This is a genomic window from Polaribacter sp. KT 15, from assembly GCF_900143115.1.
Lineage (GTDB): Bacteria > Bacteroidota > Bacteroidia > Flavobacteriales > Flavobacteriaceae > Polaribacter > Polaribacter marinaquae.
In genome coordinates this window covers 2,721,544-2,836,886 of record NZ_LT670850.1, presented here as the reverse complement: position 1 = coordinate 2,836,886, position 115,343 = coordinate 2,721,544, and the positions used below count along the sequence as shown (strand labels likewise).

96 protein-coding genes, 1 pseudogene and 1 riboswitch (2 of these 98 only partly in view) are annotated in these 115,343 nt (G+C 29.2%); of the genes and pseudogenes, 55 read left to right on the top strand and 42 right to left on the bottom strand.

What is annotated here, in order from left to right:
- Positions 1-46, bottom strand: the start of a protein-coding gene (locus tag B5464_RS12535) for a DUF4290 domain-containing protein (protein WP_077809066.1). It extends 605 nt beyond the left edge of the window; 46 of the gene's 651 nt are visible here — the first part of the coding sequence; it begins with the start codon at positions 44-46; the stop codon falls past the left edge of the window.
- Between the two features lie 128 nt (positions 47-174).
- Positions 175-2,496 carry an ATP-dependent helicase gene (locus B5464_RS12530; RefSeq protein WP_079738644.1) on the bottom strand — a complete coding sequence of 774 codons (2,322 nt, stop codon included), beginning with the start codon at positions 2,494-2,496 and terminating at the stop codon, positions 175-177.
- Positions 2,497-2,778: 282 nt separating this feature from the next.
- On the opposite strand from B5464_RS12530, the gene B5464_RS12525 reads away from it, so the two are divergent.
- The 3 genes from B5464_RS12525 to B5464_RS12515 are packed head-to-tail and all read left to right on the top strand — an operon-like array spanning position 2,779 to position 4,630.
- The gene (locus B5464_RS12525; RefSeq protein WP_079738643.1) at positions 2,779-3,393 is read left to right on the top strand and encodes a SatD family protein; all 615 of its coding nucleotides are present in this window, start codon (positions 2,779-2,781) and stop codon (positions 3,391-3,393) included.
- Position 3,394: 1 nt separating this feature from the next.
- A complete protein-coding gene (locus tag B5464_RS12520; RefSeq protein ID WP_079738642.1) occupies positions 3,395-4,114 on the top strand; it encodes a DUF3307 domain-containing protein in 720 nt (239 codons plus the stop codon).
- 3 nt (positions 4,115-4,117) lie between these two features.
- Positions 4,118-4,630, top strand: coding sequence for a hypothetical protein (locus tag B5464_RS12515; RefSeq protein WP_079738641.1), 513 nt, complete (start codon positions 4,118-4,120; stop codon positions 4,628-4,630).
- A gap of 68 nt (positions 4,631-4,698) precedes the next feature.
- On the opposite strand, the gene B5464_RS12510 is transcribed toward B5464_RS12515, so the two are convergent.
- A complete protein-coding gene (locus B5464_RS12510; RefSeq protein ID WP_079738640.1) occupies positions 4,699-6,636 on the bottom strand; it encodes a TonB-dependent siderophore receptor in 1,938 nt (645 codons plus the stop codon).
- Between the two features lie 82 nt (positions 6,637-6,718).
- Positions 6,719-6,917, bottom strand: a riboswitch (cobalamin riboswitch).
- Positions 6,918-6,973: 56 nt separating this feature from the next.
- On the opposite strand from B5464_RS12510, the gene B5464_RS12505 reads away from it, so the two are divergent.
- Positions 6,974-8,113 (top strand): ABC transporter substrate-binding protein, encoded by a 1,140-nt coding sequence (locus tag B5464_RS12505; protein WP_079738639.1) that lies wholly within the window; start codon positions 6,974-6,976, stop codon positions 8,111-8,113.
- A gap of 173 nt (positions 8,114-8,286) precedes the next feature.
- Here B5464_RS12505 and B5464_RS12500 read toward each other — a convergent pair whose 3' ends face one another.
- The 4 genes from B5464_RS12500 to B5464_RS12485 form a co-directional block, all read right to left on the bottom strand.
- Positions 8,287-9,606: a LuxR C-terminal-related transcriptional regulator gene (locus tag B5464_RS12500; protein ID WP_079738638.1), complete on the bottom strand. Its 1,320-nt coding sequence runs from the start codon at positions 9,604-9,606 to the stop codon at positions 8,287-8,289.
- A gap of 176 nt (positions 9,607-9,782) precedes the next feature.
- On the bottom strand, positions 9,783-12,524 hold the full coding sequence (locus tag B5464_RS12495) for a DNA gyrase/topoisomerase IV subunit A (RefSeq protein WP_079738637.1): 2,742 nt from the start codon (positions 12,522-12,524) through the stop codon (positions 9,783-9,785).
- A gap of 229 nt (positions 12,525-12,753) precedes the next feature.
- Positions 12,754-12,948 carry a hypothetical protein gene (locus B5464_RS12490; RefSeq protein WP_079738636.1) on the bottom strand — a complete coding sequence of 65 codons (195 nt, stop codon included), beginning with the start codon at positions 12,946-12,948 and terminating at the stop codon, positions 12,754-12,756.
- The gene (locus B5464_RS12485) at positions 12,949-14,808 is read right to left on the bottom strand and encodes a DNA topoisomerase IV subunit B (protein ID WP_077809056.1); all 1,860 of its coding nucleotides are present in this window, start codon (positions 14,806-14,808) and stop codon (positions 12,949-12,951) included.
- A gap of 218 nt (positions 14,809-15,026) precedes the next feature.
- Between B5464_RS12485 and lysA the strand changes: the two genes are divergently transcribed.
- The 6 genes from lysA to B5464_RS12460 all read left to right on the top strand — a co-directional run bounded on the left by lysA (position 15,027) and on the right by B5464_RS12460 (position 22,304).
- Complete coding sequence (gene lysA / locus B5464_RS12480; protein WP_079738635.1) at positions 15,027-16,271, top strand: diaminopimelate decarboxylase; 1,245 nt, start codon at positions 15,027-15,029, stop codon at positions 16,269-16,271.
- A gap of 90 nt (positions 16,272-16,361) precedes the next feature.
- The gene (locus B5464_RS12475) at positions 16,362-16,973 is read left to right on the top strand and encodes a fumarylacetoacetate hydrolase family protein (RefSeq protein WP_079738634.1); all 612 of its coding nucleotides are present in this window, start codon (positions 16,362-16,364) and stop codon (positions 16,971-16,973) included.
- 10 nt (positions 16,974-16,983) lie between these two features.
- On the top strand, positions 16,984-17,499 hold the full coding sequence (locus B5464_RS12470) for a GNAT family N-acetyltransferase (protein ID WP_079738633.1): 516 nt from the start codon (positions 16,984-16,986) through the stop codon (positions 17,497-17,499).
- Between the two features lie 79 nt (positions 17,500-17,578).
- Complete coding sequence (locus tag B5464_RS12465; RefSeq protein WP_079738632.1) at positions 17,579-19,702, top strand: Tex family protein; 2,124 nt, start codon at positions 17,579-17,581, stop codon at positions 19,700-19,702.
- An 18-nt stretch (positions 19,703-19,720) separates the two neighbouring features.
- Positions 19,721-19,864: a hypothetical protein gene (locus B5464_RS14380; protein WP_154066972.1), complete on the top strand. Its 144-nt coding sequence runs from the start codon at positions 19,721-19,723 to the stop codon at positions 19,862-19,864.
- Positions 19,865-19,985: 121 nt separating this feature from the next.
- A complete protein-coding gene (locus tag B5464_RS12460) occupies positions 19,986-22,304 on the top strand; it encodes a DNA topoisomerase 3 (RefSeq protein WP_079738631.1) in 2,319 nt (772 codons plus the stop codon).
- A gap of 152 nt (positions 22,305-22,456) precedes the next feature.
- On the opposite strand, the gene B5464_RS12455 is transcribed toward B5464_RS12460, so the two are convergent.
- The 3 genes from B5464_RS12455 to B5464_RS12445 are packed head-to-tail and all read right to left on the bottom strand — an operon-like array spanning position 22,457 to position 24,968.
- Positions 22,457-22,675 carry a VF530 family DNA-binding protein gene (locus B5464_RS12455; protein ID WP_077809049.1) on the bottom strand — a complete coding sequence of 73 codons (219 nt, stop codon included), beginning with the start codon at positions 22,673-22,675 and terminating at the stop codon, positions 22,457-22,459.
- On the bottom strand, positions 22,668-23,339 hold the full coding sequence (locus tag B5464_RS12450; protein ID WP_079738630.1) for an NAD(P)H-binding protein: 672 nt from the start codon (positions 23,337-23,339) through the stop codon (positions 22,668-22,670). The genes B5464_RS12455 and B5464_RS12450 overlap by 8 nt, the downstream gene beginning before the upstream one ends.
- Positions 23,340-24,968, bottom strand: a complete 1,629-nt coding sequence (locus tag B5464_RS12445; protein WP_079738629.1) for an aminopeptidase P N-terminal domain-containing protein — start codon at positions 24,966-24,968, stop codon at positions 23,340-23,342.
- Between the two features lie 132 nt (positions 24,969-25,100).
- Here B5464_RS12445 and gcvT point away from each other — a divergent pair, with 132 nt between their 5' ends.
- From gcvT to B5464_RS12425, 4 genes are all read left to right on the top strand, one after another.
- Entirely contained in the window at positions 25,101-26,186 is a 1,086-nt protein-coding gene (gene gcvT / locus B5464_RS12440) for a glycine cleavage system aminomethyltransferase GcvT (protein WP_079738628.1), read from the top strand.
- A gap of 85 nt (positions 26,187-26,271) precedes the next feature.
- Positions 26,272-27,390 (top strand): SDR family oxidoreductase, encoded by a 1,119-nt coding sequence (locus tag B5464_RS12435; protein ID WP_079738627.1) that lies wholly within the window; start codon positions 26,272-26,274, stop codon positions 27,388-27,390.
- A gap of 16 nt (positions 27,391-27,406) precedes the next feature.
- Positions 27,407-28,405, top strand: a complete 999-nt coding sequence (locus B5464_RS12430) for a metal-dependent hydrolase (protein ID WP_079738626.1) — start codon at positions 27,407-27,409, stop codon at positions 28,403-28,405.
- A gap of 73 nt (positions 28,406-28,478) precedes the next feature.
- Positions 28,479-29,273 carry a hypothetical protein gene (locus B5464_RS12425; protein WP_079738625.1) on the top strand — a complete coding sequence of 265 codons (795 nt, stop codon included), beginning with the start codon at positions 28,479-28,481 and terminating at the stop codon, positions 29,271-29,273.
- Between the two features lie 85 nt (positions 29,274-29,358).
- Here B5464_RS12425 and B5464_RS12420 read toward each other — a convergent pair whose 3' ends face one another.
- A complete protein-coding gene (locus tag B5464_RS12420; RefSeq protein ID WP_079738624.1) occupies positions 29,359-37,431 on the bottom strand; it encodes a T9SS type A sorting domain-containing protein in 8,073 nt (2,690 codons plus the stop codon).
- A gap of 384 nt (positions 37,432-37,815) precedes the next feature.
- Between B5464_RS12420 and B5464_RS12415 the strand changes: the two genes are divergently transcribed.
- On the top strand, positions 37,816-38,391 hold the full coding sequence (locus tag B5464_RS12415; RefSeq protein WP_079738623.1) for an aspartyl/asparaginyl beta-hydroxylase domain-containing protein: 576 nt from the start codon (positions 37,816-37,818) through the stop codon (positions 38,389-38,391).
- A gap of 40 nt (positions 38,392-38,431) precedes the next feature.
- On the opposite strand, the gene ychF is transcribed toward B5464_RS12415, so the two are convergent.
- Positions 38,432-39,523, bottom strand: a complete 1,092-nt coding sequence (gene ychF, locus B5464_RS12410; protein ID WP_079738622.1) for a redox-regulated ATPase YchF — start codon at positions 39,521-39,523, stop codon at positions 38,432-38,434.
- Between the two features lie 150 nt (positions 39,524-39,673).
- Here ychF and B5464_RS12405 point away from each other — a divergent pair, with 150 nt between their 5' ends.
- On the top strand, positions 39,674-41,176 hold the full coding sequence (locus B5464_RS12405; protein WP_079738621.1) for a carboxypeptidase-like regulatory domain-containing protein: 1,503 nt from the start codon (positions 39,674-39,676) through the stop codon (positions 41,174-41,176).
- A 52-nt stretch (positions 41,177-41,228) separates the two neighbouring features.
- On the opposite strand, the gene B5464_RS12400 is transcribed toward B5464_RS12405, so the two are convergent.
- Positions 41,229-41,579, bottom strand: a complete 351-nt coding sequence (locus B5464_RS12400; protein WP_079738620.1) for a 4Fe-4S dicluster domain-containing protein — start codon at positions 41,577-41,579, stop codon at positions 41,229-41,231.
- 69 nt (positions 41,580-41,648) lie between these two features.
- On the opposite strand from B5464_RS12400, the gene B5464_RS12395 reads away from it, so the two are divergent.
- The 9 genes from B5464_RS12395 (at position 41,649) to B5464_RS12355 (ending at position 51,261) form a co-directional block, all read left to right on the top strand.
- Positions 41,649-42,710 carry an acyl-CoA reductase gene (locus tag B5464_RS12395; RefSeq protein WP_079738619.1) on the top strand — a complete coding sequence of 354 codons (1,062 nt, stop codon included), beginning with the start codon at positions 41,649-41,651 and terminating at the stop codon, positions 42,708-42,710.
- A gap of 25 nt (positions 42,711-42,735) precedes the next feature.
- Positions 42,736-43,803: a 3-phosphoserine/phosphohydroxythreonine transaminase gene (serC, locus tag B5464_RS12390; protein WP_079738618.1), complete on the top strand. Its 1,068-nt coding sequence runs from the start codon at positions 42,736-42,738 to the stop codon at positions 43,801-43,803.
- Positions 43,804-43,856: 53 nt separating this feature from the next.
- Positions 43,857-44,807 (top strand): D-2-hydroxyacid dehydrogenase, encoded by a 951-nt coding sequence (locus B5464_RS12385; RefSeq protein WP_079738617.1) that lies wholly within the window; start codon positions 43,857-43,859, stop codon positions 44,805-44,807.
- 3 nt (positions 44,808-44,810) lie between these two features.
- Entirely contained in the window at positions 44,811-46,049 is a 1,239-nt protein-coding gene (locus B5464_RS12380) for a DUF1015 domain-containing protein (RefSeq protein WP_079738616.1), read from the top strand.
- Between the two features lies 1 nt (position 46,050).
- Positions 46,051-46,719, top strand: coding sequence for a YggS family pyridoxal phosphate-dependent enzyme (locus B5464_RS12375; RefSeq protein ID WP_079738615.1), 669 nt, complete (start codon positions 46,051-46,053; stop codon positions 46,717-46,719).
- Between the two features lie 25 nt (positions 46,720-46,744).
- Entirely contained in the window at positions 46,745-47,839 is a 1,095-nt protein-coding gene (locus B5464_RS12370) for a PolC-type DNA polymerase III (protein ID WP_077809032.1), read from the top strand.
- Positions 47,826-49,787 (top strand): DUF3857 domain-containing protein, encoded by a 1,962-nt coding sequence (locus B5464_RS12365; protein ID WP_079738614.1) that lies wholly within the window; start codon positions 47,826-47,828, stop codon positions 49,785-49,787. Before B5464_RS12370 ends, B5464_RS12365 begins: the two co-directional genes overlap by 14 nt.
- Positions 49,788-49,936: 149 nt before the next feature.
- Positions 49,937-50,467, top strand: a complete 531-nt coding sequence (locus B5464_RS12360; RefSeq protein WP_079738613.1) for an RNA polymerase sigma factor — start codon at positions 49,937-49,939, stop codon at positions 50,465-50,467.
- 2 nt (positions 50,468-50,469) lie between these two features.
- Entirely contained in the window at positions 50,470-51,261 is a 792-nt protein-coding gene (locus B5464_RS12355; protein ID WP_079738612.1) for an anti-sigma factor, read from the top strand.
- A 16-nt stretch (positions 51,262-51,277) separates the two neighbouring features.
- Here B5464_RS12355 and recG read toward each other — a convergent pair whose 3' ends face one another.
- Both recG and B5464_RS12345 read right to left on the bottom strand, forming a co-directional pair.
- Positions 51,278-53,374, bottom strand: a complete 2,097-nt coding sequence (recG, locus tag B5464_RS12350; RefSeq protein WP_079738611.1) for an ATP-dependent DNA helicase RecG — start codon at positions 53,372-53,374, stop codon at positions 51,278-51,280.
- Between the two features lie 68 nt (positions 53,375-53,442).
- Positions 53,443-56,544, bottom strand: coding sequence for a DUF11 domain-containing protein (locus B5464_RS12345; RefSeq protein WP_079738610.1), 3,102 nt, complete (start codon positions 56,542-56,544; stop codon positions 53,443-53,445).
- A gap of 529 nt (positions 56,545-57,073) precedes the next feature.
- Here B5464_RS12345 and B5464_RS12340 point away from each other — a divergent pair.
- The 6 genes from B5464_RS12340 to B5464_RS12315 all read left to right on the top strand — a co-directional run bounded on the left by B5464_RS12340 (position 57,074) and on the right by B5464_RS12315 (position 68,441).
- Entirely contained in the window at positions 57,074-58,291 is a 1,218-nt protein-coding gene (locus B5464_RS12340) for an RsmB/NOP family class I SAM-dependent RNA methyltransferase (protein WP_079738609.1), read from the top strand.
- Positions 58,292-58,360: 69 nt separating this feature from the next.
- The gene (locus B5464_RS12335) at positions 58,361-60,565 is read left to right on the top strand and encodes an endonuclease (protein WP_079738608.1); all 2,205 of its coding nucleotides are present in this window, start codon (positions 58,361-58,363) and stop codon (positions 60,563-60,565) included.
- Between the two features lie 161 nt (positions 60,566-60,726).
- Positions 60,727-64,404 carry a phosphoribosylformylglycinamidine synthase gene (gene purL, locus B5464_RS12330; protein ID WP_079738607.1) on the top strand — a complete coding sequence of 1,226 codons (3,678 nt, stop codon included), beginning with the start codon at positions 60,727-60,729 and terminating at the stop codon, positions 64,402-64,404.
- Between the two features lie 57 nt (positions 64,405-64,461).
- Entirely contained in the window at positions 64,462-65,289 is an 828-nt protein-coding gene (locus tag B5464_RS12325) for an AraC family transcriptional regulator (RefSeq protein ID WP_079738606.1), read from the top strand.
- 211 nt (positions 65,290-65,500) lie between these two features.
- Positions 65,501-66,298 (top strand): pentapeptide repeat-containing protein, encoded by a 798-nt coding sequence (locus B5464_RS12320; protein WP_079738605.1) that lies wholly within the window; start codon positions 65,501-65,503, stop codon positions 66,296-66,298.
- A gap of 367 nt (positions 66,299-66,665) precedes the next feature.
- Positions 66,666-68,441 carry a long-chain fatty acid--CoA ligase gene (locus B5464_RS12315; RefSeq protein ID WP_079738604.1) on the top strand — a complete coding sequence of 592 codons (1,776 nt, stop codon included), beginning with the start codon at positions 66,666-66,668 and terminating at the stop codon, positions 68,439-68,441.
- A gap of 43 nt (positions 68,442-68,484) precedes the next feature.
- Here B5464_RS12315 and B5464_RS12310 read toward each other — a convergent pair whose 3' ends face one another.
- From B5464_RS12310 to B5464_RS12300, 3 genes are read right to left on the bottom strand one after another with little or no spacing between them, the layout of a single operon-like run.
- Complete coding sequence (locus B5464_RS12310) at positions 68,485-68,937, bottom strand: DUF1569 domain-containing protein (RefSeq protein ID WP_079738603.1); 453 nt, start codon at positions 68,935-68,937, stop codon at positions 68,485-68,487.
- 13 nt (positions 68,938-68,950) lie between these two features.
- Complete coding sequence (gene holA / locus B5464_RS12305; protein WP_079738602.1) at positions 68,951-69,952, bottom strand: DNA polymerase III subunit delta; 1,002 nt, start codon at positions 69,950-69,952, stop codon at positions 68,951-68,953.
- A complete protein-coding gene (locus tag B5464_RS12300) occupies positions 69,953-70,441 on the bottom strand; it encodes an ATP-binding protein (RefSeq protein ID WP_079738601.1) in 489 nt (162 codons plus the stop codon). It lies immediately after the preceding gene.
- A 26-nt stretch (positions 70,442-70,467) separates the two neighbouring features.
- Here B5464_RS12300 and B5464_RS12295 point away from each other — a divergent pair, with 26 nt between their 5' ends.
- Positions 70,468-70,911, top strand: coding sequence for a type I restriction enzyme HsdR N-terminal domain-containing protein (locus B5464_RS12295; RefSeq protein WP_079738600.1), 444 nt, complete (start codon positions 70,468-70,470; stop codon positions 70,909-70,911).
- A 69-nt stretch (positions 70,912-70,980) separates the two neighbouring features.
- Positions 70,981-71,979: a glycosyltransferase family 2 protein gene (locus B5464_RS12290; protein ID WP_079738599.1), complete on the top strand. Its 999-nt coding sequence runs from the start codon at positions 70,981-70,983 to the stop codon at positions 71,977-71,979.
- A 3-nt stretch (positions 71,980-71,982) separates the two neighbouring features.
- On the opposite strand, the gene B5464_RS12285 is transcribed toward B5464_RS12290, so the two are convergent.
- The 8 genes from B5464_RS12285 to nusB all read right to left on the bottom strand — a co-directional run bounded on the left by B5464_RS12285 (position 71,983) and on the right by nusB (position 78,473).
- A complete protein-coding gene (locus B5464_RS12285) occupies positions 71,983-72,600 on the bottom strand; it encodes an L-threonylcarbamoyladenylate synthase (RefSeq protein ID WP_077809015.1) in 618 nt (205 codons plus the stop codon).
- 70 nt (positions 72,601-72,670) lie between these two features.
- Entirely contained in the window at positions 72,671-73,372 is a 702-nt protein-coding gene (locus tag B5464_RS12280) for a response regulator transcription factor (protein ID WP_079738598.1), read from the bottom strand.
- A 15-nt stretch (positions 73,373-73,387) separates the two neighbouring features.
- Entirely contained in the window at positions 73,388-74,944 is a 1,557-nt protein-coding gene (locus B5464_RS12275; RefSeq protein WP_340934185.1) for a HAMP domain-containing sensor histidine kinase, read from the bottom strand.
- Positions 74,945-75,059: 115 nt separating this feature from the next.
- Positions 75,060-75,656 (bottom strand): dephospho-CoA kinase, encoded by a 597-nt coding sequence (gene coaE / locus B5464_RS12270; RefSeq protein ID WP_079738596.1) that lies wholly within the window; start codon positions 75,654-75,656, stop codon positions 75,060-75,062.
- A 1-nt stretch (position 75,657) separates the two neighbouring features.
- Positions 75,658-76,596, bottom strand: a complete 939-nt coding sequence (locus B5464_RS12265; RefSeq protein WP_079738595.1) for a CdaR family protein — start codon at positions 76,594-76,596, stop codon at positions 75,658-75,660.
- A gap of 103 nt (positions 76,597-76,699) precedes the next feature.
- Positions 76,700-77,017: a preprotein translocase subunit YajC gene (gene yajC, locus B5464_RS12260; RefSeq protein WP_077809010.1), complete on the bottom strand. Its 318-nt coding sequence runs from the start codon at positions 77,015-77,017 to the stop codon at positions 76,700-76,702.
- 5 nt (positions 77,018-77,022) lie between these two features.
- Positions 77,023-77,484, bottom strand: a complete 462-nt coding sequence (locus B5464_RS12255) for a DUF1573 domain-containing protein (RefSeq protein ID WP_079738594.1) — start codon at positions 77,482-77,484, stop codon at positions 77,023-77,025.
- 50 nt (positions 77,485-77,534) lie between these two features.
- Positions 77,535-78,473 carry a transcription antitermination factor NusB gene (gene nusB, locus B5464_RS12250; protein ID WP_079739025.1) on the bottom strand — a complete coding sequence of 313 codons (939 nt, stop codon included), beginning with the start codon at positions 78,471-78,473 and terminating at the stop codon, positions 77,535-77,537.
- A 280-nt stretch (positions 78,474-78,753) separates the two neighbouring features.
- Here nusB and B5464_RS12245 point away from each other — a divergent pair, with 280 nt between their 5' ends.
- A complete protein-coding gene (locus tag B5464_RS12245) occupies positions 78,754-80,508 on the top strand; it encodes an ABC transporter ATP-binding protein (protein ID WP_079738593.1) in 1,755 nt (584 codons plus the stop codon).
- Positions 80,509-80,585: 77 nt separating this feature from the next.
- Positions 80,586-80,954 (top strand): PUR family DNA/RNA-binding protein, encoded by a 369-nt coding sequence (locus B5464_RS12240; protein WP_079738592.1) that lies wholly within the window; start codon positions 80,586-80,588, stop codon positions 80,952-80,954.
- Positions 80,955-81,129: 175 nt separating this feature from the next.
- On the opposite strand, the gene B5464_RS12235 is transcribed toward B5464_RS12240, so the two are convergent.
- Both B5464_RS12235 and B5464_RS12230 read right to left on the bottom strand, forming a co-directional pair.
- Positions 81,130-82,197 (bottom strand): chorismate-binding protein, encoded by a 1,068-nt coding sequence (locus tag B5464_RS12235; RefSeq protein WP_172830884.1) that lies wholly within the window; start codon positions 82,195-82,197, stop codon positions 81,130-81,132.
- Between the two features lie 7 nt (positions 82,198-82,204).
- Positions 82,205-82,627, bottom strand: coding sequence for a PaaI family thioesterase (locus B5464_RS12230; protein ID WP_079738591.1), 423 nt, complete (start codon positions 82,625-82,627; stop codon positions 82,205-82,207).
- Between the two features lie 71 nt (positions 82,628-82,698).
- Here B5464_RS12230 and B5464_RS12225 point away from each other — a divergent pair, with 71 nt between their 5' ends.
- The 6 genes from B5464_RS12225 to B5464_RS12200 all read left to right on the top strand — a co-directional run bounded on the left by B5464_RS12225 (position 82,699) and on the right by B5464_RS12200 (position 91,340).
- Positions 82,699-83,190: a hypothetical protein gene (locus tag B5464_RS12225; RefSeq protein WP_079738590.1), complete on the top strand. Its 492-nt coding sequence runs from the start codon at positions 82,699-82,701 to the stop codon at positions 83,188-83,190.
- A 123-nt stretch (positions 83,191-83,313) separates the two neighbouring features.
- Complete coding sequence (locus B5464_RS12220; RefSeq protein ID WP_077809004.1) at positions 83,314-84,213, top strand: ABC transporter ATP-binding protein; 900 nt, start codon at positions 83,314-83,316, stop codon at positions 84,211-84,213.
- A 58-nt stretch (positions 84,214-84,271) separates the two neighbouring features.
- The gene (locus B5464_RS12215) at positions 84,272-85,117 is read left to right on the top strand and encodes an ABC transporter permease (RefSeq protein ID WP_079738589.1); all 846 of its coding nucleotides are present in this window, start codon (positions 84,272-84,274) and stop codon (positions 85,115-85,117) included.
- A gap of 43 nt (positions 85,118-85,160) precedes the next feature.
- The gene (locus tag B5464_RS12210; RefSeq protein WP_079738588.1) at positions 85,161-88,061 is read left to right on the top strand and encodes a T9SS type B sorting domain-containing protein; all 2,901 of its coding nucleotides are present in this window, start codon (positions 85,161-85,163) and stop codon (positions 88,059-88,061) included.
- A gap of 30 nt (positions 88,062-88,091) precedes the next feature.
- Positions 88,092-90,080: an excinuclease ABC subunit UvrB gene (gene uvrB, locus B5464_RS12205; RefSeq protein WP_079738587.1), complete on the top strand. Its 1,989-nt coding sequence runs from the start codon at positions 88,092-88,094 to the stop codon at positions 90,078-90,080.
- A gap of 30 nt (positions 90,081-90,110) precedes the next feature.
- Positions 90,111-91,340 carry an outer membrane beta-barrel protein gene (locus tag B5464_RS12200; RefSeq protein ID WP_079739023.1) on the top strand — a complete coding sequence of 410 codons (1,230 nt, stop codon included), beginning with the start codon at positions 90,111-90,113 and terminating at the stop codon, positions 91,338-91,340.
- An 83-nt stretch (positions 91,341-91,423) separates the two neighbouring features.
- On the opposite strand, the gene B5464_RS12195 is transcribed toward B5464_RS12200, so the two are convergent.
- The 4 genes and pseudogenes from B5464_RS12195 to sucC (B5464_RS12180) all read right to left on the bottom strand — a co-directional run bounded on the left by B5464_RS12195 (position 91,424) and on the right by sucC (B5464_RS12180) (position 94,813).
- Positions 91,424-91,888: a hypothetical protein gene (locus B5464_RS12195; RefSeq protein WP_079738586.1), complete on the bottom strand. Its 465-nt coding sequence runs from the start codon at positions 91,886-91,888 to the stop codon at positions 91,424-91,426.
- A 103-nt stretch (positions 91,889-91,991) separates the two neighbouring features.
- Positions 91,992-92,179 (bottom strand): annotated as a pseudogene (gene sucC, locus B5464_RS14525) (succinate--CoA ligase subunit beta); the annotation flags it as partial.
- Between the two features lie 209 nt (positions 92,180-92,388).
- Positions 92,389-93,294, bottom strand: a complete 906-nt coding sequence (locus tag B5464_RS12185) for a hypothetical protein (RefSeq protein WP_154066971.1) — start codon at positions 93,292-93,294, stop codon at positions 92,389-92,391.
- Positions 93,295-93,616: 322 nt separating this feature from the next.
- Positions 93,617-94,813, bottom strand: coding sequence for an ADP-forming succinate--CoA ligase subunit beta (sucC, locus tag B5464_RS12180; RefSeq protein ID WP_077808997.1), 1,197 nt, complete (start codon positions 94,811-94,813; stop codon positions 93,617-93,619).
- A gap of 227 nt (positions 94,814-95,040) precedes the next feature.
- Here sucC (B5464_RS12180) and B5464_RS12175 point away from each other — a divergent pair, with 227 nt between their 5' ends.
- The 9 genes from B5464_RS12175 to B5464_RS12135 all read left to right on the top strand — a co-directional run bounded on the left by B5464_RS12175 (position 95,041) and on the right by B5464_RS12135 (position 104,308).
- The gene (locus B5464_RS12175; RefSeq protein ID WP_079738584.1) at positions 95,041-97,530 is read left to right on the top strand and encodes a DUF5916 domain-containing protein; all 2,490 of its coding nucleotides are present in this window, start codon (positions 95,041-95,043) and stop codon (positions 97,528-97,530) included.
- Positions 97,531-97,628: 98 nt separating this feature from the next.
- Entirely contained in the window at positions 97,629-98,288 is a 660-nt protein-coding gene (locus B5464_RS12170; RefSeq protein WP_079738583.1) for an ABC transporter ATP-binding protein, read from the top strand.
- Between the two features lie 48 nt (positions 98,289-98,336).
- Positions 98,337-98,882, top strand: a complete 546-nt coding sequence (locus B5464_RS12165) for a CPBP family intramembrane glutamic endopeptidase (RefSeq protein ID WP_079738582.1) — start codon at positions 98,337-98,339, stop codon at positions 98,880-98,882.
- A gap of 1 nt (position 98,883) precedes the next feature.
- Complete coding sequence (locus B5464_RS12160) at positions 98,884-99,648, top strand: TIGR02757 family protein (RefSeq protein ID WP_079738581.1); 765 nt, start codon at positions 98,884-98,886, stop codon at positions 99,646-99,648.
- Positions 99,649-99,726: 78 nt separating this feature from the next.
- Positions 99,727-101,664: a BatA domain-containing protein gene (locus tag B5464_RS12155; protein ID WP_079738580.1), complete on the top strand. Its 1,938-nt coding sequence runs from the start codon at positions 99,727-99,729 to the stop codon at positions 101,662-101,664.
- Positions 101,661-102,920, top strand: a complete 1,260-nt coding sequence (locus B5464_RS12150; protein ID WP_079738579.1) for a dihydroorotase family protein — start codon at positions 101,661-101,663, stop codon at positions 102,918-102,920. The genes B5464_RS12155 and B5464_RS12150 overlap by 4 nt, the downstream gene beginning before the upstream one ends.
- A complete protein-coding gene (locus B5464_RS12145; protein ID WP_079738578.1) occupies positions 102,920-103,246 on the top strand; it encodes a hypothetical protein in 327 nt (108 codons plus the stop codon). The genes B5464_RS12150 and B5464_RS12145 overlap by 1 nt, the downstream gene beginning before the upstream one ends.
- A 12-nt stretch (positions 103,247-103,258) precedes the next feature.
- Positions 103,259-103,900, top strand: a complete 642-nt coding sequence (locus B5464_RS12140; RefSeq protein ID WP_079738577.1) for an alpha/beta hydrolase — start codon at positions 103,259-103,261, stop codon at positions 103,898-103,900.
- 24 nt (positions 103,901-103,924) lie between these two features.
- The gene (locus B5464_RS12135) at positions 103,925-104,308 is read left to right on the top strand and encodes a VOC family protein (RefSeq protein ID WP_079738576.1); all 384 of its coding nucleotides are present in this window, start codon (positions 103,925-103,927) and stop codon (positions 104,306-104,308) included.
- Here the strand turns inward: B5464_RS12135 and B5464_RS12130 are convergent.
- Positions 104,305-104,964 (bottom strand): class I SAM-dependent methyltransferase, encoded by a 660-nt coding sequence (locus tag B5464_RS12130; protein ID WP_079738575.1) that lies wholly within the window; start codon positions 104,962-104,964, stop codon positions 104,305-104,307. The two genes, B5464_RS12135 and B5464_RS12130, sit on opposite strands and share 4 nt — an antisense overlap.
- 112 nt (positions 104,965-105,076) lie before the next feature.
- Between B5464_RS12130 and B5464_RS12125 the strand changes: the two genes are divergently transcribed.
- The gene (locus tag B5464_RS12125) at positions 105,077-106,315 is read left to right on the top strand and encodes a DEAD/DEAH box helicase (RefSeq protein ID WP_079738574.1); all 1,239 of its coding nucleotides are present in this window, start codon (positions 105,077-105,079) and stop codon (positions 106,313-106,315) included.
- A 2-nt stretch (positions 106,316-106,317) separates the two neighbouring features.
- On the opposite strand, the gene B5464_RS12120 is transcribed toward B5464_RS12125, so the two are convergent.
- The 5 genes from B5464_RS12120 to B5464_RS12100 all read right to left on the bottom strand — a co-directional run bounded on the left by B5464_RS12120 (position 106,318) and on the right by B5464_RS12100 (position 110,386).
- On the bottom strand, positions 106,318-107,838 hold the full coding sequence (locus B5464_RS12120) for an ATP-binding protein (RefSeq protein ID WP_079738573.1): 1,521 nt from the start codon (positions 107,836-107,838) through the stop codon (positions 106,318-106,320).
- A gap of 7 nt (positions 107,839-107,845) precedes the next feature.
- A complete protein-coding gene (locus B5464_RS12115; protein ID WP_079738572.1) occupies positions 107,846-108,331 on the bottom strand; it encodes a Rab family GTPase in 486 nt (161 codons plus the stop codon).
- Positions 108,332-108,336: 5 nt separating this feature from the next.
- Positions 108,337-109,143 (bottom strand): hypothetical protein, encoded by an 807-nt coding sequence (locus B5464_RS12110; protein WP_079738571.1) that lies wholly within the window; start codon positions 109,141-109,143, stop codon positions 108,337-108,339.
- A complete protein-coding gene (locus tag B5464_RS12105; RefSeq protein ID WP_077808982.1) occupies positions 109,144-109,497 on the bottom strand; it encodes a hypothetical protein in 354 nt (117 codons plus the stop codon).
- A 106-nt stretch (positions 109,498-109,603) separates the two neighbouring features.
- Positions 109,604-110,386 (bottom strand): MBL fold metallo-hydrolase, encoded by a 783-nt coding sequence (locus B5464_RS12100; RefSeq protein WP_079738570.1) that lies wholly within the window; start codon positions 110,384-110,386, stop codon positions 109,604-109,606.
- A gap of 77 nt (positions 110,387-110,463) precedes the next feature.
- On the opposite strand from B5464_RS12100, the gene B5464_RS12095 reads away from it, so the two are divergent.
- The 4 genes from B5464_RS12095 to B5464_RS12080 are packed head-to-tail and all read left to right on the top strand — an operon-like array spanning position 110,464 to position 113,547.
- Positions 110,464-111,912 (top strand): nicotinate-nucleotide adenylyltransferase, encoded by a 1,449-nt coding sequence (locus B5464_RS12095; RefSeq protein WP_077808980.1) that lies wholly within the window; start codon positions 110,464-110,466, stop codon positions 111,910-111,912.
- 51 nt (positions 111,913-111,963) lie between these two features.
- Positions 111,964-112,512, top strand: a complete 549-nt coding sequence (locus B5464_RS12090) for an RNA polymerase sigma factor (RefSeq protein ID WP_079738569.1) — start codon at positions 111,964-111,966, stop codon at positions 112,510-112,512.
- 34 nt (positions 112,513-112,546) lie between these two features.
- Positions 112,547-113,089 carry a hypothetical protein gene (locus B5464_RS12085; protein WP_079738568.1) on the top strand — a complete coding sequence of 181 codons (543 nt, stop codon included), beginning with the start codon at positions 112,547-112,549 and terminating at the stop codon, positions 113,087-113,089.
- Positions 113,090-113,091: 2 nt separating this feature from the next.
- Positions 113,092-113,547 carry a hypothetical protein gene (locus B5464_RS12080; RefSeq protein WP_077808977.1) on the top strand — a complete coding sequence of 152 codons (456 nt, stop codon included), beginning with the start codon at positions 113,092-113,094 and terminating at the stop codon, positions 113,545-113,547.
- 46 nt (positions 113,548-113,593) lie between these two features.
- On the opposite strand, the gene B5464_RS14520 is transcribed toward B5464_RS12080, so the two are convergent.
- The 4 genes from B5464_RS14520 to B5464_RS12060 all read right to left on the bottom strand — a co-directional run.
- Positions 113,594-113,791: a hypothetical protein gene (locus tag B5464_RS14520; protein ID WP_077808976.1), complete on the bottom strand. Its 198-nt coding sequence runs from the start codon at positions 113,789-113,791 to the stop codon at positions 113,594-113,596.
- A gap of 123 nt (positions 113,792-113,914) precedes the next feature.
- Complete coding sequence (locus B5464_RS12070) at positions 113,915-114,175, bottom strand: hypothetical protein (protein ID WP_079738567.1); 261 nt, start codon at positions 114,173-114,175, stop codon at positions 113,915-113,917.
- Positions 114,176-114,201: 26 nt separating this feature from the next.
- Positions 114,202-114,828 (bottom strand): chloramphenicol acetyltransferase, encoded by a 627-nt coding sequence (locus B5464_RS12065; RefSeq protein WP_079738566.1) that lies wholly within the window; start codon positions 114,826-114,828, stop codon positions 114,202-114,204.
- On the bottom strand, positions 114,825-115,343 hold the 3' portion of the coding sequence (locus B5464_RS12060) for an HAD family hydrolase (protein WP_079738565.1). It continues 174 nt past the right edge of the window; the window shows 519 of its 693 coding nt (coding positions 175-693); the start codon falls outside the window, past its right edge; the stop codon is at positions 114,825-114,827. Before B5464_RS12060 ends, B5464_RS12065 begins: the two co-directional genes overlap by 4 nt.

The following is a 115,343-nucleotide window of genomic DNA, read 5'->3' as shown; positions in this document are numbered from 1 at the left end:
TAATCATTAACGGTCTTCCTGAATTGTACTCTAAATCGAATGTCATTTATATTTTTTTGAGAAGTGTTCTCGATACATTTTCCTTTATCATTTTATCAAAAGAAAACACTAGAACTGACAAGTTATATTTTGTAGTTTTTTAAAGTTGCAAAATAGCAATTTATTTTTAGTTATTTACCCAATCACTTTTAATTTAGCAAATTGTAATAGTAATTTCTTTTTACCTGCAGTAGCAAACTGAATTTCTGCTTTTTTATCGGGTCCTTTACCTTCTATACCTATAACTGTTCCTTTACCAAATCTATTGTGTTCTACAATATTTCCTTTTGATATTTCTCCATCAAAAAGATTCATTTTAGGAGAAACATTTGAAACTTTTTTTAAGTTTTTGGGTATTGCTATTTCTTTTTTCTTCGCCAAATCTCGCTCCATTTTTTTTCTTTGAATTGGTTTCTGAAAACGAATTCCTTTTGGCGCATCATCAAAAATACTTTTATCTAAAAAGTTATTTACTGCCGGACTCGGACTTTTTGGTGTTATGTAATTTAAATATTGATCGTCTATTTCTTCTAAAAACCTACTTGGTTCTGCATCTACTAACTTTCCCCATCTGTATCGAGTTTGAGCATACGTTAAGTACGCTACTTTTTCTGCTCTAGTTAATGCTACATAAAACAACCTGCGCTCTTCTTCTAACTCGCTTCTGGTATTCATGCTCATTGCAGACGGAAATAAATTTTCTTCTAATCCTACAACATAAACATACAAATATTCCAATCCTTTAGATTGGTGAATTGTCATTAAAGAAACGGTTGGTTTGTCATCATTTTTTTCTGAATCAAAATCTGTAGCCAACGCAACATCCTCTAAAAAAGTAGTTAAAGATGCATCTTGTCCTTCTTCAATTTTATCAGTAATAAAATCTTTAATTCCGTTTAAAAGTTCTTGTACATTTTCTACTTTACTTACAGCTTCTGGTGTACCGTCTTTTTCTAAATCTTTAATTAATTGCGTCTGTTTTACAACAGTTTCTGCAATTTCGAAAGCATTTTTAGTTTTAGCTTCTATTTGAAAACGTAGCATCATGTTCATAAAATTCTGAAGCTTATTCTTGGTTCCAGAATTTATTTTAAGATCTATTTTATCTATATATTTTATAATATCGAAAATAGATTTTTTGTAATGATTTGCTGCGATTGTTAGTTTGTCTATTGTTGTTGCACCAATACCTCTTGCAGGATAATTGATAATTCTTTTTAAAGCTTCTTCATCATTAGGATTGATTAAAATACGTAAATAAGATAAAATATCTTTAATCTCTTTTCTTTGGTAAAAAGAGATTCCTCCATAAATTTTATAATCAATATTTTTTTTACGTAAGGCGTCTTCTATTGCTCTAGATTGTGAGTTTGTTCTATATAAAACGCAAAAATCGCTAGGTTTAAGTTGATGATTCATTTGGTTTTCCCAAATAGATTGAGCAACAAACCTACCTTCTTCTCCGTCGGATATTGTGCGCATTACATTAATTGCGTCTCCGGCGTCGTTAGAGGTCCAAACTTCTTTATCTAACTTTGTTTTATTTTTTTCGATTACAGAATTTGCTGCATTTACAATATTGCTTGTAGAACGATAATTTTGCTCTAATTTAAATGTTTTAACTTCTGGATAATCTTTTTGAAAATTTAAAATATTCTGAATATTTGCTCCCCTAAAACTATAAATACTTTGCGAGTCGTCTCCTACCACACAAATATTACCAAATTTATCTGCCAAAGCACGAACAATAATGTATTGAGAATGGTTTGTATCTTGATACTCATCTACCATTATGTATCGAAATCTGTCTTGGTATTTTGCTAAAACTTCTGGAAAACGCGCTAACAACTCATTGGTTCTTAACAACAAATCATCAAAATCCATTGCGCCAGCTTTAAAGCATCTATCTACATATGCTTTATAAATATCACCTACTTTTGGTCTGCTTGCATGCATGTCTGCTTCTTGCAAATCAGAATTATTAAAATATGCTCTAACGGTTATTAAACTGTTTTTAAATGAAGAGATTCTTCCTAAAATCTGTTTCGCCTTATAACGCTCTTTGTCTAAGCCCATTTCTTTAATAATGGCACTTATTAACCTAACAGAATCTTGTGTATCGTAAATTGTAAAGTTAGTTGGAAAACCAAGTTTATCTGCTTCGGAACGTAAAATTCTTGCAAAAACGGAGTGAAAAGTTCCCATCCAAAGGTTTTTTGCCTCACTTTGTCCTACCACAGAAGCAATTCTAGCTTTCATTTCTTTTGCAGCTTTATTGGTAAAGGTTAAAGACAAAATATTAAAAGAATCTACACCCTGCTTCATTAAATGAGCAATTCTATAGGTTAATACACGTGTTTTACCAGAACCGGCACCAGCAATAATTATCATTGGTCCATCCTTTTGTATAACAGCTTGCCTTTGCGGCTCATTTAAAGATTCTAAGTAATTATTCAAGAGATATTTTTTTGAAGTATTTAATCGTTAAAATTAACGAAACTAATTGTGATTTTATGAAATGAACACTATTATTTATTCACAAATTATTCCACATTTATAATTTCTAATTTTTTATAATTTTAGCAAACAATTAAGTTTTATCAACTTTAATAACATGAAACAGATAAAACAAAATATCTGCAAATAAGCAGATAAAAAATAATATCTGCTTTAAAACAGATAAAATTAATTTATTACTATTAAATTTTAGTATATTTACTTAAATTTATTTGCAAATATATGACTAGTATTTTAACCGGAGACATTATCAACTCTAGAAAAACAACCAATATCGATTGGCTAAAATCTCTAAAAGAAATTTTAGCCCATTTTGGCGAATCACCAAAATACTGGCAAATCTATAGAGGTGACAGTTTTCAAGTAGAAGTTAAAAAACCCGAAGAAGCCTTTTTAGTTGCTTTAAAAATAAAATCGGCACTAAAAAGTATAGCGAATATAGATGTTAGAATTGGTATAGGAATTGGTAAAAAGGAATACAATGCTGATAAGATTACAGAAGCAAACGGAGAAGCTTTTATAAACTCTGGTTTTGCTTTTGATAACTATTTAAATAAACAAAGTTTAGCGATAAAAACACCATGGCAAGAAATAGATAAAACCTTTAATATTGCTTTTGATTTGGCATTATTAACTATAGATTCTTGGTCTGTAAATTCTGCTGAAGTATTTAAAATCGTTTTAGAAAACCCTGAAATAACTCAAAAAGAAATTGCAAAAATGCTTAATATTACACAAGGCAGGGTTAGTGAAAGACAAAAAAGAGCTGGTTTAGAGCCTGTGTTAAAACTAAACAACCTTTTTAAGATTTTAATAGCACAAAAAATAAACAAATAATATGCTTTTATTTTTAAAACTTTTATTGGCTCATATTTTAGGTGATTTTGTTTTGCAATCTAACAAATGGGTAAAAAACAAAGAAGAAAATAAATTAAAGTCTTCTAAGTTATATCTACATATTGGCATACACGCAATTTTACTATTAATTCTTCTTGAATTTAAATTGAATATATATTGGCTTGGTATTCTAGTAATTGTAACAACACATTTTTTAATTGATGTTATAAAACTATATTTTCAGAATGATAAAACTAAAAGAAATTGGTTTTTTATAGACCAATTACTGCATATAATTGTATTACTAATCACAACTTCTATCTACCAAGGTTTACATATAGAATTAGCAAATATATTTACACAACAAAATTTACTATTAATAGTTGCGTTACTGTTAGTCACAAGTGTATCTGGTATCATTATTAAAGTTTTTATAACACAATGGAATCCAGAATCAAAAACAAATAATGATGATTCTTTGGCAAAAGCTGGTAGATATATTGGTATTTTAGAACGTCTTTTTGTTTTTACTTTTATTGTAACAAATCATTGGGAAGCTATTGGTTTTTTAGTAGCAGCTAAATCTGTTTTTAGATTTGGTGACCTAACCTCTTCTAAAGACAGAAAATTAACCGAATATATTTTAATTGGTACTTTGTTAAGTTTTGGACTTGCTATTATAATAGGAATCTTATATTCGTACTTACTAAACACAACATAATTAATGGAAGATAAATTTATAGAAAGCGTTGCTTATATATTGCCTGCAGTAGTTACAGGTTTTGTTGCTTATTATATGTTTAATGGCTTTATTGCAAATAGAATTTCTGAAAAAAAATTCGAACTTTTAGCGCAACAAAAAAAGGAGTCATTACCTATTAAATTACAAGCTTACGAACGTTTAATGCTGTTTTGCGATAGAATAAACCCTGTGAAAATGCTTATGAGAATTCCGCCAATATCTACAAACACAGAAGATTATTTACAATTATTGACAGCAAATATAGAGCAAGAATTTGACCATAATTTAGTGCAACAAATTTATGTGCAAAATGAAACCTGGACAGCTGTTTACGCTGCAAAAAATGCTGTAATAAACAAATATAAACAAGTTGCAGAACAAGCCCAATCTGCAAACGAACTTCGAGAAATTATTCTTACAGACTATAGTACTACTACTCCTCCAACAGAAACTGCTATCGAATTTATCAAGAAAGAAGTTAAAATTTTATTGTAAAAAAAACTCCGTTGATTACATACGTAACAAACGGAGTTTTTACTTTTTCTTTTTTTGAAACCTTTCTCTTAGAATTGTAATCGAACTCCTAGTTTATAATTTCTTCCTCTGGTAGCATATCCAAATACATCATCATAATCTTCATTTAAAAGATTTGTAACTGCCGCAAAAAATGTAACTGTATCTCCTAAAACTTTATAATTCGTCATAAAATCTAATACTTGGTAGTTTTCTAATACAACATCTTGACCTGCTGTACCAAAAGAACCATATCTATCAAATATTGTTCTTTCACCTACATTTCTGTAAGTAAAGTTAAAAAATGCATTTTCAAACGGAGTAATATCTAAACCAGCAACCAACTTATTTTCTGGAATGTAATCATTAAAATCTTCGGTTACATCTCTATCCGTATACGTAAATGATGCATTTATTGCTAAAAATGAAGTTGGTACTACTTCAGCACTTACTTCAAATCCGTTTGCATCAGAAGAACCATTACCATATTTAAATGTAGAAGCATCATAAATAATAGCATCCGTTTCTTTTCTATTAAAGTAAACTGTTTCTAATTGCAACCAATCTTTAAAGTTTAAATCAAAACCAGCTTCAAACGTTTTGTTAGATTCTGGGTTTAAATCAATATTACCAGAAAAACCATCGTATAATTGATACAAACTTGGTGCTATAAAAGCAGTGCTGTAAGAAGAAAATAGTTTTAAAGCTGTATTATTTTTATTTAAAAGTGCGTAAGCTAAGTTTGCATCGTAAACAAAATGGTTGCCATAAACATTATGCATATTTAAACGACCACCAACATTTACGCTTACACCAAAATCAGAAATATAAACTAAACTCGCATAAGGATCTACCGTATTAAAATTAGCCAATCCTTTTTCTATCTTACCAAAAGGAGTAATTGTATTGTTACTATGAATTTGATAATTTAAACCTGTAATTAATTGTAATTGCTCTGTAAACTCATATCTATTTACTAAATCTACATTTACACTTCTACCTACAAATTCATAATCTTGTAAAACACCCGCAAAAGAATTAAACTGGCTTAAATCTCTTTCTACCACATTTGCAGAAGCTAATAAATAAAGTTGTCCTTTATTATAAGTATATGTTGGCTTAAAACCCACTCTAAACTGCTCTTGACTACCAGTATTAACTTCACTATCAGCAAAAGCACCAGCATCAAAATCATAATCAAATTCATCATAATTTAAAAAAGTCTCTAAAGTTAATTTCTCATTTACTTTATAACCTAACTTTACCAAAGCGTTTTTAGAATAAAATGCATCGGTTTCAAAAGCAGTATTTGTATTACTTTTTGCTGATGAAATGCCGTTAACTCCTGTTAAACTAAAAGATCCTAAAAAATTAATTTTACCTAAAGTACCGTTAACATTTAGGTTTTGGTTTCTATCAGACAAACTTCCATTAGAAGAATTTGCAGTATTATTAGTACCTAAACTTGTTTCAAAAGAACCAGAAATCTTGTCTATAGAAGCCTTTTTTAAGGTAATACTAATTACCGCCGTTGCAGCACCAGAACCATATAATGTAGATGATGCACCTTTTAAAACCTCGATACTTTCTATTTGATTAACCGCTAATAAACGTAAATCAAATTCTTGATTAATTGCTGATTGATCTGTAACTGGTACTCCGTCAATTAAAACTAAAACTTGTCTAGCTCTACCACCTCTAATATTAATACTTCTAGGTTCTGATGGATTTGTATTTACTCCCTTTACATCAATACCAGCTAGGTTATTTAAAATTTCTACAACAGTTTTTCCTGAATTCTGAAGCAACATTTCTTGGGTAATTTTATGAATTACCTTACCAGTATTTTCTTTTTTCAACTTAAATTTAGTTGCAGTTACTACAACTTCTTTTAAAGTTTCTACATTTTCTTTTTGTTTTTGAGCAAAAAGATTTGTGCTGACAAAACTACATGCCAACGCACCAACAATAATAAATTGTTTTTTCATTTCTAATAAATTTGATTTACAATAAATCAGGTAAATTTTGTGTACGAAAATAGATTAGTACATAAACTTTTATCCCGAAAGTTTTTTAACTCGTGATAATGGCAGGTTTCCTGACTTGCGTCTTGTAACAAACCTTCCCAACAAAAAAATGTCAGTGGTAAAAGAATAGTTACAAGCTTAGTAGCTTACAGTTGCGGGAACAGTTCTAGATTTTAACTAGATTCCCTTTTAATTTGATGCAAACCAATTTTTACATCAAAACCAAAATCGGCACAAATGTAGACTATAAATTGATATTAGAAAACATTTTTGTAATCTTGTCTTAAAATTAATTTTCATGAATAATAATTTCTCAAAAATATTACTTGTCACTCTTCTATTTATAATTGTATCATGTCAAAAAAACAACAAAGAAATTGATAAAAATTATAACCTAAAAAGTAATATTAAATACGCTAAAGGTTTTGACATTATTAATGAAAATGGATCAAAAAAATTAATTATTAAAACAGCATATCAAAACTCTAACAACGTTTTTAAATACATTATAAGAAACAAGCAAAACAAAAAAGCGATAAGCACAAATGAAACTATAATCTCTACACCAATTCAAAAAGTTGTAGTTACCTCTACAACTCATATACCAATGGTTGAGTTACTAAATGAAGAAACATCTATTGTAGGCTTTCCTTATTCAAAATATGTTTCTTCAAAAAAAACAAGAAAATTAATTGAAGAAAATAAAATTATAGAGATTGGAAAAGAAAGTTCTTTAAATACAGAAATTCTCCTTAATCTTCAACCAGAACTAGTAGTTGGTTATAGTGTTTCTAGTGCTGATAAAAGCCTAACAACCATAAAAAAAGCAGGTATAAATGTTATTTACAATGGTGATTGGCTAGAAGAAAATCCGTTAGGAAGAGCAGAATGGATTAAATTTTTTGGTGTTTTATTTGATAAAGAAAAAGAGGCTGACAGTATTTTTAATAGCATCGAAAAAAATTATTTAAATGCAAAAAAAATTGCTTTATCAGCAAAAAGTAAACCTACTGTTTTGTCTGGTGCAATTATGAGTAAAGATATTTGGAATTTACCAGCAGGAGAAAGTTACGTTGCACAATTTTTGAAAGATGCAAATTTAAACTACTTGTGGCAAGACACAAAAGGCAAAGGTAGTTTGTCTTTGAGTTTCGAGAGTGTTTTTAATAAAGGTCAAAGTGCAGATTATTGGATAGCTCCAGGATATTTTACTTCGAAAGATCAACTTTTAAAAAGTAATAAACTTTATGCGAAGTTTAACGCTTTTAAGCAAAGTAAAATTTTTACTCCAACAATAAAAAAAGGAAAAACAGGTGGTGTAATTTATTATGAACTTGCAGGTACAAGACCAGATTTGGTTTTAAAGGATCTTATAAAAATCTGTAATCCAGAATTGCTACCAAATTATAAATTAGCTTTTTTTGAGGAAATGCCATAAAAAAATAAAGCCTCTAATTTAAAATTAAAGACTTTATTAATAAAGACTGGGGGAATGCTTTTCTTATAATTCAAATTTAGACAAAAAGTTAGTCATTATTTAAAAAAACAAGGGTGTTTTATGGGTAGTCGACGGGTAGTAAACGGGTAGTAAATCGATGTAAACCTTTGTTTTTACTGGTTTTTATCAATTGTTAGCACTTCTTTCCTACTTTTTATATTTAGTTTTCCGTAAATATTTTTTACATGAAACTTTACCGTATTAATAGATACATTTACCTGTAAAGCAATTTCTTTATTAGACTTACCAATTACAATTAAATCGAAAACCTCTCTTTCTCTAATACTTAAATTCTCTATATCTTTAATTTTAGATTCTTTATCTATATTACTCGTTAATAAATCTATCTCTTTATTAAAATTAATTATTTCATTCTTCATGTAAGAGTTTCTTTTTCTTAATGTCTTTTCTCTATATACAACTGCAAAAGATAAAGTAACAACTTGTACAAGGCCTCCAATTTTCATATTGAAAGGAGCATTGTCAAAAAATGAAATTCCGAAATTCTTTAGAACTGTAAAATTAATTCCATTAAATAATATAATAACAAATGCAATTGTAAATAATTTAATATGCCCGCTCTTATTAATTAAAAGTACACTTACAACCCAATAGGTTAAAAACAAAAGAAAAGTTAATATATTTAAAATAACAAACAATTCTGATTTTTTAAAGAAATAGAATAGTACTACAAACAAAAATATATTGACTATTATAATATGTGAATATTTTTTTAACCCAGGATAATAATTATCCACTAATAAAAAGTTATGAGCAAACTTAAAAGAGAAAAAACCAAGAAAAAAATAATTGAATAAAATTAAATTATCAATAATAGTATTGTTAAAATTAAAAAAGTTAAAAATACCATCTGATGCCAAAAAGGCAAATACTAAACTCATTAGTAAAAAACAGTGATGAATAAAAGAGTTATCTTTAAAGAAAAAATAATAAACAATACTAAAAACAATAATTAAAAAAGCAGCACCATAATAAAAACTGTTAATTAAAATTTGGACACTTTCATCAAAATGATAATCTTCTTCTAATTTTAACTCGACCGGATAATATGCACTATACTCTGAACTAACTTTTATAAAAACAGGATAATCTCTTTGTATTTTATATGAAGTAAATCTAGAATTTTTTATTTTTTCTAATGGCCTTCTATTTTGATATGCTGTAGAGTTGTTGGCTCTGTAATTTTTTATTCTAAAAATATAATCTTCTTTAGAATTAGATGCTGGTATTTTAAACCAATAAACAGCGTCTGATTGTTTTTCTAAAATATTATACTCTAACAAATTAAAAGTTTTATCTTCTATATCTAAAACTTCTAAATTGGCTTCAAAATCTTTATAATAGTATATTTCTGACTGAGAAAGGGCGGTAAAAGTAAAAAAGATAAATACTAATATAAGCTTATTTTTCATGGCTACTTTTCTAAATCTTTAAAGATTGAATGTAAAAGAAATTATTTTCTACAGAAAAACCTAAAAAGGAATTGATTGAAATCTCTTACATTACCTAAGGTACAATTTTAAATTTATCTTAACATTATATAGTTAATATTTCATTTTTTTTAACTTAATATTAAGATATTGCCTTATTAAAATAATTTTGTTTGATTTTCATCATCTCTCTTCTTTTCTTCTGCCTTTTTCTTCGCTATCGATTTTTGCAAAGCTATTTTTGCTTTTTCTTCTGCAGAAAGTTCCTCTAAAATTGGCTTTTTTGTTTCAGGTATTGGTACATCAATTGGTAATTTGTCATCTACTACCTCTTCATTTTCTTGATCTGAACCGCTGCTTTCAACCTCTTCCTCTTCTACTTCATATGGTAAAGATTCTAAAAGATTTACATTTTTAATCTTATCTGTAGTTAACTGGTTTCCTTGCGCTTTAATTCCTTTTACAGCTATAAACTCTTCAAAATTAACCTCTTCATTATCTAAACTCCTTTTAGAAAACTGAATTTCTGCTACAGGTCTGTAATCTGTTGCTACAATTTCTAGTTGAGACTTTGTATGTTCTGAAATAAAAACCTCTTCCTTGTCAACTGATTCAATTAAAAATCGTTTTACATAGTAACGTTCTTTTTCACCATCAAAATAAATAGCAGAAATTGGTTTTTTAGGTTGCCATTTTTCTAAAACGATCATATCGTCTTCAAAATGCATTGTTAAATCTGGCTTTACAGCTTTTGCTTTACCAGATTGTGTTATAATTAGCAATTTATCTTCTGCTCTAAACTCACCTAAAAGCTCGCCTCTTTCGTCTACATTTAAACGTTGCACTGTATCATCAAACCAAATTTTTCGTGGTTTTAGTGTAGAAACTCCTTCCGATTTAAAATCAATAGATTTAATTGAATACTTTGTAATTCTATTTCCTCTTACAGATCTACCTTTTACTGCTAAATCTGCAAAATCTATATCCCATTTTAATTTCTTAACACTTCCAACGGAACGCAAATTAACAGTTACAACTTCTGCTTCTCCGTTAGGATTTGCGGTAAAATAATGCACAATAGAACCTTTATTTCCGTTTGTTAAATCGTACTCTTTATCTCTTGTAACAGAAGTTACGTTAAAACGTTTCATGTATGATGGTCCTCTTGCACCATCTCTGTACATAAAATTATAAACAGTTCTTTTATCTTTCTTTTTAAAGACAGCTACGTGTATAACATCTTTACCAACAAAGGTTTTAGAATCTACTTTTGTTACCATCATTTTACCATCTTTTCTAAAGATAATAATATCATCTATATCAGAACAATCTGTAACAAATTCGTCTCTTTTTAATGAAGTCCCAATAAAACCTTCTGCTCTATTTACATAAAGTTTGGCATTATTCATTGCAACTTTAGAGGCCACAATATCATCAAATATTCTAATCTCTGTTTTTCGTTCTTTTCCTTTACCGTAAGTATCTTTTAAACGCTTAAAGTAAGCAACTGCAAACTCAATTAAATTATCTAAATGCCCTTTTACCTCTGCAATCTTTTCTTCTAAACTTTCTATAAATTGCTTCGCCTTGTCAATATCGAATTTTGATATTTTCTTAATACGAATTTCTGTTAAACGTGTAATATCTTCTACAGTAATTGCTCTTTTTAAATGTTTTATGTGTGGTTGTAAACCTTTATCAATTGCTTTTATTACACCGTCCCAAGTTTCTTCTTCTTCTATATCTCTATAAATTCTATTTTCAATAAAAATTCTTTCTAAAGATGAAAAATGCCACTGCTCTTCTAATTCGTTTAACTGAATTTCTAATTCTTTTTTAAGTAATTCTACCGTTAAATCTGTAGAGTGTTTTAACATTTCTGATACACCTGCAAATACAGGTTTATTATCTTGAATTGTACAAGCTAACGGAGAAATAGAGGTTTCACAATTTGTAAAAGCATACAACGCATCTATAGATTTATCTGGCGATACGTTGGGTGGTAAATGCACTAAAATTTCTACTTCTGCAGCTGTATTATCTTCTATCTTCTTTATCTTAATTTTACCTTTATCATTGGCTTTTAAAATACTATCAATTAAAGATGTTGTAGTTGTAGAAAAAGGTATTTCTGTAATTACCAAAGTCTTTTTATCTAACTGAGAAATTTTTGCTCTTACACGTACTTTTCCACCACGTTTACCATCGTTGTAATTGGTAAAATCGGCAATTCCGCCCGTTAAAAAATCGGGTACAATTTTAAAACTTCTTCCTTTTAAATATTTTATAGAAGCGTCTATTAACTCAATAAAATTATGTGGTAAAACTTTTGTTGATAATCCTACAGCAATTCCTTCTGCTCCTTGGGCTAGTAATAACGGAAATTTTACAGGTAAATCTATCGGTTCTTTTCTTCGTCCATCATAAGACAACTTCCATTCTGTTGTCTTCGGATTAAACACAACGTCTAACGCAAATTTAGATAAACGAGCCTCTATATAACGAGAAGCTGCTGCACGGTCTCCGGTTAAAATATTACCCCAGTTACCTTGCATATCGATTAGTAATTCTTTCTGACCAATTTGCACCATCGCATCTGCAATACTTGCGTCTCCATGCGGATGATACTGCATTGTATGACCAACAATATTTGCTACTTTATTGTAACGTCCATCGTCTAAATCTTTCATAGAATGCATAATTCTACGTTGCACTGGTTTTAAACCGTCTTCTAAAGAAGGTACGGCTCTTTCTAAAATTACATACGAAGCATAATCAAGAAACCATTCTTTGTACATTCCTGTAACCTTAGTTATGGTTTCTTCTTGAGGCGAATCTAATTGTTCTCCTTCATTTGTTAATTCTTCTTCGTGTTCGTTTTCGTTTATTTCTTCACTCATGTAAAAAACGTTTATTCGTTTAAGAGTTTATTTATTTATTTATTCTTTGAGCGTTTTAACAGGCTTTACGTTATATCTTTTTTGTTTTGTTCTCGATAAAAATTTGCTCATTCTTCACAAATTTACTCGAACTGACAACTAAAAAGGATGCCACTTCAATCCTTAACGCAAAAAAATATATGTTTACTAAATATCAGTTTTTTAAAAAAAATAACATCTAATAAATTCCTTATTTCTTTTCTTTTATTCCTCTAATAATCAACTGCAACGCTAAAGACATCATAGCTGATGATAAAATTCCTAAATAGGCAGAAGCGTTTTCTTTGTAAGATAAATCATTATAATTAACCTGTGTTATCCAGAAAATTAAAATGATTAGAAAAATTATTGAAAATATATTAAAAACTGTCTTTACTTTTTTCATCTATGCTTCGTCTTCTACGTAATCTAATTCTACTTTTAAATTCTCGATAATAAATTTTTGTCTGTCTGGTGTATTTTTACCCATATAAAACTGCAACATTTGTTCTATAGACATTTCTTTATCTAACATCACAGGGTCTAATCGAATATCATCACCAATAAAATGTACAAATTCGTTTGGCGAAATCTCACCCAAACCTTTAAATCGAGTTATTTCTGGTTTTCCTCTTAATTTTTCAATTGCCTCTCGTTTTTCTTCATCAGAATAACAATAAAAAGTTTGTTTTTTGTTTCTTACTCTAAATAACGGAGTTTCTAAAATGAACAAATGCCCTTCTTTTATCAATTCAGGAAAAAACTGCAAGAAAAAAGTGATCAATAATAAACGAATATGCATGCCATCTACATCGGCATCGGTAGCAATTACAATATTATTATAACGTAAATCTTCTAAACCATCTTCTATATTTAAAGCTGCTTGTAACAGATTAAATTCTTCATTTTCGTACACAATCTTTTTACTTAATCCGTAAGAGTTTAAAGGTTTTCCTTTTAGACTAAATACGGCTTGAGTATTTACATTTCTAGATTTTGTGATAGAACCCGATGCAGAATCTCCCTCTGTAATAAACAGTGTTGTTTCTAGATAGTTTTCTTTTTTAACATCACCTAAATGTATTCTACAATCTCTTAATTTTTTATTATGTAAACTTGCCTTTTTAGCTCTATCTTTTGCTAATTTTCGAATACCAGATAATTCTTTACGCTCTTTTTCTGCCTGAATTATCTTTTTCTGCAGTGTTTCTGCTACATCGGCATTTTTGTGTAAAAAATTATCTAACTTGGTTTTTAGAAAATCATTAATATAAGTTCTAACGGTTGGTAAATCGCCTCCCATATCTGTAGAACCTAATTTGGTTTTTGTCTGACTTTCAAAAACAGGTTCCATAACTTTTATGGCAATCGCAGAAATAATAGATTTTCTAATATCAGAAGCTTCAAAACTTTTTCCGTAGAAGTCTCTAATAGTTTTTACAACTGCTTCTCTAAATGCTGCTTGATGTGTACCACCTTGTGTTGTATGTTGCCCGTTTACAAAAGAGTGATATTCTTCTGAATATTGTGTTTTACTATGTGTAATTGCAACCTCTATATCATCTCCTTTTAAATGAATTATTGGATACAACATGTCCTCTTTATTATTGTTGTCTTCTAATAAATCTTTCAATCCGTTTTTAGAAAAGAATTTTTCTCCATTAAAAATAATGGTTAAACCAGGATTTAGATATACATAGTTCTTTAACATTTTAGCTACATATTCATTTCTGAACTTGTAGTTTTTAAAGATCGTTTCATCGGGTACAAATGAAACTTTAGTACCTTTTCTACGCGAAGACTCTTCTAAAAACTCTTCATTTTCTAGATTACCTTGAGAAAATTCTGCAGAAGCAGATTTTCCTTCTCTAGAAGATTCTACTCTAAAATAAGAAGAAAGTGCATTTACAGCTTTTGTACCAACACCATTTAAACCTACAGATTTCTTAAAAGCTTTTGAATCGTATTTACCACCCGTATTCATTTTAGAAACTACATCGACTACTTTACCTAAAGGAATACCTCTACCGTAATCTCTAACAGTAACTTTACTACCGTGAATAGAAATTTCAATGGTTTTTCCGGCACCCATTACATACTCGTCAATAGAGTTGTCTAACACTTCTTTTACAAGAATATAAATACCATCATCTGCAGAAGAACCGTCACCTAACTTACCAATGTACATTCCAGGACGCATTCTTATATGCTCTTTCCAGTCTAAAGATCTAATATTATCTTCTGTATATTTTGTTTCTTGACTCATATAATCTCTTGCTACTATTGGTTTGGCGTATCGTAAAAATAAGTTTTAAGCACTAAAAAATAAACATTTTTAGCAATTAGTTATCAACATCATTTTAACGAACTAAAACCTAAAAATAAGGGTAAAAATCACAATAAAAAACAATTTGTTGTATTTTTAAACAAAACGTAATTTATTAAACAATTTATTTACTTTTGACACTCTAAAATTATTTAAAATTGGAAAGTACACAATTAACAGCGTTGGCAAATAAATACGGAAGTCCTTTATATGTTTACGATACAGACAAAATAGAATCTCAATACAACAGATTAACAAATGCTTTTAGCAGCGTAAAAAACTTAAAGTTAAATTATGCTGTAAAAGCACTATCTAACATTAATATTTTACAGTTTTTCAAAAACTTAGGTTCTGGGTTAGATACTGTTTCTTTTCAAGAAGTTCAGTTATGTTTAGCTACAGGTATAGATCCTAAAGATATTATTTACACACCAAACGGAGTTTCTTTATCTGAAATTGAAGAAGTAGCCAAATTAGGTGTTCAAATTAATATTGATAATCTTTCTATTTTAGAGCAATTTGGTCAAAAACATCCAAATATTCCGGTTTGTGTTCGTATAAATCCACACATAATGGCCGGTGGAAATTCTAAAATCTCTGTTGGTCATATCGATTCTAAATTCGGAATTTCAATACACCAAGTACCACACATTAAACGTGTTGTAGAAAATACAGGAATGAACATTAACGGAATTCACATGCACACAGGTTCTGATATTTTAGATATCGATACTTTTTTACGTGCTTCGGATATTTTATTTGATGTTGCAAGACAATTCGAAAATATAGATTTTATCGATTTTGGCAGCGGATTTAAAGTACCTTATAAAGAAGGAGATATTTCTACAGACATCGAGCAATTAGGTTTACAATTATCTGAAAGATTTAATGAGTTTTGTACAGAATACGGTAAAGATATTACTTTAATGTTCGAACCTGGTAAATTTTTGGTTTCAGAAGCTGGTGTATTTTTAGCAAAAGTTAACGTTGTAAAACAAACAACTTCTACTGTATTTGCACACGTAGATTCTGGTTTTAACCACTTAGTTAGACCAATGATGTACGATTCTTATCATCATATTACAAATATTTCGAATCCTACAGGTAGAGATCGTTATTATTCTGTGGTAGGTTATATTTGCGAAACAGATACTTTTGCATCTAATAGAAGAATTGCAGAAATTTCTGAAGAAGATATTTTATGTTTCCATAACGCTGGTGCTTATTGCTTTTCTATGGCTTCTAATTACAATTCTCGCTATTTACCTGCAGAAGTTATGGTGCATAAAGGGCAAGATTATCTTATCAGAAAAAGACAAACAATTAAAGACATTTTAAACAATCAAGAAACTATAGATTTCTCTAAAACAAAGGCTTCTAAAAAAGAAAAAGTAGAAGCTTAACAAAAATATAAACCATTAAAAATCCACCAAAGCAATTGTTTTTGGTGGATTTTTTTATATTTACTAATCCATAAACAAACAATAACCACAATGAAAATATTAGGAATAGGTAGTAACTATGTTACCGATTTAAAAGACATTGAAGAAAAGAAAAAAGGTAAAAAATTCATCTTTTCGAAACCAGAATCTAGTTTAGCTATAAATCGTGATGTAGCTTACCCGAGTGAAATTACAAACGAGTTAATTTACGAAGTAGAATTGGTTGTAAAAATTGGTAAAGAAGGTAAAAATATCTCTAAAGAAAATGCCAACACTTACATTTCTGAAATTGCTGTTGGTATCGATTATACAGCTACGGATATCCTAAAAAACGCAAGAGAAACAAAACATCCTTGGGAATTTGCTAAAGGTTTTGATGGTGCTGCTCCTATTTCTAGTTTTAAACCTGTTTCTAATTACAATTTAGATGATATAGACTTCGACTTAAAGATTAACGGAGTAGAAAAACAAAAGAGCAATACAGCATATATGATAAATGATTTTGCTGATATTATTGTGTTTATTTCTAAATATATGACCTTACAACCGGGCGATTTAATTTTTACTGGCACACCCGCTTTAGGTAAAGGAGAAATCTTTAAAGGAGATCATTTACAGTGTTCTGTAAACGGAGAATTGCTATTAGATTTTAAAATGATTTAAGTAAATATTGATGAAGATTAGACTTTCTAAAATTGAAGACATCCCAGAAATTGCTATTATTATTGATGATGCAAAAGCGTATTTAAAATCACAAAAAATAGATCAATGGCAAAACGGATATCCAAATGCAGCACAAGTTGAAAACGATATCAAAAATAATGAAAGTTATGTGGTTGTTAATGATGAAAATCAAATTATGGCAACTTCTATGTTCACTTTAAGAAAAGAACCAACTTATAAGGACGTTATTGATGGTGAGTGGATGGTTTCTGAAAATGAAAAATACGGTGTAATTCATAGAATGGCAATAAAAAAAGAATTTAGAAAATTTGGGCTAGCCACTTTTATGTTTCATGAGTTTCATTTACAATTATTAGAAAAAAAAGTTAGAAGTTTAAAAATTGATACACACGAAGATAACCTTGGCATGCAATCTTTATTAAAAAAGTTAGGTTACAAATACTGCGGAATTATATACACCAATTATAATGCAAAAAGATTAGCTTTTGAAAAAGTAATTACTTAAAACACAAAATAAAACTATATTTACATCCTCATAAAATTTATTTTTATGAGGTTTTTTTTCGCTTAAACTCAATTTAAAAATGCAGTTACTTCAATATATAACACAACAAACACAATTTCCTTCTAAATCTGTAGAGAATACAATTTCTTTATTAAATGAAGATGCTACAATTCCTTTTATCAGTAGATATAGAAAGGAAATGACCGGCAATTTAGATGAAGTAGAAATAGGCGAAATTGTAAAATTTAAAGAAGCTTTCGAAACTCTAGAAAAACGTAAAAAAAGTATTTTAAAGGCGCTAGAAGAACAAGCTGTCTTAACACCAGCATTAACCGAGAAAGTAAATAATTCTACAGATTTAATTTCTTTGGAAGATTTGTATTTACCTTTTAAGAAAAAGCGAAAAACAAAAGCAGAAACTGCGAGATTACAAGGTTTAGAACCGTTGGCAAAAATGATAATGAGTCAGCGTGTAAATGATTTAGAATATACGGCTTCTAAATACATTAAAAATGATGTTGAAACTCTTGAAGCAGCTTTAGAAGGCGCTCGTTATATTATTGCAGAATGGATTAATGAACGTGCAGACATCAGAAATAATATAAGAAGAGAATTAGAACGTTTTGCTACAATTTCATCCAAAGTAATAAAGTCTAAAAAAGACGATGAAAAAGCACAAAAATTTAAAGATTATTTTGATTGGAATGAGTCTTTAAATAAAATTCCTTCTCACAGATTTTTAGCAATTTTAAGAGCCGAAAATGAGGGGTTTATCAGAATTAAAATTGAAGTTGATAACGAAAGATTATTGCAAAGAATTGAAAATAGAATTATTAGAACGCAAAATGAATGTTCAGAACAAATAGAATCCGCTATTAAAGATGCCTTCAAACGATTACTATATCCTTCTTTATCTAACGAAAGACTTTCACTAGCAAAAGAAAAGGCAGATAATGATGCTATTTTAGTGTTTTCTAAAAACCTAAAACAATTACTTTTAGGAGCACCTTTAGGTGAAAAAAGAGTGTTAGCCATCGACCCGGGTTTTAGATCTGGATGTAAAATAGTATGCTTAAATGAATTAGGAGAATTAATGCATAACGAAACCGTTTTTCCGCATGAACCTCAAAATAAAAAAATTGAAGCCATTCAAAAAATTAGTTCGTTAGCAGAAGCATATAAAATTGATGCTATTGCTATTGGTAACGGTACTGCTTCTCGTGAAACTGAACAATTGATAAAGAAAATTCAATTTAAAAATACTGTTGATATTTTTGTTGTTAGTGAAGCTGGTGCTTCTATTTATTCAGCATCAAAAATTGCAAGAGACGAATTTCCTAATTACGATGTAACCGTTCGTGGATCTGTTTCTATAGGTAGGCGTTTGCAAGATCCGTTGGCAGAATTGGTTAAAATTGATGCTAAATCGATTGGTGTTGGCCAATACCAACACGATGTCGATCAAACTAAATTAAAGAAATCTTTAGATGCAACTGTAGAAAGTTGTGTAAACACCATCGGAGTAAATATTAATACGGCAAGCGAATCTTTATTAAGTTATGTATCTGGAATCGGACCAAAACTAGCTGAAAACATTGTAAATTACAGAAATAAAAATGGTTCTTTTTCTTCTAGAAACGGTATAAAAAAAGTACCTCGTTTAGGAGGGAAAGCTTTTGAGCAAGCGGCAGGTTTTTTAAGAATTAAGAATGGTAAAAATCCGTTAGATGATTCTGCTGTACATCCAGAAAGTTATGCTTTAGTAGATAAAATTGCCAAAGACAATATGCTAAAAGTTGCAGATCTTATTGGAAAATCTGATTTGATAAAGCAAATAAATCTAAAAAACTATATTACAGAAACCATTGGTTTGCCAACTTTAACAGATATTGTAAAAGAATTAGAAAAACCTGGTTTAGACCCAAGAGAAAAGGCCAAAGTTTTCTCTTTTGATGCAACTATTAAAACAATTTCAGATTTAAGAATCGGACAATTATTACCCGGCATTGTAAATAACATTACCAATTTTGGTTGTTTTGTAGACGTTGGTATTAAAGAAAGTGGTCTAATTCATGTTTCTAATCTATCGGATACTTTTGTAAAAGATGTAAATACTATTGTAAGTTTGCAACAACAAATTATTGCAAAAGTTTTAGAGGTTGATGTTGTGAGAAAACGAATTCAATTAGCTTTAATTAAATAACATTTTTATTCTTAAAATATGAGCAAAAAAGAAAAAACAGCGTTATGGGATGACTTAACGGATTCTCAAAAGAATGAAATACAACAAGAAGTTATTAATTCTAATAAAAAGAAAAAATCTACTTGGGAAGATCTTAAAAAAGAACTGTCTAAGCTGAAATAAAGTTTAGTTAATAGGTATGTAAAGTTTAAATTATATAAAACTTCAAATTTATTAACAATCGTAAAAAGAGCTTAATTAAATATATAATTATTTACTACTTTCGACCACACAAAAACAATTAATGAAAGTCTGTATCGCCGAAAAACCATCTGTAGCAAGAGAAATTGCCAACATTCTAGGAGCCAACACAAAACGTGATGGTTTTTATGAAGGCAACGGTTATGCAGTAACATACACTTTCGGGCATTTGTGTACACTTTTAGAGCCTAAAGATTACAAACCACACTGGAAAAGTTGGGATTTGAACAACTTACCTATGTTACCAGATCGTTTCGACACAAAAGTTACCGGAGATTCCGGAATTAAAAAACAATTTAACATCGTAAAATCTTTATTCGAAAAAGCAGATGTTATTATAAATTGTGGGGATGCCGGTACAGAAGGAGAACTGATACAACGTTGGGTAATTAACCAATGTAATTATAAAGGTAAAGTAGAACGTTTATGGATCTCTTCTCTTACAGAAGAAGCTATAAAAGACGGATTTAAAAATTTAAAACCAGCAGAAGATTACGATAATTTATATTACGCAGGCTATTCTCGTGCTATCGGAGATTGGTTATTGGGTTTAAATGCAACTCGTTTATATACAGTAAAATTTGGAGGCTTTAAACAAGTTTTGTCAGTTGGTAGAGTGCAAACTCCTACCCTAGCCATGTTGGTAAACCGTTATTTCGAAATACAAAACTTTAAACCACAACCTTACTGGGAACTGCAAACCACCTACAGAAATACGCTGTTTAATTATGAAGATGGACGGTTTTTAAAGAAAGAAGATGGTGTAATTTTAGCAAATAAAGTTGCAGAATCAGATTTTGAAATTGTTTCTGTAACGAAGAAGAAAGGAAAAGAATATGCGCCAAAATTATTCGATTTAACAGGTTTGCAAGTATATTGTAATAACAAGTTCGGTTTTTCTGCAGACGAAACTTTAAAAATCGTACAGAAATTATATGAAATGAAAGTAGTAACCTACCCAAGAGTAGATACTACTTTTTTACCAAATGATTTGTATCCAAAAATACACGGTATTTTATCTAAATTAACCAATTATAGCGAATTAACACAACCACTTTTAGGTCAGAAAATTAAAAAAACAAAGCGTGTTTTTGATGATAAAAAAGTTACAGATCACCATGCAATAATTCCTACAGGAATTCAAGGTAATTTGCAATACAACCAACAACAGGTTTACGATATTATTACAAGAAGATTTATTGCAGTATTTTATCCAGATTCTGATGTTTCTAATACATCTGTAATTGGTAAGGCTGCAGAAGTTCCTTTTAAAACAACCGGAAAAGAAATTTTAAATAAAGGTTGGCGTGTTGTTTTTGAAACTAAAGAAAGTAAGGTTAAAAAAGAAATGAATGAGAAAATGACGTTGCCTTCTTTTGTAAAAGGAGAAAAAGGAACTCATGAACCTTCTTTTTTAGAAAAAGAGACAAAACCACCAAGAAATTACACAGAAGCAAGTTTATTACGCGCCATGGAAACTGCAGGAAAGCAAGTTGATGATGACGAAATGCGTGAATTAATGAAAGAAAACGGAATTGGTAGACCTTCTACTAGAGCAAGTATTATAGAAACTTTATTTCGAAGAAAATATATTGAGCGTAAGAAAAAACTGGTATTACCAACACAAACCGGTATCGATTTAATTAATATTATTGACAATGAGTTATTAAAATCTGCTGAGTTAACAGGACTTTGGGAAAAACGTTTGAAAGAAATTGAACGAGGCGATTTTAACGCAGGAACGTTTATCAATAATATGAAAAAAATGGTTGATGAGTTGGTGTACGAAGTCCGTTCTAATAAATCTAAAAAAAGAATTTCTTCTGCAAACACAAATCTAGTAAAGCAAACAGAAGCTTCGAAACCAAAAGCTAAATCGAAAAAAGAAGTTGCGGGTAAAACCTGCCCAAAATGTAAAAAAGGAAAACTTTTGAAAGGAACTTCTGCTTATGGTTGTTCTGAATACAAAGCTGGTTGCAACTTAAAAATACCTTTTGAAATTTATGGTAAAAAAGTTTCTGAAAATCAAACTATTCGATTAATTGATAAAGGTTGTACAACCAACTTAAAAGGTTTTATTTTAAATGATAATAAAGTTGAAGGTTTAATAAGGTTTGATGAAAATTTTTCTTTAAAACTAGAACCTAAACAACAAACTGTTAAAAAAGTTGCCTCAAATTCTTCGGATACAATTAGCTGCCCAAAATGTAAAAAAGGAACAGTTTTAAAAGGAAAAACGGCTTACGGATGTTCTAATTACAAATCTGGTTGTGATTTTGTTTTTACATTCGAAAACATAAAAAAAATAGCCAATGGGCAAGCTTTAACTAAAGAATTGGTTCTTAGTATTATTTCTAAGTGAAGTAAAATATCGTTTGCAGATATTTAATTCAATTACTTAAATGATTAAAGTTTATAAATAATTCTAGCCCTGATTGTAGCATTTGTTTGAGCTCTTTTTTCTTTTTCTGAAAAAAAGCGAGTGCGAAAAGCAGGAAAAAGCTTCAAAAAAAATTATAACATATTTCTTTCGTAAAACTTTTCTACTTTTTCTCTAGCCCAAGGTGTTGTTCTTAAAAATTTTAATGAAGATTTATAGGTTGGGTTATTTCTAAAAGCATTTATATTTAATCGATCTCCTAATTCTTCCCAACCATATTCTTTAAACAATTGTTCTAAAATTGTTGCCAATTTTATACCGTGCATTGGGTTGTTTGGTTGTTCTTTACTCATTATTATTAGAATTTGCTATCGTTAAAATTAAGTCTGAATTTATAATTGATTCGTTATTAGAAGTGTTTGCGATCGTTTTCATACAGGTTGCAATTTTATCTGGATGAATCATTTTGAACTTTTTTAAAGGCCCGATAAACAACGGATTTAAGAGTTTCATAATTCCTTTACCGATACTTTCTCCTAGACGAAACTCGTCTCTTTTACCTCCAATTAAAGAAGGTCTTAAAATATGTGTGTTTTTTATTTTTTGAGCTAAAATATCTCTTTCCATTTCGCCTTTAATTCTGTTGTAAAATACAGAACTTTTTGCGTCTGCGCCCATAGAAGACATCACTACAAAAGTAGCAATATTGTTTGCTTTGGCTAATTTTGCGGCAGTAACAGGTATGCCATAATCTATAGATTTGTACTTTTCTTTGTCTTTTGTTTTTGCCGCTGTTGTGCCAATACAACAAAACACTTGATCTGCTGTAAAAAGTGTTTTTTGCGCTTCTAAAGCAAACATATCTATTAAATGCTCTTCAATTTTACTTGATGATATATTTACAGCACTTCTAGAAAAAAGTTTGATTTTTGTATAAGAAGCATCTGCAATTAACTTTTGCAAAAGTAAATTACCGGTTAAACCTGTTGCGCCTAATATGATTGCTGTTTTGCTCATTTATTTATCTAAATCTGGTAAAACAAAATCGTCTAAAATAGACTTTTTAGCCATCATTTTTTCGATTTCTTCTACGGTTCTTGGTGCTTCGGCAGAAAGATTTTTAGGCCCATTTTTAGTTATCAAAATATCATCTTCTATTCTAATACCAATTCCCCACCATTTTTTATCGCAGTTACTTCCTTCGGGAATGTATATTCCTGGTTCCATAGTAACCACCATATTTTCTTCAAAATTACCATAATTTCCTGGATCGTGCACGTCTAAACCAATATGATGTGACGTTCCGTGAGGATAATATGGATGTTTTTCATCAATAGATTTTATAATGCCCAATTTAAACAAACCTTCGTCTACAATTTTCTTAGAAATTAGATTTGGTTTCGCCATACTTTCTCCTATCTTATAAGCCGCAATACCTGCTTCTTGTGCCTTGTAAACTATTTCGTAAATGGCTTTTTGTTCTTCTGTAAATTTACCGTTTGCCGGAATTGTACGGGTTACATCTGCCGTATAACCTCGATACTCTGCGCCTAAATCCATTAAAACTAAATCGTTGCCAACTTTTGTTTTATTATTTTCTATATAATGTAATATACAACCGTTATTTCCTGCACCAACAATAGAAGGATATCCTTCATATTCTGCACCATATTTTTTATAAACAAACTCGTGTATACCTTGTAATTCTGTTTCAGACATATGAGGTTTCATGGCTTTCATTACTTCTACTTGCCCAATTGCAGAGATTCTTACTGCTTTAGTTAATAAAACCAATTCTTCTTTTGTTTTAACCTCTCTTAAAGTTGCCAAATTTCTAGATAAAAAGGTTACATCAATATTTGTTTTAGCATTTAATTTTAAGGCTATCTTTTGCTGTAAATCTTTCTTTAAATTAACATCTGTAGCTTCTTTAAACTTCATTAAATCCTCATCATTTTTTAAAGATGCATCATAAGCAACGGCTCTACCAATTATCTGCGCAACATTTGCACTGTTTTCTATTGGCGTAGATTTTACCATTTCGTAAATCTGCTTTTTTAATGGTGATAAAAAGTTTTTTGGATTAAAATCTGCTTTTTCTTTAAAAGACAATACTAAATCATACACCTCTGCTTTTTCTCTAGCAGAATTTCTATAATCGTCATTAAATTTTTCGATAAAAACTCTATCAAATTTTTTAAAATCTAGTTTATCATTTATAAAATCTTCGCCATTTTTTGCTACTTTAAAACCTAATTCCTTTATTGCTCCTTCGACTCCTAACCTTTTGCCATTCCATTGTTCTGCTCTTTTATTTTTTTTCTGAACATATAAAACTTCGTTATAAACTAATCCGTTTTCATCAGTTTGATTTTCAGAAAACAAAACTAAAACTCCGTTTGGCTCTCTATAACCTGTTAAGTAATAAAAGTTAGGATCTTGATGAAAAACATAATCAACATCATTAGCCCTGTTTCTTAAAGGGTTTGCAAATACTACAGCTACAGAATTTTTTGGCATTTTTGCTCGTAAAGCATCTCTTTTACTTTTATGAAAATCTTTGGATAAAAAATCTGATGGTGTTTGTGAAAATCCGTTGCATGTAATTGCTAAAAAAGCAATTAAAATAAATTTGAATGGCTGCATTGTAGCTGATTTATAAGTTGTCTACCCAAATGTAACATTATTTATTTTTTAGTTAAAAATATTAACAAAATATTAGTGATTGATAATTGCGAATTTTTCAATAATTTAGCGCTAAATTTAAGAAATCTATACATGAAAAATATTGCTTTACATTCAGTTCACGAAAAATTAGGCGCTAAAATGGTACCTTTTGCTGGTTACAATATGCCGGTTCAATATGAAGGCGTTACTGCAGAACATTTAACGGTAAGAGAATCTGTTGGTGTTTTTGACGTGAGCCATATGGGTGAGTTTTTAGTTTCTGGTGAAAATGCTTTGGCACTTATACAAAAAGTAACCTCTAATGATGCTTCTAAATTAGAAATTGGTGATGCACAATATAGCTGTTTACCGAATACAGAAAACGGTATTGTAGATGATTTAATTTGTTACAGAATTAAAGAAAATGAATATCTTTTAGTGGTAAATGCATCTAACATAGAAAAAGACTGGAACTGGATTTCTTCTTACAACAAAGAATTTAATGCAGATTTAAGAGACTTATCAGAAGATTATTCTTTACTAGCAATTCAAGGTCCAAAGGCTGTTGAAGCAATGCAATCTTTATCTTCTTTAGATTTATCTGAAATACCATTTTATAAATTTAAAATTGGTGATTTTGCCGGTATCGAAAATGTAATTATTTCTGCTACGGGTTATACTGGTTCTGGTGGTTTTGAAATCTATTGCAAAAATGAAGAAGTAGAACAAATTTGGAATAGAGTTTTCTTAGCTGGTGCAGAATTTGGTATAAAACCAATTGGTTTAGCTGCAAGAGATACTTTAAGAACAGAAATGGGTTATTGTTTATACGGTAATGATATAGATGATAGTACTTCGCCAATAGAAGCAGGTTTAGGTTGGATTACAAAGTTTTCTAAAGATTTTGTAAACTCTGAAGCTTTGGCAAGACAAAAAGCAGAAAAACCAACAAAAAAATTAGTTGCTTTTGAATTAAATGAAAGAGGTATACCAAGACAAGGTTATGATATTGTTGATGTTGAAGGTAACGTAATTGGTAACGTAACTTCTGGTACCATGAGCCCTAGCTTAAATAAAGGTATTGGTTTAGGATATGTACCCACAAATATTGCAAAAAGTGGTACTCGAATTAATATTCAAATTCGAAAAAAAATAATACCAGCCACAATTGTAAAACTACCTTTTTATAAAGGATAAATATTTTAGAAAAACCTCACATATTTGTGAGGTTTTTTAGTTTAAAGAACTAATTTCACTTTTTAATTACTAAAAAAAAAATTATATGAATTGTTTATTAACTGGCGGTACAGGAATTGTTGGTAGTCACATTATATTCGAATGGTTACACAAAGCTATTGTAGATAAAACAGTTAATCATCTTTATGTAGTAATTCGAGCTCACGAAAAAACTGCAGAAGAAAGACTTTTAGCAATTCTTAAAGATAAATCTCGTCCTGAGTTTTTGAATAATTTTACAATAGAAGATTGTTTAGAAAAAATCACCGTTATTTCTCATGATTTAGAATCTATAGATCAAACGGTTTTAAACAAATATAATTTCGATACTGTTATACATTGCGCAGGCTCTACAAGTTTATTACACACAACAGATTCTAAACAAATTGTTCATGCTCAAAATTATTTAGTAACTAAAAATCTTTTAGAAGAACTACCTAAAAATGTAAAACGATTTTTATACATAAGTACTGCATATTCATTTGGTATTCAAGATAAAAAAGTTAACGACTCTATTGATAATTATAACGTCACAAATTTTAGAAATCCGTATGAGAAATCTAAATATGAAAGTGAATTTTATGTAAAAGAAACCTGCAAATTAAAGAATATAGGCGCACAAATATTAAGACCAAGTATTATTTGCGGTAGATTATTAGATGCACCTTTTTTTGAAACTCCTAAATTTGATGTATTTTATTCTTGGGCAATCTTTTTAGACAAATACGCTAAAAAATCTAAAAATAATTTTAGAATTTGGATTGATAAAGAAAGCGGTTTAAACATCGTTCCTGTAGATTTTGTTTCTAAAGCAATTTTATATGCTTTTTTAAATCCGACTATAAAAGAACTAAACATAGTAAACCCTAAACAAATTCTGCACAAAAATTATGTAGGTAACGTTTTAGAATCTTTTAAAATAAATACTTACGAATACGTTTCTGAAAAGCCAGAAAACCTTAATAGTTTTGAACAGCTTTACTACAAAAGTATTGGTAATCTTTTTGAAAAATATGTTTCTGTACCAGATTTGCAGTTTAAATCTACCTTAATTTTAAAGTTTATTGAAGAATTAAAATTAGACATAACACTTGGTGTGCATGAAAACTTTATGAACTTAATTGACTTTTCCGTCGAAAAAAAATTTAGAAAAAGTTATTACTAATTAAAACTCTAAACCTATGGATTCTTTAACTCAAATAGTCTTAGGCGCTGCTGTTGGTGAGGCCGTATTAGGCAAAAAAATTGGCAATAAAGCAATGTTGTATGGTGCTATTGCAGGCACAATACCAGATTTAGACGTAATTTCTAGCTTTTTTACAGATACCGTAACTGCTTTAGAAATCCATAGAGGTTTTACTCATTCTATTTTGTTCTCTGTAATATTTGCTCCAATTTTTGCTCTTGTAGTTTTAAAATTCGAGAAATATAAAAACTTTAAAGATTGGACTTTGCTCTTTTTTTGGGCCTTTATAACACATCCTATTTTAGATGCACAAACAACTTGGGGCACACAACTATTTTGGCCTTTAGATATAAGATTAGCCTTTAAAAATGTTTTTGTTGTAGACCCGTTATATACGATACCTTTTATCATTTTAGTGCTTTTAGCAATGTTTCAAAATAGAACTTCTAAAAAGAGAAAAACTTACAATAATTTAGGGTTGATAATAAGTAGTTCTTATTTAGCCATTACCTTAATTTTAAAAGGTCTTTCTTACAAAAAATTCACCAAAGAGCTAAATAATCAAAACATTATCTATTCTAAAATTGCAACCAAACCTGCGCCCTTAAATACTATATTATGGTCTGCAAACGTAGAAACTAAAAATTCTTTTTTAATTGGGCATTCATCTTTTTTTGATAAAAACCCAATCGAATTTTCCCATTATCCCAAGAATCATTACTTATTAGGAAATTTAAAGAATAATGAAAAAGTAAAACGAATGATTTCAATTTCTAAAGGTTGGTACACTATTAACAAGCAAAATTCTGATTTATATTTTAATGATTTAAGATTCGGAACCCTAAGCATGCGTAAAAATGCAGAAAATTTTGTTTTTAAGTATAAAATTAATGTTGATGAAAATGAGAACGTAAATTTTATAGAAATAAAGAAAGATAAAAATGATGTTAAAAACCTAATGTCTGATCTTTGGATGAGAATTAAAGGAAATTAGTCTTAAAATTTTGTAAGGCTTCTAGCATAAAAACGATTAATCATTTTTAAAATAAATTTTCAATTAAACTAACATGAAAAAATCACTTTTTACAGCCATTATTGGTGCTGCAATTATTACGGGTTGCAAACAACAACCTAAAACCGAAAAAACAACAGAAATAGTTAAAAAAGAAACTGTTTCTAAAAATTTTGCTGAAGTTATAGAAACTGCACACAAAAAAGATATTTTCTTAACAAAAGAAGCTATACAATACGATGCTGTTATAAATTTTGGAGGAAATGAAATTTTAAACGCTAACATTACAGTTTCTACTTCTTCTGATATTGCTAAAATAGCATATAAAAATGGTGATGAAATCTATGTTAACAAACAAGATATTTTTGTTTCTGATGGATTAAAATCAAATCCTGGACTGCGTTTTCATGCGTATACTTGGAATTATTTTTTCCTATTTCCTTATAAATTAAACGACAACGGTACAAAGTGGAATTTTAATCATAAAACACAAGAAGCTACCAATAACTTAAAAACGGCTAAACTAAGTTTTGAAGCAAATACAGGTGATGCACCGGATGATTGGTACGTTGTTTATAAAAATAACGAAACTGATTTACTAGAACACGTTGCATATATTGTAACTGCTGGTAAAACTAAAGAAGCTGCAGAAGCAGATCCTCATGCTATAAAATATAGAGATTATACAGAAATAGAAGGTATTTCTATTGCCACAAATTGGGATTTCTACGGATGGAATTCTAAAGATGGTTTAACAGATAAAATTGGAAATGCTAAAATTACAAACATAAAATTTGTTGAAGGTTTTAGAGATAGTTTTTCTATTCCAGAGAATTATACTAAGAAATAAATATCTATTGCCTATAATTTGAAAATCTCATTATCTATAATTAGATAATGAGATTTTTTATTTTCTATAAGTAAGTATTGTATTGTTATTTGTTATACAAAACCTTTTTACTGATAACACCTTTTTCAGTTTTAATGTTTACAATATATACTCCGTTAGCTATATTCTTAACTTTAAGTCTGTTTTCACTATCAGAAGAATCAATGTTCCAACTGTTTGTTTTCTGACCTAAAAGATTAAATAATACTGCGTTTTCGATGTTTAAATTGTTTTTATTATCAATTACTAACTCGTTAGTAGTTTTGTCTAAGAAAGTAGTTATTAAATCATTTATTGGATTCTCTAGATTTGCATCATCAACACTTAATACAGTATCTTGACTAAATACTATCGAGAATCTATTTAAATGCTCTCCTTTATCTAATTGTAAAACAACTTCGTTATTTGTAATGTCATATGTTTTGTTATTCAATTTATCTTTTACAAAAATAGTGTTGTTTACCTTTTTGATATCATCTAAATTTAAAATAACAGCACCTTTATAATCCATTATTATTTCAAAAGGAATCTCTAAAGAATTTGAAACACTTTGAATTCCTGCAATAACATATTTGTTGTCACTATTTTCAAACTTCCAATAAACATCCGTTGCACCTAAATCGTTAATAGGACTATCAAAACCTTTTTCAAATTCAAAAGTATTGTTCGGGCTAAAAGATACACCAATTTGTCTGTGTAATGGCTCTCTATCTTGGCTAACAAAGTCCATTCCTATTTTTAATAAAGGCAATGTATTAAAGTCGCCATTATCTTGTTCAACAACCTTTTTTCTTTCAGTTTTAAAGAATACAGCATTCCCACTATCTTCTGTAACATATTGTCTTTGACTGTTGTTAAACACGATTGGTCCACCGTCAGAATCACCTCCTATAAAGAATCCTTGACCGATAGGAATATAAGTTCCAGGAGTTTTAAATAAACTACTATCTGTACCACTTGAGGGTGCACATGAAACATCTCCATCATCGTCATTCATTTCTATAAAATCAATATCAATTGTGTTTGAATCTAAAGACTCAAATCTGATAGTAGAACCAACAATAACACAATCGTTAATAGTAAATGTTTCATAACCCGATGTTGCAGGTAAATCATAAGTACCAACTTCTACATTATCTTTAAGGAAAATTAAAGTCTTAACTGTAGCAGATTTGTAATTAATATTTATTTCGTCTGTAGCTCTTGTAATTCTATTAAATTCTAAATAACTAGAACTTGTATTTAATCTAACGATGCTTTTTTCTACTATTTCAAAAATGGTCCCATTTAATAAAGATTCTTCAGCTTGCAAGGTAATGCTAAAAGAACCAACAGCAGGTTTATCTAAACCTCCTACAGCCATAGAAAGGTTAATTGTAGCGTAACCACCAACATAACCTTGGTAATTATGTCCGCTAGTTTCAGAACTAGTGTTTTCTTCGCCTACATGATCCCAGAAATATAAACTACCATCGATAGAATTGATATTGTCTTTAATGAATTTTAAAGCATTCATAGCAGACGGAAATGGGTTTCCTATTAAATAAGAGTCACTTCCTCCAACTGCTGTAGTTAATTCTCCATCGTTAGGATTACCAACAAAAGTATAGTTTTGTGCTACTTCTGGTCCTTTAAAAATATAACCATCTGTTGGCGCTATTGTTCCTGATTTATACTTGTGTTCATAATTAGATCTTTGTCCTCTTGTACTAGCAAAAGTATAAATCCAGTAATCTGCAATATTAATTGGTGTACCTGTACTACCATCATAACCGCCAACAAAATTAATATCTCTAGCAATGTTTGATGCTCCTTGACCAACAACACCTGCAAAACTAACCGGGTTTGTACCGTCTTTTAAAACTGATTCTATAGAATACGTTTGTAAATCGACTGTTCTTACAGGAGAACTCATATAATTGTATCTATAAATATTTGCAAGTTCAGAGTTTTGTTCGACATACATTTTTCCGTTACCTGTAATATCGGCAACTCCTGTATGCGTTTGAACAAACTGACTTTTTCCAACCAATCGAATCTCTGCATTTGTGGTAATATTTAAATTATTGGTTACCACTAACAATTGATTATCTATTGCTAGAATATTAGAACCTAATACCTCTAATTTACGCGCACTCAATCTTTCATTTTGATGTTCGTAATTTTCATTAACAGAAACATATCTAGATCTATCAGGATAACCATTATTCCAGTTACCACCAGTTCTTATTGTTTTCTCTATTCTATGCAATCCTAACAAGGTATTTGCATCTGAGTTCGAACTTTCAATCTCCGAAATTAACGGATCATGCGGATGTCTCTCAGCTGAATCAATTAAGAAATTATAAGGATCTAACGCATCATCTATAAAAACAACCCATTCGCTTTCTGTATAATTTACATTAGGTTGTAGCGTTTCATCTATTCTTACATACGATGTTTTGTTAGTTAATTTTGAAACAACATCAATTCGGTTTGACCATGAGCTGTCATCGCCAGTTTTTGATACTGTAATGGTATCGTCCCCTCCTTCAATATTTGTTAATGCATTATCTTGTATAATAATTGCTTTTGCAGTTGGTGCTGCCGCTGTTGTATTAGAAATATTGTTTTCTGAATTTGTAATTAAAACAGATTGACCTGGTAAAATTGCAGAACTAACTGTTAATGTAGCATCTGGTGTTACCCCTGTTTGATCTCCTGTTTTATTTAAATATAGCTGCACATTTACTAGGTTGGCTGCAATAGTATTTGAATTACTGATATTGGTAATTTCTATCCAACGCTCAGTATCAAACTGATATACTTGTGTAATCATTAAATCATCTATTGGAGCATCTCTGTAGTCAAGATCACCATTTCCAGGATTAAAATCTCCATCAGAATCATTAAATGCATCTTCTAATGAACTTTCATTAGTTATTGTACTTGCAGATGGACTTAAACCGTCGTTTACTGTTGAGCCATTTATCGCTGAATCATCGTTATCATCAAAAACATCAACTAATCCATCACCGTCTGTATCTGTTGCTGAGAAAGTATCTCCATCACCGTTTTCATTGACGTCTAAAACACCATCATTATCTGTATCTGTATCTAAATAATCTGGAACGTCTAAGCCATCTGTATTTTCTGGAATTAAACCTATAATAGCACCGTTTTCATAATTATCGTCTACACCATTATTATTAACATCAGTAACAGATGTTCCAACTCCACTTGGAGCAATATATCCTGTTGAAGGTTGTCCTTCTACGTTATCTGGAATACCGTCATTATCTGCATCAATATCAACAAAATTTAGTTTACCGTCATTATCTGCATCTCCTGAAACATAAGAGTTTGGTTTACCATCATTATCGGTATCTTGCCCGGTAATTATTAAAGCATTTGCAGTGTTTTCTGATATACCATCTTGACCAACATCGCCATCTACAAGATCATTAAATCCGTCATTATCAGAATCAACAAAATCATCTGCTTTTCCATCGCTATTAGTATCAGTTCCGCCAGCTTCAATAATATCAGCAATACCATCGTTATCGGAATCTAAATCTATGTAATCTTTAATTCCATCTCCGTCGGTATCAGGATTTGATATAGTGACGTTATTTGCGCCACTATCTGAATCATAACGATCGTCTAAACCATCATTATCTAAATCATTTACTAATGTTCCATTAGAGTTTACGTCATCTATCGTTCCATTTCCGTCGACATCTTCTCCTCCTGCTTCAACTAAATCCGGAATACCATCATTATCAGAATCTAAGTCTAAGCTATTTGGAATACCATCATTATCTGAGTCTATACATGAAGAAATACTTACAAAATCTAAAGCAGCTCCTGCCCCAAGTGATCCGTTAGAAGGAGTTGTCGCTTGAAATTGTAATGTTGTTTGAGTAGTTGTAGCAACAAACTTTTGAGAAAAAACATACCACTTTTTTGGGCCAATAATTCCGCCTACATTTCCTTCTGCTGTAGCAACTAAAGTCTGATTTATTATACTAGTATTTGATGCATCTAAAACTTTAACATCAAGAGTAACGTCTTGTCCTGTTCCATGGCCAACATCTTCACCCCAAAAGAAAGAAAGTGTGTAGGTTTTACCAACCGTAGTAGTAATTGTTTGAGAAAGTATATTACTTACACCCGAAGTTACATCATTATTACCTACAACATCTACATATTGTGTTCCTTGGTAAGCATCGGCAAAGACTACACTTGGTCCCCAAGAAGGGCTTTGTCCACCGACCCATCCATCTAAATTTTGGGTGTAATTCCAACCTTCTAATGTGTTAGTATTATAAGTTGTACCTATAAATGTACCTGCTGCTGCTGTAAAACCTCCTGGAAATATACTTGCATCAGAAAAGTCTTGGTTTTCAAAATTACCGTTGGTAATTAGATTTTCACAACCTTCATCTGTGTCTAATATTCCGTCATTATCGTCATCTAAGTCAACTGAATCTGGAATACCATCGTTATCTGTGTCTTTAATATCTCTATAATCTACATCTCCATCAGCATTAATATCTCCATCCTCATCACCAAGGTTGCTTGCATTTGGTGAATTTATACCGTTATTTACTGTAGCTCCTGTTATTGCAGAATCATTAATATTATCAAAATTATCGTCTAAACCATCATTATCAGTATCTATACCAGATAAAATATTATTAGTATTGCCATTCTCTGCAATATCTGAAATACCATCGTTATCTGAATCTGTATCTAAATAATCTGGTTTGTCTAAAGTATCTGTATTTGTTGGATCTAAACCAATAATAGCTCCATTTTCATAAACATCATCTACACCATTTTTGTTTAAATCTGCTATGATACCTGGCCCTGTAGGTGCAATGTAACCACTAGTGGTTTGTGCCTCTAAATTATCAGTAATACCGTCGTTATCTGCGTCTATATCTACATAATTTGGTTTTCCGTCATTATCTGAATCTCCATTTGGGTACGTCTCTGGCTTGCCATCATTATTAGCATCAGTACCTGTAACAATTAATGCATTTGCAGTATTTGTTCCGTTAGCATCATTACCGTTTGCTAAAGTATTTGTAGGGTCACCGTCTACAACATCATTAAAACCATCATTATCTGTATCTACAAAACTATCTGCTTTTCCGTCTCTATCTGTATCGTCTCCACCAGCTTCAATAACATCAGCAATACCATCGTTATCTGAATCTAAGTCTAAGTAATCGTTTATACCATCTCCATCTGTATCGCCTTTAGTGTAAGAATTGGGTTTTCCATCGTTATTTGTGTCTGTACCCGTTGTTATTAAAGCATTACTCGTATTTTCTGAAACACCGTCTTGACCAACATCGCCATCAACTAAATCATTAAAACCATCATTATCAATATCAACAAAATTATCTGCTTTACCGTCTCCGTTTGTATCTGTTCCTCCGGCTTCTACAATATCTGCAATACCATCATTATCTGAATCTAAATCTTGTCTATTTGGAATTCCATCTCCGTCAGCATCTAGATTAGGTATTAAATTACCTCCGTTATCAACATCATATAAATCATCCAGTCCGTTATTATTAGTATCATTAATTAAAGTACCGTCAATGTTTATATTATCAATTTTTCCATTACCATCTGTATCTACTCCACCTGCCTCAACAATATCCGGAATTCCGTCGTTATCTGAATCTAAATCTAAGCTATTTGGGATACCGTCTCCATCTGTATCTGCACAAGATAAATAAGAAACAGCATTAACAGAGATACCGTCTACAAATGCCCAATAATTTGATGCCGAATTATTTGAACCTACAAATAAATTATAATTACCTGGGGTTGTAATACCTAAATTACTCGGTATAAAAGTGTAAGTTCTTTCTTCCCAAGTACCTGCTGTACCACCCGTAGTGGTAAGATTATTAATATTACTTATTAAAGTTCCTGAGGTTGAAGAATTACCATTTAATCTTAATACAATATTTACTGAGGAAGCTTGCCTCTCGAATCCATTGGTTTCTGGATATTCTGTATAATCTAGTTTTATTGTGTATTCTTCGTTTGGATCTACTATATGAAGTGGAGTATATATACCTTCTGAACTTCTAAAGCCCATAAAAGAACCACCTGATGGTGAAGATTGAAAATCTGTAGATCTTCCGTTTGAAATTGTTAAATCTGATCTTTGTTGATAATTAAGTGTAAATGAGATTTGTTGATCTGTTGACAAATCGGACGTATTTACATTTACCCAAGGACTAGGTGTAAATCTTGCTCTGTTTACATTACCTACATAAGGAGTACCGGAATTGTTATTATCTATATAGTTTTGATTAAAACTACCGTTAACATTAAGACTAGTAGTTGTTGATAAAGGTTCTGCAGATAAACTACACTCGACAACATCTAAAATACCATCGTTATCATCATCTAAATCTACATTGTCGGGAATACCGTCTCCGTCTGAATCTAAAGGAGGACAAGCATTACTAACATTTGCATTTGTTACTGCTGAATTTGTACCTGAATAACCATCACTTCCGGAAACTGTTCCGTTAGAATTAATAACACCTCCATCAACAATGCCGTCTTTATCATGATCTGTAAAACCAGCCTCTAAAGTATCTGGGCAACCATCACCGTCTGAATCTCTATTTAAATAATTTGGCACACCAATTGTAGTTTCTGTAGGAACAAGTCTAGCCCCTGAACAATCTAGAGTAGAATTAGTTGTTTTAGAATACTTAGCACCATACACAACCATATTGTAAGCAAACGTTTGTACTTTAATGTGATTTGTATTTGCATTAATTATATATTTGTAACCTACCCGTGCACTTCCGTTTAAAAAATTATTTTGATAATTAGAGTTTGATGGTGTAACACCCGCAGCATCTGATTCTCTAAACCTAACTTCATTATTATTATCTGAAGCTGTTTGTGCTAGATAAATTGTTACTTCTGTGCCTTTGGTTAAGGTTTCTGGAAAACTTAGTACCATAAAAAACGGATTACCTCCTGGCCAACTATTTGGACCTGATGCAAAAGTATTTCCTGGATTTCCGATGGCATTATTTGTATTAATAAAGTGTTGCGATGCGGTAACACCGTTTGCAAAACCAGTTGTTGTACTGCTTTCTTCTATACAAGATTCATCATAAACATCAAACAAACCATCGTTGTCTAAATCTGAATTATTATCAACAAGACCGTCGTTATTCGCATCTATACCACTCGCTTCTAAAATATCAAAAATTCCATCATTATCAGAATCTAAATCTCTGCTATTTGGTATTCCATCACCATCAAAATCACATGGGGTTGTTCCGTTTGGCAAAGAAGTTAATGTTAAAGAGATATCATCTAAAGCTAAATCGTTACCACAACCACCAACTTGATTATTAATTAAAACAATTTCTAAATTAGTTGCATTACCAGAATTAAATTCGAAATTATAATTATTCCATTTGCCTGTTCTAGGAATATCTCCTGTATCAAAAGATGCAATTACCTTACCAGAATTATCTAAATCTCTAATTTCGTATTTTACATTTGCTAAAATTAAACCACCTTCATTATTTGTACAATACTGCTCGTTATTTATACTATTTGCATTAATTAACCATGCAGAAAAATTATACGTAGCATTTTTTGAAACCGTAACGGTTCTAGTGTAAAAGTCGCCAATTGTAAAGTTAGCATTTACAACCATCATAAAACCGCTACCAGTTGTATGATCGCTAATATTTTCTTGCCAACTACCTTCTGGTTGATTTATTAAGTTTGCAATGGCATAATCACCATCATTTAATGCATTTGGAAAACCTGAGAAAGCGGTAATATCACCTCTATAATTATATGTTGTATAACCTGCAGGCAACTCGCTACCAGGATACGTACCTGTGCCAAAATCTTCATAAAAAACAGCGCATTGAGCATCTTCGATATAATCTAAAATACCGTCGTTATCATCGTCTAAGTCTTGTGAATTTAAAACACCATCTCCGTCTGTATCAACCGAGGTTGATTGTGAGTAAGTAGTTATAGATATAAATGCAATTGTAATTAAAATAATTTTTTTAAAACGTATTATTCCCCCAAACAATATCGTCTTATTAAAAATGTTGTACATATTTTTATAAGAAAATTTAAGCTTGTAAATGTAATTTAACTTAATAGTTTTTATGTTAATTTTTTGATAAAACTATGTTAATAAAAAAATATATCAAGCTATTAATTAACCATTTACAACTGTTAGTATTCTTAACATATACGATAAACCATAGGGTCTGGTTTTTAAAAAACAGCTTTTTTTCAAAAAAAAATCACCCGTCTTAATATTTTAAGAATAACTCTTATTAAGAATTACTTTTTTAGATATAAAACCAATATAATAAGTACGAAACGGTTGAGTATGTATATTGAACTGCTTCAAACAAAAACAGGTATTTATACTAGCTTTTAACTTTATTCTATTAACTAATTTAGTGCAATAAATAAATTCTATATTCTTTTTATGGTTATTAATAATGACAGAGTACAACTGCCTTTTAATTTTGATACTGAAAAACTAACGCAAGAAACAAAAATTTTATGCCATGAAGATTTTGTTTATTATAATGTAATCCAATTACGAGGTCCAGCTCATATAGTAGATTCGTCTTTACCTTTTCCGCCACCTGCAAAAGATTATGCTGATGGTTCTTGGACAAAATGGCTAAATACAAACTCTTTAGAAAAATCAGTATATCTAAAAAGTATTGTTGAAAAATTTCAAAAAAACACAACAGTAACTTTGGTTAGATTATTAAGGCTTGCACCATATTCTGAAGTAAAAGAACACACAGACCCAACTTTAGGTCTAACGGTAGAAAAATCTGTAATTAGAATTACAATACCTATTTTAAATAATGATAAAATGGTTTTTAGTTTAAACAAAACACCTATAAATATGAAACCGGGCGAATGTTGGTATTTAGATTTAACAAAGCCTCATCAAATTACTAATAATTGTAATGAAGAACGCATAAACTTAACAATAGATATGATACCCAATGATTGGTTGAAAAACTTGATAAAAAAATCCCAATAATTTCTTATTGGGATTTTTAATAACTTTATTTAAAAAGTAATTATACGTTAAATCTAAAGTGCATTACATCACCATCTTTTACAATATAATCTTTACCTTCTACTCTCATTTTACCCGCTTCTTTCACTTTAGCTTCGCTACCAAAAGTAACATAATCTTCGTAAGAAATTGTTTCTGCTCTAATAAAGCCTTTCTCAAAATCTGTGTGAATTACTCCTGCTGCTTGTGGTGCAGTAGAACCAATAGGTATTGTCCAAGCTCTAACTTCTTTAACACCTGCCGTAAAGTAAGTTTGTAAGTTTAATAATTTATACGCAGAACGAACTAACCTAGAAACACCAGCTTCTTCTAAACCAATATCAGCTAAAAACATTTGTCTTTCTTCGTAATCGTCTAATTCTGTTATATCTGCTTCTGTACCAACAGCTAATACAATTACTTCTGCATCTTCTTCTTTTACAGCTTCTTTTACTTTTTCTACATATTCGTTACCAGAAACTGCAGAACCTTCATCTACATTACAAACATATAACACTGGTTTTGCTGTAATAAACTGCAAAGATTGTACAAATTCTATTTCTTTTTCAGAAAAATCTAAAGCTCTAACAGAAGTACCTTGTAATAATGTTTCTTCAATTTTTAATAAAACTATCAATTCTGCTTGCGCTTCTTTATTACCAGTTTTAGCAGTTCTTTTTACTCTTTCTAGTCTTTTTTGAACAGTTTCTAAATCTTTTAACTGTAATTCGATATCGATTGTTTCTTTATCTCTAACAGGATCAATAGAATTATCTACATGAATAATATTATCATTATCAAAACAACGCAAAACGTGTAAAATTGCATCTGTTTCTCTAATATTTGCTAAGAATTGATTTCCTAAACCCTCTCCTTTACTTGCTCCTTTTACCAAACCTGCAATATCTACTATTTCTACTGTAGCTGGTAAAACTCGCTCTGGATTCACAAGTTCTTCTAACTTTTCTATTCTTTTATCTGGCACATTTACTACACCTAAATTAGGTTCGATTGTACAAAAAGGAAAGTTGGCACTTTGCGCTTTTGCATTAGATAAACAATTAAATAAGGTTGATTTTCCTACGTTTGGTAATCCTACAATTCCGGCTTTCATGTGTAATAAATTTAATAAAAGAAAGATTTAACCTAATTTTTGTTAATCTTTCATAAATTTTTGAGAGTGCAAATATAATACTTTGTTAAACTTTTTAAGGTTTTATTTTACAATAATAAAAAATGATACTTTTAGAAATAAAAGCATCCTATGAAAATAAAATTACATCTATTTTTAACAATTTTAATTGTTAATTTCTCTTTAAACGCCCAAAAAATTTCTGGTTACGTATTTTCGAAAACTTCTAATAAACCAATTGATCGTGTTGCCATTGTAACAAACAATAAAACAGGTACAGTAAGCGATAAATTTGGCAATTATAATTTACAACTTAAAAATGCTACAAAAATCACTTTCTCTTCTTTGGGTTATCAATCAGTAACATTGACTATTAATGATTTAATCAACCAAAAATACAAAGTCTACTTATTAGAAAATATAAATCAATTAGCAGAGATAGAGCTAAAATTTGATAAAATATCCTTAGAAAGTTTAATACAGAAAACTTTAGACAGTATGCGTAAAAATTATATTACTTTTAGTAATAAACAAGATATATATGTTTACGAAAATCAAAAAATAGATTTTAACAAACTAGAATTAGATTTAGAATCTAGCTCTCTACTTAATAAACAAAATAGAAAATTGGCACAAAAAGACTTTGAAAATTTTTCTAAAAATTTAAAAAATATAAGTCCCGAGTTTTCTAAGGAATTTTATGCTAAGATTAATACACAAAGTATAAAACCAAAAAAGACTAATAAAAAAGTTTCTATTATTAAGGTTGATAATGTCGAAGGATATCGAAAAAAAGAATTGTTTAATGGCATAACCTTAAATAATCTTCAAAATAAAATTCAGAATATTGTTTTAACACATTTAGATAAAAATAAAACATATAAAGTAAAAACAGGATTGTTTAAAGTTGAAGACTCTTTGTCTTTTAAAGAGGTTTCTAAAAAAACCGATTCTTTAAAAAACGACAATTCTTTTGGCAATTTTAGAATAACAAATAACAAAAGAACTATAGAAAATAAAGGTTCTTTTTTTTTAAATAATGACGAAAACAACTTTTTAAATAGCAAGTTTTACAGTCAATCTTTAGAAAAAAGTGAAATTACAAATGGTAACAAAATGTACGTTATATCGTATAAACCTAAAAAATCTAAAGCAAAATATTCCGGAAAAATATATATTAATCCTGTTAATTTTAGCATACAAAAAATAATTTATAAGTACGCAAAAGGAAAACGAGGCGAACATGTAAATTTAAAATGGCTTTTAGGTATTAAGTATTCAGAAAACGAGGACGCCACTACTCTATTTTATGAAAAAGACAACGATGGTAGCGTTTACGCTTCTTATCTAAAACAGGAAATAAAAAACTATGCGTACATAAATAGACCTATAAAATTTATTGAAAACTCAAAAAATAGAGAAAAAATAAAATTCAATATTAAAGTAGAAGTTAATCTAAATGATGTAACAGAAGTTTTATTAAACGAGCCGACAAAAACACTTAATAAAAATCTAATACCTTACACAAAAGAAGATTTCAAAAAAAAATCTACTTATATTTCTGATGAAAAACACAACGCATCGTCATGGAAAAACAGACAACTAATAATAAATTATTTAGAAAAGAATTCATAAAAAAATCCTGAGTAAAAAACTCAGGATTTTAAATTTTATGCTTTAAAAAAGATTAATCGTTGTGTAAAAACTTTTGTTTTGCTAACAATTCTTCTTCAGTTTCTACATTATCATCATCTGGCACACAACAATCTACAGGACAAACAGCTGCACATTGTGGCTCTTCATGAAAACCTTTACATTCTGTACATTTATCTGCTACAATATAGTAAACTTCATCAGAAATTGGTTCTTGATCTTCATCTGCATTTATTGTTTTACCGTTTGGTAACACTGCCCTTCCCGATAAATCTGTTCCGTCAGAATATTTCCAATCGTCTGCGCCTTCATAAATTGCTGTGTTAGGACATTCTGGTTCACAAGCACCACAATTTATACATTCATCTGTTATTATAATTGCCATAATTTTCTTTTCTGTTTTGTACCTTTGCAATTGCAAAAATAACGCCAAAAATAGTTACAACCAAAATAAATGGATAGTATTCAAAATAGAATTACTGCTTTTGTAAAATTAGGAGCATTTTTAAGTCAGTTTTCTCAAGAAAAAATAGCAAAAAAAGAAAGTGTAGAATTTAACGATCTTTTTTTTGATGGATTTAAGCATCAAATAAAATTAGCTCAAGAAAATAATTCTTGGTTTACTAAAGATAATATTTTATTCTCTTTAGAAAGTTGGTCTAATGCACTAACAAAAAACAACTTAGAAGAATGGGTTTCTAAAAATTCGATAAACGATGCTGCTGCTAAAACTGTGGCAATCGTAATGGCAGGTAATATTCCTTTGGTTGGTTTTCATGATTTTTTATCAGTATTAATATCAGGAAATGCAGTTTTGGTTAAACAATCTTCTAATGATAAACATTTGCTACCTTTTTTAGCCAAGTATTTAGAATATGTAAATTCTAGTTTTAAAGGAAACATCTCTTTTACAGAGCAGAAATTAGAAAATTTTGACGCAGTAATTGCTACTGGTAGCGATAACACGGCTCGTTACTTTGAATATTACTTTAAAAACAAACCAAATATCATCAGAAAAAGTAGAAATTCTGTGGCGGTTTTAACAGGTAATGAAACTGAAGAAGATTTTACGAAATTATCTAATGATGTTTTTCAATATTTTGGTTTAGGTTGTAGAAGTGTTTCTAAACTTTATGTGCCAAAAAATTATAATTTTGATGCTTTTTTTACAGGAATGTATGCTAAAAAGGACATTATAGGCAATGCAAAATATGCCAATAATTACGATTATAACAAAGCTGTCTATTTAATGAGTGAGTTTGATTTATTAGAAAATGGTTTTTTAATGATTAAAGAAGATGAAAGCTACGCATCTCCTATTGCCACAATATTTTACGAATATTATGACAACGAAATAGATTTAAAAATTAAACTACATCAAGATAAAGAAAAAATTCAATGTATTGTTGCCAATAATTTTATAGAAAATGAAATTGCTTTTGGCGAAACTCAGAATCCTAAATTATGGGATTATGCAGACGGAATTAACACATTAGAATTCTTATCTAAAATATAAAACAACAACACAACCAACTATAAAAATGAAAAAGCATAATTTTAGCGCAGGACCTTGTATTTTACCAGATGAAGTTCTTAAAAAAGCATCTGAAGCAATTTTAAATTTTAATGATGATAATTTATCTTTAATCGAAATTTCTCACAGAAGCGAATCTTTTGTAAACGTTATAGAAAAAGCGAGATCTTTAGCTCTAGAATTATTAGGTTTAGAAAATAAAGGCTACAAAGCTTTGTTTTTACAAGGTGGTGCAAGTTTAGAGTTTTTAATGGTTGCTTATAATTTATTAAACAAAAAAGCTGCGTATTTAAATACGGGTACTTGGTCTAACAAAGCTATAACAGAAGCAAAAGCTTTTGGCGAGTTAATAGAAGTTGGTTCTTCTAAAGATAAAGGTTTTTCTTACATTCCTAAAGAATATAGTATCCCAAAAGATATAGATTATTTTCATTGCACAAGTAATAATACTGTTGCTGGTACACAAATGAAAACTTTTCCAAAAACAAATGTTCCTTTAGTTTGTGATATGAGCTCAGATATTTTTTCTAGGCAATTAGATTTCGAAAAGTTCGATTTAATTTATGCAGGTGCTCAAAAAAACATGGGTCCAGCAGGTGCAACTTTAGTTGTTATTAAAGAAGAAATTTTAGGAAAAGTAGAAAGACACATTCCTTCTATGTTAAATTATCAAGTACATATAGATAAAGACAGCATGTTTAATACACCTTCTGTTTTTGCTGTTTATGTTTCTATGTTAACTTTGCAATGGCTTAAAGATTTAGGCGGAATTCCATTTATCGAAAAAGTAAATGCTAAAAAAGCCGATTTATTGTATTCAGAAATTGATAGAAATCCGTTTTTCGAAGGAATTGTAGCTAAAGAAGATAGAAGTATTATGAATGCAACTTTTAACATTACAGACGATTCTTTAAAAGAATCTTTTGATAAAATGTGGAAAGAAGCTGGTATAAATGGCTTACACGGACACAGAAGTGTTGGTGGTTATAGAGCAAGCATGTACAACGCATTACCTTTATATAGTGTACAGGTTTTGGTAGATGTAATGCAAGAGTTTGAGAGAAATCAAAAATAAAAATACAAACCGTTCTTATTTAATTACAAATTTGAACAGACTGAAATAAAAGAATGAAAATATTAGCAAATGACGGTATTTCTAACAGCGGAATAGACGCTTTAGAAAAAGGAGGTTTTGAAGTATTAACTACTAAAGTTGCACAAAATCAATTAGAAAACTTTATAAACGATAATAATATTGATGCAATATTGGTTAAAAATAATACGCAAGTAAGACAAGAGTTAATAGAAGCTTGCCCAAGTATTAAATTGATTGGTATTAGTGGTGTAAATACAGATAATGTAGATGTAGAATTTGCAGAAGACAATGGGTTACACGTTATAAATACACCTAACGCAACGGCAAATGCTGTAGCAGAATTGGTTTTTGCTCATTTATTCGGAATGGCAAGATTTTTACACTCTTCTAACAGAGAAATGCCTTTAGAAGGCGATACTCGCTTTAAAGATTTAAAGAAAGCTTATGCAAGCGGTTTAGAGTTGCGCGGAAAAACATTAGGTATTATCGGTTTTGAAAAAACAGGACAAGCTGTTGCTAAAATTGCATTAGCTTTGGGTATGAATGTAATTGCTTCGGATGATAGAATTACAGGAGCACCAATTTCTATAGATTTTTTTAACGGTCAAAAAGTTACTATTAATATAGAAACCATAGATAAAGATGATGTTCTAGAAGCATCTGATTTTATTACTTTACATGCACCAGCACAAGAAAAATACATTATTAGTGGTGTAGAAATTGAAAAAATGAAAGATGGTGTAGGAATTATCAATACTGCAAAAGGTGGTATTTTACACGAAGTAGATTTAGTAAAAGCTATAGAAAGTGGTAAAGTACAATTTGCTGGTTTAGATGTTTTTGAAACAGAGCCAACACCTGCGGTACAATTATTAATGAATCCAGAGATTTCTTTATCACCAAACATTGGTTCAGAAAGTATAGACGCACAAGAAAGAATTGGTGCAGAATTAGCATCTCAAATTATTGCACTTTTAAGATAAAATATGGCAATTGTTAAACCTTTTAAAGCGGTAAGAGCTAAAAGAGATAAAGCAGCTTTGGTTTCTTCTAAATCTTATGAAGTTTATACACCAGAAATGCTAAATTCTAAATTAGCTTTTAATCCGTATACATTTTTACACGTTATAAATCCTGGTTATAAATATCACAAACAAGATATTACAGGAGAGTTACGCTTTAAATTGGTACATAACAGATATTTAGAATTTAAAGAAGACGAAATTTTCTTTCAAGATGAATTACCTGGTTTTTACATTTATCAAAAAATTACTGCAACAAATTCTTTCTGCGGAATAATCTCTGCAACTTCTGTAGAAGATTATCATAACGATGTTATAAAAAAACACGAAGGCACTTTAAAAGAAAGAGAACTGTTGTTTGAAAATTATTTAAAAAACACTGGTTTTAATGCAGAACCAGTGCTTTTAACATATCCAGACAATGATGATATATCATCAATAATAAAAAAATACACAAAAGAAAGAGCAGAATACGAGTTTTCATCAACAGATAAAACTTCTCATCTTTTGTGGGTTGTTAATGATAAGAAAGATGTTGCAAAGATAGAACAAGGTTTTAAAGAGGTTGATACGTTATATATTGCCGATGGTCATCATAGATCAACATCTTCTTGTTTGTTGGCAGATCGACTAGCAAAAGAAAACCCAAATCATACGGGTAAAGAAGCTTATAACTTTTTTATGAGTTATTTGTTACCAGAAAGTCAATTAAGTATTTACGAGTTTAATCGATTTATCAAAGACTTAAATGGCCTTACTCCGCATGAATTTTTAATAGAATTAGACACTATTTTTAGAATAGAAAACAGAAAACAAGAGTTGTACAAACCAAAAGAGAAACACCATTTTAGCATGTATCTTAATGGAGAGTTTTATGCTTTATACTTGCGCAAATCTTTATATAATTTTACAGATTCTTTAAGTAGATTAGATGCCCAAATATTATATACAACGGTTTTAAAACCAATTTTAGGTATAGAAGACATCAGAAACGATTCTAAAATAGTATATTCACAAGATAAATCTGATAGTTTAGAATTGAAAACAAAAGTAGATTCTGGCGAATTTAAAGTTTCTTTTGGCATGTTACCAACAACCATATCAGAATTAAAAGAAATAGTAGATGCTGGTTTGTTGATGCCACCAAAAACTACCTATATAGAACCAAAATTAAGAAGTGCATTAACTATTTACGAATTTTAAAATGATTACAGAAAATCTAAATCAAATAAAAGAAAGTTTACCAAGTTCTGTAACTTTAGTTGCTGTTTCTAAAACAAAGCCCGTAGAAGATTTGCAGGAAGCATATGATGCTGGTCAGCGTATTTTTGGTGAAAATAAAATTCAAGAAATGGTAAACAAATTCGAGGTTTTACCAAAAGACATTAAATGGCACATGATTGGCCATTTGCAAAGCAATAAAGTTAAGTATATGGCTAGTTTTGTAGATTTAATTCATGGTGTAGATAAATTTAAGACACTTAAAGAAATAGATAAGCAAGCCAAAAAAAATAACAGAGTAATTAATTGTCTATTACAAGCCAAAATAGCAAAGGAAGAAACTAAATTTGGTTTATCTTTTGATGAAATTGAAAAAATATTAATTTCTGAAGAATTACAAGATTTAAAAAACATTAAAATTGTAGGTTTCATGGGAATGGCTACATTTACAGATAACAAGAAACAACTAGAAGAAGAGTTTTTATCATTAAAAGCCTTTTTTAACAAACATAAAACTGCTACAATTAAAGACAATTGCAAGTTAGAAACTCTTTCTATGGGAATGAGTGGCGATTATAACTTAGCTATCGATTGTGGTAGTACTATGATTAGAGTAGGAAGTTCTATCTTTGGTAATAGAAACTATAACTAATTAATTGCTTAAAAAGATATAGAATTTGTACGTTATACTAGACATTGAAACAACAGGAGGTAAATTTAATGAAGAAGGCATTACAGAAATTGCTATTTATAAATTTGACGGACACTCGGTTGTAGATCAATTTATTAGTCTTGTTAATCCTGAAAAAGAAATCCAAAAATTTGTTGTAAAACTTACCGGTATAAACAACAAAATGCTACAAAATGCACCTAAATTTTATGAGGTTGCTAAAAGAATTATAGAAATTACTACAGATTGTACTTTAGTTGCGCATAATGCTGCTTTTGATTATAGAATTTTAAGCACCGAGTTTGATCGATTGGGTTATGATTTTAATAGAAATACACTTTGTACTGTAGAGTTAAGTCAGAAACTAATATTAGATCAACCTTCTTATAGCTTAGGTAAATTAACAAAAGCCTTAGGTATACCAATGACAGATAGACATAGAGCTTCTGGTGATGCATTGGCGACCGTGCAACTTTTTAAACTTCTGTTAGAGAAAGACATCGACAAATCTATTATTCAAAATTCTGTAAAATACCACGACAAAAGAGTTGAAAAAGAAAGGTTACAGAAACTTATCGATTCTGTACCAAAAGAACAAGGTTTATTTTACATTCATGATGCAAAAGGTAAAGTGATTTTTTTAGGTCGTGGCAAAAATGTAAAAGCAGAAGTAAATAAATTGTTTTTAAAACAAACACGTAGAGCAGTAAAAATTCAAGATAGAGCTGCTGCAATTTCTTTCGAAAAAACTGGCAACGATTTATTTACTAGACTTAAATATTATATAGAATTAGATATACTTTCACCAAAATTTAACTTCAGAAAAAAAAGAAAACCAAACTTACGCGAGTTTAACAACGAAGATTTTTTAATTTATGAAAAAGGAAGAGAAGTCGAAGAGCACGCTGTTATACTTGTAGAAAACAAAGAGGTATTTGGTTACGGATACACAAATTTAGCTTATCAAGAAAATCGTTTAGATATTTTAAAATCTGTATTAACACCAATAGAAGATAAAAACCTTGCAAAAACTATTGTTAAAAACTACTTAAATACAAGCTCTGTTAAAAAAATTGTTAGACTTTCAAATGAAAAAGATTAAAATTTTACTACTACTATTACTTACACACACATCTATTAACATTGCACAAGCAAAAAAATCTACTAAACTAGGTAAAACTACGCTCGAAGAATTAAAAATGTCTATTTATGACAAAGATTCTACTGCAGCTGCTGTAGTACTATATGAACATGCCAATGTTTATCTAGATCCAAATAACGATTATAATACTAGAACAGATTATTATTACAGAATTAAAATCTTTAATAAATCTGCCTTTGATTTAGCAAATATTAGCATCGATCTATATAAAAAAGAAAGATTAGTTGATTTAAAAGCAATTACTTACAATATCAATGATGATTCTAGAATTGTAAAAAATAATCTTATGGATAAAGATGTTTTTACAGTTGAAAATAGTGAAAGCTGGAAAACTAAAAAATTTACACTTTCTAAAATTAAAGAAGGTAGTGTTATCGAATATAAATACAGTGTTTTATCGCCATATTTAGGTTTAGACGATTGGACTTTCCAGTCTGAAATACCGAAAATTAAAAGTGAATTTGACGCAGCTGTTTTGGGTAATTATAAATACCATGTTCGATTAATTGGCTATTTAAATTTAGACAAAGATAATCCATCTATAAAAAAGAAATGTGTTTATATAGATGGCGTTGGCGAAGGAGCATGTATTATATATTCTTATGGTATGAATAACGTACCGGCCTTTAAAAAAGAAGAATATATGCTAAGTAAGAAAAATTATTTGGCAAGAATTACTTTCGATTTAATCTCATACACAGATGTGAGAGGTGATAAAACAAGCTACACAACTACTTGGAAAAAAGCAGACAAAAAATTAAAAGCTCAATTTTTTAACAATCAAACTTCAAAGAAGAGTTTTTTTAGAAAAAATTTACCAGAAAATTTATTCTCGATAGAAAATGAACTTAAAAAAGCAAAAGAAATTTACAAGTTTATTCAAAATCATTATACATGGAATGATAAAAATTGGACCAATGAAGACGCAAAAGTAAAAACAGCTTTTAATGAAAAATCTGGCAATGTTGGCGAAATAAACGTATCACTTTTTAATAGTTTAACGGCTGCAAACATAAACGCAAATTTAGTTGTCTTATCAACAAGAAATAATGGTATCCCTACAAAACTGCATCCTGTTATTTATGACTATAACTACGTAATCGTTAAAGTAAATATAGATGGTAAAGATTATTATTTAGATGCTACTGATAAATTTTTACCCTTTGGCTTGGTTCCGATAAGAACTTTAAACGGAGAAGCAAGGGTTATAAATTATGAAAAAGAAGGAAACTGGACTTATTTAGAGCCAACTATAAATTCAAATAAAAATATAAATATTAAACTTACTTTAAATGCAGAAGGTGTATTTACTGGAAATTTATTTATAAGAAAAACAGGATATTACGCACAAAAACAAAGAAAAAAACTAGCAAGTTTATCAAAAGATTCATATTTAGATGAAGTAGAATCTAAACATGTTGATCTAGAAGTAGAAGACTATAAAGTTGTTTCTAAAGATTTAATAGAGAAACCTATTACAGAAGTTTTTAAAGTCAAAATCTTTATGAATGAAGATTTAGGAAACACGGCTAGAATTAACCCTTTTATTTTTGAAAGAATAAATGTAAATCCTTTTAAATTAAAAGAAAGAAATTATCCTGTAGATTTCGCACACCCTTTTAAAAGTACTTTTTCATTAAGTTTAACAATTCCAAAAGAATATAAAGTATCTAAATTACCGAAAAATAAAGCAATTGCATTGCCTAATAAAGGAGGTACATTTATTATAAAGTCACAACAAAAAGATAATACAATAAATTTATATGTTAGCTTTAGTATCAATAGAAAAACATATACAAGTGAAGAATATTTCGCTTTAAAAGAATATTTTAAACAAATAATTATTGCCGAAAACTCTTTTATTCTATTAGAAAAAAATAAAGTTTAACAGTTTTAGACGATTAAAAACAAAAACTACTGATCAACAAACAGTTAAACTGTAAAATTGATTTTAAAAATAGTAAACAGCTATTTTTAAAATGTTAATATTTGTTAAATTCTCAATTATATTTAATAGATTAGCAGTTAATAGAAATTATGAATTTAGATAAACTAGTTATAGATTTTCAACAAAAGGATGTAAAAGCCTACGAAAAACTTTACAATATGTATTGTAATAGTATTTCTGGTGTTGTTAATACTATCGTAAAAAATGACGATGTTGCCCAAGAAATAACACAAGATGTTTTTATCAAAGCTTGGAACAAATCTGATTCTTACTCCTCTAAAAAAGGTAGATTTTTTACTTGGATTTTAAATATAGCAAGAAATGCAGCTATAGATTACACTCGTTCTAAGAAGTTTAAGCAGTCGAAACAAAACCTTAACTCAGATTTTTTCGTAGATATATTAGAAACAAGTGATAATCTAAATAATTCTACAGATGCAATAGGTATTAAAGAGTTTGTAAAAAACCTTGGCGATAAATGTAAATCTGTAATAGAATTGTTATTCTTTAAAGGCTACACACAAAAAGAAGCATCAGAAGAATTAGACATACCACTTGGTACAATAAAAACACGCAATAGAAATTGTATTGCAGAATTAAGAACAATGGTAGGCGTTTAATAATGGATATACAAAAATACATAGAATCAGGAATTTTAGAACTGTATGTAGCAGGCTCTCTCTCTGAAAAAGAGAATGAAGAAGTGCACAATGCAGTTAAAAAAAGCCCAGAACTTTTGGCCGAAGTTACCTCAATAGAAAATGCTATTGTAAAATTAACTGCTGCTGCAAAAAAAGATTCAACTTATTTATTTACAGATATTTTAAAGGGCATAAACATTAACGATACAAAAGTAATTAAAATTGCAGAACGCAAAACTAACTGGACTCAGTTTACTGGTTGGGCAGCTGCAGTACTTTTAGGAAGTACATTAATTTGGTCTATTTCTAAAAATAATAAATTACAAGAACAAGTTGCATCAGAAAAAGTACAACTTGAAGAACAAATAGAGAAAGCTTCTAATAGTTTAGCAGAAGCAGAAAAACTAATTACAGTTTTTAGAGATAAAGAAATTATATCAGTACCACTAGACGGACAAAAAGTTTCTCCGGATTCTTACGCTAAAGTTTATTGGGACAAGAAAACGAAAAGTATTTATTTAGATGCTAAAGGATTACCAGAACCACCAAAAGGTAAAGTTTACCAAGTTTGGTCCTTAAAAATGAGTCCTTTAACACCTACAAGTTTAGGTACAATCGACACTTTTACAGCAGATGCTAATAAGATTTTTACTATTGAAAATGCAAATGAATCTGAAGCGTTTGGTATTACTTTAGAAAATGAAGGTGGTAGCGAGTCTCCTACTTTAGAGCAATTATATGCTTTAGGTGCTGTAGTAGCTTCTACTCCATAAAAAATAAACTAAAAGTTTAACTTATATTTGACCAAATCTTAGATGATTTGGTCATTTTTATATATGCTTGTTTTATTGGTAAGTTTTCTTCTTTCGATAAATTACTATCATCTTGTAAAACAGAAATAGCTGTATTTCTAGCGGCAACCAAAATTTTAGAATCTTTAACTACATCTGCTATTTTAAGATTTAAAACACCACTTTGTTGCGTTCCCATAATATTACCCGGACCTCTTAATTTTAAATCTACTTCAGCAATTTTAAATCCATCGGTAGTATCTACCATTGTTTTAAGACGTGTTTTAGCTTCTTCAGATAATTTATAACTAGATAGTAAAATACAATAACTTTGATCTGCACCTCTACCTACTCTTCCTCTTAGTTGATGTAATTGTGAAAGCCCAAATCTTTCGGAACTTTCGATAATCATAACACTTGCATTAGGCACATTAACCCCAACCTCTATAACAGTTGTGGCTACCATGATTTGTGTTTCGCCTTTTACAAAGCGTTGCATTTCAAATTCTTTATCAGCAGGTTTCATTTTACCATGTACAATACTTATTTGGTATTTTGGTGATGGAAATTCTCTTGCAACACTTTCATAACCATCCATTAAATCTTTATAATCCATAGCTTCGGATTCTTCTATTAACGGATACACTAAATAAACCTGCCTGCCTTTATCTATTTCATCTTTCATAAATTTAAAAACAGACAATCTATTGCTATCAAACCTGTGTACAGTTTTAACTTCTTTTCTGCCAGGAGGCAACTCATCAATTACAGATATGTCTAAATCACCATAAACAGACATTGCTAAAGTTCTAGGAATTGGTGTAGCCGTCATTACCAAAATATGAGGTGGCAATGTATTTTTTGCCCATAATTTAGCTCTTTGCTTAACTCCGAATCTGTGTTGCTCATCAATAATTGCAATTCCTAGGTTTTTAAAAATAACTTTATCTTCTAACAAAGCATGTGTACCTACTAAAATATGTAAAGTGCCATCTTCTAAATTTTGATGAATTTCTCTTCTTTTTTTTGTTTTTACAGAACCTGTTAATATATCTACCTTTACATTTAAGCCTTCTAATAATTCTGATACAGCTGTAAAATGTTGATTTGCTAAAATTTCTGTTGGCGCCATAATGGTTGCTTGATAGCCATTATCGATAGCTAAAAGCATCGATAAAATTGCAACAATTGTTTTACCAGAACCAACATCGCCTTGTAAAAGCCTGTTCATGTGCGCTGCAGAGGCAACATCTTTTCTAATTTCTTTTAAAACTCTTTTTTGTGCATTTGTTAAATCAAAAGGAAGTTTTTCTGAATAAAAATTATTAAAAATTGGTCCTACATTTTCAAATACAAAACCTTTAATTTTTGTTTTATTAATTAACTTTTTTCTTACTAATTGTAATTGAATAAAAAATAATTCTTCAAACTTTAATCTGCTTTGTGCTTTGGCTAAACTTTCTTGATTTTTAGGAAAATGAGCATTTAAAAGTGCCTCTCTTTTGGGCATTAACTTGTATTCTTCTAAAATATCTTTAGATAAACTCTCTGTAATAATATCAAACGCCTGTTGAATTAGATTTTGCACATAACCTCGAATCATTTTATTAGAAACACCAGAATTCACTAATTTTTCTGTGGAATGATAAACAGGTTGCATTTTGCTTTGCAACTTTTTTTTATAATCTTTAACCAATTCTAAATCTGGATGCGGAATACTAAAATTACCATTGTAATGGTTTAATTTACCGTAAACCACGTATGGCTCGTTAATTTTTAAAGCATCTTTAATCCATTTTTGCCCTTTAAACCAAACTAGTTCCATGGTGCCAGTAGCGTCTTGAAATGTTGCCACTAACCTACTTCCTCTTTTTTGAGCCACAGATTTTACTCTTGTAATCTTACCAACAATTTGAACTTCTGCTGTACTTGGTTGTAAATCTTTTATTGCGTAAAAAGTAGTTTTATCTATGTATCTAAAAGGATAAAAATTAAGTAAATCATTACATGTTTTAATACCCAATTCTGTATACAAAAGAGCAGCTCTTTGTACACTTACACCTTTAATATATGTTATTGGATAATCTAAATTCAAAATTAATTTTTAGGAGTAACGAAAATACAGATTATCCTTTAAAACTAATATAGAATTTTTCGTATTATTTAATCATCAGAATTTGCTATGGAATCGAACTCATTTTGTGCATTGTTAAATGTAAAAACTTCTGTTTTATTTATCTTTAAAACACCTTTTTCTATAATGTTAGATGCTAATTTTAAGGTAAACGACTCGCCTTGTTTTATTTGAACTGTTCCAAAACTCCATAAACCAGTTTCTGGATTGTATAATGTATTATTTGGAATAGAAGAAGAACTTTCATTATACGTCAATCCTTCTGGTAAAACATCTTTTACAACAACATTATTCGCAATTAAACCTCCGTTATTTGTAATCGTAATATTAAAAATTACGGTCTCGCCAAGTTTAACAACAGGATTTTCTACAGTTTTAACAATAGATAAATCTATAAAACAAGAGGAATTATCTAAATTATCTCGAACTGCTGGTGTTATACTTTGAGAAGCCAAAACACCATTTAACAAGGGCAAACCTAAACTTGTTCCTACAGATGTTTCTGCAATTATTCCAAAGTTATTATTTACCAAATCATCAAAAATAAAATTCCCTGCACCTTCTATAGCATCCGGACATCCATCGCCATCGGCATCTGTATCATGTTGATCTATAATTCCGTCTAAATCTAAATCAAATCTATCATCTACTCCGTCTGAATTAGAATCTACAAAACCAGGAGTATCAGAATCTTTGTAATCTAAAATTGTGTCTCCGTCTGAATCTAAAATAGGATTGATACCTCCGTTTTCTTCAGCATCAATAATACCATCATTATCATCATCTAAATCATTAACATCAAGCACTGTATCTTTATCTGTGTCTAAACAAAACTCAAAACCAGCACCTGTTGCGCCTCGCGTGTCTACAAAGGCACCGTAAATATCTAAATCATTATTATCTGTTAGATCTAAATTTGTATTTACGTCTACCAATTTTGCAACAGTAATTTGAATTCCGTAATATTTCTGTGTGGTTTCAAAACCTAAATTATAAATTCCATTAGGTGTTCCTCCTAAAAGATTAATTAAAACAGTTAAATCAATTAAGTCTGAACCAGAAGCAGATTCTAGTACATTACCATTTTGGTCTAAAGTTTCTATAGTTATACTATCAAACAAAGAAACTTCTACAATTGAAGAATTTGATTTTACTACAAAACCTGCAGTAGAATTTGCTGGATAAGCATTTGTAGCGTCTCTAACTGTCAAACTACCAGTTGCAGCAACACCTGCTGTAATATTTATTGATGCAAAATCTGAATTTGAAGCAGATAATACCGCGTCTGTATTAGAAACATTACAACTAACACAAACTAAACCAGAAACGCCAGATTTTGCATAATCTACATAAGTAGAAAATTCTGGCGAATTTAAGTAATAGGTTTCGCTACAGGCTAATTCTTTAGTACACAATTTTTTTATCGTAGAATTATAAATTCTAAAAACACCTAAATTTACACCTACCGTTGTATTAAACTCTAACCTAACTTCATCAAAAATATTAGAAGTAACCATACCAATTGTTTGCTTATTTAATCCCACTAAAAGTGGTGCACTTAAAAGTATATTAGCGCCGCTAACACTATCGCCAGTTGCAACCCCATTTAAGTAGGTAGATAATGAAATGTTATTTAAAAGATTTACATCTAATAAAGTTGCTGTTTCAATTTCGAAACCTACAAATTGAGGCCCTGAATATTCTTGCAAAACATCATAAACACCAATTTCTAGACTAGAAATTACACCAACGCTTAAATCTATTTCGGCATAATCTGTAGTATCTGAATTTATAATATTGTCGATATTATCTACGGTTCCGCCAGCAGCAACCAAACCATTGCTATTTACAGTAGAGATTTCTACCGGATGATTTGAATTAACCCAAGAAACTTGCTCATTACAGTTAAAAGGATTGCTAACACAATATTTTTTTACAACAGGATAATTCACTTGAATTTCACCTAAATTTACACCAATTGGTTGTGAAACGGTTATTCTAATTTCATCATAAGGCTTTGTTGTAACAAAACCTACATTTTGAGTGTCTGAACTTAATAATGGTACATTTACCAAAGCATTGTAATTAGAATTATCTTCTTGAAAAACATCATCTAAATATGTAGAAATAGTGATGTTACCAATTACATCTACGGTTAATAAATTAGCCGAAGTTATGTTAAAACCAGCATAGGTATTTGATGAGAAAGGAGTAACAACACCTGTTGAAAAATCTGCTTGTTTTGCTATTGAAATATATGAAGTTGCTAGAACACCTACCCCAACTAAACCTGCATTTAAAGTTGCATGATTTGTTAAATCTGAATCAATTAAAAATTCTGAATTTTGAATAACATCACCTAATAAAGACACATTAACACCTGTTACACCCACATCTACAACTTCTACTGGAAATTGTGGATTTGTAATTGTATTTACATCATTACAAGTTAAAGAAGTTGCATTTTCTTGATAGAGTTTTATAAATGGATAGAAAACATCTAAACTACCTGTTTTAAGCAAATCTCCGCCAAATACAATTTCTATTGTTCTAAAATTACCCGTAGTTACAAAACCTACATTAGTAGCATTACTAAAATCTAATGCCGATATTAAACTGCCTTCTAAATTATAAGTATCTACAATATCTCCATTTACATCTCTTGTTCTAATAGCAGTATTATTACCTAACAAACTTAATAGTGAAGCATTTCTAATTCTAAAACCAGCATATGAACCTGCAGGAATATCTTCTGTAGGATATGTAATTGATAAAACCTCAGCATCACCACCTAATAAAATTGATGCTCTAGAAAAATTATCGGTATCGCCATCAATTACATTTGCTCCGTTTCCTGTCCAATCATCTATACAACTTCCAATGATTGGGCAAAACTCAGTGCCTGTAACGGTTAATGATGTGAAATTTGTAATATCATTTATTAAAGGTACAATCGTATTTTTAGGCAATAAACTAATATCGTTTACTGCAGGGTTTATTTTGTTGGTAGATATTTTTAAAGAAGTTAAATCTTTACTTAGTAAAATAGATTTTTCTGAAAAAGAAAAAAGAATCGTAGTTTTTAAAACTAAAAAAAATATCATCAAAATTTTAATAATCTCTTTTTTCATGTCGAGAGTTTTAAAATTAATTAGAATAATTTAAAGTAACAGGGAATTCATTTTATTGTTGGGGAAACAATAAGATGATCATATACAAGCCTCAAAAAAGCTAATATTTGGTTCTAAAAAACTATTGAAGTACTAAATAAAATTTAGGAAGGAAACTCTTGTAAAGTTTTCGAAAACTCATTTATAACGATATTTTCGTTTTCTAAATTTAAAATCGAAGAATTCAACAAACTATAACTACAATTTGTTAAAATGTTACGTGCTGTGCTTTTCATCTATATGGAGGATTAAGAATTAAACAAAATTTGCTATTTGTAAAAATGACAATTCATTTCTAAAAATACTTTGTTTTTACGTTTTCATTTTTTGAATTATAAAAACGTAATAAACTGTGATTAAATATAATACAAATTAAACAATAAACCAAAACTTATTTATTATGTGTATTTTAATTTAAAATAATATTAATGTTAAAACTAGAATCTAGTAATAGATATTTGTAACTTTGTCCCTTGTACAAAATTATAAAATGAGATTACATAGAAATTTAACTTTTGCTGTAATAGACAGTATTAGAGATATATTTAACGAAGGTGTTTATGCTGATAAAGCTGTAGAAAAAGCCTTAAAAAGAGACAAACGTTGGGGCGCAAGAGACCGTAAATTTGTTGCGGAAACAATTTACGACATTGTTAGATGGAATAGACTTTATGCAGAAATTGCCGAAGTAAAAGTACCTTATGATAGAGATAATATTTGGAGACTCTTTTCTGTTTGGTGTATTCTAAGAGGAATTGCTTTACCAGACTGGAACCAAATTGGTGATGTACCAGAAAGAAGAATTAAAGGTCGCTTTGCAGAACTTTCTAAAACTAGAAAATTTAGAGAATCTATACCAGATTGGATGGATGAATTATGTGAAAAAGAATTAGGAAATGAAGTTTGGACCAAAGAAATTGCCGCTTTAAACGAGCAAGCAAAAGTTATTTTAAGAACTAATACTTTAAACATTTCTAAAGAATTACTTCAAAAAAAGTTACGAGCAGAAAACGTAATTACAGAATTTGTACCAAATCATCCAGATGCATTGGTATTACCAGAAAGAGCAAATGTGTTTAAAACAGAAGCTTTTCACAATGGTTTTTTTGAAGTTCAAGATGCTTCTTCTCAGTTGGTTGCTGCTTATTTAGATGTTAAACCTGGTATGAAAGTAGTAGATACTTGTGCAGGTGCTGGTGGTAAAACTTTACATTTATCTGCTTTAATGGAAAACAAAGGGCAAGTTATTGCTATGGATATTTATGAAAGCAAACTACGTAAACTAAAAGTAAGAGCTAAAAGAAATAAGGCCCACAATATAGATTTAAGAGTTATCGACTCTACAAAACCTATAAAAAAATTATACGGTAAAGCAGATAGAGTTTTAATAGATGCACCATGTTCTGGATTAGGTGTTATTAGAAGAAACCCAGATTCTAAATGGAAATTACAACCAGAATTTATAGACAATATTAAAAAAGTTCAACAAGACGTTTTACAACAATATTCTAAAATGGTTAAACCAGGCGGAAAAATGGTGTATGCTACATGTTCTATACTTCCTTCAGAAAATCAAGATCAAGTTAATAATTTCTTAACATCAGAAGCAGGAAAAGACTTTACTTTTGTAAAAGATAAAAAAGTATTAGCTCATATTTCTGGTTTCGACGGATTTTATATGGCGCTTTTAGAAAAAAAACAAGCTTAATATATTGCTAGTATTAAGGTTTAATTGCAGAAAAAGAAATATCTATTTTTTAATTTTTAATAAATACATATGATGAAAAAATTACTTTTTAGTATTCTTACTTTAACCTCTTTAATTTCTTTCTGTCAAGAAGCTTATTATAGTGATGTTAATTTACAATTATCTGGTACAGATTTAAAAGATGCTTTAGCAACAAAAATTATTAGTACACACACAAACTTATTAAGTTACACTCCTGGTGTTTGGGAAGCTTCTAAGGTTACAGACAAAGATGTAGATGCATCTAGAGTTGTTTTAATTTATGGTTGGGAAAATGGTACCGACCAAGATATTACAAACGACAGAACCAGAGATAATTCTTTACAAGATAGAGGAAATGGTGATAGCTTTGTTTGGAACAGAGAACATGTTTTTTCTAAATCTTTGGCAAACCCAAGTTTGGTTACAAATAATCCTGGTCCTGGTACAGATGCACACAACTTAAGACCTGCAGATAAAAACAGAAATTCAGAAAGAAATAATTATAAATTTGCTTTAGGTACTGGTAATTCTTCACGTTCTAGCATAACTTACAATGGTCCCGAAGGTGCAAATACAAGAGGTTGGTATCCTGGTGATGAATGGAAAGGTGATGTTGCTAGAATTATTATGTACATGTATCTTCGTTACGGAGATCAATGTTTACCTACTGCTGTAGGTGTTGGTAGTAATCAATTTACGCCAGATGACATGATTGATTTATTCTTAAAATGGAATGCAGAAGACCCTGTTTCAGACTTTGAAAAAGCTCGTAACACATTTCATGAGAATACTTCGAATACTTATGCGCAAGGAAATAGAAACCCTTTTATAGATAATCCATATTTAGCAACTAGAATTTGGGGCGGAGATTCAGCACAAGATACTTGGGGTATATACACTAGTAGCGATACACAAGCACCTACTAAGCCTACAAATGTAACTTTAAGTAATATAACTTTAACATCAATCGATTTAAACTGGACAGCTTCTACAGATGATGTTGGTGTTACAGGTTATAATGTTTATGTTAATAATGTTTTAACAAAACAAACTACAACAACTAATACTTCTATTACAGGTTTAGAAGCAGGTACATCATATAGCTTTAAAGTTATTGCTAAAGATCAAATTAATAGTTCTGAAGCAAGTGACGTAGTTACAGGACAAACATTATCAGACACAACAGCTCCAACTGTACCTAGTAATGTTACAGTTACAAATGTTACAGACAGCTCTTTTATGGTAAATTGGTCTGCATCTACAGATAATAATGCCGTTGCAAGTTATGACGTTTATTTAGATGATACTTTTCACGCAAATACAACAGACACAAATTATACAATCATAAATTTAGCAACATCTACTACTTACAGTGTATCTGTATTAGCTAAAGACAAAGACAATAATATGTCTGCAAAATCTGCAGCAGTTAGTGCAACAACCACAGACGGTTCTTCTGGTGGTACTGCAACAGAATTATTTATTTCTGAATATGTTGAAGGAGATGGAGGTACTAACAAAGCAATTGAAATTGTGAACTTAACAGGTAGTACAGTAGATCTTGATGGATATGTTTTAAAGTTAGAAAGAAATGGATCTGGTGTTTGGACTACACCTTTAGCTTTAGATAAAGGATCTGTAAAAAGTATTGTACCTGGGGATGTTTTTGTTGTTGGTAACGGAGATAACTCTGCTCCAGAATTACAACCATATTCTGCATCTAATCCTAATGGTCAAGTAGATTTAGTGCAACCAAATAACTTTGACACAAACTATGGTCAACCAGTAAACTTTAATGGTGATGACGCAGTTGCTTTATTTAAAGACGATGTATTAATTGATATGATTGGTGTTTTTGGAAATGGTGCACAATTTGCCATTAACGTAACACTAAGAAGAAACGGAGATATTACTGCACCTAACACTACTTTTGACAAAACAGGTGAATGGACTGCTTTTCCTGAAAACACATTTAACGGAATTGGAAGTCACACTGTAACTCTAAGTACAAATTCAGAGACTTTAAACGGTTTCAAAATGTATCCAAACCCTGTTACAGGAAACAAGTTATTTTTTAATATCAACGAAAAAGCAACTATAAATATTTATAATGTTTTAGGTAAATTAGTACAATCAGAAACAATAGAAAACGTAAACAGTTCTATAAATGTTTCTAAACTATCTAAAGGGATGTATTTATTAAAATTAAATACGCAAAACCAATCGATTACTAAAAAGTTTATCAAACAATAAGTAATTACTTAGTAAAATTTAAAAGACGACTATTTTTAGTCGTCTTTTTTTTTGTTAAAAACCTATTGAAAAACTATATAATTTCGCGTAAATAAATAGTTAAAATTAAGTTGAAAAAAAGTAAATTTGTCATTTACAACAAACGCTAACACAACACAATAATGATTCATTTCTTTGGAAACAAAAACAGTAAAGTATTCGCTGTTCAAACAACAAAAGAATTAACAACAGAAACAATTGCAAAATTGACTTGGCTTTTTGCCGATCAACCAAAAATAAATGAGGCATCAATAGATGCTTTTTTTGTTGGCCCTAGAGCTGCAATGATTACACCTTGGAGTACAAATGCAGTAGAAATCACTCAAAACATGGGTATTTCTGATATCATTAGAATTGAAGAATTTACAGCTGTTTCAGAAGATTTTTCTGATTTTGACCCTATGATTTCAGAAAAATTTAAGAGCTTACATCAAGACTCATTTGCTATTGATATTCAACCAGAAGCAATTATAGAAATTGATGATATTGCTGCTTATAACAATCAAGAAGGTTTGTCTTTAAGCGAAGAAGAGGTTGAATACCTTGAAAGTGTGGCAAAAAAAATAGATAGAAAATTAACAGATTCTGAAGTATTTGGGTTTTCTCAAGTAAACTCAGAACACTGTCGTCATAAAATTTTTAACGGAACTTTTGTTATTGATGGAGAAGAAATGCCAACTTCTCTTTTTAAATTGATTAAAGAAACATCAAAGCAAAACCCTAATGACATTGTTTCTGCATACAAAGACAATGTAGCTTTTATAAAAGGACCAAAAGTTGAACAGTTTGCTCCTAAAACAGCAGATAAACCCGATTTTTATCAAACACAAGATTTTGATTCTGTAATTTCATTAAAAGCAGAAACACATAATTTCCCAACAACTGTAGAGCCTTTTAACGGTGCTGCTACTGGTTCTGGAGGAGAAATTAGAGATAGACTTGCCGGTGGTAAAGGTTCTTTACCTTTAGCAGGAACAGCAGTTTATATGACTTCTTACTCGCGATTGGAAGAAAAAAGACCTTGGGAGCAAAAATTTGAAGCCAGAGATTGGCTATACCAAACTCCGATGGATATTTTAATAAAAGCTTCTAACGGAGCTTCGGATTTTGGAAATAAATTTGGGCAACCATTAATTACAGGTTCTGTTTTAACTTTCGAGCATAAAGAAAATGCAGCTTCTAGTGATGCTGAAGCAAGAAGATTAGGTTTCGATAAAGTAATTATGCAAGCTGGCGGAATTGGTTATGGTAAAGCAGAACAAGCTTTAAAAGATACACCAAAAGATGGTGATAAAATTGTAATTCTTGGTGGTGAAAACTACAGAATAGGTATGGGTGGTGCTGCAGTTTCGTCTGCAGATACCGGAGAATTTGCATCAGGAATTGAATTAAATGCTGTACAAAGATCTAACCCAGAAATGCAAAAACGTGCTGCTAATGCAGTTAGAGGTATGGTAGAAAGTGATGAAAACTTTATTGTTTCAATTCACGATCATGGTGCTGGCGGACATTTAAATTGTTTATCAGAATTGGTAGAAGATACTGGTGGTAAAATCGATTTAGATAAATTACCTGTTGGTGATCCTACTTTATCGGCAAAAGAAATTATTGGTAACGAATCTCAAGAAAGAATGGGATTGGTAATTGCTAAAAAACATACAGAAACACTTCAAAAAATAGCAGAAAGAGAACGCTCGCCAATGTATACTGTTGGTGAAGTTACTGGTAATAATCGTTTTACTTTCGAATCTAAAACTACTGGCGAAAAACCAATGGATTTAGCTTTAGAAGATATGTTTGGTTCTTCGCCAAAAACAATAATGACAGATAAAACTGTCATCAGAAAATATAAAAACCCTCGTTATAAAACTAAGAATTTAAAAATCTATTTAGAGCAAGTTTTACAACTAGAAGCTGTTGCTTGTAAAGATTGGTTAACAAATAAAGTAGATAGATGTGTTGGAGGTAAAGTTGCCAAACAACAATGTGTTGGTCCGTTACAAATACCGTTAAACAACGTTGGTGTAATGGCTTTAGATTATAACGGTAAAGAAGGTGTAGCAACTTCTATTGGGCACGCGCCTATTTCTGCATTAATTAATCCAGAGGCAGGAAGTAGAAATGCAATAACAGAATCATTAACAAATATTATTTGGGCACCTTTAAAAGATAATTTAAGTTCAATTTCTTTATCTGCAAATTGGATGTGGCCTTGTAAAAACGAAGGCGAAGATGCTCGTTTATATAAAGCAGTTAAAGCTGTTTCTGAGTTTTCTGTAGATTTAGGTATCAACGTGCCAACTGGTAAAGATTCTTTATCAATGAAACAAAAATATCCTGATGGGGATGTAATTTCTCCGGGAACTGTTATTATTTCTGCTGCCGGAAACTGTAATGCAATTTCTAAAGTTGTAGAGCCTGTTTTACAAGTTGATGGTGGAAATATATATTACATTAATATTTCTCAAGACGAATATAAATTAGGTGGAAGCTCTTTTAACCAAGCTTTAAATGCTATTGGTAACGAAACACCAGATGTTACAAATTCTTCTTATGTAAAAAAGACATTTAATGCAATTCAGAATTTAATTAAAGCTGATAAAATTAAGGCAGGACACGATATTGCTTCTGGCGGATTTATAACAACTTTATTAGAAATGTGTTTTGCTGATGTAAATTTAGGTGCAGACTTTGATATTTCTGATTTAAACGAAGAAGATTCTATAAAAGTATTATTCTCTGAAAATGCCGGAATTGTATTTCAAGCAGATGTTTCAGTAGAAAAAGAATTAGAAGATAAAGGTATTGCGGTATTTAAAATTGGTACTGCAAATAACTCTGGTACTGTAAACATTAAAAATAATACAGATACATTTTCTTTTGATGTTGCAGAACTTAGAGATGTTTGGTACAAAACTTCTTTCTTATTAGATCAAAAACAAACAGCTAATAATTTAGCGCAAGATAGATTTGATAATTACAAAAAACAGCCTTTAACATATAAATTTCCAGAAAACTTTACAGGAAAATTACCTAAAATTGAATCTGAGAAACCAAAAGCTGCAATTATTAGAGAAAAAGGATCTAACTCAGAACGTGAAATGGCAAATGCTATGTATTTAGCTGGTTTTGATGTAAAAGATGTACACATGACAGATTTAATTTCTGGTCGTGAAACTCTTGAAGACATTCAATTTATTGGTGCTGTTGGTGGTTTTTCTAATTCTGATGTTTTAGGATCTGCAAAAGGTTGGGCAGGTGCTTTTAAATATAACGAAAAAGCAAATACAGCTTTAAAAAACTTCTTTAAACGAGAAGACACTTTATCTGTTGGTATTTGTAATGGTGCACAATTATGGATGGAATTAGACTTGATTAATCCAGAACATAAAGTTCATGGAAAATTAGTGCACAACGATTCTAAAAAACACGAAAGTTCATTTACATCAGTAAAAGTTCAAGAAAACAATTCTGTAATGTTATCATCTTTAGCAGGTACAGAGTTAGGGGTTTGGATTTCTCATGGTGAAGGTAAATTTAGCTTACCAGAAACTGAAAATAATTATCATATTGTTGCTAAATATGGTTACGAAGGTTACCCAAATAACCCAAATGGTTCTGATTTTAATACAGCTATGATGTGTGATAAAACTGGTAGACACTTAGTAACAATGCCACATATAGAACGCTCTACTTTTCAATGGAATTGGGCAAATTATCCTACGGATAGAAAAGATGAAGTTACACCTTGGCTACAAGCTTTTGTAAATGCAAAAGACTGGATAATCAATAAAAAATAAATTAAAAATAGCTTTATAGGATTTTTTTTTTATTTTTAAAATTATAAATAAAATTCTATGAAGCTAACTTATTTTGATGTTACAAAAACTTCTCATTTAATCGAGGAGTTTTTTTTAATTGATTATCAAAAAAAAGACGTACCGTTAGAAGCTATAATTCCGCCTTTAAACTTTTCTGGTTTAGCCTATTTTTATAGTAAAGGTCAAAGAATATCTCTTGCAAAAGAAGTTACAGATTTACATAAGCTTAGTGTTTATGGGCAATTTAGCAAATCTTATAAATTTAATTTATACAAAGAAGGTATTGTTTGCGGTATGAATTTTAAAGCCACATCTTTACACAAATTAACCAATATCGATGCTTCATCAATAACTAATAAATACAAGTGCTTTCATAAAATAAACCAAGTTATAACTTCAGAACTTGAAAACATTTTTTTAAAAGGAAAAGATGAATATCACCAAGTATTCGATAAACTAGAAGATTATATTCTAACCTTGCCTTTAACAGAAAATAAAAATACTTTAATTATAGATGAACTTGTAAAAAAAATTCATCTTAAAGAAGGAATGATTTCTGTCAATGAAATTTTAGAAGACTTACCCTTTGGCCAAAAGACTTTAGAAACCAATTTTAAAAAAACAGTAGGCTTAACACCTTCTAAATATATTAGAATTCATAGATTTAAGAAATTAATGAAAGAATATGAAGGAAAAAAAATTGACCTGAAAGACCTAATTTATATGTATGATTATTACGATGAATCTCACTTTGCCAAAGATTTTAAATCGTTTACGTCAAAATCTTTAAAAGACTATTTTAAAGACGAATTCTTATTAATAAAAGAGATTTTTAGAAATACCAAGTACGATTATTTACATTAAATCCACAGTTACTCTTTGTATATTTATATTAGATTTTCATCAATGGATATTGGGGGGCTGATATTTATATATAATGATGTAAAATTTATTTTAGTATTTTAGTTTTAGGCAAAAGACCGAGATGTATTCTCGGTCTTTTAATTTTTAAAAAAGAAAGTGTCACAAATCAGGTTTTACAAAGTCATTATATAAAACACTAAAACTTTATAACATGAAAAAAATAATTACTCTATTAATCTTAACGATTTGTATAAACAATTCTATTTTTTCTCAAAAGAAAATAGAGGCATCAACTATTTTAAATGATATAAAAAATGGCAAAAATATCTCAATCGAAAATGCAACAATCATAGGAGTTTTAGATTTAACATTTATGGATGATGCTTTAAAAAATGTACCGAAAAAGAAAAAAAGCAGTTGGTTTAACTGGAGCTCTAATAACAACAGTAATACAAACGAAATCGAAAAACTAATTAGCGTAAAAATTTCTTTTAAAAACTGTACTTTTAATAATGATGTTTTGGCTTACATACCTACAGAAGAATCTGGTTATACTTTTACAGCAAGTTTTGAAGAAGAAGTAATTTTTAAAAACTGTGAATTTACTAGAAAAGCTATGTTTAAATATTCTCATTTTGACAAAGATTCAGATTTTTCATACTCAACTTTTAATGATGATAACACTTTTAAATATGCTAAATTCCTTCAAAAAAGCAACTTTTATAAAACCAAGTTTAATGAAGTTGCAACATTTAAGTATGCTAAATTTAGTAAAAATGTAAGTTTTGCAAATGCAATATTTAAGGATACGGCTACATTTAAATATACACAATTTAAAAACGGAGTTTCATTTAACAACACTCAATTTAAGGAAGATCTTAATATAAAATACATGAATGTTTCTGGTGATTTTGACATTACAGGGATGGATGTTAATTATGAAATCGACTCTAAATACACCAAAATAAACGGTAAAAACTTCAATAAATATTTAATAAATAATAAATAGGTATTTATACGTATATGCAGTTTTTTAAATCTTTGTAAATTGCAGCATAATGGAAAAACGGTTAGATTAGGGGCTGACCAAAACCAATTAAACCTAGCTTTTTAATCAAAAAGCTAGGTTTTACAATTTTAGAATAAATCATATATTTTAAGAATTTTTTATTTTATTAAAACGCAAACTTTTAAAAATTAAGCAGTTAAATGCAGTAATAATTTAAACCTTAATTGTCAAAAAAAATGCATTAATTCTATATTATCAAAAATAATAATAGACTAAAAATAAAGATTTAATAATTTATAATCTCTTAAAATAAGTATTTGCTAAATAGCAGTAATTTCCCTAATTTGCATTTTACAAAATAGAACTTATGCCGATAGAAATTACCAGGTTATTTGACATCCCTTATTATCAATTAGAAACGTATAATTTAAATAAATCGTTATCAACTAAATTGAATGATAAATGGGTAAGTACTTCGACCAAAGAATATGTAGAAAAAGCAAACCAATTAAGTAGAGGATTATTAAAATTAGGTGTTCAACCTAACGATAAAATTGCAGTTATATCATCAAACAATAGAACAGAATGGAATATTTGTGATATTGGTGTTTTACAAACTGGTGCACAAAATGTACCAATTTACCCAACAATTAGTAAAGAAGATTATGAATATGTTTTAAATCATTCTGAAGCTATTTATTGCTTTGTTTCTGATGAAGAAGTTTTAGAAAAGCTTAACCAAATCAAAGGAAATACAAAGTTAAAAGGTGTTTATACTTTTGATGATATTGCTTCAGAAAAATCTTGGAAAGATGTTTTAGAATTAGGAAAAGATACTGCAAATCAAGATGAAGTTGAACAAAGAAAAAAAGCTGTAAAACCAACAGATTTAGCAACACTTATTTATACTTCTGGTACAACAGGTAGACCTAAAGGTGTAATGCTTTCTCATGACAATATTGTTTCTAATGTTTTGGCCGCTAAAGAGCGTGTTCCTTTAGACGATGGTAAAGATTTAGGATTAAGCTTTTTACCTGTTTGTCATATTTTTGAAAGAATGATTTTGTATCTATACCAATATTGTGGTGTATCTATTTATTTTGCAGAATCAATAGAAAAATTATCTGAAAACGCTCAAGAAATTAAACCAAACGTAATGACTGCGGTGCCTCGTTTGTACGAGAAAATTTACGATAAAATTATTTTAAAAGGAGAAGCTCTTTCTGGAATTAAAAAAGGACTTTTCTTTTGGGCTGTTAACTTAGGGCTAAAGTTCGAGCCTAATGGCGCAAATGGCTGGTGGTACGAAAAACAACTAAGTTTAGCTAGAAAACTAATATTTTCTAAGTGGCAAGAAGCTTTGGGCGGAAATTTAAAGATTATGGTTTCTGGTAGTGCAGCATTACAACCAAGATTAACTAGAGTTTTTGCTGCTGCAGGTATGCCAATTATGGAAGGTTACGGGTTAACGGAAACTTCTCCTGTAATTTCTGTAAACGACCAAAAAAACAAAGGTTTTAAAATAGGTACTGTTGGTAAAACGATTAGCAAGGTTGAAGTAAAAATTGCTGAAAACGGAGAGATTTTAGTAAAAGGACCAAATGTAATGTTGGGTTATTATAAAGACCCTAAAAAAACTTCTGAAGTTTTAAAAGATGGTTATTTTCATACAGGTGATAAAGGTGAATTTGATAAAGAAGGTTTCTTAAAAATTACCGGAAGAACTAAAGAAATGTTTAAAACCTCTGGTGGTAAATATGTAGTACCACCATTATTAGAAGGAGAATTAAAACAATCTTTATTTATAGAACAAATAATGGTTATTGGTGAAGGTGAGAAAATGCCTGCAGCAATTATTCAACCAAATTTTGAATTTATTAAAGATTGGATTGATAAAAAAGGTTTATCAATTGGAAAAACGAATGAAGAAATTATCAGTTCTGAAATAGTGATTAATAGAATTCAAAGAGAAGTAGATAAATGTAACGAACAATTTGGTAAATGGGAACGTATTAAACGTTTTGAACTTACTAAAGATGTTTGGTCTATTGATGGCGGTCATTTAACACCTACAATGAAAATGAAAAGAGCTATAATTAAAGATATTTACAAAGATTTATACGAAAAAATATATAGACCTTAAAAAAAGAAAACCGAGCATTAGCTCGGTTTTTTTATTTTACTTTTTAAACTCCGAATTGAGTTAAATGATGATCTAAATGTTTGTAAAAGGAATTATTCCATTCTTGTGAAGTTAATGCACCAAAAGAATGAGATTCTTTACCCTCAAAATGTTTAGCGCCCAATTCTTGGGTTTGATTGATGTAATTTATCAATCTTGTTTTCTCTAGCTGAAAATCCTTTTCTTCAACAATTATAAATTGAGGTGCTGTTTTTCCGTTTTTACTATAAGGTTTAGCAGAAACAACTGCATTTTTAACAAATAATTTCAGCATAAACTTCATAAAAGCATTTGGCTTAGGATGTTTATCAGTATACACCATTTCATAAGTAACATTGCAATGTGCCAACATTTGTGAAACAGACATTTTACCCCAATGTGGTTGGCTAGATGTTGTTAATTTATCAATTCTAGCAATAACCTGATTACTAATCTCTTTTTCAAAAATATTTTTCATTTTAATTTATATTTTAATGTAAAATTTTAAATAACAATTCTTTTAAAATATCATGACTTGTTTGATTTGCTCCTACTCCTTTACTTTTAACATCTGCTTCTCTTAACATAGCAATAACCTGTGCTACTTTTCGCATTGGATAATTTCTAGCTGCCAAAAAATACTCATCTACAAAATACGGATTAACGCCGATTGCTTTTGCCACAGAGTTTTTTGATTTATCTTTTAAACCATGAAAAGAAAGTAGTTGCGTAAAAAAACCGTTTAATAAAGATATAGTCATTATTAAAGGATTACTTTTTGGATTTTCTGCAAAATAATTAATAATTCGATTTGCTTTTACAATATTCTTCTCTCCTACTGCTTTCCTTAACTCAAAATTATTAAAGTCTTTAGAAATACCTATATTTTCTTCGATATGCTTATCGTTAATAATTGTTGCCTCTGGTAGTACAAGCATTAATTTTTCTAATTCATTAGAAATTTTACTTAAATCAGTACCTAAAAACTCAACTAACATTAAAGCTGCTTTTGGTTCAATTTGGTATTTTTTACCGCTTAAAACTCTACGAATCCAATCTGAAACTTGATTTTCATATAATTTTTTACTCTCGAAAATAACACCTGTTTTGGCAATCGTTTTGTGTAATTTTTTACGTTTATCTAACTTTTTATATTTATAATTTAAAACTAAAACTGTTGTTGGTTGCGGATTTTCGGCATAAGAAACTAACTTTTCTATATTTCTACTTAAGTCTTGTGCTTCTTTAACTATTAAAACCTGTCTTTCTGCCATCATTGGGTAACGTTTAGCCGCAGAAACAATATCTTCTATACTTGCATCTCTACCATACATTACTTGCTGATTAAAACCTTTTTCTGCTTCATCTAATACATGTTCTTCAATATAATCAGAAATCTTATCAATATAATATGGTTCTTCTCCCATTAAAAAATAAATGGGTTTTATAGTACCGCTTTTAATATCTGATACAATGGCTTTAACTTCGTTCATTTATTCTTTTATAATTATTGCATTTTGTAATTCCTCTTCTGTTGGCGTTTCAAACCAGTTTTCCATAAATTCAAAATTAGCCTCACTAACTTCAAATTCAAAAGTAAACCCTTTATTTAAGTTTCTTTTTAATACTCTTTCTTTTCTAATTTCTTTTGAAACATCTAAAAAATGAAGTTGAAGATTAATAGAATTATCGTTGGCGAATTTTCTATATTTTTCTCTGTGCAAAAACTTAGAAAGTCCTACATCTAAAATACTATCTACACCACTATTTTCTAACTGTAATATCAAATCTTCTATTATAATTTCTGCTCTGTCAATTCTTTCTAAAAACCAATCTAAACCATTTATATCTTTCTTATCCGGAAAAAATAAAACTTTATTCCATTTATCCAAAGTAAAAATAATACCAGAAGTTTCTTTTTTTAAATTACTTGCGTATGTAGATTTACCTGCGCCAGTATTACCAACTAATAAATGTATCATAACTGTTTTTTAATTACTTTTGACCGATGCAAAAACTAAACCTACCTAACTACAATTTCCGTATCAAAAGTAACGAAAATAACATGCTTATTTTTGATATTTTAAGAAAAAAATTCTTGGTACTAACACCAGAAGAATGGGTAAGACAACATTTTGTTTTATATCTTTTAGAAGAAAAAAAATATCCAAAATCTCTTATTGCTGTAGAAAAACAATTAACGATAAACAATAGAAAAAAAAGGACAGATATTTTAATTTTTAATGCAAAAGGTGAACCAGATATTATTGTGGAATGTAAAGCGCCATCTATTAAAATTACACAAGCTACTTTTGATCAAATTGCGAGATATAACTTAAAATTAAAAGCAAATTATTTAATTGTTACCAACGGTTTGCAACATTTTTATTGTAAAATGGACTTTGAAAATGAAACTTATATTTTCTTAAAAGACATACCAGATTATATTTAGTTATTATCTTATTAGAATTAACCATTTTCTAATAGTTTTAAATAAGATTTATAACGTAAATTTGCACCCTTGAAAACAGCAATCGTCATATTAAATTGGAATGGTCAAAAACTATTAGAACAGTTTTTACCATCGGTAGTTAATTTTAGCTTAAATGAAGCAGAAGTTTATGTAGCCGATAATGCTTCTACAGATAGTTCTATTTCTTATATCAAAGAGAATTATCCGTCGGTAAAAATTATTGAAAACCCAACTAATGGCGGTTATGCAAAAGGTTATAACGATTCTTTACAAGCTATTGATGCAGATATTTATTGTTTATTAAATTCTGATGTTGAAGTAACTAAAAATTGGTTAAAACCGGTATTAGATGTTTTTAATAATGATGATAAAACAGCTATTATTCAACCTAAATTATTAGATTTTAAAAATAAAACTAAATTTGAGTATGCTGGTGCTGCTGGCGGTTTTATAGATTTATACGGATACCCTTATTGTAGAGGAAGAATTTTTAATTCTCTAGAAACAGACCAAAATCAATTTGATGATACTTCAGAAATTTTTTGGGCTTCTGGCGCTTGTTTGTTTATTAGAGCAAATGTTTATCACAAACTTGGTGGTTTTGATGAAGATTATTTTGCACATCAAGAAGAAATAGATTTATGTTGGCGAACTCAAAATATTGGTTATAAAGTAAAATATGTTGGCGCGTCTACTGTTTATCATGTTGGCGGAGCAACTTTACAAGAAACGAATCCGCATAAAACATTTTTAAACTTTAGAAATAGTTTACTAAATGTTGTAAAAAACGTGCCTAAAAAGTGGTTTTTATTTGTAATTTTTTCTAGATTAATTTTAGACGGAATTGCAGGATTAAAGTTTCTAATCGAATTAAGACCCGTACATACTTTTGCTGTTGTAAAAGCACATTTTAGTTTCTATAAAAATTTTTATAAATATTTAAAGAAGAGAAAGTTGTTACAAAAGAAACAACAATACAATTTACATACAAGTGTTGTTTGGCAATATTTTATTTTAGGTAGAAAAAGATTTGAAAACTTAAAATAAGAATTAAAGAATATCTAAACTTCCTTTTCCTTCTCTAATTACTTCTGGCTCTTCTGTCAAATCGATTACGGTAGATGCTTCATTACCACCATAACCGCCATCAATAACAACATCAACTAAATTTTGCCATTTTTCAAAAATTAACTCCGGATCTGTGGTATACTCTAACACATCATCATCATCTCTAATAGATGTAGATACAATTGGGTTGCCAAGTTCTTGCACTAAGGTTCTAATTATCGAATTATCTGGAATTCTAATACCAACCGTTTTTTTCTTTTTAAAGACTTTTGGTAAGTTTTTACTGCCTGGTAAAATAAAAGTATAAGGACCCGGCAAAGCTCTTTTAAGTATTTTAAAAGTAGCTGAATCTATTTGTTTAACGTAATCAGAAAGGTGGCTTAAATCGTTACAAATAAAAGACCAATTGGCTTTTTCTAACTTGATTCCTTTTATTTGAGCAATTTTTTCTAAAGCTTTTGGTTTTGTGATATCACAACCCAAACCATAAACCGTATCTGTAGGATAAATAACCAAACCACCAGCTTGTAAAACTTTTACAACCTTTGCAATTTCTTTTGGATTTGGATTTTCGTTATAGATTCTTATAAATTCTGCCATAATATAAAAATACAAAAAACTCAGCTTGAAATACAAACTGAGTTATTTTATTTGGGAAGAATTTTAGAAATTAAGATTTATCTACTAATCTAAATCCTTCTCCGTGAATATTTAAAATTTCTACTTTTTCGTCTAATTTTAAGTACTTTCTTAGTTTAGCAATGTAAACATCCATACTTCTGGAAGTAAAATAATTATCGTCTCTCCATATTTTAGTTAATGCTAACTCTCTAGGCATTAAATCGTTTTTATGAAGCGCTAACATACGCAACAATTTACTTTCTTTTGGCGATAATTTTACAGGCTCTCCATCTTTACCAATAGATAAATGACGTAATTTAGAATTGAAAAAGAAATTTCCAATTGTAAACTCAAACTGTTCGTTTTCTGTAGAATTATCTGTTTCTTTTCTTTGCAGAATAGCTTTAATTTTGTGTAATAAAACTTCTGAATCGAAAGGTTTATTTAAATAATCATCTGCACCAACTGCATAACCTTTTAAAACGTCTTCTTTAAGCGTTTTTGCAGTTAAGAAAATAATTGGCACTTCTTTATTTGTTACTCGAATATCTTGTGCTAAAGAAAAACCATCTTTACGAGGCATCATTACATCTAAAATACATAAATCGTAATCGCTGTTTTTAAACATAATTAAACCTTCTATTCCATCTTTTGCATGTGTAACGTTATAATCGTTTAATGCTAAATAATCTTTTAGAACTGTTCCAAAATTTGGATCATCTTCAACTAATAAAATCTTTTTACTTCCCATTATTATTTCTTTATTTTAAATTAAAGGTAATTTTACTGTAAATATGCTACCTTTTCCTTTCTCACTTTCCACAAAAACTGTTCCGTGGTGTTTTTCTACAATTTCTTTTACATAAGCCAAACCTAAACCATGGCCTTTAACATCGTGTATGTTTCCTTTTTGTTCTCTATAAAACTTTGTAAAAACCTGTTTCTGAACGTTTTTACTCATCCCAATACCAGAATCTTTTATTTTAAACACAAAAAACTTACTTGTACTTTCGGTATAAACATCTATAATTGGTGCGCCTTCAGAATATTTAATTGCATTTTCTAACATGTTTACAACCACGTTGGTTAAATGAAATTGGTTTCCAGGTAATTCTGATACAATTGCTTTAAAATGAGTAGAAACTTTACCTTTTCTATCTTCTATTAACAAGCTAACATGTGTAATTGCGTCTTCTATAATGTCGTGTAAGTCTATTGTTTCCTTACTTAAATCTATCTGATTTTTTTCTAATCTAGATATTCTTAATACATTTTCTACTTGAGAATGCATTCTTTTATTTTCATCACGTATCATTTGCACATATCGCAAAACCTTAGAATCGTCACCCAAAATCTTAGGATTTTTTATCGAATCTAATGCCAAATTTATTGTTGCTATTGGCGTTTTAAACTCATGCGTCATATTATTGATAAAATCAGTTTTTATTTCTGATATTTTTTTCTGACGAATTAGTTGATATAATGAACTTGAAAAAGCAATAATTATAATGAATATAAAAAACAACGACAGCAATAAGATATTAGAAATTCCTGCTAAAATATGATCATTTTTATCAGGAAAAGTAACATGTAAATTATAAGTTGTGTTTCCTAAAGGATCAAAAAACAACGGATATTTAAAACTATCTTTTGTATCAATTGTGTAATAACCAGATTTTAATTTTGTTGCCAAACCATCAGAACCATAAACACCATATTTAAAATCTAGTACAATGTTTCTTTTAACAAGTTCTTCTTTTATAATTGCATTTAAATCTTTGTTACTTAAACGTTGGTGAATTAATTTTCTATTATTAACAAAATTTAGAATTTCTATAGTCTGTAATCTATCAAACTCTGTGTATCTTCTTGTAAAAGAAAACCTTTGTTCGTCTAACTTCGGAAATAATTCATCTGGACTTTTAATTAAGGATAATTTAGAAAAATCTGTTCTACCTGTAACTCTCTTATAAATAATAGAATCGTGATTTAAAAAATCTGATGTTAACTTAAAATTTTCTTCTAAAAAAGTACCACCAACTGTAATTTTAGTATTTGTTGATGTATCTATTTGCTGAATTAAATGTTGCTTCAATTCGGCTGTACCAGCCAATCCTTCTTTAGAAATTATTTCGTTAATTTTTTTCTGAAAAGTAGAAATTTCTTTTTCGTTAATTCTCTCGGTTGCTGCACCCAAAGATTTTTGCACATCATTTTTAAATTGTGCTTGTTTACTTTCTAGCGCATTGTTAATCCAATAGAGTTGTACAGCAATAATTCCTATCAAGGAAATACTCATTAAAACAACAATAAGAATAAACATTTTTTTACGCATAAATCAAATTTACTACTTTCAAAAATTGTAGTTATCGATTTTAACCTAAATTAACTGTTTTATTAGAACTTTAAGACTTATTTAACAGAACTGATGGGGTTCCTTAAATTGAGCATTGCTTTTTTGTTAAAATATTATGAATCTGTTCAACCAAAATCTTGGTATTTTTAACACTATAATTATCAATAACATAGTTAGATAAAAGCATTTTTTTATTGTCTTTCCATTGACTATTTATTCTGTTTAATACTTCTTTTTTAGTAGTATTATCTCTTTTTATAATTCTATTGATTCTTTCTTCTAAATCAGTATAAACAGTAATTATAAAATCGAATTGATTTTGAGTATTATTTTCAAATAAAATTGCACTTTCATACACAATGTAATCTTTATCAGAGTTATTTGCTACAAATTTTTTAAAATGATTTTTAACTTCTGGATGCACAATATTGTTTAGAACCTTTAACTTTTCTTTATCTTTAAATACAATATTTGCTAAAAATTCTCTATTTAAAACTGCATTTTTAAACACATCTTCACCAAAAGATTTAATAAGATTTTCTTTGATAACTTTTGATGTGTTCATTAACTGTTTTGCTTCTATGTCTGCTATATATATTGCAACTGTAGAAAACTCATTAAACATTTTAGCCACTGTAGATTTTCCACTTCCTATACCTCCTGTTAAGCCAATTATCATCTTATTTCTGAATTAAAAAATCTATTTTATTTGGTGTTATCTTGTAACCTTTAATTACTGATGGTTTATGCACTAATTTAGGAATTAGATATCCTAAATTACTTGCAGTTGTTTCGCTATAGTCACATTCTATTTTAATTACATTTTTATTAATTTTATTAAAACTAGAAAGACCAACAACATATGTAAATTCTACTTCTTTAGAAAGCGTATTTATTACAACTCCTTCTGGTACATTTATAATTTTATATTCAATATTTAAAGACCCTTCGGTAAATTTTTCTACTTTTCCCGAAACAGTAATTTTATTGGTTTTAAATTTTAAATTTTTGTAATTTCCTTTGGGTTTTATTGATAGTTGTTTGGTAAAATCAACTTTTAAGTCTCGCAAAACTAAAGGTTCAAGTTCTACATTGTTCAATTTTGACAACAGCATTTCTGGACCAGAAACAGTAATACTATCTGGCGTAATTTTAACTTCTTCAGAAAGATCATATCCAACATGAAAATTTAATTTTAAATTGGGTTTTACGGCTATTTTCTTTGAAACTAAACTACCAACATCTAAAAACACTGTGTCTTTTACAATTTCTTGCAATTCAATACCAGAAGGTAATTGTTTCGCTATATTTTTTTGCTGCTTATTTAAAAGTAAAAAATGTTTGGTGCCTTGTTTTTTAATCAATGAGCTAGCATCAATAACAATTATTTTTGCGTTAAACCTAGTTCTAAGAATCTTAAAACCATTTGCTTTTACTAAAACTTCTAACTCTTTGGTTGGTGTAGCTTGAAGTAATTTATTTTGAGAAATATTACTATAATCTACCGGAAAAATAATAGATGTATTGTACTCTTTAGAAAATGTAATTAAAAGCCAAATTAGTAAAGAAACTAAAAGGAAACTAATAAATGTTTTGGGTATTTTCTTTGTTGTTTTCAATAGAAATTTTTTGTTACTGCAATCTACACAAAAGCGTACAAACAAAAAAGTGAGTATTATCTAAATTAGACAATACTCACTTTAAATTATTTGTTAAGCAAAATTACTTTTTAGCAGGTGCTGCGTATTTTTTACTTAATTCCATAGAAATTGCAGAACGTTCGAATTTAATTTTTCCTGCTCCTGTTTCTATAGTTATTGTATTATCTGTATTATTTACATCTGTAATTTTACCGTGTATACCACTAGAAGTAATCACTTTTGTACCAGTTTTAATTTCTGCTTGAAAAGCTTTTTCTTTTTTCTGACGATTCATTTGTGGTCTTATCATAAAAAAATATAAGACTAAAATCATTGCAGCAAATGGTAACATACTAGCCAAACTACCAGAATCTAATTGTAATAAAATTGAATTAAACATTATAATTATTTAGCTTTAGGTGTAACAGAACCTCTTAATGTTAAAACTTCTCTACCAGATTCTGTGTTTGTAGTTAAAGTTACAGTTTTCATTTGTCTGTTTGGTTTACCATTTGTGTTAAACTTAACAGCAACTTCACCAGTTTCTCCTGGCTTAATTGGTGCTTTTGGCCACACAGGAACCGTACAACCACAAGAACCAGTTGCGTTTGTAATAACTAAATCTGTTTTACCAGAGTTTGTTACTTTAAATACAGTTTCTACAATATCTCCTTCGTTTACAGTACCAAAATCGTACTCTTTTTTGTCTAAAGAAATTGTAGCTACTCCTTTTTTAATTTCTGCATCTCTAGATTTTGCATTATCTAAGTTAGCTTTGTTAATTTTTGTTGTTGCATTTCCGCTATCGCAAGAAACCATAAAAGTTGATGCTATTAAAAGTGCGAATAAGAATGATATTTTTTTCATTGTAAATCTATTTTTTGTAAAATTAATAAAATATTTTGTGTTTACATATTTTAAATAAGTCCTCTACCTATTTTAACAATTTTGTTATTTGCTATAAACTCTTTAGAAATCTTATCTAAAACTCCGTTTATAAAATAACTACTTTTAGTTGTAGAATAGTCTTTAGAAATTTCTATGTACTCGTTAATTGAAACTCTAGTTGGTATCGACGGAAAGTTAAAAAACTCTGCAATAGACATTTGTAAAAGAATCATATCTATTTCTGCAATTCTATCAGACTCCCAATTAGGTGTCTTATCCTCTATAATTTGCTTATACTCTGCTTGTTTTAAAACTGTTTTTCTAAAAAGCTTAGACACAAACTCTTCGTCATCTTTATCTTTATATAAAGAACCTAAAACAAATAATCCGTTTGCTTTTTGTTTACTCAAAGTTTTAACAACCCAAGTATTTACAAAAGGAATATCATCAACCCAAGAAATCATTTCATCTTCGTAAAACTCTGCTAACTTCTCATTTGGTGCAATAATTTCTTTAAAGAAATCGATAACAAAAGCTTTGTCTATTTTAAAAGAATCTTCTTCTGTAGCAATATATTTTTTATATAAATCGCTGTTTTGAAGTTCTTCGAAAATAATCTTTACATACTCATCGTTGTCTTCCCAATGTTTTAGGTTATTTAATTCTAAATATCCTTCTACACTTACACTTTCGGCAATAATATTAATTACCTTATTATCAATAAATTTTGTGTTTGGTTTTAAATCTGCTTCTGTAGCAAGAATTTTCTTTTTAGAAAGTGCAATTTTCTTTGCAGCTAATTTTTGTACTTCTACTAATAGCTGCATGTTTAACACATATAAATCAAACATTTTTAAAACACTGTGTTTTAAGAATTTTTCTTCTCTAATAATGTCATCATTATGAGACTGCAACATTGCGTATACAGATTGCATTACTTTAACTCGAATATGTCTTCTGTTAATCATTTTTTCTAAAGAACTTTTATGAAATAAAACACGATGGTTTTGGTTTTTAACGAGCCACAAAAATAATATTATTTTACTTCTAAATACACATCTATTTTAATTTCTTTTTTCAATTTATTATATCAAGATTCCAAAGGCAAAAAAAGCAGTAAATTATTTATAAAAATGTATCTTCGTACTTCATTAAAAAGTACTTCTTATTTGTATTTCTTTTAACATTAATTAAATAAATACAATTGTAATAAGTAGTATTTTTATCTCTAAAACTTCAAATTAAAAATTGAAAGCTCTAAAATATATAAATAAGTACTTTATAAAGTATAAATGGCGTTTATTAATTGGTATTTTAATTACCATTTTATCTAAATTACTTGCACTTAAGGTTCCGCAAATTGTTGGTGATTCTTTAAATATTGTGGAAGATTATCAAAACGGAACAATTACCGATATCGAACTTGTAAAACATCAACTTTTAATTAATGTATTGATAATTATTGGTGTAGCAATTTTAGCTGGTTTTTTTACTTTTTTAATGAGACAAACCATTATTGTAACTTCTAGATTAATAGAGTTCGATTTAAAAAACGAAATCTATCAACAATACCAACGCTTATCTTTAAATTTTTACAAAAAAAATAGAACAGGAGATTTAATGAATAGAATTTCTGAAGATGTTTCTAAAGTAAGAATGTACGTTGGTCCTGCAGTAATGTATAGCATGAATATGATTGTTTTGCTGGTTGTTGGTTTTACTCAAATGATAAATATCGATGTAAAACTAACCATGTATACATTAATACCTTTTCCTGTTTTATCTATTTCTATTTTCGTTTTAAGTAAAGTAATTCACAAAAGAAGTAGTATCGTACAAGAATATTTATCAAAATTAACCACTTTTAATCAAGAGTTTTTCTCTGGAATTGGTGTCGTGAAATCTTACGGAATAGAAAAATCTATTATTAAAGATTTTGATGAAATTGCCGATAAAAGCAAAGAGAAAAACATTCATTTACAACAAGCAAATGCACTTTTTTTTCCGTTAATGGTACTTCTTATTGGTTTAAGCAATATTATTGTTATTTACATTGGTGGGCAACAATATATAAATGATGAAATTCAAATTGGTACAATTATAGAATTTATGCTTTATGTAAATATTTTAACTTGGCCTGTTGCAGTAATAGGTTGGGTAACTTCTATGATACAACAAGCAGAAGCATCGCAAGTTCGAATTAACGAGTTTTTAGAACAAGTGCCAGATATTGAGAATAATAACACAAAACCAACAGTTTTAAACGGTAAAGTAGAATTTAAAGACGTAACCTTTACCTATGAAGACACAAATATTACGGCATTAAAAAATATTAATTTTATCGCAGAACCTGGTGAAACAATCGCTATTTTAGGTAAAACCGGTTCTGGAAAATCTACAATTATAGAGCTTATTGCAAGATTATACGACACAAAAGAAGGTTTAATTTTAATTGATAATAAACCAATTGAACAAGCAAACCTAAATGATGTTAGAAATCAAATTGGTTTTGTGCCACAAGATCCGTTTTTGTTTTCTGAAAGTATTGGTAACAATATTAAATTCGGAAAAGAAGATGCAACAGAAGAACAAATTATACAAGCTGCAAAAGATGCGGATGTTCATAAAAATATTATCGATTTCCCGAACAAGTATGATACTGTTTTAGGAGAAAGAGGTGTAACATTATCCGGAGGACAAAAACAAAGAGTTTCTATTGCAAGAGCAATTATTAAGAATCCTAAAATTTTAATTTTTGATGATTGTTTGTCTGCAGTAGACACAGAAACTGAAGAAAAAATACTAACAAATTTAAAAAGAGTTTCTAAAAACAAAACCACTTTTATTATTAGTCATAGAGTTTCTTCTGCTAAAAATGCTGATAAAATAATTGTATTAGACGATGGTAAAATCAGTCAACAAGGTACTCATAATCAATTAATAACAGAAAAAGGCTATTATAAAGATTTATACGAACAACAACTTTTAGAAAAAGAAAATTAATCTTTAACATTGCTAAGTAAAATATTTTATTAGATTTGTTACTAATAATAAACTACATAACTACTATTTAAAAGAACATGGCAGAGAGAGTTGAACAGGAAGAAATTTTTTCACAGGTATTAAGAGCAGGAAGAAGAACGTATTTTTTTGATGTAAGAGCAACAAAAGCAGACGATTATTATTTAACGGTAACAGAAAGTAAAAAGTTTACTCACGATGACGGAACTTTTCATTACCAAAAGCATAAAATTTATTTATATAAAGAAGATTTTACAGATTTTCATGAAATGCTAAAAAAAGCAACGGATTATATTATAAATGAAAAAGGAGATGAAGTAATTAGTGAGCGTCATCAGAAAGATTTTAAGAAAGAAGAGCCTAAAACTACTACAGAAGAAACTGCTTCTACAGAAAGTTTTACAGACATTTCTTTCGATGATATATAAGTTTATTCAAAAAATTTGCTTAAATTTAACAACTCAAAAGAAATAGATAATAAATAAAGAGTAATTAATCTCTTATTACATTATATACAATTTCAATTCAAATTCAAATTCAAATTTTACACAAAAATTAAAAAACCGCAAATTTACTATTTGCGGTTTTTTTATATTTATATTTTTAGTTTAAGACACGTTTCATGGTTTTAGATTTCGAAACTGTTTCCTCCCACTCTTTTTCTGCGATACTATCTTTTGTAATTCCGCCACCAACATAAATATAAGCTGTATTTTCTTTAATTTTCATGCATCTTAAGTTAACAAATAAAGCTGTTTCTCGAATTGCTGTTTTAGAAACATTAAAGTTTAACTCTCCTAAAAAACCTGTATAAAATGTTCTATTATAACCTTCATTAGAATCTATAAAATTACTAGCTAAATTTCGAGGTAAGCCACAAACCGCAGGTGTTGGATGTAAAGCTCTAATCAATTCTTTTAAATTAGATTTTTCGCTTAGAATTCCAGATACTTTAGTTCTTAAATGCAAAAGACTTCCAGCGTTAATTGTTTCTGTTTTATCAATAATTAAATTATTAGAAATTGGTTGTAATTGTGTTTCTATAAAATTAGTTACCAATTGCTGCTCTTCTAATTCTTTAGACTTCCAAATTATGTCTTTTTTGTTGGTATTTACTTGAGTGCCTGCTAAAGACATTGTTTTAAAATTAGTGCCTTTTAAGTTTAATAACGTTTCTGGTGTAGCACCAAACCACAAACCAATTTCTGGATGAAACCAAACATAAACAAATGCATTTTTGTAGGTTGATAGCAATGTTTTGTAAATCTCTAAAATGTTTACAGGATTTAATTTCACAAGTTCTTCTCTAGAAATAACAACCTTTTGTAAATTACTAGTTTTTATAGTTTCTACAGCTTTATCTACAATATTTATGTGTTTGTCCCTATCAGAATCAACTAAACTAGTTGCTATACCGTCTCTTAAAGTTTTTTCTTGAGTATCTATGTTTTCAGAAATAATTAAAGCTTTTTTATCAGAAAATAAAATTGCCTTTTCTTCTTTTTTATAAGGCGCAAAAACAAAACCACTTTCTGTAAATTCTGATGTAAATTCTAAACTATTATCTTTTAGCAAAAAAGCAGTAACAAAACTTTTGTTCGGTTTTCTGTATGCAACAAAAGGCAAATTATTAGAAAAATGTTTAGCAATTGTATCGAGTAAATTATTCAAATTGAAATTATTTTTTACGAATATCTAGAACTATGTTTGTCATTTTAGCAACAGAAATTAAAGCATCGTTTTCATCAACAATTTTTACTTCCCAAAGATGTGTCGTTTTACCTTTGTGAATATTTTTAGCTGTTGCATAAACCAGACCTTCTCTTTTACTTTTTATATGATTTATAGACAATTGAATTCCGTTAATAAACTGAGTTTTATTATCAATAAAAAAGTTAGAAGCTGCACTACCAACACTTTCTGCTAACGCTGCAGTTGCCCCACCATGAAGCTGCCCATAAGGTTGATGTACATTAGAGTTTACTGGCATTTTGGCTGTTAAAAAATCGTCTCCAACAGCAACATATTCAATATCAAGAGTTTCCATTAACGTGTTTTTAGAACGCTCGTTAAATGATTTTAAAATACTTGTTTTATCCATAATCTATTATTAATTATGTAAAAATACGTATAAAAAATTGTATTTTTGCAACTGAAAAGTTAAACCATTCTATGTACAAAATACGCGTAATTTTAGACACTAAAGAAGACATTTTAAGAACAATAATTGTAAGTAATTCTTTTAATTTAGAAGATTTACATTTTACAATTGCAAAATCTTTTGGTTTTGAAGGACAAGAAATGGCGTCTTTTTATAGAACGGATGACGAATGGAATCAAGGAGAAGAAATTCCGTTATTTAACATGGCAGAAGCCGGTGAAGGTATTTCGATGCAAACATGTGTTTTAAAAGAAACATTACCTAATGTTAATGACAAGCTTATTTATGTTTACGACTTTTTAAATATGTGGACTTTTTATGTTGATGTTGTAGATATTTCTTCGGATGAAAAACAAGATTTACCACAAACTATATTATCGGTAGGAGAAATACCAAAAGAAGCACCAGAAAAAGAATTTGTGGCAGAAAAATTAGATTCAGAATTTGATGAAGATGAAGATGATTTTGATCCTTTTGATGATTTTGATTTCAACGAATATTAATATCCTATTATTCAAAAAAATCTCAAATCACTTAAAATAAGCAATTTAAATAAATACCTTTTTTTTAAGTAACAAAATTGTAAATTAGTCGTCTTACTATCATAACCGACTAAATTCAACTTTTTGGAAACTATCTTATCTTTAAAAAACCTCGATAAAAAATACGGAACCGTACATGCAGTAAACAATCTTTCTTTTGATATTAAAAAAGGAAATGTATACGGAATCTTAGGTCCCAACGGAAGTGGAAAATCTACCACTTTAGGAATCATTTTAAATGTAGTTAATAGAACTTCTGGAGAATTTTCTTGGTTCGACGGAAAACTATCTACACACGAAGCCTTAAAAAAAGTTGGTGCAATTATAGAGAGACCTAATTTTTACCCTTACATGACGGCTGTACAAAACTTAAAATTGATTTGTACTATCAAAGGAATTTCAACAGATAAAATAGACGAAAAACTTAAAACTGTAAATCTTTTCGAGAGAAGAAATAGCAAGTTTAAAACATTTTCTTTAGGTATGAAACAACGTTTAGCAATTGCATCTGCTTTGCTAAATGATCCAGAAATTTTAATTTTAGACGAACCAACAAATGGTTTAGATCCACAAGGAATTCATGAAATTAGACAAATAATCAATAAAATTGCTAGTACAGGTACAACAATTTTATTAGCATCGCACTTACTTGACGAAGTAGAAAAAGTTTGCTCGCATGTTGTTGTAATAAGAAAAGGAGTAAAACTTTACAGCGGTAGAGTTGATGAAATGACCGCTTCTAACGGTTTATTTGAATTAAAAGTTGAAGATGATGAAGCAAAATTACTTTTAGAATTAGAAAATCATCCTTCTATAAATAAGGTAACAAAAGAGCACGAAACTATTATCGCTACTTTAAACGATGCTATTTCTGCAACAACATTAAATACTTTTCTATTCGAAAAAGGAATAACTTTAAGTCATTTAGTGAAACGTAAGCCAAGTTTAGAACAGCAATTTTTAGATTTAACAAACAACAACTAATTCATTGTTTTAGCAGCGTTTTAAAACATTCTTCAACTTTCAAAAAACACCAAACATCATGTTAAGATTATTAACTATAGAGTTTCATAAATTAAAACATAATAAAGCTAGTAAAGTACTTTCACTTATCTATTTTGGCCTTTTAACTTGCATTGCATTAATTGCTGCAATTAAGTTTGATATTGGTCCGATAAAATTTCATTTGGCAGAAATAGGAATTTTTAATTTCCCATACATTTGGCATTTTAACACCTACATTGCTGCAATTTTAAAGTTCTTTTTACTCTTAGTTATTGTGTCTATGATGGCAAATGAGTACAGTTACAAAACTTTAAAACAAAACTTAATTGATGGTTTAAGTAAAAAAGAATTTATACTATCTAAATTTTATACAGTAATTGTTTTTGCTTTTGTTTCAACTGTATTCGTATTCTTTGTCTCTTTAGTATTAGGTTTAATTTATTCTGATTATAATGAATTGGCAATTATAACTTCTGATTTACAATATTTATTTGCCTTTTTTATCAAGTTAGTAGCCTTCTTTTCTATGGGTTTATTCTTCGGAATTTTAGTAAAAAGATCTGCATTTGCAGTTGGAGCAATGGTTGTTTGGTTATTTGTAGAAAGCATGTTTAAAGGATATTTATTCTGGACTTTTAAAGATTCTGAAAACACAAGCGAAAAAGTAGATAGCGTAATGCAGTTTTTACCTTTCGAATCTATGGCAAATTTAATAAAAGAACCTTTTACTAGATTAGGTGCTGTTAGGTCTGTAGCAAACCAAATAGGAGAAACTTTTACAAAAAGTTACACTGTTGATTTTTCTGCAGTTGTAATCGCTTCTGTATGGACTTTCATTTTTATTTATTTATCTTTTACACTGTTAAAAAAGAGAGATTTGTAGTACATTTTAAATATATTTGATGAATTCATAGTAATTACATCAAATGAGGAATTTATTTACATTTTTTATATTAATTTTTGCTCTTAACTTTTACGCACAAAAAGAAGCTAATTTTTGGTATTTTGGAGAAAATGCAGGTTTAGATTTTAGTAGCGGAGAACCAAAAGCTCTCAACAATGGTAAATTAAGTACAGATGAAGGATGTTCATCAATTTCTAATTCAGACGGTGATTTATTATTTTATTCAGACGGAATAACTCTCTACAACTCGAATCATGAAATAATGACTTTTTCTGATGGTAGACTAGCTACTTCTTTAGAAGGAAACCCTTCGAGTACGCAATCTGCTTTATTTGTGCCAAACCCAACGAATAAAAACATTTATTATCTTTTTACAGTTGGTACTAATTTTGTTGGTAACACATCATACCCTGTTAATCCTGGTTTTAACTTTTACACCATAGACTTGTCTTTAAACGGTGGTTTAGGCGAAGTTACGTCTGGCCCCGTAAGTTTAGATACAAACCCTTATACTGGTGAAGACTTATCTTATTCTTGGTCAGAAAAAGTTACTGCAGTTCAAGGAAGCTGCGGTTCTATCTGGGCTTTATCTGTAGTAGAAAATCATTTTTTTGCGTATGAAATTACGAGTGCAGGTGTCAATATTAATAATCCTGTAATTAGTCGCGTTTTTTACAATTTAACTGATAAAAGAGGTTACTTAAAAGTATCTCCAGATGGCTCTAAAATTGCAATGGCAGATTACAATGAAGGATTTGGTTCATTTGGAGGTGGTAGCTTGGTACTTTTAGATTTTGATATTAATACAGGGGTAGTAAGCAGAAATATAAAAAGACTAACAGAACCGAATACTGAAGGAGCTCCTTATGGAGTAGAATTTTCTAAACAATCTAATAAGTTATATGTATCTACATTTAATTCACAAAACAACATTTACCAATTTGACTTAACAAAAACAGATGTAGCTGATACTAAGGTGTTAATTAGCTCTCAAACGGGTTACAGAAGTGGTTTACAATTAGGTCCTAACGGAAAAATTTATAATTCTATACCAGGAACCCGTTTTCTTGGTGTTATCGAAAATCCAGATGCCGATGCTAGTGATGTTATTTATATTAATGAAGCTGTCGACTTAGGCACAGGTAGAGCTACCCAAGGCTTACCTCCTTTTATACAATCTTTTTTTAAACCTGTTGATATTGTAGATGTAAACGACCCTACTATTGTTTTAAGCAATAGTAAACAGAATGTTTGTGCTGATCAAAGTTTAAAATTAGAGCCAGAACTAGAAGAAGTTTCTTTAGGCACATACAAGTATCTATGGACAAAAGAAGGAGACCCATCAATTTTAGTAACCACTAGAAGTTTAGAAATTACAAATACTAATTTAGGCTCTGGAAAATATAATTTAGAAATTAAATCTACAGATAGTTGTGGTAATGACAAAACATACAATAGTTCTGTAGAAGTAGAATTTCAATCAATTCCTACAATAAACAACTCAATAATTTACAGTCAATGTGATTATGACACTAATTCTTTAGACGGAAAAACTTTTTTCAATTTAGAAACAAAAGAAATCGAATTATCAAATAACGCTACTGATGTTTCTGTTGAGTTTTTTGAATTAGATGATACACCAATAAGTAATAAAGTTGGCTACGTTAATAAAGAAGCTGCAATAACAAGCTCACATGTTTTAAAAGTAAAAGTTACTAATAATACAACTGGTTGTTCTGTATTTGGTCAAATAGAGTTAAAAGTTACACCAACAACTTCTGGCTTTAATCAACTTAAAAACATTTACAAAGCAGAAATAAACGCATCTACAGATTTAACAAATTATAGCGAAGGCTCTAACGATGCCGCTTTTAATTTAGATGAGAAAATCGATAAGGTAATTTCTAATTCATCTGGTGTTTTTAATAGAAGCGAATATCAATTTAAATACTATTTAACTTCAGAAGATGCAGCAAAAGAAACTAACGAAATAACGGCACCTTACACTGTAAACAGGTACGGAAATAACACAAGAATTTATTTAAGAATTTCTAAAGGAAATACTTGTGAAGGTATTGCAGAATTTAGCCTGTTTGTTAACAAGCTTCCAGAACCATTAAATGTAATTAACCCCAATATTATATGTTTAAATTTCCCAAACAATTCTCCCGTTTTAGAAACTAAAAGTATTGTTTCAGAAACTGGTAACTCTATAGATAGTTACAAATGGTATTTAAACTCTGTAGAAATTCCTAATGAAACAAATTCGTCTTTAACCATCAATAAAGGTGGCGATTACAAAGTAATAATTAATAGGTTTTATGAAAACGAACCTGGAAATGAAGATGATATAGAAACTACTGGTTATAAAACATTTTCTGTTCTAGAATCTAGCATCGCAGAAAACATTTCAATAAAATACATTGATAATCAAGATAAAGGATTTAACAATAGTATTACTATAAATGTAGAAGGTTTAGGCGATTATGAATACGCCTTAAATAACAACTCTTTAACCGAATTTAAAAAAGGTGATACTAATTTATCGTATACTTTTACAAATGTACCAACAGGTCTTAATAAAATTTACATTAGAGATAGAAATGAATGCGGAATTGTAAACACAAATGAAATTTCATTTATTTATTTTCAGAGACATTTTACACCAAATGGAGATGGCGTTAATGATACTTGGAGCATTTCTGGAATCGATAATAATTTCTATACTGATGTTGATTTACAAATATTTGATAGATTTGGTAAAGTTCTTAAAATTATAGACTTAAAAACAGAAAATGGTTGGAACGGAACTTACAATGGTAAGCTTTTACCAACAAATGATTATTGGTACAACGCAGTTCTAAAAGATGTAAACGGAAATATTAGAAAACAAACTGGTCACTTTTCGTTATTAAGAAAATAAATTCTCATTTAGTATCCGTATTTTTACAACATGGATTTTAAATTAGTTTCAAACTTTTCTCCTACCGGAGATCAACCACAAGCAATAAAAGAATTATCAGAAAGTGTTAATGCTGGCGAGAAATTTCAAACGCTATTAGGTGTAACAGGTTCTGGTAAAACATTTACAGTTGCAAATGTTGTAAAAGAGGTTAAAAAACCTACTTTGGTTTTGGCTCATAACAAAACTTTAGCAGCACAATTATACTCTGAGTTTAAACAATTTTTTCCAGACAATGCAGTAGAGTATTTTGTTTCTTACTATGATTATTATCAACCAGAAGCATATATTCCGGTAACCGGAACTTATATAGAAAAAGATTTATCTATAAATGAAGATATCGAACGGTTAAGATTAAGCACCACTTCTTCCCTACTTTCTGGCAGAAGAGATGTTTTGGTAGTTGCCTCTGTATCTTGCTTATATGGTATTGGTAATCCAACTGAATTTAAAAAGAATGTTATTCCTATTCAAGTAGGTCAACAAATTTCTAGAACAAAATTTTTACATCAATTAGTACAAAGTTTATATTCTAGAACAGAACACGAAATAAAAAGCGGTACATTTAAAGTTAAAGGAGACGTTGTAACTATATACCCTTCTTACGGCGATAACGGATATAGAATTCATTTTTTTGGTGATGAAATTGAAGAAATAGAACTTTTCGATTTAGAAAGCAATTCAGTCATAAACTCTTTTGAAGAATTAAGTATTTATCCTGCAAACTTATTTGTTACTTCTCCGGATGTTTTACAAAATGCAATTCATCAGATTCAAGAAGACATGATGAAACAGGTAGATTTTTTCAATGAAATCGGTAAACACCTAGAAGCTAAACGAATAAAAGAAAGAACAGAATTCGATTTAGAAATGATTCGAGAATTAGGATATTGTTCTGGTATCGAAAATTACTCAAGATATTTAGATGGTAGAGAACCTGGAACAAGACCTTTCTGTCTTTTAGACTATTTTCCGAATGATTATTTAATGGTGATTGATGAAAGCCATGTTACCGTGCCGCAAACTCACGCAATGTATGGCGGAGATAGAAGTAGAAAAGAAAATTTAGTTGAATACGGATTTAGATTACCTGCCGCGATGGACAATAGACCTTTAAAGTTTGAAGAATTTGAAGCCATTCAAAATCAAACAATATTTGTATCTGCAACACCTGCAGATTACGAACTGCAAAAAACAGAAGGAGTTTTTGTTGAACAAATTATAAGGCCAACCGGGTTATTAGATCCACCAATAGAAGTAAGACCAAGTTTAAATCAAATTGATGATTTAATCGAAGAAATTCAAATAAGAGTTGAAAAAGATGAACGTACTTTGGTTACTACTCTTACCAAAAGAATGGCAGAAGAATTAACAAAATACCTAACTAGAGTTAGTATTAGGTGTCGATATATTCATTCTGATGTTGATACTCTAGAACGTGTTGAAATAATGCAAGACCTTCGTAAAGGGTTATTTGACGTTCTTATTGGCGTAAACTTATTAAGAGAAGGATTAGATTTACCAGAAGTTTCTTTAGTTGCTATTTTAGATGCAGATAAAGAAGGATTTTTAAGAAATGTAAAATCGTTAACACAAACCGTTGGTAGAGCTGCAAGAAATGTAAATGGTTTGGCTATAATGTATGCTGATAAAGTCACTAAAAGTATGCAAAAAACTATTGATGAAACCAATAGAAGAAGAGAAAAACAAATAGCATACAATACTAAAAACAACATTACACCTACTCAAATAAATAAAAAAATAGACGATACTTTGTCAAAATCTGCAGTATCAAGTTATCATTATGACAACGCAAAACAAGTTGCAGCAGAGCAAGATTTACAGTATCTACCTAAAGAAGAAATAGAGAAAAGAATTCGAGATAAAAGAAAAGAAATGGAAGCGGCAGCTAAAAATTTAGATTTTATTGTTGCTGCTAAATTACGTGATGAAATAAAAGCTTTGAAAGAAAGTATTTAAAAAATTATTATGTTTACCAAAAAAATAAAAATGAAAGGAAAAGTTTTAATTATTTTATTATCAATCATCAGTTTTAGTGCTTATTCTCAGATAACTTTCGAGAAAGGATATTACATAAATAATGATAACCAAAAAATTAATGGTTTAATTAAAAATTTAGACTGGAGAAACAATCCGACCGAAATAGTTTTCAAAACTTCTGAAAATAGCGAAGTTCAAAACTTAACAATAGAATCAATAAAAGAATTTAGTATAAATAACATTTCGAAATATGTTAAAAGTACCGTGGATATTGATAAATCTAGTGACAATCTTGAAAACTTAAGTAAGAATAAAAGAGCAATTCTAGAAAAGGAAACACTATTTTTAAAAGTATTAGTAGAAGGCGAAACTACATTATACCAATATCTAAATAAAAATTTAAAAAGATATTTTTATAGTAAAAATAACTCAAAAATTGAACTACTAATTTATAAGACCTATAAAGTAGGAAGTAGACTAGCTGAAAATAATAGATTTAAACAACAAATTTGGAAAGACCTTAAGTGCTCAAGTTTTAAATTGAATAAAATTGAAAAGTTAAAGTATGAACAAAAAGAATTAATAGACTATTTTATTGAATACAATAACTGTAATAATAGTAGTCCTGCTATTAATTATAACGAAAAAGTTAAGAGAGATTTATTTAATTTAAATATCAGACCAAGAGTCAATTATTCTTCTTTGATTACAAAATTTTCATCAAATAATTCAAATAATGACGTAGATTTTGGAGGTAAACTAGGATTTGGTTTCGGACTTGAAGTAGAATTTATTCTACCATTTAATAAAAATAAATGGGCAATAGCAATTGAGCCAACATATCAAAGTTTTGAAAATGAAGTATCAAATGATTCTAATAGTGTTTCTGGCGGCAAAATAATAACAAATGTAGATTATAGTTCTGTTGAATTACCTGTTAGTTTAAGACATTATTTTTTCTTGAATGAAAATTCTAAGATTTACGTTAATGCTTCAATCATTTTTGATAATAGTTCTGGATCAACTATTACTTCTAAAAGACAAGATAATTCTACAATTAATACACCTCTTGAAATAAAAAGCAATTTAAATTATGGATTAGGCTTTGGTTATAAATTTAAAGATAAATATATCATGGAATTAAGATATCAATCTAATAGAGATTTACTATCTAATTATACTGCTAGAAGTACAGAATACAAAACATTATCCTTTATTTTAGGTTATTCATTATTCTAATACCCAAAAAATCTATTTATAAAACTAAACAGTAGTAACTATTGTTTAGTTTTATAAAACCGGAATAAATGTTGTTTGTTTTTTTACTCAACACTTCTTCTTAACCTTAAAATACTATCAATTAATTTGCCAGCTTTAAGTTTATAAATAGAATCGTCTTTTTGCGTGAATTTATTTTTAGCAACGCTATTAACTCTTGCATTATTTAAATACTTCAATTGTTTTTGAAGCTTAGAAACAATTTGCTCTACATTTAAAGTTATTTCAGATTCTTCTCCAAACTTATTTAAACTTTTATTAAGCTTACTTAGTTGTAAATTATATTTTTTCTCTTGAGAATTAGACCACTTTTTTAGTTTTTTTAGCTTATCTCTTCTTTTGCTTAAAGCATTAATTTTAGCTTTAATTTTTTTAATTAATACTGTATTATCCTGAAAAACTCTTATAGAATTAGAATGCCTCAAAAATAAATCATTGGCTTGTAATGTTGCTGTTTGTGCAAAAACCAGCAACATTGTAATAGCAAAAAATCTTATTTTAAATGTCATAGTTTAAAAATACAATTTAAAATATGAAATAAAAAAAACGTCTCAATAAAATTGAGACGTTTTAACTAAATATATTTTTTAAAAATTAAGCTTCTAAAACTTCTTAGACCTTATCAGCTGCTTCTTGAAATTCTGTCGCAGAAATAATTTCCATACCAGAATTGTCAATTAATTCTTTTACTTCTTTAGCATTTGTACCTTGTAATCTACAAATAATTGAAAAAGTAATTTTATCTCCATATTTTTGTAAGCATCAACAATAACCTGTTCTTCTCTGTCACAACGTTAGATACTGAATGTAGTTTCTGCTCTTGCAGCATATAAAGTAACCCTAATTTTAAAATGAGTAAAATTTCAGACTCAAAAAAATATGTTTAAAAACATTTTTCTCTATTTAAAAGAAAAAAACACAAAACAAAACAACCACTCGAGCGAGTGGTTGTTATTGTAAAAATAATTTATATTATGATGTAAACAAATATAATTAAATATTTTCGTTACTATCTATTTTTAGGTTTGTTAGTCCATAAATTATTTTTCCATCTAATATCAGCATATCCTCCTTTACATCTGTAAGCACCCATTCTTATTTTTGTATCTAATGGATTTGAAGGATAACCATTAACAGTTTGTCTAGATATTTTATGAGAATTAGAAGAACCATTAATATTATAATCTATATAATGATTATTATTGGAAGTAAATCTAGAAGTAACATTAAAACTAAATTCACTATTTCTATAAACACTAGTAATATATATTAATCTCCTCCCATTTGGTCCAGAACCTCCTCTTTTGTTTATAAGTTCAGCATAAATATGATACATCCCAGGATAACCACTTGAATCAAGCCAAACTGCACCACCATTATTAATAGACCCTCTGTTGTATCTAGCTGGTTTAGCAATAAATAACATGATGGCTGGATCAGGTGATCCACCGCCACCTGTATGTTTTCCTTTTACCTGCGCAATATAAGTTCCATTTTCATCTCTCATATCAGAAGGAGCATAAGGAGAGCTCGACATATTCTTAATACCTGAGTTAAGGATTTTTACTGTACCACTAACAGTTAAAGACGCTCCGTTAGAATAACCTATAGTTCCTGTAGTTCGCTCTATCCTAGTTTGTAAACTTCCATTTCTATTTCCGCTATTTAATTGATAAACTCCAAAGTTTCCCGATTGGCCATAATCATAGGAACAACTTCTATCATCAACAAATTTACTTATACCAGCATTTTTATCTGAGTAGACATTCGGTATAACAAAATTTAAATCATTAGTCTGACAATCTCTACCTTGACGAGCTTGAAAGTCTACTTCATTAACTTCTTCTAATTTTAAATTTTCTTCATCTAAGAAGATGTTTTCATTCTCTTGCTCACAAGAAGTAAATACTCCCAATGATAATGCTAAAGCTAGCGCTTTAACTTTAATGTTAGAATTTTTCATATTATATTAATTTGGTTAGTTAAAAGATGAAAATAATCTACATCTAGTACCAAACTATCCTGCACTAACATGAAATATATTTTTTTTGTAATCTTTTGAATTAAAAAAAACGCATAAACAGCTACTTATCAACACTTTAAATAACTTTTTATTAATTTAATCATTTTTAATAAAAGTATTGAAGTAATCTATTTATGAATTTTATAATTTACTCTAAAAAAAAACGTCTCAATAAAATTGAGACGTTTTAACTAAATATATTTTTTTTTAAGAATTAAGCTTCTAAAACTTCTTGAACCTTATCAGCTGCTTCTTGAAATTCTGTTGCAGAAATAATTTCCATACCAGAATTGTCAATTAATTCTTTTGCTTCTTTAGCATTTGTACCTTGTAATCTACAAATAATTGGCACAGTAATTTTATCTCCCATATTTTTGTAAGCATCAACAACACCTTGTGCTACTCTGTCACAACGTACAATACCACCAAAAATATTTACTAAAATTGCTTTTACGTTTTCATCTTTTAAGATGATACCAAATGCAGTTTCTACTCTTGCAGCATCTGCAGTACCACCAACATCTAAAAAGTTTGCAGGCTCACCTCCAGATTCTTTAATTAAATCCATAGTTCCCATTGCTAAACCAGCTCCGTTTACCATACAACCAACGTTTCCGTCTAAATCTACATAATTTAAACCAGCAGCTTTTGCTTCTACTTCTATTGGATTTTCTTCTCTTAAATCACGCATTGCTGCATAATCTTTATGTCTATATAATGCATTTTCATCTAAAGAAACTTTAGCATCTACTGCCATAATTTTAGAATCAGATGTTTTTAATACAGGATTGATTTCAAACATAGAAGAATCTGATTTGATGTAAGCAGTATATAAAGCTGTAACAAATTTTGTCATTTCTTTAAATGCAACACCAGATAATCCTAAATTAAAAGCAACTTTACGTGCTTGAAAAGGCATTAATCCTAATAATGGATCTACTTCTTCTGTAAAAATTAAGTGCGGAGTTTCTTCTGCAACAGTTTCTATATCCATTCCACCTTCTGTAGAATACATAATCATGTTTTTACCTGTTGCTCTGTTTAATAAAACAGACATATAATATTCATCCGGCTCTTCATCACCTGGATAATATACGTCTTCTGCAACCAAAACTTGGTTAACTAATTTACCTTCTGCAGACGTTTGAGGCGTAATTAACATCATTCCTAAAATATCATCAGAAATACTTTTAACTTCGTCTAAGTTTTTTGCCAACTTAACACCACCACCTTTACCACGACCACCTGCGTGAACTTGTGCTTTAATTACGTGCCAACCTGTACCTGTGTCTTCAGTTAGTTTTTTGGCAGCTGCTACTGCTTCTGCTGGAGTGTTTGCAACAATTCCTCTTTGAATTCTAACTCCAAAACTATTTAATATTTCTTTACCTTGATATTCGTGTAAGTTCATTTTGTGAATGTTTTTAACAGAAACAAAAATACAAATTCATTGGTTATAACTGCAATCTTTTAAATAAAAAATATCTATATATTTCTTTAAGATTTTTTTAACACCTCTTATTTGTAACACTTCTAAAAAAGTAAAGTCTTTACTATAATTAACACAATTTTATGAACCGAGTCTCTAAAGGTTAGATACTTTCGCTTTGTATTTAAACGTAAATCAACCAAAATCAAATGTTTAAAAGAATTTTATTAGTTAAATTAGTACTGTTTTCTGTCTTAATTTCACAAGCTCAAAACAACAAAAACAGAAAGACAGTTACTACACAAAGAGTTACAAAAGCTCCAAAAATAGACGGGTTATTGAATGATGAAGCTTGGCAAAATGCCGAAATATTATCAGATTTTGTAATTTTTAGACCAGACAATGGTAAATTAGTTTCTTCTGAATACCAAACATTTGTAAAAGTAGCTTATGATGATGATGCGGTTTATATTTCTGCAAAATTATTAGATCCAGATCCAGAAAATATTCCGCAAGAGTTTGCTGTTAGAGATAATTTTAGTCAAGCAGATTTTTTCTTAGTTACTATAAACCCTAATGACGACGGCCAAAATCCATTTGAATTTATAGTTCAAGTTACCGGTAATCAAGGAGATGCAAAAGTTTCTAACGGTAATGAAGATTTTAACTGGAGTGCTGTTTGGGAAAGCGCTACAAAAATAACAGACAAAGGCTGGAATGTAGAAATTAAACTACCATATAGAGCCATAAGATTTGCAAATAGGCCTGTACAATCTTGGGGTTTTAATTTTCATAGAAGATTAGAAAAATTAAACGAACAACATACTTGGACACATATTGATAATTCTGTTGGAAGATGGACTCAATATGATGGTTTAATAGAAGGTTTTAAAAATATTACTCCCCCAACTAGATTAAATTTGTATCCATACGCTTCTGCAACTTCAATTAGTTTTGATGGAGAAACAGAGTATGATTACAGTGTTGGTATGGACCTAAAATATGGTTTAACAGACAATTTTACTTTAGATGCAACCTTAATTCCAGATTTTAGTCAGGTTGGTTTCGATAATGTTGAATTAAATTTAGGTCCATTCGAACAACAATTTACAGAACAAAGACAATTTTTTACAGAAGGAACAGAACTTTTTAATAAAGGAAATTTATTTTACTCTAGAAGAGTTGGTGGTAGACCAATAGATCAATTTAATGTAGCATCAAACTTAATAAAAGAAGAAAATTTTGATGCAAATGGAAGACGAATTAACGAAGAAATAATAGATTATCCTGGTAAAGTTACCATGTTAAATGCAATTAAAATTTCTGGACGAACTAAAAGTGGACTTGGTATTGGTTTTTTTAATGCGATTACAGAAACTACAGAAGCAACAATAAAAACAACCACAGAGCAAATGTCTGGCGGAACCACAACAAATACTGTAACCACCAGAAAAGAAACTACAAATCCGTTTTCGAATTACAACATCATGGTTCTAGACCAACAATTTAACCAAAACTCTACGGTTACTTTAATTAACACAAATGTTACTAGAGATGGTCGGTTTAGAGATGCAAACGTTACCGCTTTAGATTGGCACATAGAAACCAAAGACAGCAAATACAATGCAGATGGATCTTTTAAAATGAGTAATATTTCTGATGATATAAACAACCCTAATACCGGTTATACTTTTGATAATAGCTTTGGATACAATTCCGGGCATTGGAACTGGGAAATTGGTTATAATTTTGAAAACAAAGATTTTAATCCAAATGATTTAGGTATTTTGTTTTCTAATGACCAGCAAGCTATTTATGGTAGCGCAGGTTGGAGAACTTTACAACCAACCAAAAAATTTAACAATTATAGTTTTAACTTTTATAATCAGGTTAATTTTCAGCATTTTTCTGGCGCTTACACCGGTTACGAAGCTGGCTTTAACGCAAGTGCACAAACTAAAAAACGTTTTACGTTTGGTGGTAATTTAAACTACGGTTCTAAAAATCGAGATTATTTTGAGCCAAGACAAGGTACAACAAGCGGTATTTTCTTTCAAAGACCAGAAAGAATGAATGTAAATGGTTGGATTTCTACAAATTCTCAGAAAAAATTAGAACTTAATGCTAACGGGTATTTTACAAATTTCACAAATCATCCGCAGCAATCTTACGGCGTAAGTATTAGTCCGCGTTACCGTTTTACAAATCAATTTTCGCTACAATATCGATTAAATTATAATAAAACTAAAAACGACCAAGGTTATGTAGACGAAGTAAATAACAACATTGTATTTGGGCAAAGAGATCGAAAAAGCTATACAAATACTATTTCTGGTAAATATAGTTTTAGCACAAATTCTTCTTTATCTTTAAGTTTTAGACATTATTGGAGTGATGTTGCATACAATAGTTTTTACAATTTAAATAGCGATGGAAGTTTGGCTGAAAACAACAATTATACTACAAACGATTTAAATTTTAACAGTTGGAATTTAGATTTAAACTACTTCTGGCAATTTGCACCAGGAAGTCAACTAATAGTATTTTACAGAAATTCTATCTTTGATTCGAATAATAATTCTGGCTTAAAATTCTTCAAAAACTTAGATAATTTATTCGATCAACCACAACAACACACTTTATCTGTAAGGTTTGTATATTTTATCGACTACAATCGTATAAAAAATATTTTTAGCTAATTAGTTACAATATTATTTAAGATTTGAATTTGAAATCAGAAACGCCCATAAGTGTTTCTGATTTCTTTTTTATACATTCGTTTTAAATTTGAAGAAATATGATAATTGGAAAAAATATTCATAAGTATTATGATGATGTTGAAGTTTTAAAAGGAGTCGATTTACATGTAAAAAAAGGAGAAATTGTTGCAATTGTTGGTCCTTCTGGAGCTGGTAAAACCACTTTACTACAAATTTTAGGTACTTTAGACAAACCTTTAAAAGAGCAAGATTTCGAATTATCAATAAATAATATTTCCTTAAAAAAATTATCTGATAAAGATCTATCTTCATTTAGAAACAATCATATTGGTTTTATTTTTCAATTTCACCAACTTTTACCAGAATTTACAGCCTTAGAAAACGTATGTATTCCTGCATTTATAGCAAATAAATCTAAAAAAGAAACCGAAACTAAAGCTCTAGAAATATTATCTTTTTTAGGCTTAGACCATAGAATAAACCATAAACCTAGCGAACTTTCTGGCGGAGAACAACAAAGAGTAGCCGTAGCAAGAGCTTTAATTAACAATCCATCAGTAATTTTGGCTGATGAACCAAGTGGAAATCTCGACAGTGAATCTGCAAAAAATTTGCACGAATTATTCTTTAAATTAAGAGACGAATACGGCCAAACGTTTGTTTTGATAACGCATAACGAAGATTTAGCAGAAATGGCAGACAGAAAATTAACAATGAAAGACGGTAAAATCATTTAATTTTGTAACATTTAACTTTATCGAAACACTAATGTAGTAAACCATAATATGAAAGAAACTTTTTTAAATTTAATCGACTACATTAAAAACCCTGTTTTAGAGAAAGATTTAAATACCGATACAAAATATCGATTTAAGATATTTTTACATTTATTAGTTATTAGTATTGCTACAGGTTTAGTAATATCGCCAATTTTTGTAATTTTAGATGAAATAGGATTTGTAAACATGGACAATCATAAGATTGATGAAATGTTTAAAAACTTAAGCTTATTTCAAATTTTATTAACTGGCGGAATTATAGCACCTGTAATAGAAGAATTAATATTTAGAGCACCCATAACATCTTTTAAAAAACCAACTTCTTTTAAAATTGGTTTTTATGTTTTTGCCGTTTTATTCGGTTTGGTACATTTAAGTAATTTTGATATTACAACCAATGTATTAATTGCGGCTCCTTTACTAGTTTTACCACAAATTATATTGGGGGCATATTTTGGATTTATCCGAGTTAAATTTGGCTTAATTTGGTCTATGTTATTACACGGTTGCTATAACAGTATTCTAATGATTATAGGATTTGGATTCGAATAACATGAATAAAAAAGTATTAAAAGAATTTTTAGACGAAAAGGTTGTTCTATACAACAATCCTAATTTTATTGAGACAGACCCAATACAAATACCTCACTTATTTAGCAAAAAAGAAGATATTGAAATTGCAGGTTTTTTAACCGCAATTATTTCTTGGGGAAATAGAACCATGATTATTCGAAATGCGAATAAAATGATGGAAATGTTAGATAATGCGCCACACGACTTTATTTTAAATCATACAAGTAAAGATTTAAAAGTGTTAGAAAATTTTGTTCACAGAACATTTAATCATATCGATTTAACACAATTTGTAAAATCTTTACAAAACATTTATATTAATCACGGTGGTTTAGAAAACATTTTAAATATTGATGACAATTCGAATACATATCAAAATTCTATTCATCAATTTAAAAAAGTTTTTTTTGAAATCGAACATCAAAATAGAACCTTAAAACATATTTCTGATCCCTTAAAAAATTCTGCAGCAAAACGTATTAATATGTTTTTAAGATGGATGGTTAGAAACGATAAAACAGGTGTAGATTTCGGACTTTGGCCAACCCATAATCCTGCTAATTTATCTTGCCCTTTAGATGTACATTCTGGCAATGTTGCAAGAAAATTAAAGCTACTTTTAAGAAAACAAAACGATTGGAAAGCGGTTGCAGAATTAGATAAAAATTTAAGAAAGTTAGATAAATTAGATCCTGTAAAATATGATTTTGCGTTGTTTGGTTTAGGCGTTTTCGAAAAGTTTTAATTAGTAATTAACAAGAGTTTTTTTATCATAATTTTTGTAATAAATTTATATTTTTAAAAATGAATATTTACTGTATAGATGCAATTTAAAAATCCAGAAATTTTATATTTTTTAGCACTACTAATTATACCAATAATTGTACATCTTTTTCAGTTACAAAAATTCGTTAAAATACCATTTTCCAACGTTGCTTTTCTTCAAAAAATTCAGCAACAAACACGTAAGAGTTCTCGCATAAAAAAATGGCTGATATTAGCTACAAGAATGCTTTTATTTACCGCGATAGTTTTTGCTTTTTCACAGCCTTATTTCAGCAACAAAAATATTGATAAAAAACAGCATAATTTTATTTACTTAGACAATTCTTTAAGTACAAATACTAAAGGAGAGAAAGGAGATTTATTAAAAGTTGCAGCACAAGAAATTATTAAAAACTCTAGCTTAAAAAGCTCTTACAGTTTATTAACAAATTCTAATTTTCACGAAAACATTAGCAGTAACGAATTAAAAAATGCACTTTTAAAAGTAGAGAAAACTACAAAAAATTTAGATTTAGAGAGTGTTTTATTAAAATTAAACCTAAATAATAAAAATAAAACAAACACTTTAAATAAAAATATATTAATTTCTGATTTTCAGAATACTTATAAAAACGAGTTTACAAATGTAACACAAGAATTATCGCTAATTCAGCTACAATCTAGCAAAAAAAATAATATATCTATAGACAGTGTTTTTATCAGCAATAAAAACAACAACAACTTTACAGTAAATGTTGTTATCAATAACATTGGCACCAAACAAAACAATGTACCAATTGCACTTTTCAACAAAGACATTTTAGTTAGTAAGCAAACCTTCCCTATTAAAGAAAACTCAAAGAAAACGATTACTTTTACAGTAAAAAAATCTTTAGATTTTTCCGGAAAAACAACCCTTACTTATAGCGATACTTTTGGTTTTGACAACACTTATTATTTCACACTAAACAATAACGAAAAAACCAATATTCTTTCGATAGGAAACAGCGCTAATTTTTTACAAAAAATTTACACTGAAAATGAATTTAATTTCTTTGAAAAATCATTACAAAATGTAAATTATAACGCGTTAAAAAATCAGCAATTAATTATCTTAAACGAGTTAAAAGAAATACCAGAAATCTTAAAAAACAGTTTAGAAGATTTTCTAAAAAACGGAGGAAATTTAGTAATTATTCCGAACCAAAAAACAAACATTTCTTCTTATAATTTATTTCTTAAAAATTTAAAAATTGGCTCGATTAAAAACATCAAAAAAGACACCCTTAAAATAACTTCAATTAATTTTAAGCATCCAATATTTGAAAATGTTTTTTCAAAAAATATTTCAAATTTTCAATATCCTTCAGTAAACAACCACTACCCTATTACTGGAAATATTTCTTCGATAATTTCATTCGAAAATAACACACCATTTATTTCTAAATTTATAAATAAAAACATCTATTTTGTATCAAGTTCGCTCGATAAAAACAGCAGTAACTTTATAAATTCACCGTTAGTTGTTCCTGTATTTTACAACATTGCAAAAGCTAGTTTTTCGTATCCAAAATTAGCTTACAATTTAAATGAAGAAAACAAAATTGAAGTAAAAGTAAAAGCAAGTAAAGATGAGATTCTATCAATTACAAGCAAAAAAGCCTCTTTTATTCCTTTACAACGAGCTTATCAAAACAAAGTTGTCATCAATACAACAGAACAACCACAAGAAGCTGGTTTTTATCAAATAAAAAAACAAGATTCTATACTTAAAGAACTTGCTTTTAACAATCCTAAAGAAGAAAGTTCTTTACAATTTTTAAATCTTAATGATTTAAAAGCATTAAAAAACATCAGTACTTATAATTCTATAAAAGATGTTTTTACAGAAATTAATAAAAATAACGAAGTTCAGTGGCTTTGGAAATGGTTTTTAGCCTTGGCAATTGTATCTTTGTTATTAGAAATTTTTATTCTAAAATTCTATAAACCATGATTACGCTTATAAAATCGGCAACAATTATAGACGCTTCGAGTTCTTTTCATAACCAAAAAAAAGATATTTTAATCGAAAACGGAGTTATCAAAAAAATAGAAGACACTATTGACTCTAATGACGATTACACCCTAGTAAATAAAGATAATTTGCATATTTCTTGCGGATGGTTCGATACAAGTGTTTCTTTTGGAGAACCGGGATTCGAAGAAAGAGAAACCATAGAAAACGGCTTAAAGGTTGCTGCGAAAAGCGGCTTTACAGCAGTTGCGGTAAACGCCAACTCAAATCCGGTTATAGATACCAAATCTTCCGTAGAGTTTTTAATAAATAAAGCAAACGGTTCTGCGACCAATTTATATCCTATTGCGGCTTTAACTGCAAAGAGTAAAGGAATTGAAATGGCTGAATTATTCGATATGCAACAATCTGGTGCTATTGCCTTTGGTGATTATAAAAAACCAATTGCTAATGATAACTTAATGAAAGTATCATTATTATATGCTCAAAATTTTGATGGCTTGGTATTAAGTTTTCCTAAAAATTTAGCTATCGCAGGAGAAGGTATTGCAAATGAAGGCATAAACAGTACTAAGTTAGGATTGAAAGGAATACCAGCATTAGCAGAAGAGTTACAAATTGCTAGAGATTTATTTTTATTAGAATATACTGGCGGTAAACTTCATATCCCTACAATTTCAACAGAGAAATCTTTACAATTGATAAAAGAAGCTAAAAAGAAAGGTTTAGAGGTTACATGTAGTGTTTCTGCACATCACTTAACACTTTCTGATGACGAATTACATGGTTTTGATAGTAATTTTAAAACAAATCCACCGTTAAGAACTAATCAAGATTGTAAAGCTTTGCAAAAAGGTGTAAAATCTGGAGTTATTGATATTATTACCTCAGATCACAACCCAATTGATATTGAACATAAAAAAGTAGAATTTAGCGAAGCTAAAGATGGCACAATTGGTTTAGAGAGTTTATTTGGCGCTTTAAATTCTGTTTTAAACATAACAGATTTTATTGAAAACATCACTTCAAAACCAAGAGAAATTTTCGGAATTAAACCAACTTCTATTGCCGTAGGAGAAACAGCCGATATCTCATTTTTTAATCCGGAAGAGAAAAACGTATTTACTAAAGACGCAATTTTATCAACATCAAAAAACAGTGCTTTTTTAAATAAAAATCTAACAGGAAAAGTTTACGGAATCTTTTCTAACAACCAACTAATTTTAAACAAATAATGAAAAATCATACTGTAAAAGAAGGAAAAACAATGGCAATTATTAGCCATTTATGGATTATAGGATTGTTAATTGCTTTCTTTGTAAATAATAACAATAAAAACTTTTTTACAAGTTTTTACATTAGACAAAGTTTAGGTTTAAACTTAATTCAAGCTTTTAATGGATGGGTTGTTTATGAATTTATTGGGGCTACTGCTGGCGCAATACTTGGCTTTATCCTTTTTGTTTTTTGGATAATTTCTTTAATTGGCGCTATTAAAGGAGAAGAAAAACTTGTTCCTTTTATAGGCGAGAAGTTTCAAGAATGGTTTCAAAATATTTAAAAAATTTACCAAATGAGTAATTTACATTACGTTGTTAGAGAACCAAAAACTAACATAGAAAAACCTTCTCTTTTAATTTTACTGCATGGTTATGGCAGTAACGAGCAAGATTTATTTTCTTTTGCCAATGAGTTACCAGATAATTTATTAATTGTAAGCGCACAAGCACCTTTGTCTATGGGATTTGGTGGTTACGCTTGGTATTCTATTAATTTTGATGATAAAAATGGTAAATTTTCTGATTTAAAAGAAGCCAAAGAATCTATTGATAAGATTGCCGTTTTTATCGATGAGATTAAACTAAAATACAATACTAATACAGATAAAACATTTTTATTAGGTTTTAGCCAAGGTGCTATATTAAGCTACTCTTTAAGTTTCTTTTTCCCTAATAAAGTTCAACATGTTGTTGCTTTAAGTGGGTATATAAATACTGAATTATTACCAGAAAGTATTTCATCTGAAATTAAAACGGATTATTATTGCTCGCACGGTTCTGTTGACCAAGTTTTACCCGTAGAATGGGCTAGAAAATCGAAACCTTTTTTAGATAATTTAGGTTTTAAAAATGATTATTCAGAATACAATGTTGGTCATGGCGTTGCGCCTCAAAACTTTTTTAGTTTTAAAAAGTGGATTGAAGAACGCTTATAATCTTATTTTTAAAACAAAACTTTTATGCATAATTTCACCTTTAATCACATTGCTATTTCTATAAAAGATGTTACAACATCTATAGATTTTTATCAAAAAGCATTAGGTTTAAAAGAAATTGAAAACACTGCTTCAAACTCTAAAACAAGATGGCTTTCTTTAAATGAAGGCAGGCAATTACATTTAATTCCTAGACCAAATTTAGAAGTAAAAACTAATAAAGCAGTTCATTTTGCTTTGTCTACGGCACAATTTGATGCATTTATTTCACATTTAAACGATTTAAATATTGAATATTCTGATTGGAAAGATACACCTACAAAAGATTATTTAAGAAAAGATGGCATTAAACAAATTTATTTTCAAGATCCTGATGGTTATTGGATTGAAATAAATAATGATGTTTAAAAAAGTTGATATAACGTTGTAACTAAAATTCCTTTATTATCTTTAAGAGTAACAGATACTAATTCTTTTTCTGATTGCACCTTCAAATTAAAAGGTGGTGCTAATAAATTAATTCCGCTCTTTTTTTTCAATCGAATTCCTTGACCAGAAATAATATCTTTATTGGGTTCAAAATCACCTAAGGGTAAATGCTCAGTTAAAATTATATATTTATAACTATTTAATTTTTGAACAATATCCTCTACTTCTTTATTAGACAAATGCTGTAATACTTGCCTAATAATTGCACAATCTGCATTAGGTAAATCATCTTTAGCAATATCCAAAGTAAGAAAACTTAAGTTTTTTAAACTAAAGTTTTCTTTATTATAATTGATTAAATCTTCTACTATATCTACAGCAATATAGTTTGAAGTAAATTCTACAAAATGTTTACCAATATTAAAATCTCCACAACCTAAATCGCACACAGAAATAGGCGATTTAAATGATTTAAGAAAAAAACGAACATTTTGAACGTATGGTTTTACAATATATTCTAAATGAGAACCTTCACCAGAATAAAACAAGCTATCTCCTTTTCCCCAAAGATATTTATCATAAACTTGAGTCATAGCTGCTTTTGTAGGCCAAGGTTTTTTATTTTTTCTGTTCATTCTAAATTAATACAAGAATTAGAAATGCATATTTAAAATATTTAAATATAGTATTAAAGTAAAATCATAAAAATATATTTTCTTTTAAACTACCTTTGCACAAAAATATTACATGCAATTTTCTAAGTTTTCATTAAATAATTCAATTTTAAAAGCTGTTTCAGAAGAAAGGTTTCACACTGCAACCTTGGTTCAAGAAAAAGCAATTCCGTTAATTTTAGATAAAAAAAATGTAATCGTTTCTGCAAATACAGGTACAGGTAAAACAGCTGCTTTTGCTCTACCGATTTTAGAACTTATAACAAAAGACACAGAGAATTTAGAAACTGAAAAAAAGAAAATAAAATCTGTTATTCTAACTCCGACAAGAGAGTTAGCGATTCAAATTTTAGAAAATTTTGAAAGTTTTGGTAAATACACAAATAGCACTGTAACGGCTGTATATGGTGGCGTTTCTTTAGAGCCTCAAAAAGAAAAACTAGCTTCTGGTGTAGATATATTAATTGGAACTCCTGGTAGATTAATAGACTTGCAAATGCAAGGAAATATAGATTTAAGTAATGTAGAAATTTTTGTTTTAGACGAAGCAGATTTAATGTTAGATATGGGGTTTATAAACGATATTAAAAAAATCGAAAGCCTTTGTCCTAGAAAAAAACAAACACTATTATTTTCTGCAACTATGCCAGAAAAAATAGTTGAATTAGCTAATGCTACCTTAAAAAATGCAGTTAAAGTAGAAATACATTCAGAAGAAACTACTGCAAAAAACATTGGACAATTATTATATTATCTTCCAAAGAAAAACAAAACAGATCTCTGTTTAAACTTGTTGAGAAACACAATTAATGGAAGAATTATTATTTTTAGGCGTACAAAATTTGGAGTTGATAAACTAGAAAATTCACTTTTAAAAAACGAATATAAAGTTGCTAGTATTCATGGAGATAAAACGCAGGCAACTAGAAACAAAGCTATTGAAGATTTTAAAAATAAAAAGGCACACATTTTAATTGCCACAGATGTTGCTTCTAGAGGTATTGATATTACAAATGTTGACTGTATTATTAATTTTGATATGCCAAATGTACCAGAAACTTATGTACATCGAATAGGTAGAACCGGTAGAGCGGGTAAATCTGGAATAGCATTTTCATTTTGTTCGCCTGATGAAAATGGGTATATAAAATTAATAGAAAACCTAATCGAAAGACCTATTAAAGTGGTTACGGATCATCCGTATGTAATCAACAAACCAAAGCACACAAAAAAACAACCTAATACCATCAGTAAAAATAAAAAAGGTAGAAAATCTGAAGCTTCTAAAAAGAAGAAAAAACGCTGGTATTAAATTTAAATTAAAGCTTTATAAACTTGCTCTTTAAGCTGTTTTGCAGTGTAAGGCTTGCCAATTACATCTTTAAAACCAATACTTTTATATCGCAAAACATCTTCTTCTGTAGTGTTTGCTGTTAATGCTAAAAAAGGAATTTTAGAGTTATCACTTGCAAATTCATTAGACATTTGAACTAACTGTTCGCCTGTAATATTTGGCATATGAATATCTAAAAGAACGATATCAAAAATGTTATTTTTTAACAATTGTAAAGCTTCAAAACCATCTTTTACTAGAGTTAAAACTACGTTTTCAGATTTTAAAATATGAGAAACAATTGATTGATTTAACACATCATCATCTGCTACTAATATTCTTTTGCCTACTAAATTTATGCCGGTAAATTTCTCTGGATTTTGAGATTGCTGATTTTGTTGCGGTTTTGAAAAAGGAATTTTTACTTTAAATAAAGTTCCAGAATTCAGTTTACTTTTCACAGAGATTTCTCCGTTCATTGCCAAAAGTAACTTCTTAACAATAGACAAACCAAGACCAGCGCCACCGTACACTCGATTATCATCTTTATTATTTTGCTGATATTCATTAAAAATTTTAGAGGCTTGTTCTGCCGTCATTCCTCTACCAGAATCTTCAATTAAAAAGTTTAAAAGAACCTGATTTTCTTCTTCTGAATCTATATTTAACTTTAAAGATATAACTCCTTTTTCAGTAAATTTTAAAGCGTTTGATAATAAATTAGATAAGATTTGATTCACTCGAACATCGTCACCAATTAAAACTTTAGGTATATTTTCATCAACCTCTAAAACTAAAGTAATATTGTTATTTTTATTCTGGAATCTATAATTATCAATAGCATTTTTAGCAATTTCATGAACATTTAGTTCGGAATTTACCAAATCTAATTTTCCGGCTTCTATTCTAGATAAATCTAAAATATCGTTTACAATTACTTTAAGATTTTTACCAGATAAAGATAAAAGATTGGCATATTCTATAACATTATCATTTAAACTTTCATTAGAAATCATTTCAGAATATCCTAAAATAACATTTAAAGGATTTCTGATTTCATGACTCATCATTGCTAAAAATCGAGACTTTTCTTCGTTTGCTTTATCTGCAATTTTTCTTAATCGATCTAACTCAATATTTTTTTCTGCCAGTTCTCTTTTCACAAAGAAAATATCGTTTCGATTTTGATTTAATTGATCGACGTATTTATAAACATTTGTTCTGTTGTGAATTAAAACTGTTACAACCTTGCTTGTATTAAACAACTCTAAATCAACATTAAATTCTTGATCATCTACGTTTACAACCATTCCCTCTAACAGAAACGAAGTATTTTCTTCTAAAGCGTCTAATGTTCCTTCTAAAAAAGGACAGACATCAAAAATACTTTCATTTAAACGAAATTCTGAGATAGCAAATTTACCAGCATCGATATTTAAAATCACACCAGAAATATTGGTGGTGATTTGTATAAAAACATCTTCTATTTTTGCTGGTATCAAGTGAATTTTATTTTAATGAATTTGCTGCTAACTTTAAAAATGCATTCTCTACGTTTTCATTTTCCTTAGCACTTGTAATTAGATCTATATCTAAAGAAACTTTATTTTTAACAGCTAACAACTCATCTTCTGTAAGTAAATCTTTTTTGTTACCCACAAGGGTTATTTCTTTTAAACCAGATAATTCTTTTACGTTACCAACGTATTCATCTAATTTTAAATACGTTTCTTCTCTGCTTAAATCAAAAACATACATGGCTGCTTTTGCTCCTAAAAAATAAGCTTTGGGTATTTTTTCATCTTCACTTGTTCCTGCAACGTCCCAAATTAAAAGTTTAATTTCTTGATTTTCGTAGGATACAATTTTAGAGCTAACCCTAACACCAATAGTACTTATATAGTCTTCTGAGAATTGATTTAAAACAAATCTTCTAATTAAAGATGTTTTACCAACGCCAAAATTACCAACTAATAAAACTTTTTTAGCTATCATTATTATTAATCTATTAAATGTCTTTCTATTAAGACATTCAGTTTAACTTCATCTGATAAATAATCGCGATCTCTTAAGATAATTTCTGCTAAATTATTTACGTTATCAGACAAGTTTTCTCTAAATTCATTGTTAATTACTCCTGAAGTTGCAATTGCTATGTATATCGTTTTGAAGTTTTTTATGGTAAGCTGAAAGTTATCGAATCGTATATCTTCTAAATTTTGATCTTCTTTAGAAAACGCTTCTTCTGCAAATGATTTAATAGCTGTTAACATACCAGAAACCATATCTTTATCTGCAATATTACCTCTTGTAAAATTTCCCGATAATAAACCAGAGTCTTTTTCTATGATAAAAACTTCTTCTATTATTGGCTCAAAAACTTCTTGTAGTACATCCTCTGCATCACTCTTTTTTCCTTTAAAAAACCTTTTTAAGATTTCTGTAATCGAAAATTTTTCTGTGATGGTTTTATTGATACTGTCAGACAACTTTGTTATTTCACTAACAATTGCTTTCTTAATAAGTTTACCCATTATTGGGTATAGAGCTTCTACAACCTCATCTTGCGAGTCTCTAATTTGTACTTTTATTGTTTCTGTAATTGTGCTTCCAAAATAAGCTGGAAAATTTTTACGAAGATCTTCAATTTTCTCATCTACTAAAGGCGTAACCTTTTCAGATAATCTTTCTTTCTCTAAAATTCTATTACTTAGATCAGAAAACTTATCTCTATCTTCTTCTAATAAAAGTTCTCTGAGCAACTCAAAACGATTGTCTTTTTTGTTATCTACAGTTTCCTTTTTCATCTATTCTTGCAACATCAATGCAATTTTTTCTAAAGCTTTTCCTAATTTTTTTCTATCTGCTTTTTCATCATCTAAATCTGCCAATTTCTTATCTAAATCTTCGTTTAAATCTTGAAATTTATGATCCATAAGACTTTCTAAGTCTGCTAATTTATTTTCTAAATTTGCTACAGATTCTCCTAAGTTTTTTTGAGTTTCGTCTCGTAATGCTTTAATTCTGTTAAAAACATCTTCAAACTCAGAATTGTATTGCTGAATATTTTCACCAAAAATTAAGTCTCTTACTGCTGCAATTCTACTATCTTCTACTTGATTAGCTTTAGTTGCTTTGCTATTCTCTGACTTGTTTTCCATCTATATTATTAATTGCGTTGATTTATTTGGCTTATTAAATAAAGCAATTTTTTTGCTTTTATTACATATAATAACAAATATACGTTAAAATATAATTATTTAAAATCTAACTTGTTATTTTTAAACCATCATAAGCCAAATAAACATTTGGCGGTAAGTTTTTAGAAACTTCTTCATGAAAACCTAATTTGTGACTAATATGCGTAAAATAAGTTTTTTTAGGCTTAATTTTTGCCACAAAATCTAAGGCTTCTTCTAAGTTAAAATGTGTAGGATGCGCCTCTAATCGTAAAGCATTTACTATTAAAACATCTAAGTTTTTTAGTTTATCAATTTCTGATGTTTCAATAGTTTTTACATCTGTTAAATAAGCAATATTTTCTATTTTGTATCCTAAAATAGGCAAATTACCATGCAAAACTTGTATTGGTGTTACGTTTAAATTACCTAATTTAAAACTTTGATTATCAACAATAGTTGGTTGCACACTTGGTGCACCAGGATATCTGTTTTCTTTAGAAAATATATATTGAAAACGTTGTTCTAAACTTTCTAACGTTCTCTCATTTAAATAAATGGGCATCTCTCCTATTTTATAACAATAAGGTCTTAAATCATCTAAACCTGCTGTATGATCTGCATGTTCGTGGGTAAATAAAACGCCTTCTACCAATTGCACATTCTCTCTAAGCATTTGTTGTCTAAAATCTGGACCACAATCGATAACATAAGACGCTTCATCCGAAGAAATTAACACAGAAGATCGTAAGCGCTTATCTTTAAAATCTTTAGACAAACAAACAGGATCGTTACTTGCTATCATTGGTATACCTTGTGATGTACCTGTACCTAAAAAAGTAATATTTAACAGTTTTTTATCAGTTTTCATTGAAACAAAAATAAGATAAAAATTTACTGATTACACACTTATTTAGTACATTTGTTGCGATAATTAAAAACGAATTTATGGCAATTTCTTTAAAAGGAGATCAAGAAATAAGTAGTGTACCAACAACTAAAAGCAAAGCGCTTAGAATTAACTTAAACTCTGATATTTACGGTACTTTTGCCGAAATTGGAGCCGGACAAGAAACAGCGCGTAATTTTTTTAGATCTGGTGCTGCTTCTGGTACAATTGCAAAGGCAATGAGTGCATATGATAAAGATTTTTCTGATGCTATTTATGGTATCGAAGAAGATAAACGTTATGTTACTCAACCTCGTTTAAAGAAAATGTTACGTCATGAAATCGATTTAATGGAAGATCGATTAAGTAGATCTAAACATCCTGATAAATTATTTTTTAGTTATGCAAATACAGTAACAACTATAGATTTTGCAAAGAAATTTAAAGGTCATGGTTGGGTCGGAATCCGTTTTCAGTTAGATCCTTTAGAGGGATACAACGAAATTATTTTACACCTACGTTTTAAAGAAACAGACGCTCGTTTACAGCAAGAAACTTTAGGTATTTTAGGTGTAAACTTAATTTACGGTGCTTTTTACTTAAATGATAATCCGAAAGAATTGGTAAAATCTTTTTACCATAATTTAAGTAACGATCAATTAGAAATTGATATGATTAATTTCTCTGGACCACGTTTTATGTATGTTGATAACCGTTTAATGAGTTTACAATTACTTAAAAACGGAATGACAAATGCGGTAATGTTTGGCCCAGACGGAAACAACTTATTACCAGCACAAGTATTATACAAAAAGAATATTTTGGCCTTAAGAGGTAGCTTTAGACCAGTTACTAAGGTAAATATGGATATGTTTGAGAAGTCGAAAAAACTTTTCTTCGAAGAAAATAAAGTTGAAGAAAGTAAAACACAAGTTATTTTCGAAATTACATTAAGTAATTTAAGTGCTGAAGGTAAAATTAACGAAAGAGACTTTTTAGACAGAGCAGAACTACTTTGTTCACTCGGACAAAATGTAATGATTACTAGTTTTCAGCAATACTTTAAATTGGTAGAATACTTTAGTGAATTTACCAAAGAAAGAATGGGGTTAACTATGGGTGTTCAAAACTTAATTCAAATTTTTGATGAAAAGTACTACAGAAATTTAAGTGGTGGAATTTTAGAAGCATTTGGTAAACTTTTCTATAGAGATTTAAAAGTTTACATGTATCCTTATCACGATCAAGCATCAGGAGAATACATTACCAGCGAGAACTTAAAAGTGCACCCTAGAATGAAAGAATTATTTAAATTCTTTAAGCACAATGGTAAAGTTGTAGATATTGATGACTTTGATAAAGAAATTTTAGATATTTTTTCTCGTACAGTTTTAAAAATGATTTTAGACGGTAAAAAAGGTTGGGAAGAAATGTTACCAGAAGGTATTCCAGAAATAATTAAGCAAAAAAGATTGTTTGGTTACTCTAGATCTAGAATAGATAAATAATCTAGATTAAACCTTTTGTATAAAATTTTGTCTTACTAAAAAACAACCCAATTGAAAGACGAAATTGTTTTAATAGAACAACTTAAAAATGTTGCCACTAGAGAAGCTGCTTTTAGAGAGTTAATAAGACTCTACAAAGAGCGCTTGTATTGGCATATACGTAAAATTGTAGTTTCTCATGATGATGCAGACGACGTTTTACAAAACACATTTATAAAGGTTTACAAAAACATCGATAAGTTTAACCAAGAAAGCAAGTTGTTTTCTTGGATGTACAGAATTGCCACAAACGAATCTATTACATTTATTAATAAACGTGCAAAAGACAGAAATGTAGATATTTCTGAAATGCACGAACAATTAGCATCTAGTTTAGAAAGTGATGTGTATTTTTCTGGTGATGAAATTCAGATTATACTTCAAAGAGCAATTGCTACGCTACCACAAAAGCAGCAACTTGTATTTAACATGAAATATTTTGATGAAATTAAGTATAACGAAATGTCAGAAATTTTAGAAACTTCTGTAGGAGCTCTTAAATCTTCTTATTTTCATGCAGTTAAAAAAATAGAAAGCTATATAAAAAATCAAACAGATTAAACCTTTTGTAAATAATTGTGTCTAAAGAGTAATTATGGAAAACAAAATTAAACATAGCGAAGACTTTTTAAAATCGGTAATTAAAAAAAATACTGGTTTATCTGCTCCCAAAAATTATTTTGAGAATGCAGAAGATAAATTCTCTGCCTTTCTTAAAGAAGAAAAATTTCCGAAAGAAAATGGTTTTTCTATACCAGATAATTATTTTGACAAAGTAGAAGATTCAATAATAAACAAAGTAATTGTTTCTAAAAAAGGTAAAGTAATCTCTTTAAAAGATAAAATAATTAGGTTTATACCAATTGCAGCCGCCGCTTCTGTTGTTTTATTTTTAAGCATCAATTTTTATAATAATTTTAAAACTGATGAAATAAATTTTGACACTTTAGCTGAAGCAGATATAGAAAACTGGGTAATTGAAAATGCTAGTGATATTTCTGATGAAGATTTTGCAGCCTTAATTAATAATGAAGTAAATAACGAAAATGACTTTGCTTTTGCAAGTCTAAACAATACAGATATAGAAGATTACATTATAGATTCTGAAAACACATCTTTATTAAACGAAAACTATTAATAATGAAAAAATACATCTTACTTTTAACAATAATACTTACTTCTTTTAGCAGTATAGCACAACATACTAAAGAAAGTAGAAAAAAAATTAAAGCTTTAAAAACAGCTTATTTAACAGAAGAATTACAGCTTACTTCTAGCGAGGCAGAAAAATTTTGGCCTTTATACAACAAACACGAAGAAAAGATCGATTTTCTTAGAAATAAAGGACGTATAGAATACAAGAAAAAAATTAAAGAAGCAGGCGATTTAAGCAAATTAGAAGAATCTGATGCAAAAAAACTAGTTTTATTAAGACTAGAGTTAGAAAACGAAATGGCTTCAGAAAAAGAAGATTTTAACACTAAAGTTTCTAAGTTTTTATCTTATAGAAAAATAATGAAACTCCATATTTCTGAAAGAGAATTCGCTAGAAAGTTAATGAGAAAATATGGTAAAGGAAGAAGTAAAAAAGAATAATAAAAACTTTATATAAATTAAAAAGAGGCTTTAAAGCCTCTTTTTTTTATTTCTTAAGTAAATTCATACATATTAAAAGTTCTGGTTTATTTGCTGTAAAACCTCTTAACCAAATTACAAGTTCGTTAATTTCGTACGGCAATAGTCTATCTAAACTTTTTTGTAATTCTTTGCAAAAAAGATCTGAATTAAAGCTAACTTTTTTTAAAACCGTTTTCGTATATTCAAACATTGCTCTAGCCATAATTTAATAATATTTAAAGTTTTAACGTTAATAATTCATTTTTAGTATAACTAACCAAATTTAATAAAAAAACCATCAACAGAAATGTTGATGGTTGTTAAAAAATATCTAAAAAAATTAAGATTAAATCTTATTAATTTTAGCGATTAAATCGTTGGCTCTTGTTTCTAACTCTGCACTTACTTGCTTGTAATGTGCTTTTTTGTTTTCTACACCTTTTGCGTTAATTTTTCCAATTAAATCGTCAAAAGTGTTTATAGTTTCATCTATAACTGCCTCTACTTCTTTATTCTCTCCTTTAAGATCAACTTTTTCAGAAGCGTATCCAATAATATCTCCTAAAGTATAGTTAATATCTTTTTTTAAGTTTTTTATGCTTGCCATAATTTATTTATTTTAAAGATGCAAAGTTAATTGTTTTTATCTAATTGACTCTGAAATTCTTCAAAAAATAAACCAATATGATAACCATCTACCAGAGCATGATTTACAGAAATAGCAACAGGCATTTTTATTTGATTATTTTCTGTAAATGTTTTACCAAATGCTAGTTTAGGTATACTATCATTCTTAACGCCAGATACAGGTTCTTTTTGACTTGTAAAAGAAAACCACGGCAATGCAGAACAATAGATACAATCATCAGAATTTACCGGAGGAAACAATTCTTCTGAATTTAAAATTCTTTCCTTTTCCTTAAGAAAGTTATCGTTAAAATTTTTAAAAATTTCATCAAAATAAATATAAGAAAAACCAAATGTATGATCTTCTCTAGCTATTGTTGCAGATGCATTAATTACATCATGAATAGCAATTTTATCTTCTTGAATTCTATATTTAAAATTTTCAATAGAATTTAACGCAACTAAACATGCGTGCAAATACATTGCAAAAAAAGAAGCTTTTTTTTCTTTAGACAATTTTAAGGTATTTGTAACATCAACATTTACTGTAACCGAAAAAAAAGGATCTTCTAAACTTATAAAATGTTGAAAATGCTGTTTTCTGTTCCAAGAATCTATATCTAAATACTTCATAAAAAATTTTGTATGTCTGTAATTTTAGAAATTGTTTTATAGCTTGCATCGTTTTTTTCTTCGGATGTAACTTCTTCATGCGCCCAAGTTGTATGAAAAGGAATATGAATTGCAGATGCACCTATAGCAACTAAAGGCAAAACATCAGACTTTAAAGAATTACCAATCATTAACAATTCTGATGGTTCTACTTCTAGATGTTTCATCAATTTTAAATAATCTTTTTCTTTCTTATCGCTCATTACTTCAATATGATGAAAATATTTTAGCAGATTCGATTTTTCTAATTTTTTTTCTTGATCTAATAAATCACCTTTTGTAGCAACTATCAACTTATACTTGCCTTGTAAATTACTTAACACCTCTTCTACTCCGTCTAATAATTCTATAGGTTGTGCCAACATTTCTTTACCAATATCTAGTATTTTTTCGATTGTTTTTTGTGGCAACTTGTAATTAGATAATTCTAATGCACATTCTACCATCGATAAAACAAAGCCTTTTATGCCGTAACC

Bases quoted from the DNA above. Each gene is read 5' to 3' on its own strand.
- B5464_RS12455 (WP_077809049.1), bottom strand. From the start codon at position 22,675: ATGAGTAAAGAACAACCAAACAACCCAATGCACGGTATAAAATTGGCA.
- B5464_RS12475 (WP_079738634.1), top strand. From the start codon at position 16,362: ATGAAAATATTAGGAATAGGTAGTAACTATGTTACCGATTTAAAAGAC.
- B5464_RS12100 (WP_079738570.1), bottom strand. From the start codon at position 110,386: ATGAAAACTGATAAAAAACTGTTAAATATTACTTTTTTAGGTACAGGT.
- B5464_RS12345 (WP_079738610.1), bottom strand. From the start codon at position 56,544: ATGAAAAAAGAGATTATTAAAATTTTGATGATATTTTTTTTAGTTTTA.
- B5464_RS12490 (WP_079738636.1), bottom strand. From the start codon at position 12,948: ATGAAAAAAGTAAAGACAGTTTTTAATATATTTTCAATAATTTTTCTA.
- B5464_RS12510 (WP_079738640.1), bottom strand. From the start codon at position 6,636: ATGAAAAAACAATTTATTATTGTTGGTGCGTTGGCATGTAGTTTTGTC.
- B5464_RS12360 (WP_079738613.1), top strand. From the start codon at position 49,937: ATGAATTTAGATAAACTAGTTATAGATTTTCAACAAAAGGATGTAAAA.
- B5464_RS14520 (WP_077808976.1), bottom strand. From the start codon at position 113,791: ATGGCTAGAGCAATGTTTGAATATACGAAAACGGTTTTAAAAAAAGTT.
- B5464_RS12415 (WP_079738623.1), top strand. From the start codon at position 37,816: ATGGTTATTAATAATGACAGAGTACAACTGCCTTTTAATTTTGATACT.
- B5464_RS12140 (WP_079738577.1), top strand. From the start codon at position 103,259: ATGAGTAATTTACATTACGTTGTTAGAGAACCAAAAACTAACATAGAA.
- B5464_RS12430 (WP_079738626.1), top strand. From the start codon at position 27,407: ATGGATTCTTTAACTCAAATAGTCTTAGGCGCTGCTGTTGGTGAGGCC.
- B5464_RS12525 (WP_079738643.1), top strand. From the start codon at position 2,779: ATGACTAGTATTTTAACCGGAGACATTATCAACTCTAGAAAAACAACC.
- B5464_RS12500 (WP_079738638.1), bottom strand. From the start codon at position 9,606: ATGAAAAATAAGCTTATATTAGTATTTATCTTTTTTACTTTTACCGCC.
- B5464_RS12125 (WP_079738574.1), top strand. From the start codon at position 105,077: ATGCAATTTTCTAAGTTTTCATTAAATAATTCAATTTTAAAAGCTGTT.
- B5464_RS12310 (WP_079738603.1), bottom strand. From the start codon at position 68,937: ATGAAAAATATTTTTGAAAAAGAGATTAGTAATCAGGTTATTGCTAGA.
- B5464_RS12285 (WP_077809015.1), bottom strand. From the start codon at position 72,600: ATGGCAGAATTTATAAGAATCTATAACGAAAATCCAAATCCAAAAGAA.
- B5464_RS12080 (WP_077808977.1), top strand. From the start codon at position 113,092: ATGAAAAAATACATCTTACTTTTAACAATAATACTTACTTCTTTTAGC.
- B5464_RS12485 (WP_077809056.1), bottom strand. From the start codon at position 14,808: ATGAGTCAAGAAACAAAATATACAGAAGATAATATTAGATCTTTAGAC.
- B5464_RS12095 (WP_077808980.1), top strand. From the start codon at position 110,464: ATGGCAATTTCTTTAAAAGGAGATCAAGAAATAAGTAGTGTACCAACA.
- B5464_RS12320 (WP_079738605.1), top strand. From the start codon at position 65,501: ATGAAAAAAATAATTACTCTATTAATCTTAACGATTTGTATAAACAAT.
- B5464_RS12450 (WP_079738630.1), bottom strand. From the start codon at position 23,339: ATGAGCAAAACAGCAATCATATTAGGCGCAACAGGTTTAACCGGTAAT.
- B5464_RS12295 (WP_079738600.1), top strand. From the start codon at position 70,468: ATGCAAAAACTAAACCTACCTAACTACAATTTCCGTATCAAAAGTAAC.
- B5464_RS12200 (WP_079739023.1), top strand. From the start codon at position 90,111: ATGAAAGGAAAAGTTTTAATTATTTTATTATCAATCATCAGTTTTAGT.
- B5464_RS12145 (WP_079738578.1), top strand. From the start codon at position 102,920: ATGAAAAATCATACTGTAAAAGAAGGAAAAACAATGGCAATTATTAGC.
- B5464_RS12460 (WP_079738631.1), top strand. From the start codon at position 19,986: ATGAAAGTCTGTATCGCCGAAAAACCATCTGTAGCAAGAGAAATTGCC.
- B5464_RS12375 (WP_079738615.1), top strand. From the start codon at position 46,051: ATGATTACAGAAAATCTAAATCAAATAAAAGAAAGTTTACCAAGTTCT.
- B5464_RS12230 (WP_079738591.1), bottom strand. From the start codon at position 82,627: ATGGATAAAACAAGTATTTTAAAATCATTTAACGAGCGTTCTAAAAAC.
- B5464_RS12300 (WP_079738601.1), bottom strand. From the start codon at position 70,441: ATGATACATTTATTAGTTGGTAATACTGGCGCAGGTAAATCTACATAC.
- B5464_RS12325 (WP_079738606.1), top strand. From the start codon at position 64,462: ATGAAGCTAACTTATTTTGATGTTACAAAAACTTCTCATTTAATCGAG.
- B5464_RS12105 (WP_077808982.1), bottom strand. From the start codon at position 109,497: ATGGAAAACAAGTCAGAGAATAGCAAAGCAACTAAAGCTAATCAAGTA.
- B5464_RS12155 (WP_079738580.1), top strand. From the start codon at position 99,727: ATGCAATTTAAAAATCCAGAAATTTTATATTTTTTAGCACTACTAATT.
- B5464_RS12275 (WP_340934185.1), bottom strand. From the start codon at position 74,944: ATGTTTATTCTTATTGTTGTTTTAATGAGTATTTCCTTGATAGGAATT.
- B5464_RS12400 (WP_079738620.1), bottom strand. From the start codon at position 41,579: ATGGCAATTATAATAACAGATGAATGTATAAATTGTGGTGCTTGTGAA.
- B5464_RS12065 (WP_079738566.1), bottom strand. From the start codon at position 114,828: ATGAAGTATTTAGATATAGATTCTTGGAACAGAAAACAGCATTTTCAA.
- B5464_RS12465 (WP_079738632.1), top strand. From the start codon at position 17,579: ATGCAGTTACTTCAATATATAACACAACAAACACAATTTCCTTCTAAA.
- B5464_RS12175 (WP_079738584.1), top strand. From the start codon at position 95,041: ATGTTTAAAAGAATTTTATTAGTTAAATTAGTACTGTTTTCTGTCTTA.
- B5464_RS12085 (WP_079738568.1), top strand. From the start codon at position 112,547: ATGGAAAACAAAATTAAACATAGCGAAGACTTTTTAAAATCGGTAATT.
- ychF (WP_079738622.1), bottom strand. From the start codon at position 39,523: ATGAAAGCCGGAATTGTAGGATTACCAAACGTAGGAAAATCAACCTTA.
- B5464_RS12385 (WP_079738617.1), top strand. From the start codon at position 43,857: ATGAAAATATTAGCAAATGACGGTATTTCTAACAGCGGAATAGACGCT.
- B5464_RS12355 (WP_079738612.1), top strand. From the start codon at position 50,470: ATGGATATACAAAAATACATAGAATCAGGAATTTTAGAACTGTATGTA.
- yajC (WP_077809010.1), bottom strand. From the start codon at position 77,017: ATGTTTAATTCAATTTTATTACAATTAGATTCTGGTAGTTTGGCTAGT.
- B5464_RS12210 (WP_079738588.1), top strand. From the start codon at position 85,161: ATGAGGAATTTATTTACATTTTTTATATTAATTTTTGCTCTTAACTTT.
- B5464_RS12470 (WP_079738633.1), top strand. From the start codon at position 16,984: ATGAAGATTAGACTTTCTAAAATTGAAGACATCCCAGAAATTGCTATT.
- serC (WP_079738618.1), top strand. From the start codon at position 42,736: ATGAAAAAGCATAATTTTAGCGCAGGACCTTGTATTTTACCAGATGAA.
- B5464_RS12520 (WP_079738642.1), top strand. From the start codon at position 3,395: ATGCTTTTATTTTTAAAACTTTTATTGGCTCATATTTTAGGTGATTTT.
- B5464_RS14380 (WP_154066972.1), top strand. From the start codon at position 19,721: ATGAGCAAAAAAGAAAAAACAGCGTTATGGGATGACTTAACGGATTCT.
- uvrB (WP_079738587.1), top strand. From the start codon at position 88,092: ATGGATTTTAAATTAGTTTCAAACTTTTCTCCTACCGGAGATCAACCA.
- B5464_RS12225 (WP_079738590.1), top strand. From the start codon at position 82,699: ATGTACAAAATACGCGTAATTTTAGACACTAAAGAAGACATTTTAAGA.
- B5464_RS12255 (WP_079738594.1), bottom strand. From the start codon at position 77,484: ATGAAAAAAATATCATTCTTATTCGCACTTTTAATAGCATCAACTTTT.
- B5464_RS12115 (WP_079738572.1), bottom strand. From the start codon at position 108,331: ATGATAGCTAAAAAAGTTTTATTAGTTGGTAATTTTGGCGTTGGTAAA.
- B5464_RS12365 (WP_079738614.1), top strand. From the start codon at position 47,826: ATGAAAAAGATTAAAATTTTACTACTACTATTACTTACACACACATCT.
- B5464_RS12160 (WP_079738581.1), top strand. From the start codon at position 98,884: ATGAATAAAAAAGTATTAAAAGAATTTTTAGACGAAAAGGTTGTTCTA.
- B5464_RS12130 (WP_079738575.1), bottom strand. From the start codon at position 104,964: ATGAACAGAAAAAATAAAAAACCTTGGCCTACAAAAGCAGCTATGACT.
- B5464_RS12170 (WP_079738583.1), top strand. From the start codon at position 97,629: ATGATAATTGGAAAAAATATTCATAAGTATTATGATGATGTTGAAGTT.
- B5464_RS12150 (WP_079738579.1), top strand. From the start codon at position 101,661: ATGATTACGCTTATAAAATCGGCAACAATTATAGACGCTTCGAGTTCT.
- nusB (WP_079739025.1), bottom strand. From the start codon at position 78,473: ATGATTAACAGAAGACATATTCGAGTTAAAGTAATGCAATCTGTATAC.
- B5464_RS12340 (WP_079738609.1), top strand. From the start codon at position 57,074: ATGAGATTACATAGAAATTTAACTTTTGCTGTAATAGACAGTATTAGA.
- B5464_RS12395 (WP_079738619.1), top strand. From the start codon at position 41,649: ATGGATAGTATTCAAAATAGAATTACTGCTTTTGTAAAATTAGGAGCA.
- coaE (WP_079738596.1), bottom strand. From the start codon at position 75,656: ATGATAATTGGCTTAACAGGAGGTATAGGAAGTGGAAAATCTACAGTG.
- B5464_RS12515 (WP_079738641.1), top strand. From the start codon at position 4,118: ATGGAAGATAAATTTATAGAAAGCGTTGCTTATATATTGCCTGCAGTA.
- purL (WP_079738607.1), top strand. From the start codon at position 60,727: ATGATTCATTTCTTTGGAAACAAAAACAGTAAAGTATTCGCTGTTCAA.
- B5464_RS12435 (WP_079738627.1), top strand. From the start codon at position 26,272: ATGAATTGTTTATTAACTGGCGGTACAGGAATTGTTGGTAGTCACATT.
- B5464_RS12135 (WP_079738576.1), top strand. From the start codon at position 103,925: ATGCATAATTTCACCTTTAATCACATTGCTATTTCTATAAAAGATGTT.
- B5464_RS12335 (WP_079738608.1), top strand. From the start codon at position 58,361: ATGATGAAAAAATTACTTTTTAGTATTCTTACTTTAACCTCTTTAATT.
- sucC (WP_077808997.1), bottom strand. From the start codon at position 94,813: ATGAACTTACACGAATATCAAGGTAAAGAAATATTAAATAGTTTTGGA.
- B5464_RS12165 (WP_079738582.1), top strand. From the start codon at position 98,337: ATGAAAGAAACTTTTTTAAATTTAATCGACTACATTAAAAACCCTGTT.
- holA (WP_079738602.1), bottom strand. From the start codon at position 69,952: ATGAACGAAGTTAAAGCCATTGTATCAGATATTAAAAGCGGTACTATA.
- B5464_RS12380 (WP_079738616.1), top strand. From the start codon at position 44,811: ATGGCAATTGTTAAACCTTTTAAAGCGGTAAGAGCTAAAAGAGATAAA.
- B5464_RS12280 (WP_079738598.1), bottom strand. From the start codon at position 73,372: ATGGGAAGTAAAAAGATTTTATTAGTTGAAGATGATCCAAATTTTGGA.
- B5464_RS12195 (WP_079738586.1), bottom strand. From the start codon at position 91,888: ATGACATTTAAAATAAGATTTTTTGCTATTACAATGTTGCTGGTTTTT.
- B5464_RS12405 (WP_079738621.1), top strand. From the start codon at position 39,674: ATGAAAATAAAATTACATCTATTTTTAACAATTTTAATTGTTAATTTC.
- B5464_RS12070 (WP_079738567.1), bottom strand. From the start codon at position 114,175: ATGGCAAGCATAAAAAACTTAAAAAAAGATATTAACTATACTTTAGGA.
- B5464_RS12505 (WP_079738639.1), top strand. From the start codon at position 6,974: ATGAATAATAATTTCTCAAAAATATTACTTGTCACTCTTCTATTTATA.
- B5464_RS12315 (WP_079738604.1), top strand. From the start codon at position 66,666: ATGCCGATAGAAATTACCAGGTTATTTGACATCCCTTATTATCAATTA.
- gcvT (WP_079738628.1), top strand. From the start codon at position 25,101: ATGAAAAATATTGCTTTACATTCAGTTCACGAAAAATTAGGCGCTAAA.
- B5464_RS12495 (WP_079738637.1), bottom strand. From the start codon at position 12,524: ATGAGTGAAGAAATAAACGAAAACGAACACGAAGAAGAATTAACAAAT.
- B5464_RS12240 (WP_079738592.1), top strand. From the start codon at position 80,586: ATGGCAGAGAGAGTTGAACAGGAAGAAATTTTTTCACAGGTATTAAGA.
- B5464_RS12425 (WP_079738625.1), top strand. From the start codon at position 28,479: ATGAAAAAATCACTTTTTACAGCCATTATTGGTGCTGCAATTATTACG.
- B5464_RS12110 (WP_079738571.1), bottom strand. From the start codon at position 109,143: ATGAAAAAGGAAACTGTAGATAACAAAAAAGACAATCGTTTTGAGTTG.
- B5464_RS12420 (WP_079738624.1), bottom strand. From the start codon at position 37,431: ATGTACAACATTTTTAATAAGACGATATTGTTTGGGGGAATAATACGT.
- B5464_RS12445 (WP_079738629.1), bottom strand. From the start codon at position 24,968: ATGCAGCCATTCAAATTTATTTTAATTGCTTTTTTAGCAATTACATGC.
- B5464_RS12215 (WP_079738589.1), top strand. From the start codon at position 84,272: ATGTTAAGATTATTAACTATAGAGTTTCATAAATTAAAACATAATAAA.